Annotated in this window: 76 protein-coding genes, 1 tRNA gene and 6 rRNA genes (2 of these 83 only partly in view); 58 read left to right on the top strand and 25 right to left on the bottom strand. The window is 58.6% G+C overall.

What is annotated here, in order from left to right:
- Window positions 1–482 carry the start of an ROK family protein gene (locus tag BL8807_RS03710; RefSeq protein ID WP_072725323.1) on the bottom strand. Its footprint begins 727 nt before the window's first position, so 482 of the gene's 1,209 nt are visible here — the first part of the coding sequence; the start codon lies at window positions 480–482; its stop codon lies beyond the left edge, outside the window.
- A gap of 185 nt (window positions 483–667) precedes the next feature.
- On the opposite strand from BL8807_RS03710, the gene BL8807_RS03705 reads away from it, so the two are divergent.
- The 3 genes from BL8807_RS03705 to BL8807_RS03695 are packed head-to-tail and all read left to right on the top strand — an operon-like array spanning window position 668 to window position 3,783.
- Window positions 668–1,960 carry an ABC transporter substrate-binding protein gene (locus BL8807_RS03705; protein ID WP_072725321.1) on the top strand — a complete coding sequence of 431 codons (1,293 nt, stop codon included), beginning with the start codon at window positions 668–670 and terminating at the stop codon, window positions 1,958–1,960.
- 20 nt (window positions 1,961–1,980) lie between these two features.
- A complete protein-coding gene (locus BL8807_RS03700; protein WP_094725404.1) occupies window positions 1,981–2,889 on the top strand; it encodes a carbohydrate ABC transporter permease in 909 nt (302 codons plus the stop codon).
- Between the two features lie 18 nt (window positions 2,890–2,907).
- Window positions 2,908–3,783 (top strand): carbohydrate ABC transporter permease, encoded by an 876-nt coding sequence (locus BL8807_RS03695; protein ID WP_072725316.1) that lies wholly within the window; start codon window positions 2,908–2,910, stop codon window positions 3,781–3,783.
- 191 nt (window positions 3,784–3,974) lie between these two features.
- On the opposite strand, the gene BL8807_RS03690 is transcribed toward BL8807_RS03695, so the two are convergent.
- The 3 genes from BL8807_RS03690 to BL8807_RS03680 form a co-directional block, all read right to left on the bottom strand.
- Complete coding sequence (locus BL8807_RS03690; RefSeq protein WP_072725314.1) at window positions 3,975–5,072, bottom strand: glycoside hydrolase family 172 protein; 1,098 nt, start codon at window positions 5,070–5,072, stop codon at window positions 3,975–3,977.
- Window positions 5,073–5,133: 61 nt separating this feature from the next.
- Window positions 5,134–6,147 carry a LacI family DNA-binding transcriptional regulator gene (locus tag BL8807_RS03685; protein WP_072725348.1) on the bottom strand — a complete coding sequence of 338 codons (1,014 nt, stop codon included), beginning with the start codon at window positions 6,145–6,147 and terminating at the stop codon, window positions 5,134–5,136.
- A 135-nt stretch (window positions 6,148–6,282) separates the two neighbouring features.
- Complete coding sequence (locus BL8807_RS03680) at window positions 6,283–9,399, bottom strand: alpha-mannosidase (RefSeq protein WP_072725311.1); 3,117 nt, start codon at window positions 9,397–9,399, stop codon at window positions 6,283–6,285.
- A 286-nt stretch (window positions 9,400–9,685) separates the two neighbouring features.
- Here BL8807_RS03680 and BL8807_RS03675 point away from each other — a divergent pair, with 286 nt between their 5' ends.
- The 6 genes from BL8807_RS03675 to ilvA all read left to right on the top strand — a co-directional run bounded on the left by BL8807_RS03675 (window position 9,686) and on the right by ilvA (window position 18,334).
- Window positions 9,686–11,005 (top strand): ABC transporter substrate-binding protein, encoded by a 1,320-nt coding sequence (locus tag BL8807_RS03675; RefSeq protein WP_072725309.1) that lies wholly within the window; start codon window positions 9,686–9,688, stop codon window positions 11,003–11,005.
- 72 nt (window positions 11,006–11,077) lie between these two features.
- On the top strand, window positions 11,078–11,986 hold the full coding sequence (locus BL8807_RS03670; protein ID WP_072725307.1) for a carbohydrate ABC transporter permease: 909 nt from the start codon (window positions 11,078–11,080) through the stop codon (window positions 11,984–11,986).
- A 2-nt stretch (window positions 11,987–11,988) separates the two neighbouring features.
- Complete coding sequence (locus BL8807_RS03665) at window positions 11,989–12,813, top strand: carbohydrate ABC transporter permease (protein WP_072725305.1); 825 nt, start codon at window positions 11,989–11,991, stop codon at window positions 12,811–12,813.
- 82 nt (window positions 12,814–12,895) lie between these two features.
- Window positions 12,896–14,587 carry a glycoside hydrolase family 13 protein gene (locus BL8807_RS03660; RefSeq protein ID WP_072725303.1) on the top strand — a complete coding sequence of 564 codons (1,692 nt, stop codon included), beginning with the start codon at window positions 12,896–12,898 and terminating at the stop codon, window positions 14,585–14,587.
- 513 nt (window positions 14,588–15,100) lie between these two features.
- Entirely contained in the window at window positions 15,101–16,927 is a 1,827-nt protein-coding gene (locus BL8807_RS03655; protein ID WP_072725299.1) for an alpha-glucosidase, read from the top strand.
- Between the two features lie 141 nt (window positions 16,928–17,068).
- The gene (gene ilvA, locus BL8807_RS03650) at window positions 17,069–18,334 is read left to right on the top strand and encodes a threonine ammonia-lyase (RefSeq protein WP_072725297.1); all 1,266 of its coding nucleotides are present in this window, start codon (window positions 17,069–17,071) and stop codon (window positions 18,332–18,334) included.
- Window positions 18,335–18,511: 177 nt separating this feature from the next.
- Here ilvA and BL8807_RS03645 read toward each other — a convergent pair whose 3' ends face one another.
- Window positions 18,512–19,264 carry an SIR2 family NAD-dependent protein deacylase gene (locus tag BL8807_RS03645; protein ID WP_072725294.1) on the bottom strand — a complete coding sequence of 251 codons (753 nt, stop codon included), beginning with the start codon at window positions 19,262–19,264 and terminating at the stop codon, window positions 18,512–18,514.
- 114 nt (window positions 19,265–19,378) lie between these two features.
- Between BL8807_RS03645 and BL8807_RS03640 the strand changes: the two genes are divergently transcribed.
- The 8 genes from BL8807_RS03640 (at window position 19,379) to rrf (BL8807_RS03605) (ending at window position 32,529) form a co-directional block, all read left to right on the top strand.
- On the top strand, window positions 19,379–19,624 hold the full coding sequence (locus BL8807_RS03640) for a hypothetical protein (protein WP_143147977.1): 246 nt from the start codon (window positions 19,379–19,381) through the stop codon (window positions 19,622–19,624).
- Between the two features lie 364 nt (window positions 19,625–19,988).
- Window positions 19,989–21,515 (top strand): 16S ribosomal RNA (locus BL8807_RS03635).
- A gap of 464 nt (window positions 21,516–21,979) precedes the next feature.
- Window positions 21,980–25,042 (top strand): 23S ribosomal RNA (locus BL8807_RS03630).
- Between the two features lie 162 nt (window positions 25,043–25,204).
- Window positions 25,205–25,321, top strand: a 5S ribosomal RNA gene (gene rrf / locus BL8807_RS03625).
- A 234-nt stretch (window positions 25,322–25,555) separates the two neighbouring features.
- Window positions 25,556–26,635 carry a Fic family protein gene (locus BL8807_RS03620; protein WP_072727145.1) on the top strand — a complete coding sequence of 360 codons (1,080 nt, stop codon included), beginning with the start codon at window positions 25,556–25,558 and terminating at the stop codon, window positions 26,633–26,635.
- A 561-nt stretch (window positions 26,636–27,196) separates the two neighbouring features.
- Window positions 27,197–28,723 (top strand): 16S ribosomal RNA (locus BL8807_RS03615).
- A gap of 464 nt (window positions 28,724–29,187) precedes the next feature.
- Window positions 29,188–32,250: ribosomal RNA gene (locus BL8807_RS03610) — 23S ribosomal RNA — on the top strand.
- Window positions 32,251–32,412: 162 nt separating this feature from the next.
- Window positions 32,413–32,529, top strand: a 5S ribosomal RNA gene (rrf, locus tag BL8807_RS03605).
- The 16S, 23S and 5S rRNA genes sit together here, the layout of an rRNA operon.
- Window positions 32,530–32,923: 394 nt before the next feature.
- On the opposite strand, the gene BL8807_RS03600 is transcribed toward rrf (BL8807_RS03605), so the two are convergent.
- The gene (locus tag BL8807_RS03600; protein WP_072723698.1) at window positions 32,924–33,715 is read right to left on the bottom strand and encodes a nitroreductase family protein; all 792 of its coding nucleotides are present in this window, start codon (window positions 33,713–33,715) and stop codon (window positions 32,924–32,926) included.
- Between the two features lie 58 nt (window positions 33,716–33,773).
- On the bottom strand, window positions 33,774–34,151 hold the full coding sequence (locus tag BL8807_RS03595; RefSeq protein ID WP_072723699.1) for a DUF4235 domain-containing protein: 378 nt from the start codon (window positions 34,149–34,151) through the stop codon (window positions 33,774–33,776).
- A gap of 120 nt (window positions 34,152–34,271) precedes the next feature.
- Between BL8807_RS03595 and BL8807_RS03590 the strand changes: the two genes are divergently transcribed.
- A complete protein-coding gene (locus tag BL8807_RS03590) occupies window positions 34,272–34,970 on the top strand; it encodes a histidine phosphatase family protein (protein WP_072723701.1) in 699 nt (232 codons plus the stop codon).
- A 573-nt stretch (window positions 34,971–35,543) separates the two neighbouring features.
- Entirely contained in the window at window positions 35,544–36,887 is a 1,344-nt protein-coding gene (locus tag BL8807_RS03585) for an ABC transporter substrate-binding protein (RefSeq protein ID WP_072723785.1), read from the top strand.
- Window positions 36,888–37,029: 142 nt separating this feature from the next.
- On the opposite strand, the gene BL8807_RS03580 is transcribed toward BL8807_RS03585, so the two are convergent.
- Window positions 37,030–38,046: a LacI family DNA-binding transcriptional regulator gene (locus BL8807_RS03580; protein WP_072723703.1), complete on the bottom strand. Its 1,017-nt coding sequence runs from the start codon at window positions 38,044–38,046 to the stop codon at window positions 37,030–37,032.
- Between the two features lie 392 nt (window positions 38,047–38,438).
- Here BL8807_RS03580 and BL8807_RS03575 point away from each other — a divergent pair, with 392 nt between their 5' ends.
- Both BL8807_RS03575 and BL8807_RS03570 read left to right on the top strand, forming a co-directional pair.
- Window positions 38,439–39,293 carry a carbohydrate ABC transporter permease gene (locus BL8807_RS03575; protein WP_072723705.1) on the top strand — a complete coding sequence of 285 codons (855 nt, stop codon included), beginning with the start codon at window positions 38,439–38,441 and terminating at the stop codon, window positions 39,291–39,293.
- Window positions 39,293–40,135, top strand: a complete 843-nt coding sequence (locus BL8807_RS03570; RefSeq protein ID WP_072723707.1) for a carbohydrate ABC transporter permease — start codon at window positions 39,293–39,295, stop codon at window positions 40,133–40,135. The genes BL8807_RS03575 and BL8807_RS03570 overlap by 1 nt, the downstream gene beginning before the upstream one ends.
- A gap of 384 nt (window positions 40,136–40,519) precedes the next feature.
- Here BL8807_RS03570 and BL8807_RS03565 read toward each other — a convergent pair whose 3' ends face one another.
- Window positions 40,520–42,292, bottom strand: a complete 1,773-nt coding sequence (locus BL8807_RS03565; protein WP_072723709.1) for a glycoside hydrolase family 13 protein — start codon at window positions 42,290–42,292, stop codon at window positions 40,520–40,522.
- Window positions 42,293–42,474: 182 nt separating this feature from the next.
- Here BL8807_RS03565 and BL8807_RS03560 point away from each other — a divergent pair, with 182 nt between their 5' ends.
- Window positions 42,475–43,101: a DUF624 domain-containing protein gene (locus tag BL8807_RS03560; RefSeq protein WP_072723712.1), complete on the top strand. Its 627-nt coding sequence runs from the start codon at window positions 42,475–42,477 to the stop codon at window positions 43,099–43,101.
- Here the strand turns inward: BL8807_RS03560 and BL8807_RS03555 are convergent.
- From BL8807_RS03555 to BL8807_RS03525, 7 genes are all read right to left on the bottom strand, one after another.
- Window positions 43,087–44,133 (bottom strand): LacI family DNA-binding transcriptional regulator, encoded by a 1,047-nt coding sequence (locus tag BL8807_RS03555; RefSeq protein WP_072723714.1) that lies wholly within the window; start codon window positions 44,131–44,133, stop codon window positions 43,087–43,089. The two genes, BL8807_RS03560 and BL8807_RS03555, sit on opposite strands and share 15 nt — an antisense overlap.
- 119 nt (window positions 44,134–44,252) lie before the next feature.
- A complete protein-coding gene (gene malQ, locus BL8807_RS03550; RefSeq protein WP_072723716.1) occupies window positions 44,253–46,418 on the bottom strand; it encodes a 4-alpha-glucanotransferase in 2,166 nt (721 codons plus the stop codon).
- A 208-nt stretch (window positions 46,419–46,626) separates the two neighbouring features.
- Window positions 46,627–47,379, bottom strand: a complete 753-nt coding sequence (locus BL8807_RS03545; RefSeq protein WP_072723718.1) for a TraX family protein — start codon at window positions 47,377–47,379, stop codon at window positions 46,627–46,629.
- An 8-nt stretch (window positions 47,380–47,387) separates the two neighbouring features.
- Window positions 47,388–49,394, bottom strand: a complete 2,007-nt coding sequence (gene pulA / locus BL8807_RS03540; protein WP_072723720.1) for a type I pullulanase — start codon at window positions 49,392–49,394, stop codon at window positions 47,388–47,390.
- 34 nt (window positions 49,395–49,428) lie between these two features.
- Complete coding sequence (locus BL8807_RS03535; protein ID WP_072723722.1) at window positions 49,429–50,334, bottom strand: sugar ABC transporter permease; 906 nt, start codon at window positions 50,332–50,334, stop codon at window positions 49,429–49,431.
- Window positions 50,331–51,731, bottom strand: a complete 1,401-nt coding sequence (locus BL8807_RS03530; protein WP_083570096.1) for a carbohydrate ABC transporter permease — start codon at window positions 51,729–51,731, stop codon at window positions 50,331–50,333. The genes BL8807_RS03535 and BL8807_RS03530 overlap by 4 nt, the downstream gene beginning before the upstream one ends.
- A 25-nt stretch (window positions 51,732–51,756) precedes the next feature.
- Window positions 51,757–52,884 (bottom strand): extracellular solute-binding protein, encoded by a 1,128-nt coding sequence (locus BL8807_RS03525; protein ID WP_226847463.1) that lies wholly within the window; start codon window positions 52,882–52,884, stop codon window positions 51,757–51,759.
- Between the two features lie 404 nt (window positions 52,885–53,288).
- Here BL8807_RS03525 and BL8807_RS03520 point away from each other — a divergent pair, with 404 nt between their 5' ends.
- Window positions 53,289–54,974: an alpha-amylase family glycosyl hydrolase gene (locus BL8807_RS03520; protein ID WP_072723724.1), complete on the top strand. Its 1,686-nt coding sequence runs from the start codon at window positions 53,289–53,291 to the stop codon at window positions 54,972–54,974.
- A 45-nt stretch (window positions 54,975–55,019) separates the two neighbouring features.
- The gene (locus BL8807_RS03515) at window positions 55,020–55,820 is read left to right on the top strand and encodes an HAD family hydrolase (protein ID WP_158217122.1); all 801 of its coding nucleotides are present in this window, start codon (window positions 55,020–55,022) and stop codon (window positions 55,818–55,820) included.
- A 36-nt stretch (window positions 55,821–55,856) separates the two neighbouring features.
- Here the strand turns inward: BL8807_RS03515 and BL8807_RS03510 are convergent, their stop codons facing one another.
- Window positions 55,857–56,882 (bottom strand): LacI family DNA-binding transcriptional regulator, encoded by a 1,026-nt coding sequence (locus tag BL8807_RS03510; RefSeq protein ID WP_072723728.1) that lies wholly within the window; start codon window positions 56,880–56,882, stop codon window positions 55,857–55,859.
- Window positions 56,883–57,132: 250 nt separating this feature from the next.
- Here BL8807_RS03510 and BL8807_RS03505 point away from each other — a divergent pair, with 250 nt between their 5' ends.
- The 28 genes from BL8807_RS03505 (at window position 57,133) to BL8807_RS03370 (ending at window position 97,523) form a co-directional block, all read left to right on the top strand.
- Window positions 57,133–59,682: a glycoside hydrolase family 31 protein gene (locus BL8807_RS03505; protein ID WP_072723730.1), complete on the top strand. Its 2,550-nt coding sequence runs from the start codon at window positions 57,133–57,135 to the stop codon at window positions 59,680–59,682.
- Between the two features lie 207 nt (window positions 59,683–59,889).
- A complete protein-coding gene (gene phoA, locus BL8807_RS03500) occupies window positions 59,890–61,974 on the top strand; it encodes an alkaline phosphatase (RefSeq protein WP_072723732.1) in 2,085 nt (694 codons plus the stop codon).
- A 602-nt stretch (window positions 61,975–62,576) separates the two neighbouring features.
- Window positions 62,577–64,430 carry a molecular chaperone DnaK gene (gene dnaK / locus BL8807_RS03495; protein ID WP_072723736.1) on the top strand — a complete coding sequence of 618 codons (1,854 nt, stop codon included), beginning with the start codon at window positions 62,577–62,579 and terminating at the stop codon, window positions 64,428–64,430.
- Entirely contained in the window at window positions 64,430–65,083 is a 654-nt protein-coding gene (gene grpE, locus BL8807_RS03490) for a nucleotide exchange factor GrpE (RefSeq protein WP_072723738.1), read from the top strand. The genes dnaK and grpE overlap by 1 nt, the downstream gene beginning before the upstream one ends.
- Before the next feature lie 19 nt (window positions 65,084–65,102).
- Window positions 65,103–66,116, top strand: a complete 1,014-nt coding sequence (locus BL8807_RS03485) for a DnaJ C-terminal domain-containing protein (protein WP_072723740.1) — start codon at window positions 65,103–65,105, stop codon at window positions 66,114–66,116.
- Between the two features lie 75 nt (window positions 66,117–66,191).
- Window positions 66,192–66,755 (top strand): heat shock protein transcriptional repressor HspR, encoded by a 564-nt coding sequence (locus BL8807_RS03480; RefSeq protein WP_072723742.1) that lies wholly within the window; start codon window positions 66,192–66,194, stop codon window positions 66,753–66,755.
- A 383-nt stretch (window positions 66,756–67,138) separates the two neighbouring features.
- Window positions 67,139–67,381 carry an HTH domain-containing protein gene (locus BL8807_RS03475; RefSeq protein ID WP_072723744.1) on the top strand — a complete coding sequence of 81 codons (243 nt, stop codon included), beginning with the start codon at window positions 67,139–67,141 and terminating at the stop codon, window positions 67,379–67,381.
- Window positions 67,382–67,463: 82 nt separating this feature from the next.
- The gene (locus tag BL8807_RS03470; protein ID WP_072723746.1) at window positions 67,464–68,132 is read left to right on the top strand and encodes an HAD family hydrolase; all 669 of its coding nucleotides are present in this window, start codon (window positions 67,464–67,466) and stop codon (window positions 68,130–68,132) included.
- A gap of 204 nt (window positions 68,133–68,336) precedes the next feature.
- The gene (gene arfA, locus BL8807_RS03465; protein WP_072723747.1) at window positions 68,337–69,887 is read left to right on the top strand and encodes an arabinosylfuranosidase ArfA; all 1,551 of its coding nucleotides are present in this window, start codon (window positions 68,337–68,339) and stop codon (window positions 69,885–69,887) included.
- A gap of 22 nt (window positions 69,888–69,909) precedes the next feature.
- Entirely contained in the window at window positions 69,910–72,117 is a 2,208-nt protein-coding gene (locus BL8807_RS03460) for a beta-L-arabinopyranosidase (protein ID WP_193057495.1), read from the top strand.
- 86 nt (window positions 72,118–72,203) lie between these two features.
- The gene (locus tag BL8807_RS03455; RefSeq protein WP_072723751.1) at window positions 72,204–73,556 is read left to right on the top strand and encodes an ABC transporter substrate-binding protein; all 1,353 of its coding nucleotides are present in this window, start codon (window positions 72,204–72,206) and stop codon (window positions 73,554–73,556) included.
- A 169-nt stretch (window positions 73,557–73,725) separates the two neighbouring features.
- The gene (locus BL8807_RS03450) at window positions 73,726–74,703 is read left to right on the top strand and encodes a carbohydrate ABC transporter permease (protein ID WP_083570098.1); all 978 of its coding nucleotides are present in this window, start codon (window positions 73,726–73,728) and stop codon (window positions 74,701–74,703) included.
- Window positions 74,700–75,629 carry a carbohydrate ABC transporter permease gene (locus BL8807_RS03445; RefSeq protein WP_226847461.1) on the top strand — a complete coding sequence of 310 codons (930 nt, stop codon included), beginning with the start codon at window positions 74,700–74,702 and terminating at the stop codon, window positions 75,627–75,629. Before BL8807_RS03450 ends, BL8807_RS03445 begins: the two co-directional genes overlap by 4 nt.
- 25 nt (window positions 75,630–75,654) lie before the next feature.
- Window positions 75,655–77,988, top strand: a complete 2,334-nt coding sequence (yicI, locus tag BL8807_RS03440; protein ID WP_072723753.1) for an alpha-xylosidase — start codon at window positions 75,655–75,657, stop codon at window positions 77,986–77,988.
- Between the two features lie 238 nt (window positions 77,989–78,226).
- Window positions 78,227–79,261: a LacI family DNA-binding transcriptional regulator gene (locus BL8807_RS03435; protein WP_072723755.1), complete on the top strand. Its 1,035-nt coding sequence runs from the start codon at window positions 78,227–78,229 to the stop codon at window positions 79,259–79,261.
- A gap of 147 nt (window positions 79,262–79,408) precedes the next feature.
- Window positions 79,409–80,086: a DedA family protein gene (locus BL8807_RS03430; protein ID WP_072723757.1), complete on the top strand. Its 678-nt coding sequence runs from the start codon at window positions 79,409–79,411 to the stop codon at window positions 80,084–80,086.
- A gap of 384 nt (window positions 80,087–80,470) precedes the next feature.
- Window positions 80,471–81,397: a LysR family transcriptional regulator gene (locus BL8807_RS03425; protein WP_072723759.1), complete on the top strand. Its 927-nt coding sequence runs from the start codon at window positions 80,471–80,473 to the stop codon at window positions 81,395–81,397.
- Window positions 81,398–81,528: 131 nt separating this feature from the next.
- Entirely contained in the window at window positions 81,529–82,728 is a 1,200-nt protein-coding gene (locus BL8807_RS03420; protein ID WP_072723761.1) for a MalY/PatB family protein, read from the top strand.
- A 68-nt stretch (window positions 82,729–82,796) separates the two neighbouring features.
- The gene (locus BL8807_RS03415; protein WP_072723763.1) at window positions 82,797–83,834 is read left to right on the top strand and encodes a uroporphyrinogen decarboxylase family protein; all 1,038 of its coding nucleotides are present in this window, start codon (window positions 82,797–82,799) and stop codon (window positions 83,832–83,834) included.
- A gap of 63 nt (window positions 83,835–83,897) precedes the next feature.
- Window positions 83,898–85,055 (top strand): ABC transporter substrate-binding protein, encoded by a 1,158-nt coding sequence (locus BL8807_RS03410; RefSeq protein ID WP_072723765.1) that lies wholly within the window; start codon window positions 83,898–83,900, stop codon window positions 85,053–85,055.
- A gap of 100 nt (window positions 85,056–85,155) precedes the next feature.
- Window positions 85,156–86,967: an ABC transporter permease gene (locus BL8807_RS03405; protein ID WP_072723768.1), complete on the top strand. Its 1,812-nt coding sequence runs from the start codon at window positions 85,156–85,158 to the stop codon at window positions 86,965–86,967.
- A gap of 2 nt (window positions 86,968–86,969) precedes the next feature.
- A complete protein-coding gene (locus BL8807_RS03400) occupies window positions 86,970–88,661 on the top strand; it encodes an ATP-binding cassette domain-containing protein (protein WP_083570099.1) in 1,692 nt (563 codons plus the stop codon).
- A gap of 52 nt (window positions 88,662–88,713) precedes the next feature.
- Window positions 88,714–89,421 carry an SDR family oxidoreductase gene (locus tag BL8807_RS03395; RefSeq protein ID WP_072723770.1) on the top strand — a complete coding sequence of 236 codons (708 nt, stop codon included), beginning with the start codon at window positions 88,714–88,716 and terminating at the stop codon, window positions 89,419–89,421.
- Between the two features lie 1,321 nt (window positions 89,422–90,742).
- Window positions 90,743–90,815, top strand: a tRNA-Ala gene (locus tag BL8807_RS03390).
- 352 nt (window positions 90,816–91,167) lie between these two features.
- Window positions 91,168–92,217, top strand: a complete 1,050-nt coding sequence (locus BL8807_RS03385; RefSeq protein WP_072723772.1) for an ATP-binding protein — start codon at window positions 91,168–91,170, stop codon at window positions 92,215–92,217.
- 796 nt (window positions 92,218–93,013) lie between these two features.
- Window positions 93,014–93,505: a helix-turn-helix domain-containing protein gene (locus BL8807_RS03380; RefSeq protein ID WP_072723775.1), complete on the top strand. Its 492-nt coding sequence runs from the start codon at window positions 93,014–93,016 to the stop codon at window positions 93,503–93,505.
- A gap of 2 nt (window positions 93,506–93,507) precedes the next feature.
- The gene (locus BL8807_RS03375; protein WP_072723777.1) at window positions 93,508–94,071 is read left to right on the top strand and encodes a PIN domain-containing protein; all 564 of its coding nucleotides are present in this window, start codon (window positions 93,508–93,510) and stop codon (window positions 94,069–94,071) included.
- Window positions 94,072–94,313: 242 nt separating this feature from the next.
- Complete coding sequence (locus BL8807_RS03370) at window positions 94,314–97,523, top strand: RICIN domain-containing protein (RefSeq protein WP_072723779.1); 3,210 nt, start codon at window positions 94,314–94,316, stop codon at window positions 97,521–97,523.
- 62 nt (window positions 97,524–97,585) lie between these two features.
- Here BL8807_RS03370 and BL8807_RS03365 read toward each other — a convergent pair whose 3' ends face one another.
- The 3 genes from BL8807_RS03365 to glf form a co-directional block, all read right to left on the bottom strand.
- Window positions 97,586–98,539, bottom strand: a complete 954-nt coding sequence (locus BL8807_RS03365) for a glycosyltransferase family 2 protein (protein WP_072723781.1) — start codon at window positions 98,537–98,539, stop codon at window positions 97,586–97,588.
- Window positions 98,540–98,806: 267 nt separating this feature from the next.
- Window positions 98,807–100,684: a DUF6541 family protein gene (locus BL8807_RS03360; protein ID WP_226847457.1), complete on the bottom strand. Its 1,878-nt coding sequence runs from the start codon at window positions 100,682–100,684 to the stop codon at window positions 98,807–98,809.
- A 150-nt stretch (window positions 100,685–100,834) separates the two neighbouring features.
- Window positions 100,835–102,007 carry a UDP-galactopyranose mutase gene (gene glf, locus BL8807_RS03355; RefSeq protein WP_094725348.1) on the bottom strand — a complete coding sequence of 391 codons (1,173 nt, stop codon included), beginning with the start codon at window positions 102,005–102,007 and terminating at the stop codon, window positions 100,835–100,837.
- A gap of 219 nt (window positions 102,008–102,226) precedes the next feature.
- On the opposite strand from glf, the gene BL8807_RS03350 reads away from it, so the two are divergent.
- From BL8807_RS03350 to BL8807_RS03335, 4 genes are read left to right on the top strand one after another with little or no spacing between them, the layout of a single operon-like run.
- Entirely contained in the window at window positions 102,227–103,915 is a 1,689-nt protein-coding gene (locus tag BL8807_RS03350; RefSeq protein ID WP_072724585.1) for a glycosyltransferase, read from the top strand.
- Complete coding sequence (locus BL8807_RS03345; RefSeq protein WP_072724581.1) at window positions 103,915–104,853, top strand: glycosyltransferase family 2 protein; 939 nt, start codon at window positions 103,915–103,917, stop codon at window positions 104,851–104,853. The genes BL8807_RS03350 and BL8807_RS03345 overlap by 1 nt, the downstream gene beginning before the upstream one ends.
- A gap of 44 nt (window positions 104,854–104,897) precedes the next feature.
- Window positions 104,898–105,743 (top strand): ABC transporter permease, encoded by an 846-nt coding sequence (locus BL8807_RS03340; RefSeq protein WP_072724579.1) that lies wholly within the window; start codon window positions 104,898–104,900, stop codon window positions 105,741–105,743.
- The gene (locus BL8807_RS03335) at window positions 105,743–106,999 is read left to right on the top strand and encodes an ABC transporter ATP-binding protein (protein WP_072724577.1); all 1,257 of its coding nucleotides are present in this window, start codon (window positions 105,743–105,745) and stop codon (window positions 106,997–106,999) included. Before BL8807_RS03340 ends, BL8807_RS03335 begins: the two co-directional genes overlap by 1 nt.
- A gap of 66 nt (window positions 107,000–107,065) precedes the next feature.
- Here the strand turns inward: BL8807_RS03335 and BL8807_RS03330 are convergent, their stop codons facing one another.
- Genes BL8807_RS03330 through BL8807_RS03315 form a run of 4 tightly spaced genes read right to left on the bottom strand, consistent with a single transcriptional unit; the run spans window position 107,066 to window position 111,968 of the window.
- Complete coding sequence (locus BL8807_RS03330) at window positions 107,066–108,202, bottom strand: LicD family protein (RefSeq protein WP_158217121.1); 1,137 nt, start codon at window positions 108,200–108,202, stop codon at window positions 107,066–107,068.
- Window positions 108,203–108,230: 28 nt separating this feature from the next.
- Window positions 108,231–109,328 carry an NAD-dependent epimerase/dehydratase family protein gene (locus BL8807_RS03325; protein WP_072724572.1) on the bottom strand — a complete coding sequence of 366 codons (1,098 nt, stop codon included), beginning with the start codon at window positions 109,326–109,328 and terminating at the stop codon, window positions 108,231–108,233.
- Complete coding sequence (locus BL8807_RS03320) at window positions 109,325–110,041, bottom strand: IspD/TarI family cytidylyltransferase (RefSeq protein ID WP_072724570.1); 717 nt, start codon at window positions 110,039–110,041, stop codon at window positions 109,325–109,327. Before BL8807_RS03320 ends, BL8807_RS03325 begins: the two co-directional genes overlap by 4 nt.
- Window positions 110,042–110,072: 31 nt before the next feature.
- Window positions 110,073–111,968 carry a glycosyltransferase gene (locus BL8807_RS03315; RefSeq protein ID WP_226847455.1) on the bottom strand — a complete coding sequence of 632 codons (1,896 nt, stop codon included), beginning with the start codon at window positions 111,966–111,968 and terminating at the stop codon, window positions 110,073–110,075.
- 213 nt (window positions 111,969–112,181) lie between these two features.
- On the opposite strand from BL8807_RS03315, the gene BL8807_RS03310 reads away from it, so the two are divergent.
- Both BL8807_RS03310 and BL8807_RS03305 read left to right on the top strand, forming a co-directional pair.
- Window positions 112,182–113,261, top strand: a complete 1,080-nt coding sequence (locus tag BL8807_RS03310) for an acyltransferase (protein ID WP_072724566.1) — start codon at window positions 112,182–112,184, stop codon at window positions 113,259–113,261.
- A 21-nt stretch (window positions 113,262–113,282) separates the two neighbouring features.
- Window positions 113,283–114,941: a glycosyltransferase family protein gene (locus tag BL8807_RS03305; RefSeq protein WP_143147962.1), complete on the top strand. Its 1,659-nt coding sequence runs from the start codon at window positions 113,283–113,285 to the stop codon at window positions 114,939–114,941.
- Window positions 114,942–115,236: 295 nt separating this feature from the next.
- Here the strand turns inward: BL8807_RS03305 and BL8807_RS03300 are convergent, their stop codons facing one another.
- A protein-coding gene (locus tag BL8807_RS03300) for an LTA synthase family protein (protein ID WP_226847453.1) crosses the window boundary here: on the bottom strand, window positions 115,237–115,343 show its final stretch. The gene runs 2,182 nt beyond the window's last position; the window shows 107 of its 2,289 coding nt (coding positions 2,183–2,289); the start codon falls outside the window, past its right edge; the stop codon is at window positions 115,237–115,239.

Raw genomic sequence — 115,343 nt, 5'->3', positions numbered from 1 at the left:
GGGAGTCCGGCCGCGACGACATCGGCGGCGCATCCGGCGACCAGTTTGGCGATCGTCTCGGTCACACAGGCCGGCGACTGGTTCTCGAACGGTTCCTCATGGCGTCCCGACACCACCTCGCCATGCGCGTTGACCGCCGCGGCCACGGCGTAATGCCCGTGCACCTTCAACCCCACGAAGGTGCGGGCGTTCGCGCACAAAGCCAGCAAAGTCTGCGGGCGTCCGCGTCGGTCCGTGCTTTCCTTCGGCATGAATCCCTCCGGTAGCCGGCCTTTGGGGCCGCCGGCGGTGGCGGGCAGTTCCTCGATCACGCCGGCGTAGATGAGATCGCTGGTGATGCGAGACAGGGCGCCCTGCGACAATCCCAGCATCTGGGCGAGCGTCGTGCGGGCGATGGGGCCGTATTTCGCGATGGTGGCCGCCACCTTATGCGTATGTTCGGAACCGGAAAACCATTGCGGAATCGCGTTTTCGTCGGCCATGGCGCCCTTTCGATGACTTTTTGTTTCCTTCTGTATAAAAATACAGCGGTTTTAGTTGTCGGCGCAACGGGGCGCGCAAGCGCTGGGAATGAAAACCGCGAATCGTTATCGTGGAGTGAACTTCCTCCTGCGGCATTGAAGCCGCGGCGTTCGGAAGCGAAGGATAGGAACAAAGGAGTCAACGAATGAAAGACGATTCCCCCACTCGCAAGAGCCGCCGGCTGCATGCCGCGCTGCGCACCACCGCGGCCGTGGCCTGCACCGTCGCCGTGGGCGTCGGCCTGGCCGGGTGTGGTTCGAGCACCGCGGGCACGGTGACGCTGGATTTCTTCCAGTTCAAGTCCGAGGCCGCCGACCAGTTCAAAACGATGATCGAGGAGTTCGAGGCGGAAAACCCGACCATCAAAGTCACCATCAACAACTCCGCCAACGCGCAGACCGACCTGCGCACCCGCTTCGTCAAGAACCGCATCCCGGACGTGATCACCTTCAACGGCGACATCAGCTTCGGCTACTTCGCCGCCTCCGGCGTGTTCTATGACTTCACCGACGAGGAGATCGTCGACGACCTCAACCCCGGCATGGTCGAGATCGCCAAGAACCTCGTGCAGACCACCGACCAGTCCAAGAAGCGTCTGTACGGCCTGCCGTTCGCCGGCAACGCCTCCGGATACATCTACAACAAGGCGCTGTGGCGCGAGGTGGGGCTCGATCCCGAGAACCCGCCGACCACGTGGAGCGAGTTCACCGCCATGCTGGAGACCTTCCAGGAGGCCGGCATCAATCCGCTGCAGGGCACGGTCGCCGACGCGTGGACCACGCAGGCGCCGCTCGCCTCGCTGGCCGGCACGCTGGTTCCCGAAAGCGAGTACACGGGCCTGAAAACCGGAGAGACCACCTTCCAGGAGATTTGGACGGAGGCCGTGGAGAAGGAAGCCGAACTGTTCACCTACTCCACCGCGGACACGGGCGTCACCTACCAGCAGGGCACGCAGAACTTCGCCAACGGCGAGGCCGCGATCATCCCGCTCGGCACCTACGCCATCCCGCAGATCCTGCTCATCAACCCCGACATCGAACTGGGCTTCGCGCAGCTGCCCGCCACCGACGATCCGGACGAGCAGATCCTCACCGCGGGCGACGACGTGATGCTCACCATCGGCGCCGACACCAAGTATCCCGAGGAGGCGATGAAGCTCGTCGAATTCCTTATGCAGGAGGAGCAGCTCAACGCCTACGCCGACGCGCAATCCGCCATCACCCCGCTTAAAGAGACCTACTTCGGCAACGAGGCGCTGGAGACCGTGCGTTCCTTCTTCGAGGAGAACCGTCTGGCCGACTTCTGCGACCATTACATCCCCTCGTCCATCAACATCGGCGGCTACCTGCAGACGATGGTGACCAGCGGCGACACCGACCGCTTCCTGAACCAGATGCAGAGCGAATGGGACAAGGTCCAGGCCAGGACCTTCGAGTGAGCGACTAGATAAGAGGAGACATGATGAGCAACGCCAAATCCGCCAAGAAGAAGGTGTCCACCTTCTCCACCCGCAAGGTCGACCGCGCCTACTATTGGATGGCCGTGCCCGCGGCGATCATCTTCGCGATCTTCCTGTACGTGCCGTTCCTGCAGGGCGTGTTCTACTCGTTCACGAACTCCCAGGGCTACGGCGACTTCAAGTTCATCGGATTGAAGAACTACTTCGCCCTGTTCCAGGACAACCGTGTGGGTCACGCCTACCTGTTCACCTTCGCGATCGCCATCGTGATCACCATTCTGGTGAACGTCATCGCCATGTTCCTCGCGGTCGCGCTCAACGGCAAGATCGCGTTCAAGAACGGCTTCCGCGCGATCTTCTTCATCCCCTACACCCTGTCGGTGCTGGTGATCGGCTACGTGTTCAAATACATCTTCATGAACCCGCTGCCCGAACTCGGCAAGGCGCTCGGCATCGAGTGGCTGTCCAGCTCGCTGCTCACCAACGAGCAGCTCGCGTGGATTCCGATCGTGTTCCTCGCCGTGTGGCAGTCCGTCGCTTATTCGGTGCTGCTTTACCTCGCCGGTCTGCAGACCATCGACGAGGAGATCTACGAGGCCGCCGCGATCGACGGCGTGAACGCCTGGCAGAAGTTCTGGAAGATCACCTTCCCGCTGATCGGCCCCTTCTTCACCATCAATCTGGTGATCAGCCTCAAGAACGCGCTCAACACCTTCGACCAGGTCGTGGCGTTGACCGAAGGCGGTCCGAACTCCTCCACCGAAACGGTGACCTATCTCATTTGGAAGGGCGGCCTGACCGGCGGCGAGTACGCCTACCAGACCGCGAACGCCGTGCTGTTCTTCATCGTGCTGGCCGTGATCGCCATCGTCCAGCTGAAGATCTCCAGCAGCCAGGAAAAGATCTGAGAGTAGAGGGTAAGCATTATGACCAGCGCAACCAACACCTCCGTCGTCTCCGCCACGGAGCCGAAGAACCTCAAATTCCGCAAGGACCGCAACATCAACTGGTGGCTCACCGCCGTCGTCGCCGTCCTGTCCCTGACCATTCTGATCCCGCTGTACTTCACCATCGTCACGGCGCTGAAAACCCCGGCCGAGGCCGGCACCTTCGCCCTGCCGACCAGCTGGGAATGGCATAACTTCCTCGACGCCTCCGACAAGGTGAACTACCCCAAGGCGGCGCTCAACTCCGCGATCATCACGGTCGCCGCGGTGGTGCTCACCCTGATCACCAACACCTTCGTGGCCTACGCCGTGGCGCGCAACCAGGACAAGCGGTTCTTCCGCTTCCTGTACTACTTCTTCATCCTGGCCATGTTCGTGCCGTTCTCCGTGGTGATGCTGCCGATCGCCAAGCAGATGGGCACGCTGCATCTGGACAACCAGCTCGGCCTGATCGTGCTGTACACGATCCTCGGCCTCGGCACGAACCTGTTCATCGCCACCGGCTTCATCAAGTCGATCCCCGTCTCCCTGGAGGAGGCCGCCCGCATGGACGGCGCCAGCACCTGGCGCATCTTCTGGCAGATCATCTTCCCGCTGATGGGACCGATCAACGCCACCATCGCGATCACCACCTGCCTGTGGGCGTGGAACGACTTCCTGCTGCCGTTGATCGTGCTCACCGACCAGAGCAACCAGACGATCCCGCTGGCCCAGTACGTGTTCAGCTCGCAGTTCGCCACCAACTACCCGATGGCGTTCTCCAGCTACCTCATGGCCATGGCCCCCGTCCTAGTCGTCTACATCTTCGCCCAAAAGTGGGTCGTTGGTGGCGTGATGCGCGGTGCCGTGAAGTGAACAGTCCTGTGGACTGTTCATAGGCACCGCCTGAGCGAGGCGATAGCCGAGCGAAGGTAGCATTGAGCCCGCCAGAGGCGGTCCATAATTGCAGTCACCGTCAATGATTCGCTCTTCGCGGTAAGCTGCTCGCCTCACCTAGGGGAAGCTCGTTACATCGAGCTTCCCCTTTTGACAAGTGGTTCATGGAGTCAGCGCGGCCAGCGTTGCTCGGCGGCGTCAAGACTCGGGAAGGCCGAATGAGGCTCTTGCTGATACCAATATGCAACAGTCGCAACATCGTCGCTGCGCTCGAACGCACCACGGTATGCTGAGCCAATTTGTTGCAATGTTACTTTCAAATTGGTTCGGAAAACGATTGGATCGGGTATATGCCAGCGGTAGAGCCCTCTTTGTGGCGGTATGTCATCGTTGTGATAATTGTTGTGGATGAGCTCGTCATGGCGTGAATAGTAAGGGTACCCTAGGTAAGATGTGCTGAAAGTTTGTTCTTCGGTGTGCCCATCTTGTTGGCGGGCGAAACTCCAGGCTCCTCCGAAATAATCCTCGGTTCCGGTGCTGCAGATAGTGGGGTAATTCGTGTCTTCGTCGATGTAGAATTTGACTTCTCCCTCCCCCCACCAGTGGCGTTCCAGCGTGGTCAGGGCTAGGTATGTGCCCGCGTAATGTCCGCTGCCATGGACGCCGTCCAATATCACATAATCTTCTGCAGGCTGTGTTGGGTTCTGTCTCCGCCATTGCGCATGAAACATCGTCGTGTTCTCCGCTAGCGGCTCATCATATAGCCTGTAGTCAATTTGGTAGAACAGGTCGGGAATAGGGTTAGGATGCTGATTCTCCACTGTGATGCGTGCGTGCGAACGAAATGGCATCGGCCAGTAGCTGTTGAGACCGCGTGTGGGCAATGACACCACTGGGATTGAGGTTATGGTGGTGGCGCGTCCAAATCCACAGCAGAAGAAGTCTCCGATTGGACATTCGACGCTTGGTTCGGTTTCGTCATCCCAATACATTCGTAATACGAGATCTCGTAGAACGAAACAGTCGGCATCGGTGGTTCGCTCGTCCAGGGTGAACCATATATGGCTTATTTCTCCTGATCCTGAGATATCCGCAAGCGTCACTGTGGTTCCGGGGGCGATGTTACGCAAAGCGGGTGAGCCTTTACGACTTGGTCCTAGAATGCTGGGAGTCATCGCTGCCTGTCCCGGTTTACCATGGGGATTTTCTGCGTTGATGGCACGGGAGACAAAAGGCTGGGTTTTGGTGAGGTCAAGGATATTATGCATGGTTCTCCTCGTTGCTGATTGATGGTCCATATGAGAGCTCTCTGTCATATGATCAGTCTCTTCAGTTGGCGTCGCGTTGCGGGGCAGGACCGGTGGTGTCACCGGGTATGAGTTGAGTGGGAACGATGGTGTGGGGAGTCTCTAGCTGGCGTCCTTCGAGCAGATCCAGTATTTTCTGTGCGGCAATGCGTCCGATGTCGTGTGCCGGTTGCATTACTGATGTCAGCCCAGCGAGACGATAAGATGGGATCGCATCAAAGCCGATAACCGACATGTCATCCGGCACCCGGATGCCAACACGTCGGAGTTCATGAACGATGGCGAAGGCGCAGTCATCCGACCAGCCGCAGATGGCGGTTGGTCTTTGTGGCAGTGCGAGGATTTGCGCGGTTGCGTGTTTTGCGGGACGATCCGGGTCGCTCGTGAGTTCAAAGGTGCCGCAATCGGTAAGGCCGAGAGAGAAGACAGTGTTTCGATAGCCGTCGATACGGTTATCCTGGCCCCATGGATGTGAAGGCCTGTCCACAAAACAAAATTTGGCATGGCCAAGCGCGGAAAGATATCGAATCGCGTCTCCCTCGGCCTGCATATCGTCTATACGTACCGATCCGTGGCAGTAATCCTGGTTGAGCGCGTTAATAGTCACGATTGGCATGCCCATTGATGAGACGGCATGCTGCTCGTCATCGGTGAGTGAGAACGATACGATTAAAGCGTCCGCATTGCGGTCGGCCGGCAGATTGTCAAAGAAGTGCCGCCGTTCGGTTTCGTTGCTGGCTCGATAAATGAGAAGATCGTATTTGTTTTGGCTGAGCACATCGTAGATGCCCTCCTGAATCTCTCCATTGAACCAAGCCGCTATGGATTCGCATACTAGCAGCGCGATTCGCCGTGTGCATCCACTGGCAAGTGCGGTGGCGGACCGCGATATGGTGTAGTTGAGCGCTTTCGCGGCTTCGATGACACGCTGTTTCGTAGCCGGGGCGACATGCTCTTTATCGCGCAGCGCCCTTGAAACAGTGAACGTCGAAACGCCTGCCTTCAGCGCCACATCCTCTATCGTCGCTTTTTTCATCGTTCTTTCCCTTATGTCATCATCCGTCCGCATCGTTACGGCGGCTGGACACGTGTCTGTCTCCTTCCAATAGGTTAGCAAGTGTGCGCTCATCGGGGCGCGGCAACACCGCCGATGAGCGCTGGGGCTTGGTGACTATCTTGATGTCGGAGTGATGCGAAGCGTTGCCAGCTGGAACGGTCTCAGTGTGAGTGGTGCGCCATCCGCGTGGATGCCGTCCTCTTGCAAAGCTGTAGGTTCGTCTGTATATCGGATGCCCTCTTCCAGCTCATTGGTTTCCGATACGACCGCATCGGCGAGAGGCCCGTATGTTTGCAAGGTGGCGCGGACTGTTGCACCGACGGCTTCGTACAAGCGGACGATGAGGTCGCCAGATCCGTCATCGGCCAGTTTGATCCAGTCGATGATCGCAGTTCCTTCGGCGCATGAGATGCGTACAGGAGAGGACATCTCTGGAAGATTCTCGATGACGGGCGCATTTAACGTGTATGCGGATGCGATTGTTGCCTCCAAGCTATAAGACGGGACAACAGCCCAATCGAAATCATGCTCGCCTTGGTCCGCTTGCGGATCTGGCGCGCAGGACCCGCTGAGCAGAGAAAGCCGGACCATAGTGCCGGGTTGGGAGCCGTGAATGGGTGACACGTCTGATCCATAAGTGGACGCATTGACCACCCCAGTTGCATATTGATGGTCCGTGATGTGGATAAACCGATGACTGCAGCTTTCGAACATTGCTTCGTCGCGCACGGTGTTCTTTTGGATTGGTCGTTCGGTGAGACCGTATTGGCAGTCATAGATTGCTCGTGTGGTTTCAATGGCGATGGGAATGTCCACTTTGAGGAATTGCTCCTGTGTATGCCAGTCCACATGTGTATGAAAGTCCATCTGCCTCGATCCAGGACGTAATGTGATATCCGTGATGATGGTGGTTGCTTCCACGTGGATTTCAGATCGGACAGTGGCAGCGCCTGTTCCGTCGATCCTCGCCGATATCAGTCGGCCTCCGGATACGGGTTTGGCTGTGATAAACGCGTCGCGCTCGATATCCCAAGCGTCGAATACGCTGGGCTCGTCCTTCAGTAGTTCGTACTGTCCCATGCGTGTATCTTGCGGGATGATTTCGCGATCAGCTGCGATGTCATACAGGGAAGTGACCGCGCCATCGGAACTGATGATGGCGCGAAGCAATCCATTGTCGATTTCGTACCCCTCGTCATGAGGACGCATCGTGACTGGTGTGGTGGGAGTCGTGACGGTTGTGGGAACGGTTCGCCATGCAAGGTCATCTTCTTTCTGGGCTGAGAAGGGGGATATGCGTCCTCGCGTCAGGATCTTAGCCTGCGGCAAGGCCTTGCTTAGCGCTATGGCTGCGTCGGCACATAGTCGGTGCAACCTTCGCAGGTCGCGTGAGTATTCGTCCCGTGCCTGCCTGTACAGCCACGCAATGCCTGAGCCGGGAAGAATGTCATGGAACTGGTTGAGTAGCAGCTGCTTCCAAATCGATGTGAACTCATCTACGGGATAAGTATAATCATCCTGGTATAAAGCGGCCATGGCGCATAGATACTCCGCGGCGCGAAGCATGGACTCCGTAAGTCGGCAGCCGCGTTTCATCGCCTGCTGCGCGGTTAGCGTGGCGCGATGCAGTTCAAGGTACAGTTCGCCTTTCCATACGGGGAATTCGTCGCCTGCCTCATCGCGCATTTCTTGGTATGCGGTATCGAAGAAGGCTTTTGGGGACATATATTCAGTGCGCGGCAGACCTTCGAAATCGCGGTATCGACGCACCCTCCCGGCCATTTCGCGAGGCACTCCGCCGCCTCCGTCTCCATATCCGAAGAGCAAGGCTCCGCGCGAAGAAAGATCTTTGTCCTTGAAGTTTCGTTGGGCATAGTCCAGTTCTTGGGCGGTGACGAACGCCCCATAGGTGTCAGCCGGAGGAAAGTGCGTGAAGATACGCGATCCGTCGATTCCTTCCCACATAAAGGAGTGGTGGGGGAGTCGTGTGGTGTCGTTCCATGATATCTTCTGTGTCAGGAAATATCGATATCCTGCGCGACGGGCAATTTGAGGGAACGCGCCGGTATACCCGAAGCTGTCCGGCAGCCAGATGATGTCTGTGTCGCAGTTGAGTTTCTCTCGGTAGTACCGTTTCCCGAATGAGATTTGTCGAATCAGTGATTCCCCTGTGGGAATCATACCGTCGGACTCCACCCACATCGCGCCGACGGGCACGAAACGTCCTTCTTGAATGCGATGCTTCATGCGTTCGAACAAGTCGGGATGGGCTTCTTCAAGCCACTCGTATTGTTGTGCCGAACTCATCGCATGGATGTAGTCAGGGTCGTTGTCCATAAGAAGCAGCGCATTCGACACAGTACGGGCGACTTTGCGCTTGGTTTCTCGCACCGGCCACAACCAAGCGGAATCGATATGCGCGTGCCCGATGGCGGCCAGCTGAATGGACGAATGGTTGGCGGGAGCGCGGAGAACCTCTGTGAGAGCTTGCCGCGCGGGTCTGACCGTTGTGAGATCTCGCATGTCAAAAATGTTGAGTGAACGCTGCAGCGCTTTGGCGAGATGCCAATATCGGGCGCCCTCTTTGTCGAGTTGCTCCAAAGCCATGCTGATGGCGTCGAGGTCCATGTGGTATTCCGCCAGCTCATGTTCGTAGGCGCAGACGTCCACGCCGCGGAATTCATATCTGACATCAGCGCACTCTGTGGGACCATTCCCCCAATTCGTTTGCGGGAAAGCTGGAATCATGGGATTGTAGGCTCCCTCAATATAGAGGGTGAAGTTGCCGGAATCATCGACTATCGAATCGCGCCTTCCTTCGGCGTCGACAAGAGGGATTGTGAAATTGCGGGGGTGCAGTCCTTTAATCACCGTGCCGTCGGGGCGATATACCAGACCCTCCACTTGACCTCCGACAGGACCGTCGAGGTAGCCTAACCGCGCCACCAATTCGATGGCTCTGCCTTGCGCTTCGTCAAGATGCGCGTTCCCTGTGACTTTGAACCATGTGGTGCCCCATGATGTTCCCCAGGGCTCGTTTTGTGCGACGTCGATGAAGGGGATTGCGCCGTGCTGGGCACGAGCGAGTACATCGTCGGCGGGTTCCGGTTCTCCGGGATTGCGGAAGGCTTTCACGGAACAGCGCTCAAGCACTGGGTGGATGCGCGGTTCTATGCGTTCCTTCATGACGCGCTTGCAGCGTTCTACCTGCTGTTCGGGTTTGAGGATCATCTCAACTCCTTTGTTGTGGGACATTCCAATATGCTAAACGCTTTGGTATCGGGGTAATATCTAGCAGTATAGTAGGTGTGCCGATATCTTGAGTGCCGGTTTTGCGAGAATCCGGCATAATGCTGCAAAATAGCCGTTTTTTCTGCGTGTCGAACGGGTTTGACAAGTATCTGCTGGCGTGATATTCTCGGCTGCATAAACGCTTATGTAATGTGTCAATCCCGGCACTCATAGGTGTTTGTCAAAGAAGACATCGCACAGCAGTGCGGAAAGGAAAGAGGTTAACATGCGAAATCTCAACAGAATGGCTGCCGCCTTTGTCATCGTAGCCATGGCTTCTGGGCTTGCCGCTTGTGGCCCAGGTTCGTCAAATTCGAATGACGGCGCGCAGAATGAGGCTGTCAGCACCGATCTTGGCGATGAACAAATCGAGCTCAAACTTTGGGATGGCGCAGGCCTGAAGGCGAAGGACGATGCCTTAATTGAGGCGTTTGAAGCGAAATACCCCAATATCACCATCACGGCCACATATGATCCCGACAACGTGAGCGCGCAGAACGGGCCCCGTGTGATTTCCGCTTCTGAAACTCCTGACATCGCGCGTATCACCGATGTCGGCTCTGCCGCTCGTGGTGGCCATGTAATCAGTCTTGAGGAATACGCCGAAGCCTACGGGTGGGACATTCCGGAGAGCCAAACCAGTACCTACAGCATGAATGACGATCAGGAACTGGGGGAGGGCGACCGCTATGCCATCCCTGATGGATTCACGATGACCGGCATTTTCTGGAACAAGGAACTGGCGGGCGAGCTGGGTATCACCGAGGCTCCGAAGACCATCGAGGAGCTTGAAGAAGATATGGCGATTGCTAAAGAAGCCGGTGTTCTGCCGATGATGGCTGATGCCAAGGACGCGGGCGTCATCCATCTTCTTGACGGTCTGTTGATCAATGAGAACGGCGTCGACGCCATTCGCGCGTTCACTTTGCAGCGTGACGGTGCCACCATCGATACTGACGGCACAGCAACGGCCGCGCAATATATCGCCGATTGGGCGGCAGCTGGCTATTTCCCCGACGGTGTGAATGCCATCGATTCGTCCACCGCGCTGTCCAGGTTCACCAAAGGCGAGGGCCTGTTCTTCCCGGCAGGTAATTGGTATACCTCGTCCATCTCTGAAGCCATGGGCGATACCGCGGGCTTCATCGCTGTTCCTCCGCTCGAAGAGGGCGAGGGCTCAGGCGGTGCGCTCGATGGCGCGACTCCGTGGGGCATCCCAACCAACGCCGAACATAAGAACGCCGCTGCGGCATTCATCAATTTCCTGATGAGCGACGAGGCTCGCCAGATTATGATCGAGAATGGTTATGCTCCCGTGGGAGAAGGCGAAGCCACCAGTGATGATCCCGTGATGCAATCCGTGCTGGAGACTTATTCCGAGTTCATCGCAGGTGGCAATACCGCCACGCATATCTACAATTCGACCGCAGGCATTCAGGCGAATGCTCTTATTCCGGCCGTTCAGGAGCTGATTGATGGTTCGTTGCAGCCCTCCGATTTCGGCAGTACCATCCAAGCGAAGTATGAAGATGAGCTTGGAGAGTAACGGATGACGTCCAAGACATCAGTCGCGCCGTCCCTCGCCCACGATAATGAACGTGGGCAGGGGCGGCCCCCCATGCGTCAAGCAGCGGTTCCTGGACGTAAAGCCCAGACGGTCAAGCGGGCGATTCGCGGTTACGTGTTCATCTTGCCGGCATTGCTGTTTTATGGACTCTTTGAGTTGTGGCCAATCATTCAAACGGTGTGGTATTCCTTCTACAACTGGAATGGAATCGATGAAAGCACCTTCATCGGATTAGGTAATTACATTCGTGTGTTCACGGATTCCGAACTCCTCGGCAGCATTGGCCATGCGTTCTATCTCATTATCTTCTTCTCTGTGATACCGGTGTGTCTGGGCCTTATAGTCGCCGCGCTGATTAAGGATGTGCGTTCGCAAGTCGGCAAAGGCGTCGCCCAAGTATGTCTGTTCTTGCCTCGTATCATCCCCGGTGCCGCCGCTGGCGTGGCTTGGACTTGGATGCTTGCGGATACAGGAACGGTGAACCAGATTCTGCAAGGTCTGGGATTAGGGGGAATCACCCGCTCATGGCTGGGCGAACAGAGTACGGCATTGCCTGCGGTGGGCGTGATCGGATGCTGGCTTCAGTTGGGGTTCTGCATCGTGTTGCTGCTTTCGGGTATTGGAGCCATCGACCAGTCGTTGTACGAAGCCGCGTCGTTGGATGGTGCGGGATGGTGGCGGCAGTTGTTCTCCATTACCATTCCTGGACTACGCGGTCAGATCGGTGTGTGCTTCACGATGACTATCGTCGCGGCCCTTGCCAGCTTCGACGTCGTGTTTATGTCTACGCAAGGTGGCCCGGGCACGTCCACTATGGTGCCTGGCGTGATGGTGTATCGCCTGGCGTTCCAGCAAAACCGCGTCGGCTTGGCTTCTGCGCTCGCTGTGGTTTTGATGGCATTGGTGCTGCTGGTGGTAGGTCCGCTGCAACGACTCGTTGAGGGAAAGAAGGAGCGCTAACTATGAAAAAACCGCTCTCTGTTCGTGCCGCCGGTAATATCGTGTTGGTATTCATGGTTGCATTTTCGATATTACCGTTCTTCTCGATGCTGTCTGCGGCCCTGCAGCCGCAGGGGTCCATGCCGGAAGGCATCCAGTTCACCGCGACTCCGCACTGGGAGAACTTTATCGACGCGTGGAATATGGCGAATATTCTGCCGTTGCTTAAGTCAAGTTGCATCCTCGTATTGGCTGTGGTGCCGACCGTGGTGCTATGCTCCGCATTGGCGGGATATGCCATGGCACAGCTGCGCGTCCCTGGACGAGGCGTACTGTACGCAATCTTCATCATCGGTCTGACCATTCCTTTCGAGACATTGGTGACGCCGCTGTATTACGAGATTGACGGACTTGGGCTTCTCAATACCCGATGGGCGCTGATTCTGCCGCTTATCGGATTAAATCTGTCCTTTGGTGTCGTATGGATGCGCCAACATTTCGAGCAGATGCCGCGGGATCTTATGGAAGCAGCCAGTATTGACGGCGCCGGTGATTTTCAGACGTTCGTCCGTATTCAGTTGCCTTTGGCATTACCGGCGCTTTCATCACTGGCGATTCTGACCTTCCTGTCCACATGGAACCAGTTCCTGCTGGCAGTGGTGCTGATCAACGATCCACTGAAACGAACGATGGCTGGCGCTCTCCAGACGTTTGTTGGCACATATCAGACAGATGTGGTGTTGCTGAACGCGGGCGCGCTGTTGATTATGGCTCCTACTATGATTCTGTTCATCATATTGCAGCGTTACTTCATCCGCGCCATGCTGGCTGGTTCGGTTAAGGGCTGACCGTCCAATTTTATAATTCCATTTGATGGCCGCCGTAATCAGTTCGGCGGTCATCTTGTTGCACTGGGAGAATTTTGCGATCATGGTCGATAAACACCCCGACGATTGGTGGAAGGACGCCGTCGTCTACCAGATCTATCCACGTTCGTTCCGTGACAGTGATAGTAACGGCGAGGGCGACATCCAAGGCGTAGTCGACAAACTTGATTATCTCGCCCAACTCGGTGTCGATGCCGTCTGGCTTTCACCGTTCTATCCCTCGCCGCTGGCGGACGGTGGCTATGACGTGGCCGATTATTGTGCGGTGGATCCGCGCTTCGGCACCATGAGCCAATTCGACGAACTGGTCGCTGGCGCGCACCAGCGGGACATCAAAGTCATCATTGACATTGTGCCTAATCACACTTCCAACCAGCATCCGTGGTTCCGCGCCGCGCTTGCGGCCGGGCCTGAGTCGCTTGAGTCGGCTCGATACGTGTTCCGTCGTGGTCGTGGCAAACACGGCGAACTGCCTCCCACCAACTGGTTGAGCAATTTCGGTGGTTCTGCATGGGAACCCTGCGGCGACGGCTGGTACTATCTGCACTTGTTTGCCCGCGAGCAGCCCGACCTCAACTGGGACAACTTCGAGGTACGTGAGGAATTCCATCGCATCCTCGAATTTTGGTGTGATAAAGGAGTCGACGGATTCCGCGTCGATGTTTCGCATGGTTTGTCCAAAGATCTCGACGAGCCGCTGCGTGACCGCCCGGAACCCACCCTGATGGCGCCTCAGTCCGCTGACGGCTCCGATCCAATCTGGGACCGTGACGAGGTGCATGTCATCTACCGTGGCTGGCGTGAGATATTTGACCGGTATGCGCCGGCCAAATATGCGGTCGGAGAGTCCTGGACGCCTTTCACTCCGCGTATCTTCCAATATGCACGGCTCGATGAGCTCGGCGCGGTGTTCGATTTCTCTTTGCAGAAGGCTTCGTGGAACGCGGATGAGTATCGCACTGCCATCGAACGAACGCACCATTATGCGATTGAAGCCGGCACATCTCCCACTTGGGTGCTTGGCAACCACGATGTGCCACGCATCGCATCGCGTCTGGGACTGCCCGTTGGAGCGAACATTGAGTCATGGGTTACCTCGAACGGCACCAATCCTCCCATCGACCCCGCCAGCGCAGACCGCCGTGCCCGCGCCGCCGCTCTGGTGATGCTGGGGCTTCCTGGTACCGCGTTCATCTACCAAGGTGATGAGCTCGGACTGCCGGAGGATTTCGATTTGACGGAGGGCCAGGTGCAGGATCCGAATTGGGAGCGATCCGGACACCGTTTCAAAGGCCGCGACGGCTGCCGAATCCCCCTGCCGTGGACTGTCGATGGGCCGACATTCGGCTTCAGCGACACAGGCTCTAGCTGGCTGCCTCAGCCTGACTGGTTCGCTTCCTACGCGGTGGAACGTCAGTGCGGCACCGTCGGTTCTATGCTGGAGCTGTATCGTGCGGCTCTGGCTTTGCGTCGACGGTGGGTTGCTGCAGGCGTTGATCTTCGATTCGACTGGTGGTCGGTCGAGAGCGCGGTCGATGGAGCGAATCCGGCGGATGATGTGTTGAGCTGGTCTTTGCCCTCGGGCATGCATGTGCTGGTAAACTTCTCCACCGTGCGATGCCAGCCATTGCCGGATGGCATGGCGGTGCTGCTCTCGTCCGATCCGCAATGGTTGCCGGGTGAGTCCGTCGAATCCGTTCCTCCGCAGACCGCTGTCTGGCTGGTTGCCGAGTAGTTTGCTGGCGTCTGTATCCGTCCAAGAAGGAGCTCTTCTACGCCGCAGTTGTGCGGCCAGAAGGAGCAGGCGTTACTCGTGGGCGACACATGCTATCTGCTGATCCCATGCGCGGCGATACGTCGCAAAATGTTGCGAGCTAATATAGTGGCTGGCGTGTGGGTTGTCTGCGTGGGATCGAAAACCGACGCAGTTCGACAAGTCCAAGTGCGCGCCGCGATTTGTCCGCTGTTGATTATCGAAGCCGTTGCTTTCGATGACATGCGGATTGAGCCCGCCCAGCCGTTCGATATTGATGCTCGATGCGGCTAAACCAAGCTGTGCATATCCGTGAGATTGGAATCAGCAGGGAATTACTTTCCGGCACGCCAGCTGAACCGTCCAGATGGGAATAAAAACCTTTGTCTGACACCATGGGTCATGTAAACAAAAACGTCTGGCTCGATGGAGTGCCGCACGGCATCGTCGCTGAGAGCGGATGAGCAATGGAAAACGTAAGAAAGGAACTCGACGATGACTTCTTTGAACCGCCCCACTCTTCCCGACGCCGTGCGCACCAACGGCGCGACTCCGAATCCGTGGTGGTCGAACGCCGTGGTGTACCAGATCTATCCCCGATCCTTCCAGGACAGCAACGGCGACGGCTTCGGCGACCTGAAGGGCATCACCTCCCGTCTCGACTATCTGGCCGATCTGGGCGTGGACGTGCTGTGGCTCTCCCCGGTGTACAAGTCCCCGCAGGACGACAACGGCTACGACATCTCCGACTATCAGGACATCGACCCGCTGTTCGGCACGCTCGAGGACATGGACGAGCTGCTCGCCGAGGCGCATAAGCGGGGACTCAAGATCGTGATGGATCTGGTCGTGAACCACACCTCCGACGAGCACGCGTGGTTCGAGGCGTCCAAAGACAAGACCGACCCGCACGCCGACTGGTATTGGTGGCGTCCGGCCAAGCCCGGCCACGAGCCCGGCACCCCCGGCGCGGAACCGAACCAGTGGGGATCCTACTTCGGCGGTTCTGCGTGGGAATACTGCCCCGAGCGCGGCGAGTATTTCCTGCACCAGTATTCCAAGAAGCAGCCCGACCTCAATTGGGAGAACCCCGCGGTGCGTCGCGCTGTGTACGACATGATGAATTGGTGGATGGATCGCGGTATCGACGGCTTCCGCATGGACGTGATCACTCAGATCTCCAAGACCATCGACGCCAACGGCAAGCTGCCGGGCGAGGAAGGTTCTCTGATCGAGGATAATCCGGTGGGCGAGGAGGGATATTCCTCTCCGTTCCCCTTCTGCTCGGACGGACCCCGCGTCGACGAGTTCCTCGCCGAAATGCGTCGCGAGGTGTTCGAGAAGCGCGAGGGTTATATGAACGTGGGCGAAGCCCCCGGCGTCACCCCGTCCCGCAACGAGCACATCACCGATCCCGCGAACAAGGAGCTCGATATGCTCTTCCTGTTCGACCACGTCGGCGTGGACCAGAAGCCCGGCGGTTCCAAGTGGGATGTGGTGCCTTTCGAGGTGAAGAACCTTCGCGAACGTCTTGCGGACCAGCAGTCGGCGGTCAAGAAGGCCGGCTGGGCCAGCTTGTTCTTCTGCAACCATGATCAGCCGCGCGTGGTGTCCCGTTGGGGTGACGACTCCACCGAGGAGGCCCGCGTGCGTTCGGCCAAGGCGCTCGGCTTGCTGCTGCACATGCATCGCGGCACTCCGTACGTCTATCAGGGCGAGGAGCTGGGTATGACCAGCGCCCACTTCACCAGCCTCGACCAGTACCGCGACCTGGAATCCATCAACGGATTCCGCCAGCGGGTCGAGGAAGCCAAAGTGCAGGGCGCGGAATCGATGATGGCCTCCTTGGCCCTGATCAGCCGTGACAACGCCCGCACTCCGATGCAATGGGATGGGTCGAAGTACGCCGGCTTCACCGCGCCTGACGCGGCCACCGAGCCGTGGATCAGCGTGAACCCGAACCATGCCGCGATCAACGCGGCCGCCGAATTCGACGATCCGGATTCCGTGTACGGCTTCTACAAGCAGCTCATCGCCCTGCGCCACGACAATCCCGTCGTCTCCGCCGGCGATTGGAATCTGGTCGATGCGTCCGACGAGCATGTGTACGCCTTCGTGCGCGAGCTTGACGGCCGTCGTCTGCTGGTGATGGTGAATCTCTCCGGCCGTCCGGTCGACCTGCCCGCCGAATCCGCCGCCCTGCTGGCCTCCGGCATCGATGAATCCCAGGTCGTGATCGCCACGCGTGGCGCCTCCCACGCCGTCGTCTCCATCGCCAACAACGAGCTGGCCGGTTGGGAAGGCGTGGTCGTAGCCCTGTAAGCCACGCGGATTGCCTTTCTGACGGCAAGACCTCTCGCCCCGTACGCGCGTCGTGCGGGGCGTTTTCATATCGGACCGGCATCATCCCATCCGTTGGTCGTTCGTCCGGCGTTTGGCCGCCCGCCGCTTACAATGCACACTATGGAACAAAAGGACGTCCTCAAAGCATTGCAGCGTGACCATGCGGCCGAATTGAAGCTCGCCGCCGAGCGATTGAACGGCACGGCCCGTCGAACGGAACCGATTCCGTCGCCCGCCCTGTCCGAAATGACCGGCCACGAGATTATTTTGAAGCCGGAGAATCTGCAGGTCACCGGGTCGTTCAAAATCCGCGGCGCCTACAACAAAATCGCCTCCCTAAGCGAGGAGGAGCTGGCGCGCGGCATCGTCACCGCCTCCGCGGGCAACCATGCCCAGGGCGTCGCCTATGCGGCCCGCGAACGCGGCGCCAAGGCCACGATCTGCATGCCGACCATCACTCCGCCGCTGAAGGTCGACGCCACCAAAGCCTACGGCGCGGAAGTCGTGCTGCATGGCGATGTGTTCGATGAGTCCGCGGCCTATGCCGCCAAGCTTTCCGAAGAGCAGGGCATGGTCTACGTGCCGCCCTTCGACGACTATGAGGTGCTGTGCGGCCAGGGCACCATCGGCCTGGAGATTCTCGAGGACGTGCCGAACGTCACCGATGTGATCGTTCCGCTTGGCGGCGGCGGTCTTGGTGCCGGCGTCGCGCTCGCCATCAAAACCTTCAGGCCCGAAGTGCGTGTGATAGGCGCGATCCCCGAGGGCAGCCCCGCTTTCAAGAATTCCTTCGCGGCTGGACGTGTGGTCGAGGCCGACCAGGTGGTCACCTCCGCCGAGGGTGTCGCCGTCAAACATCCGGGCGACCTGACCTTCGCGCTGCTCAACGAGTTCCTCGACGACCTAGTCACCGTCACCGAGCGCGACATCAACGAGATGATCCTGCTCATGCTCGAAAAGCACAAGCTTGTGGTCGAGGCCGCCGGCGCGGTGTCGCTCGCCGCGTTGGAACATCTCAACCTGCGTTCGCGCAAGTTCGCCGCCGCGGGAGGAGATCATGTGGTGGTGCCGATCATGTCCGGCGGAAACATCGACACAGTGACCATGGGCGCGGTGATCCAGAAGGGCATGATCGCCCGCGGCCGCATCATGAACTTCGAGGTCGAACTGCCCGACACCCCGGGCCAGCTCGTCAAGGTGGCCACGCTGCTCGCGCGCGAACGCGCCAACGTCATCGCCCTGGACCACGACCAGTTCAAGGCGTCCGGCCATTACACGAACGCGGTGGCGCTCGGCGTCACGGTGGAGACCAACGGCCCCGACCATATCGACCGCATCCTCGCGGCGCTTAAGGAAGCCGGTTTCACCCCCAACCGCATCTACTGACCCGCCGACCCGAGTCGCGCCTGTGCGTCCCTCGTGCGTCCCGGGTTGCGTTCGAGCGTTCCTCGTACGTCCTGAGCCGTGCCCAAAGGGCGAGGCGCAAGGATCTCCATCGCAGCCACCCACGCCTCGCCTCCGTTCAGAACATTGAGCGGAGGCGAGTCCGTATTCAGGGGCGGATCAGTCGGAGGCGAGGGTCTCCTCAACCAGCTGCGGCAAGGCGACGGCGATATCCTCATGGATAAGCCGCGTGGCCAAGCGGTCGTACTGCGTGCGTCCCATATTCATGATGGTGATCGGCACTCCCGCCTCGGCTGCCACCGGCACAATGCTCGCCGCCGGATACACCTCCAGCGTGGAGCCGATCACCCACAGCTCATCCGCCCGTGCGGTCAGACGATACGATTTCTCCATCGCGCCTTCCGGAAGCATCTCTCCGAAATACACCACATCGGTTTTGAGCAGCCCGTTGCAGGGCATATCACCCGAGTAGGGGAGCCTGCGGTGGCAATGCGGATCCGGTTCCTCGTCCAGCCGGTCCATGATGTCGGCCGTGTCATATTTCTGATGGCATTTCATGCAGTGCGAGGTGCCGATGGTGCCGTGCAGGTTCACGATCACCTCGTCGCTATTGCCCGCCTTCTCGTGCAGTCCGTCGAAATTCTGCGTGGCGAGCAGGCTGAGCATGCCGGCCTGTTCGAGTTTCGCCAGCGCGGCGTGTGCGGCCCCCGGCTGGGCGTTCCATACCGGTGATTCCTTCTGCCAACGCCATGAGTAGGCCCGCGCCTGTGGGTCGTTTCGGAACAGGTCGATGTCGTAGACGCTGGTTTGCTCCGGATGCTTGGTCCATACGCCGTCCGGTCCGCGGAAGTCGGGTATGCCAGCGGAGGTGGAGATTCCTGCGCCGGTCAGCACTGCGATTGTTTTCGTCATGTCTATAGGTATACGCGCACGCCGTTTCCTGTACAACCGGATGGCGGATGTCGCCGAAGAATGGGATCGGACCGTCCCGTCCCGCACGCGTTGGCCCGATAGACTCCCAGATTCGTGCTGGTGATCGGCAAGGTCCTGTTCTCGCACATGTTGGTCCGTCCTGTCCCGCAGGAGTATCGCTGGACTACGGAATGCGTGATATCGCGGCTGATGTGGTTCGGCTTCATCATGAAAGATGCCGCCGAGTCCGTTCCGGTGGGACGACCGCTGCGACACGCCGTATCGAAATTGATTTCATTACTTTCGGAGCGCTTCATCAGCGATATTCTGGTTTCAAGCGGGCAAAAAGCCCTTTTATGACACGCCGAAAGAACCGTGTGTTTTCAACGGTTCTTCGCTTTTCTGCGCCCTGCGATTTGCGTAAAAGGGCAAGGGCGTGTAAGTTTATCTCTTGCTGCCGGTCAGCGAGGGGAAATCTCCAAGAGATTGCTTCGGACTGAGTGTGTGGTGGTGGTTTGAGAACTCAAGAGCGTGTTTGTACTACTTCTTTATAGTCAATGATTGCCAGTTCATTGCCCGCCTGGTTTTGCCGGGTCCGCGGGAGCGGTTAATGGGTGGTGAGGTTTTTGTGAGTGGCGTCCTTCCTTATAGGACGTGCTCGTCATTTTCTTTTGGAAAATAATTGTTTGAGAGTCATCTATTCGATGTCTTTCCACGAGGTTTTTTTGTGGAGGGTTCGATTCTGGCTCAGGATGAACGCTGGCGGCGTGCTTAACACATGCAAGTCGAACGGGATCCACCAAGCTTGCTTGGTGGTGAGAGTGGCGAACGGGTGAGTAATGCGTGACCGACCTGCCCCATGCACCGGAATAGCTCCTGGAAACGGGTGGTAATGCCGGATGTTCCACATGATCGCATGTGATTGTGGGAAAGCTTTCGCGGCATGGGATGGGGTCGCGTCCTATCAGCTTGATGGCGGGGTAACGGCCCACCATGGCTTCGACGGGTAGCCGGCCTGAGAGGGCGACCGGCCACATTGGGACTGAGATACGGCCCAGACTCCTACGGGAGGCAGCAGTGGGGAATATTGCACAATGGGCGCAAGCCTGATGCAGCGACGCCGCGTGCGGGATGGAGGCCTTCGGGTTGTAAACCGCTTTTGTTGGGGAGCAAGCGATAAGTGAGTGTACCTTTCGAATAAGCACCGGCTAACTACGTGCCAGCAGCCGCGGTAATACGTAGGGTGCAAGCGTTATCCGGAATTATTGGGCGTAAAGAGCTCGTAGGCGGTTTGTCGCGTCCGGTGTGAAAGTCCATCGCTTAACGGTGGATCTGCGCCGGGTACGGGCAGGCTGGAGTGCGGTAGGGGAGACTGGAATTCCCGGTGTAACGGTGGAATGTGTAGATATCGGGAAGAACACCAATGGCGAAGGCAGGTCTCTGGGCCGTTACTGACGCTGAGGAGCGAAAGCGTGGGGAGCGAACAGGATTAGATACCCTGGTAGTCCACGCCGTAAACGGTGGATGCTGGATGTGGGGCCCGTTCCACGGGTTCCGTGTCGGAGCTAACGCGTTAAGCATCCCGCCTGGGGAGTACGGCCGCAAGGCTAAAACTCAAAGAAATTGACGGGGGCCCGCACAAGCGGCGGAGCATGCGGATTAATTCGATGCAACGCGAAGAACCTTACCTGGGCTTGACATGTTCCCGACCGCCCCAGAGATGGGGCTTCCCTTCGGGGCGGGTTCACAGGTGGTGCATGGTCGTCGTCAGCTCGTGTCGTGAGATGTTGGGTTAAGTCCCGCAACGAGCGCAACCCTCGCCTGATGTTGCCAGCGGGTCGTGCCGGGAACTCATCAGGGACCGCCGGGGTTAACTCGGAGGAAGGTGGGGATGACGTCAGATCATCATGCCCCTTACGTCCAGGGCTTCACGCATGCTACAATGGCCGGCACAACGGGATGCGACATGGCGACATGGAGCGGATCCCTGAAAACCGGTCTCAGTTCGGATCGCAGTCTGCAACTCGACTGCGTGAAGGCGGAGTCGCTAGTAATCGCGAATCAGCAACGTCGCGGTGAATGCGTTCCCGGGCCTTGTACACACCGCCCGTCAAGTCATGAAAGTGGGTAGCACCCGAAGCCGGTGGCCCAACCCCTTTGTGGGAGGGAGCCGTCTAAGGTGAGACTCGTGATTGGGACTAAGTCGTAACAAGGTAGCCGTACCGGAAGGTGCGGCTGGATCACCTCCTTTCTACGGAGAATTCAGGACGACGTTGGTCGTCCGGTGCGAACGCCCCTTCTTCATGGGCCGCCCGTTCGGGTGGCCGGGAGGGGCTGCTGGTGTGGAAACGGTCGTTGGCTTCCGCGTCCTTCGGGGCGTGGGGGAGTGGTGCGGGCATGCTTTTGGGCTCCCGGACCGCCACCCGCGACGAAGGTCGTGGGCGTGGGTCCTCGCCCGTCGGGTCCGTCCCTTCCCCTGTCGGGGTGGTGGCGGCTTGGCGCGCGCGTGGGTGGTTTGAGAACTGGATAGTGGACGCGAGCGAGAACGGGAGGCCTTCGTTGGTCTCTTGTCTCGCTGTTGATTTCGATCGAACTCCTCACTTGTTGTGAGGGTGTTCGTTTGATCGTTTTGTTGATCGTTTAGTGTGATGATTTGTTGTCTAGGAGTTTGCTGGTGTTCTTGCGGCATGCTCAACGCTTCTTTGTTGGGTGTTGGGTGTTGCTTGCAAGGGCGTATGGTGGATGCCTTGGCAGACAGGACCGATGAAGGACGCGAGGGGCCGCGATAGGCCTCGGGGAGCCGCCGACTGGGCTTTGATCCGAGGATCTCCGAATGGGGGAACCCGCCAGCCGTCATGGGCTGGCACCGCCTTCGGGCGGGGGGTACGCAGGGAAGTGAAACATCTCAGTACCTGCAGGAAAGGATATTCCGTGAGTAGTGGCGAGCGAAAGCGGATCAGGCTAAACCGTCCGCGCGTGATACCCGTCGGGGGTTGCGCGGGCGGTGTCGCGGGAACGCGCCTCCGGGCTCCGACGGGCCCGGCGGGAGTGACAAAACCATGTGTCAGGGGAACCGGGTTGAATACCGGGCCGCAGAGGGTGATGGCCCCGTACCTGAACGCGCATGGTCTCCCGGCCGCGTCTCCCAAGTAGCACGGGCCTCGTGGAATCCCGTGTGAATCTGCCCGGACCGTCGGGTAAGCCTAAATATTCCTGTCTGACCGATAGCGAACGAGTACCGTGAGGGAAAGGTGAAAAGTACCCCGGGAGGGGAGTGAAACAGTCTCTGAAACCATGCGCCTACAATCCGTCGGAGCCTTTCGGGGTGACGGCGTGCCTATCGAAAAATGAGTCTGCGAGTCAGTGGTATGTGGCGAGGTTAACCCGTCGTGGGGGATCCGTAGCGAAAGCGAGTCTTAAAAGGCGTTTTAGTCGCGTGCCCTGGACCCGAAGCGGGATGATCTAGCCCTGAGCAGGTTGAGGCGCGGGTAAGACCGCGTGGAGGACCGAACCCACTTAGGTTGAAAACTGAGGGGATGACTTGGGGTTAGGGGTGAAAGGCCAATCAAATTCCGTGATAGCTGGTTCTCTCCGAAATGCATTTAGGTGCAGCGTCGGTTGATTACATCCGGGGGGTAGAGCTACTGGATGCTTGCGGGCCCATATCGGGTACCAATAGCAACCAAACTCCGAATACCCGTGATGCGTATTCCGGCAGTGAGTCGGCGGGGGATAAGCTCCGTCGTCGAAAGGGAAACAGCCCAGATCGTCGTCTAAGGTCCCCAAGCGTGTGCTAAGTGGGAAAGGATGTGGAGTCGCATAGACAGCCAGGAGGTTGGCTTAGAAGCAGCCATCCTTAAAAGAGTTCGTAACAGATCACTGGTCTAGTGGTTCCGCGCCGACAATGTAGCGGGGCTCAAGCACACCACCGAAGACGCGGCAGCAGCCTTTGGCTGCTGGGTAGGAGAGCGTTCCATGCGGGGCGAAGCGGCGGCGTAAGCCTGCCGTGGACCGCATGGAAGTGAGAATGCAGACATGAGTAGCGAAAGCGGGGTGAAGATCCCCGCCGCTGGATGACTAAGGGTTCCGGGGCCACGTTCATCGTCCCCGGGTTAGTCGGGTCCTAAGGCGAGGCCGACAGGCGTAGTCGAATGGACGAACGGGTCGATATTCCCGTACCGGCTTTCAGCCGCCAAAACCGAGGCTTGGAGTACTAACCTCCGGTCTTCGGCTTACTCCTCCTTCGGGAGGGGGATGCCGGATTCCGTTGGGACCGATCCTTGTAGTAGGTCAGCGCAGGAGTGACGCAGAGAGGTAGCCGGCCGCGGAGGTGGTTTTCCGTGGTCAAGCGTGCAGCCCGTCCCCCAGGCAAATCCGGGGGGCGTGAGGGCGAGGCGCGATGATGGGGCCCGTGATGGGCCGAATCCGGTGATCCTGGCTGCCGAGAAAAGCTTCGGCGTTAGGCTGTCGGCCGCCCGTACCCCAAACCGACACTGGTGGTCAGGTAGAGAATACCAAAGCGATCGAGCGAATCCTGGTCAAGGAACTCGGCAAATTGCTCCCGTGCCTTCGGTATAAGGGAGACCCCCTCGCGTGAACCGGCCTGCCCGGGGAGCGTTGGGGGGTGGCACAGACCAGGGGGTAGCGACTGTTTACCAAAAACACAGGTGCATGCGAAGACGTAAGTCGCTGTATATGCACTGACGCCTGCCCGGTGCCGGAAGGTTAAGAGGATCCGTCAGCTTTTTGCGAAGCGGTGAATTCAAGCCCCGGTAAACGGCGGTGGTAACTATAACCATCCTAAGGTAGCGAAATTCCTTGTCGGGTAAGTTCCGACCTGCACGAATGGCGTAACGACTTCCCCACTGTCTCGACCAGGAGCTCGGCGAAATTGCAGTACGAGTAAAGATGCTCGTTAAGCGCAGAAGGACGAAAAGACCCCGGGACCTTTACTATACCTTGGTATTGGCATTCGGTGCGGATTGTGTAGCATAGGCGGGAGGCTACGAGACCACGGCGCCAGCCGTGGTGGAGCCGTCGTTGAAATACCGCTCTGTTCGCATTGGATGTCTCACCTCGACCAGTCATCCTGGTCAGGGACAGTGCCTGGCGGGTAGTTTAACTGGGGCGGTTGCCTCCCAAAGAGTAACGGAGGCGCTCAAAGGTTCCCTCAGCCCGGTTGGCAATCGGGTGGCGAGTGTAAGTGCACAAGGGAGCTTGACTGCGAGACTGACGGGTCGAGCAGGGACGAAAGTCGGAACTAGTGATCCGGTGCCGGCGCACGGACGCGGCATCGCTCAACGGATAAAAGGTACCCCGGGGATAACAGGCTGATCATTCCCAAGAGTCCATATCGACGGGATGGTTTGGCACCTCGATGTCGGCTCGTCGCATCCTGGGGCTGGAGCAGGTCCCAAGGGTTCGGCTGTTCGCCGATTAAAGCGGCACGCGAGCTGGGTTCAGAACGTCGTGAGACAGTTTGGTCTCTATCCTCTGCGCTCGTTGGAATCTTGAGGAGGCCTGCCCATAGTACGAGAGGACCTGGGTGGACGAACCTCTGGTATGCCGGTTGTCGCGCCAGCGGCACGGCCGGTTGGCTACGTTCGGAAGGGATAACCGCTGAAAGCATCTAAGCGGGAAGCCTGCTCCAAGATTAGGATTCCATGGGACCCTCGAGTCCCTGTAGCCCCCATGCAGAACACGTGGTCGATAGGCCGGATGTGGAAGCCCCGCGAGGGGTGGAGCTGACCGGTACTAACGGGCGAAAGGCAACATCCCATCCCTCCCTTCCGGGAGGGGCCGCAAGCATCACCCGGCAAGCCACCGGACGACAAGGAGCACGACTCCGGTCCGCACTGCGATCAAACACGAAACCACGCGTCCGCTAGCCGGTTCCCAACCCACCGACACACCCCCACCGCGGGGCATAACAGAAAGATTTGCGGCGGCCATGGCCTGGGTGAGACGCCCGGTCCCATTCCGAACCCGGAAGCTAAGGCCCAGCACGGCGATGGTACTGCACCCGACAGGGTGTGGGAGAGTAGCACGCCGCCGCACCACACGAACAGGACGGCCCCGGTCGAGCCACACGGCTCCCGGGGCCGTCCCCATACCCACACACACGACAAACCGCCAACACGACAAACCCGACCACCACATGGTGCTCGGGTTTTTTCGTATTTGGAGCTGACATAATAAGCGTTATCGGCGATTTTGCCTCATTCTCCTCTTTTCTGCATCAAGTCTAACAAAATGATGCAGAAAGAGAGGAGAATGAGGTAGAACTGAGATATGCATGACTTCGATTACCTCACGCTGCCCGCAGCGCTTACCGATCCCGGCATCACCAAGCTGCTGCTCGAAATTCGCGAGCATAAGGGGCGGCAGAATCTATGGCTGACCGCACGGCCGGATGTGCTGGAATCGTTGATCCATGTCGCTCAGATCGAAAGCACCGGCTCGTCCAACCGTATCGAAGGCATCGTCACCACCGAACGCCGCCTGGCGGATCTCATGGTGCGCAGCATAGAACCGCGAGGTCGCGCCGAAGAGGAAATCGCGGGGTATCGAGATGTGCTCGCGCTGATTCACGAACAGCATGACTATATCGCCATTAGCCCCAATGTGATTCTGCAGCTTCATCGGGATCTGATGCGCCACACCTCGCTGTCGTATGGCGGGCGTTGGAAGGATGGCGACAATGAAATCGTCGGGCTTGATGACCAAGGCAACCGCATGGTGCGTTTCCGACCTGTTCCTGCGGTCGCCACTCCCACGGCCATGGAACGGCTATGCTCGACCTTCCGTGATGCGCTGGAGGCGGACCGCTATGATCCGCTGCTGCTGGTCATTCGTTTCGTTTTCGACTTTCTGTGCATCCATCCGTTCAATGACGGCAATGGACGTATGAGTCGGCTGCTGACCGTGCTGCTGATGGAGCAATCGGGATATCTGGTCGGTCGCTATATCAGTGTGGAACGGCTAATCGAAGACAACAAAAGCCTGTATTACGACGCTCTCGCCGCAAGTTCGGCCGGATGGGATGAAAACCTCAATGACGAGGCACCATTCGTGCGGTTCATGCTGGGCGTGGTGCTTGCCGCATATCGCGACCTGGCGCAACGAGTCGAGACGGTGGCGGGCGGCGGGCGGAAAACCAAAGCCCAACGGGTCGAAGACGTGTTTGAACGGCGTCCTGGCAAAATCACCAAGGCGATGATTCACCGCGAATGTCCCGATATCAGTCTGACGACCATAGAACGTGCCTTGAAGCAATTGGTCGATGAAGGCCGTATCGTCAAAGTCGGCGGCGGCCGTGGCACCGGCTATGTGCTTGCCTCGCCAGGTGATCGCACTCGGAGGCCCCGATGACCAGAGCGAAGATCTCGGACGAGACTGAGAACGCCGCGCATCCAGACGGAACATCATGCGAAGATCAGACGATGCGCGGCATGGGCGTGTCGTCGCTTTTGTGGTGATTGTGTGTGGACGAATAAGCGTTACTGCGTCGTTTTCTGGAGACAAAGTATTTCCGCGGGGATTTTTGTTCACTGAAACGCGTTTTCGACACGCCGATGAAAGGCAGTGTTTGCAACGATTCGGCAATGTCTTGCCGATGTGGATTTGCGTTTTGGTTCGGGTGTGTGTAAGTTATTCATCTTGCTGCCGGTCAGCGAGGGGAAATCTCCAAGAGATTGCTTCGGACTGAGTGTGTGGTGGTGGTTTGAGAACTCAAGAGCGTGTTTGTACTACTTCTTTATAGTCAATGATTGCCAGTTCATTGCCCGCCTGGTTTTGCCGGGTCCGCGGGAGCGGTTAATGGGTGGTGAGGTTTTTGTGAGTGGCGTCCTTCCTTATAGGACGTGCTCGTCATTTTCTTTTGGAAAATAATTGTTTGAGAGTCATCTATTCGATGTCTTTCCACGAGGTTTTTTTGTGGAGGGTTCGATTCTGGCTCAGGATGAACGCTGGCGGCGTGCTTAACACATGCAAGTCGAACGGGATCCACCAAGCTTGCTTGGTGGTGAGAGTGGCGAACGGGTGAGTAATGCGTGACCGACCTGCCCCATGCACCGGAATAGCTCCTGGAAACGGGTGGTAATGCCGGATGTTCCACATGATCGCATGTGATTGTGGGAAAGCTTTCGCGGCATGGGATGGGGTCGCGTCCTATCAGCTTGATGGCGGGGTAACGGCCCACCATGGCTTCGACGGGTAGCCGGCCTGAGAGGGCGACCGGCCACATTGGGACTGAGATACGGCCCAGACTCCTACGGGAGGCAGCAGTGGGGAATATTGCACAATGGGCGCAAGCCTGATGCAGCGACGCCGCGTGCGGGATGGAGGCCTTCGGGTTGTAAACCGCTTTTGTTGGGGAGCAAGCGATAAGTGAGTGTACCTTTCGAATAAGCACCGGCTAACTACGTGCCAGCAGCCGCGGTAATACGTAGGGTGCAAGCGTTATCCGGAATTATTGGGCGTAAAGAGCTCGTAGGCGGTTTGTCGCGTCCGGTGTGAAAGTCCATCGCTTAACGGTGGATCTGCGCCGGGTACGGGCAGGCTGGAGTGCGGTAGGGGAGACTGGAATTCCCGGTGTAACGGTGGAATGTGTAGATATCGGGAAGAACACCAATGGCGAAGGCAGGTCTCTGGGCCGTTACTGACGCTGAGGAGCGAAAGCGTGGGGAGCGAACAGGATTAGATACCCTGGTAGTCCACGCCGTAAACGGTGGATGCTGGATGTGGGGCCCGTTCCACGGGTTCCGTGTCGGAGCTAACGCGTTAAGCATCCCGCCTGGGGAGTACGGCCGCAAGGCTAAAACTCAAAGAAATTGACGGGGGCCCGCACAAGCGGCGGAGCATGCGGATTAATTCGATGCAACGCGAAGAACCTTACCTGGGCTTGACATGTTCCCGACCGCCCCAGAGATGGGGCTTCCCTTCGGGGCGGGTTCACAGGTGGTGCATGGTCGTCGTCAGCTCGTGTCGTGAGATGTTGGGTTAAGTCCCGCAACGAGCGCAACCCTCGCCTGATGTTGCCAGCGGGTCGTGCCGGGAACTCATCAGGGACCGCCGGGGTTAACTCGGAGGAAGGTGGGGATGACGTCAGATCATCATGCCCCTTACGTCCAGGGCTTCACGCATGCTACAATGGCCGGCACAACGGGATGCGACATGGCGACATGGAGCGGATCCCTGAAAACCGGTCTCAGTTCGGATCGCAGTCTGCAACTCGACTGCGTGAAGGCGGAGTCGCTAGTAATCGCGAATCAGCAACGTCGCGGTGAATGCGTTCCCGGGCCTTGTACACACCGCCCGTCAAGTCATGAAAGTGGGTAGCACCCGAAGCCGGTGGCCCAACCCCTTTGTGGGAGGGAGCCGTCTAAGGTGAGACTCGTGATTGGGACTAAGTCGTAACAAGGTAGCCGTACCGGAAGGTGCGGCTGGATCACCTCCTTTCTACGGAGAATTCAGGACGACGTTGGTCGTCCGGTGCGAACGCCCCTTCTTCATGGGCCGCCCGTTCGGGTGGCCGGGAGGGGCTGCTGGTGTGGAAACGGTCGTTGGCTTCCGCGTCCTTCGGGGCGTGGGGGAGTGGTGCGGGCATGCTTTTGGGCTCCCGGACCGCCACCCGCGACGAAGGTCGTGGGCGTGGGTCCTCGCCCGTCGGGTCCGTCCCTTCCCCTGTCGGGGTGGTGGCGGCTTGGCGCGCGCGTGGGTGGTTTGAGAACTGGATAGTGGACGCGAGCGAGAACGGGAGGCCTTCGTTGGTCTCTTGTCTCGCTGTTGATTTCGATCGAACTCCTCACTTGTTGTGAGGGTGTTCGTTTGATCGTTTTGTTGATCGTTTAGTGTGATGATTTGTTGTCTAGGAGTTTGCTGGTGTTCTTGCGGCATGCTCAACGCTTCTTTGTTGGGTGTTGGGTGTTGCTTGCAAGGGCGTATGGTGGATGCCTTGGCAGACAGGACCGATGAAGGACGCGAGGGGCCGCGATAGGCCTCGGGGAGCCGCCGACTGGGCTTTGATCCGAGGATCTCCGAATGGGGGAACCCGCCAGCCGTCATGGGCTGGCACCGCCTTCGGGCGGGGGGTACGCAGGGAAGTGAAACATCTCAGTACCTGCAGGAAAGGATATTCCGTGAGTAGTGGCGAGCGAAAGCGGATCAGGCTAAACCGTCCGCGCGTGATACCCGTCGGGGGTTGCGCGGGCGGTGTCGCGGGAACGCGCCTCCGGGCTCCGACGGGCCCGGCGGGAGTGACAAAACCATGTGTCAGGGGAACCGGGTTGAATACCGGGCCGCAGAGGGTGATGGCCCCGTACCTGAACGCGCATGGTCTCCCGGCCGCGTCTCCCAAGTAGCACGGGCCTCGTGGAATCCCGTGTGAATCTGCCCGGACCGTCGGGTAAGCCTAAATATTCCTGTCTGACCGATAGCGAACGAGTACCGTGAGGGAAAGGTGAAAAGTACCCCGGGAGGGGAGTGAAACAGTCTCTGAAACCATGCGCCTACAATCCGTCGGAGCCTTTCGGGGTGACGGCGTGCCTATCGAAAAATGAGTCTGCGAGTCAGTGGTATGTGGCGAGGTTAACCCGTCGTGGGGGATCCGTAGCGAAAGCGAGTCTTAAAAGGCGTTTTAGTCGCGTGCCCTGGACCCGAAGCGGGATGATCTAGCCCTGAGCAGGTTGAGGCGCGGGTAAGACCGCGTGGAGGACCGAACCCACTTAGGTTGAAAACTGAGGGGATGACTTGGGGTTAGGGGTGAAAGGCCAATCAAATTCCGTGATAGCTGGTTCTCTCCGAAATGCATTTAGGTGCAGCGTCGGTTGATTACATCCGGGGGGTAGAGCTACTGGATGCTTGCGGGCCCATATCGGGTACCAATAGCAACCAAACTCCGAATACCCGTGATGCGTATTCCGGCAGTGAGTCGGCGGGGGATAAGCTCCGTCGTCGAAAGGGAAACAGCCCAGATCGTCGTCTAAGGTCCCCAAGCGTGTGCTAAGTGGGAAAGGATGTGGAGTCGCATAGACAGCCAGGAGGTTGGCTTAGAAGCAGCCATCCTTAAAAGAGTTCGTAACAGATCACTGGTCTAGTGGTTCCGCGCCGACAATGTAGCGGGGCTCAAGCACACCACCGAAGACGCGGCAGCAGCCTTTGGCTGCTGGGTAGGAGAGCGTTCCATGCGGGGCGAAGCGGCGGCGTAAGCCTGCCGTGGACCGCATGGAAGTGAGAATGCAGACATGAGTAGCGAAAGCGGGGTGAAGATCCCCGCCGCTGGATGACTAAGGGTTCCGGGGCCACGTTCATCGTCCCCGGGTTAGTCGGGTCCTAAGGCGAGGCCGACAGGCGTAGTCGAATGGACGAACGGGTCGATATTCCCGTACCGGCTTTCAGCCGCCAAAACCGAGGCTTGGAGTACTAACCTCCGGTCTTCGGCTTACTCCTCCTTCGGGAGGGGGATGCCGGATTCCGTTGGGACCGATCCTTGTAGTAGGTCAGCGCAGGAGTGACGCAGAGAGGTAGCCGGCCGCGGAGGTGGTTTTCCGTGGTCAAGCGTGCAGCCCGTCCCCCAGGCAAATCCGGGGGGCGTGAGGGCGAGGCGCGATGATGGGGCCCGTGATGGGCCGAATCCGGTGATCCTGGCTGCCGAGAAAAGCTTCGGCGTTAGGCTGTCGGCCGCCCGTACCCCAAACCGACACTGGTGGTCAGGTAGAGAATACCAAAGCGATCGAGCGAATCCTGGTCAAGGAACTCGGCAAATTGCTCCCGTGCCTTCGGTATAAGGGAGACCCCCTCGCGTGAACCGGCCTGCCCGGGGAGCGTTGGGGGGTGGCACAGACCAGGGGGTAGCGACTGTTTACCAAAAACACAGGTGCATGCGAAGACGTAAGTCGCTGTATATGCACTGACGCCTGCCCGGTGCCGGAAGGTTAAGAGGATCCGTCAGCTTTTTGCGAAGCGGTGAATTCAAGCCCCGGTAAACGGCGGTGGTAACTATAACCATCCTAAGGTAGCGAAATTCCTTGTCGGGTAAGTTCCGACCTGCACGAATGGCGTAACGACTTCCCCACTGTCTCGACCAGGAGCTCGGCGAAATTGCAGTACGAGTAAAGATGCTCGTTAAGCGCAGAAGGACGAAAAGACCCCGGGACCTTTACTATACCTTGGTATTGGCATTCGGTGCGGATTGTGTAGCATAGGCGGGAGGCTACGAGACCACGGCGCCAGCCGTGGTGGAGCCGTCGTTGAAATACCGCTCTGTTCGCATTGGATGTCTCACCTCGACCAGTCATCCTGGTCAGGGACAGTGCCTGGCGGGTAGTTTAACTGGGGCGGTTGCCTCCCAAAGAGTAACGGAGGCGCTCAAAGGTTCCCTCAGCCCGGTTGGCAATCGGGTGGCGAGTGTAAGTGCACAAGGGAGCTTGACTGCGAGACTGACGGGTCGAGCAGGGACGAAAGTCGGAACTAGTGATCCGGTGCCGGCGCACGGACGCGGCATCGCTCAACGGATAAAAGGTACCCCGGGGATAACAGGCTGATCATTCCCAAGAGTCCATATCGACGGGATGGTTTGGCACCTCGATGTCGGCTCGTCGCATCCTGGGGCTGGAGCAGGTCCCAAGGGTTCGGCTGTTCGCCGATTAAAGCGGCACGCGAGCTGGGTTCAGAACGTCGTGAGACAGTTTGGTCTCTATCCTCTGCGCTCGTTGGAATCTTGAGGAGGCCTGCCCATAGTACGAGAGGACCTGGGTGGACGAACCTCTGGTATGCCGGTTGTCGCGCCAGCGGCACGGCCGGTTGGCTACGTTCGGAAGGGATAACCGCTGAAAGCATCTAAGCGGGAAGCCTGCTCCAAGATTAGGATTCCATGGGACCCTCGAGTCCCTGTAGCCCCCATGCAGAACACGTGGTCGATAGGCCGGATGTGGAAGCCCCGCGAGGGGTGGAGCTGACCGGTACTAACGGGCGAAAGGCAACATCCCATCCCTCCCTTCCGGGAGGGGCCGCAAGCATCACCCGGCAAGCCACCGGACGACAAGGAGCACGACTCCGGTCCGCACTGCGATCAAACACGAAACCACGCGTCCGCTAGCCGGTTCCCAACCCACCGACACACCCCCACCGCGGGGCATAACAGAAAGATTTGCGGCGGCCATGGCCTGGGTGAGACGCCCGGTCCCATTCCGAACCCGGAAGCTAAGGCCCAGCACGGCGATGGTACTGCACCCGACAGGGTGTGGGAGAGTAGCACGCCGCCGCACCACACGAACAGGACGGCCCCGGTCGAGCCACACGGCTCCCGGGGTCTTCCCATATCCGGACCCACACCGGAACCCCCGACCCCGCCCGGGACGACGGGAAGGGACAGCCGCCATCCCGAGCGCAGTCGGATCACACCGGCACGCGAAATCGAAACCAGCGCGACGATGCCGGAACCCGAACCGGACGACCCACCGTCCGAACACGGGCAGGAACCCCATCCAACACCGGACCACGCGGGATGCAACGACCACCCCGTCATCCCGAGCGCAGTCGAGGGATCCCCATCGCCAAACGTCAAAACCCTCCGACGGATGGGCGCTCTCAGAAGAGACCTCCATCCGCCGGAGGGTTTGTTATATGCGCTGAAAGCCGGCGGAACCTAACCGACGAACCTTATCGATCCAAACGGAAGCCTTGAGCCTCGGAAGGAGACAGGACGGGCTTGTTCAGCACGCCTTGGTCGACGCCGACGGCGGCGATCTGGTCGCTGAACGCATCGACCGGACGGTCCGCTTCGCGTAGATCGTAGTACCGGTGCAGAGTCTCATCGAAAGCGGCGAGGTCGGCGCGGAAGGCGTCCTCATTCTCATCGTCAGCGGGGTAAGCGTTCTCGAAGAACTGCATCGAGCGCGGCATGCGCGGCTTGACCTCGGGATCCTGGTCGGGCTTGCCGATGGCCAGTCCCAGCACCGGATAGGTGCGCTCAGGCAGTTCGAGCAATTCGATAAGGGCCGGCACATCATTCAGCAGAGAGCCGAGGATCACGCACCCCAGGCCGAGGCCATAGGCGGCGGTCTCCATCGCGTGCAGGGCCAGCACGGCGTCGTTTTGGGCCTGCGAGTAGCGGTAGCTGGAAGTCAACGTGTACTCGTCCGCGGTGACGTCCACGCCTTTGCCGGCTGCGATGCGCGAGTTGCGATGCTCGTCGAGCACGAATACGTACAGCAGCGGCGCGGTGGCGATGTAATCCTGATGTCCGATTTCGGCGAGTTTCGCCTTGACCTCGGGATCGGTGACGCGGATGGCCGACCAGTCGTTGAGGAACTGGCTTGACGCGGCATGCTGCGCGACGGTTTCCAATGTGGCGACGGTGTCGGCGTCGACGGCCTCGTTCTTGAATTTGCGGATGGAACGACGGTTCAGCAGAGTGCTGACAACCGGATTATCGATGATATGCTCACTCATTCGCCCATTGTCGCAGGAGCGAAGGGGAAAACCAAACGGATATCGCTATAAGGGAAAGTCAGCGGCGGGCTTTGCGGTGACGGCGGTCGACCAGTGCCTGGGATCCGCGGTCGGAAAGCTGCGAGACGATGGCTCCGAACGCGGCGGAGGCGGCGGCGAACGCCAGACTCATCACCAGTCCCTGTTGGGCCGCGTCACCGGCGGTTTTGCGCCCCGGACCGCGATCCCACAGCAGCTGGAAGGCTTTGCCGGCGGCCAGACCGGCGAGTGTGGGCAGTGTGAATTTGATGAGCTTGTCTCCCAAGGAGTCGGGATCGTTGAGTCGCTGGTCTCGCATGGCGTTCACCTTGTCGTCGATGGCGTGGAACTGGGCGACGATGCGGTCCGCTGAAGAACCCTCGTAGCCGTCTTGGTAATCCGCGTATACGTCAGTCATGGATTCCCAGTGTAGTTCGTGGCACGTAAATCGTCATGGGGACGTCCGGTTCCGTCGAAGTGCGCGACACCATGCCGTTCCTCATAATCCGACGCGCGCGAGTGGACTAGAGTGGAGCGTATGACAACACAGAGCGTTGGTGGCAAAGCAGCTACGAAATCCGGCCGTCTGGTGCTGTTGCGCCATGGACAGACCGTATGGAGTGAATCCGGACAGCATACCGGTCGCACGAATATTCCGTTGACCGCCGAAGGTGAGCGGCAGGCCGTGGCGGCCGGCGAACGTCTGCGGGAGGCGTTTTCCGACGGGTTCGCGCAGGGATGCGTATTCGCCAGTCCCCTGCGCCGTGCCCAGCAGACCGCCGATCTGGCGGGTTTCACGGAACGCGCCACATTGGACGGCATCGCCGAATGGGATTACGGCCGGGCCGAGGGGCGTACTCGTCGGCAGGTGAGCGAGGCCGCCGGTTTTGCATGGGATGTGTGGCGTGACGGCTCGCTTGCGTTGCCCGAGTCGCTTGAGGGCGATTGGGTGGAGACTCTGCCCGGCGGAGAGCGGATCGCCGTGCACAACGGTCGGGGTGAGACGTTGGACGAGGCCGCGGCGCGCGCCCGTGGCGCGATCGCCGAAGTGCTGCCTCTGATCGAATCCGGACGGGACGTGCTGCTGGTGGCGCATGCGCATATCCTGCGCATCCTCACCTCGCAGTGGCTGGGAGTGGAACCTGGGTTCGCGCGCCTGCTGCGCCTGGACACGGCGCATTATTCGGTGCTTGGGCAGTACAAGGGCGACAACGTCATCGAGCGTTGGAATAGTTGATTTGAGATCGCGAAACGGGTTTGGTGTGTCGGATTCGCTGAACAAGGCCGATTCTCCACACCAAACTTGAGAATCAACCGTTTTACATGAGCGAGGCTCGATGGCCCGACACACCAAACTCTTACTCCCGGTTCGGACGGGGCATTTTGGCCTATAGGCTTGGATCGGCCCGCGGTTGCGGGACTTTCCGTGATGTTCGTGGCCCTATGATGTTCGTGACTCTGCGGCGCAGGCGTGGTCGCCGGTCGCCGGATCGGAACCGGCGGCGGTTGGCTCCGCCCCGTAGCGAGAACGGTTGGTCCGCTTCTTGTGGTTCACAGACGCATGTCCGCTGTGAGCCATAGACATTCAGGAGAGAAGCGTCGAAATTTTTGCCAACGTTTGTACTTAATTCTGTTCTGAAGAATGTTGAAAAATCAAGGAAAATAAGATGTGAGAGGTGCTGTGTGCCATAAATGGGCAGAGGAAAAAATGCTATCGTTTGCAAAATTGGCGATTCTGGTGCACAATAGATGCTGTCGAGGGTTGTGATGGTGCCACCCAGGCATCATGTTCCGGCGTGAGTCGGGCAACTTGATAGAGAAAGGTTCGACGATGAATCGTACAGTCAAAGCGGCGGTCAGCATGATCGCGATCACGGCCATGTCCATCGGCGCGCTTGCGGCATGCGGAAGCAGCTCCGCCGGCGACTCCGAAGGCAAGGTCTACTTTTTGAACTTCAAGCCGGAGGCCGCCGATCAGTGGACCGCGTTGGCCGAAGCGTACACCGAGGAGACCGGCGTCACCGTCGAAGTGCAGACCGCCGCCTCCGGAACCTACGAGCAGACGCTGAAGTCGGAGATCGCGAAAACGGACGCCCCCACCCTCTTCCAGGTGAACGGCCCGGTCGGCTACCAGAATTGGAAGGGCTACACCGCCGACATGAGCGACACCGAGGTGTACAAGCAGCTGCAGAACCAGGATGTGGCGCTCACCGACGGCGACAAGGTCGTCGGCATCCCGTACGTGATGGAGACCTACGGTCTGATCTACAACAAGGACATCCTGAACAAGTACTTCGCGCTGGACGGCGCCAAGGCCACCTCCATTGAGGACATCGACTCCTTCGACGCGCTCAAGGCCGTGGCCGACGACATGCAGTCGCGTAAGGACGAGCTTGGCATCCAGGGCGCGTTCACCTCGGCCGGCTTCGACTCGTCGTCCGACTGGCGTTTCAAGACCCATCTGGCCAATCTGCCGCTCTACTACGAGTTCCAGGAGGACGACGTCACCGAGCAGCCGAGCGAGATCAAGGGCACCTATCTCGAGAACTATAAGGACATCTTCGACCTGTACATCACCGACTCCACCACCGAGCCCACCCAGCTGAGCTCCAAAACCGGCGACGACGCGAACTCCGAATTCGCGCTCGGCGAGGCGGCCTTCTACCAGAACGGCACCTGGGCCTGGACCGACCTCGAGAAGGCCGGCATGACCGCCGACCAGGTGGGCATGATGCCGATCTACTTCGGCGTGGACGACGCGAACGAGGGTCTTGCGACCGGTTCCGAGAACTATTGGTGCATCAACGAGAAGGCTTCCGAGGCCGACCAGCAGGCCACCGCCGACTTCCTCGCCTGGGTGATCACCTCCGACACCGGCAAGAAGGCGCTGAGCGAGGATATGGGCTTCACCACCCCGTTCAAGACCTTCGACGATGTTGAGACCGACAACCCGCTGACCGCGGCCGCCGTGGAGGATCAGTCGTCCGGCAAGACCCAGGTGAGCTGGAACTTCACGATGATGCCGTCCGAGGAGTGGAAGAACCAGCTTGGTTCCGCGCTGCTCGAATACGCGCAGGGCACCGGCGACTGGAGCACCGTGGAATCCGCTTTCGTGGACAACTGGGCCACCGAGTACGCCAACGCCAACAGCTGATCGGGCGAGTCCGCTGATTCGCTGAATCCCGTCAAAGGGGAGGCGGTTCGACCTGAACCGCCTCCCCTTCTCGTTGTCTTGGGCGATGGCCTTCCCGTCTCGCCGTCCCGGGCGGAGAACGTTCGTTCGGGACGGCGTCGGGCTATGCGTCCGCGCGGACCCGGCTGGTGCTCGCGCGCACCACCAGCTGCGCGGGGAACACCAGGAACGGGGTGTCGGGAGTGCCGCCATCGATCAGCTCAAGCGTGGTGCGCGCCGCCTCCTGGGCCATCTGAACCGGATCCTGCCGGATGGTGGTCAGGCCGATGTCGTCGGTGTAGAAGCTGTCGTCATAGCCGATGATCGACACGTCGCCGGGCACGGAGAATCCGTTGCGTTCCAGCTGGAACATCAGCGGCAAGGCGATGCCGTCCTCCTGACAGGCGATGGCGGTGGGCATGGATTCCATGCTCATCAGCTGCGTGACGGCGCTGGCGATGCGGTGCTCGCCCTCATGCACGTCGATGACGCGCGGCGTGATGCCCTCTTTGGCGCAAACCTCCATAAAGGAGTCGAAGCGTTGCTGCACGCTGAAATGCAGTGAGACGTCGCGGTTGGTGCGCACGTAGGCGATGTTGCGGTGGCCGAGCGCGATGAGGTGCCGGGCGGCCAGCGTGGATCCCTGAACGTCGTCGATGTTCACCGCGGCGGTGAACCCGCGTTCCTGGGGCAGCACCGAATTGATGCCCACGATCGGCACTCCCACGGACGAAAGCTGGGTGATCTCGTTGTTGTCGATGTCGAACGAAGCGACGATCACCGCGTCGGCGTTGCGGCGCACGGGAAGCATCTCGAAGAACTCCTTGCGTTCCTCGATGCTGGAGATCTGGAATATGGAGATATCGTAGCTGTTCGCGTGCAGCACCTGATTCAGGCCTTCGATCACCGAAGCGCTGAACCACAGGCGGATATGGTCGCTCATCAGCAGCGCGACGCGCAGGGAACGGCCGGATTTGAGCGCGGCGGCGGATCGGGACAGGGAGAAATGCAGCTCGTCGGCGATGCTCAGCACGCGCTCGCGCGTGCGGGCCGATACCAGATCTGGTCTGGTGAAGGAGCGGGAGACGGTGGAGATGGAAACACCGGCGGCCTGCGCCACATCCTGAATGCTTGAGCTCATCGGTTCCTCTTGTGTTCTGTGCGGACGGCTGGCCCGTTCGCGGCACCGAGACGCAGCGCAGCGAGCGGATTGCTCCAGCATACATGGCGATATGGGAGAAACTCAATATGAAAACGATTGGTATACAAACGTTTGCAATACATAAGAAATCAGTGAAAAGTGCATAATTTGCGGTATTTTGAAGTATTGCAATACGAGCAAACAAGCCAGTCTGTGCGTTTCTGCAAGCGATAAAATGACAACGTTTGACAGACGTGCCGCAACAAGCTAGCATGAGCATAAGCCGGTTGTTCCCGGCCGCCAATTACCGGCGGGTCGCGGAACGAACCGTACGGACGCCAACTTCGCACGATGCCGTGCGCGGCAAGGCTCAACGAAGAGGAAGGCACGCAATGATCAGCATGGCCGGTAAAGCGGTGCGACGGTGGTGGGCGCTTTTCGCGCTTCCCACATTCGCGGCGTTCATCATCGGGTTCGTCGTTCCATTCATTATGGGCGTATACCTGAGTTTCTGCGATTTCACCACAGTGACCGACGCCGAATTCGTCGGTGTGAAAAACTATGCCAAAGCCCTGCAGGACAGTGAGTTCGTGCATGCGCTCGGCTTCTCGACCGCCCTGACCGTGGTCACCACCATCGTGATCAACGTGGCCGCGTTCGCCGTGGCCTACATGCTCACGAAGAAAATCAAAGGGTCGAACATCTTCCGTTCGGTGTTCTTCATGCCGAACCTCATCGGCGGCATCATCCTGGGCTATATCTGGATGCTGCTGCTCAACGGCGTGCTCGCCCACTGGGCCAAGTCGCTGACCTACTCCGCCACCTATGGTTTCTGGGGACTGGTCATCCTGGTCTGCTGGCAGCAGATCGGCTACATGATGATCATCTACATCGCCGGACTGCAGGCCCTGCCCACCGACGTGCTCGAGGCGGCCGCCGTGGATGGCGCTTCCGGCACCCAGACCATGTTCCGCATCATCATTCCGCTGATGATGCCGAGCATCACCGTGTGCTCCTTCCTGTGCGTGACCAACGGCTTCAAGCTGTACGACCAGAACCTCGCGTTGACCAACGGCGCGCCGAGCAATATGTCGGAAGGCCTGGCCATGAACATCACCCGCACCTTCTACGGCCGCGTGGGCTGGGAGGGCGTGGGCCAGGCCAAGGCCGTGCTGTTCTTCGTGCTGGTGGCCGTGGTCGCGCTGATCCAGAACAAGCTCACGACAAGCAAGGAGGTGACCGCGTGATGAACGAGGGAAGGAAGCTCAAGCACGGCGGATTATGGACCCTGCTGTTCACGGTGATCTCACTGGCGTGGGTGTTCCCCATCGTGCTGGTGGTGATCAACTCCTTCAAACAGAAGGCCTATATCTCCAAGAACGCGTTCTCGATCCCCACGGGCAAGGCCTTCGTCGGCTTCGAGAACTACGTGCGCGGCATCGAGGTCACGGATTTCTTCGCCAGCTTCGGTTGGACCGCGCTGATCACCGTCGGTTCGGTGCTGCTGATCCTCGTGTGCACCTCGATGTGCGCGTGGTGGATCGTGCGCGTGAACAATTGGGCCGCCAAGCTGCTCTATGTGCTGTTCCTGTTCAATATGATCGTGCCATTCCAGATGGTCATGTTCACCCTGTCCAAAATCGCCGACATGCTGGGACTCAACACCCCGTGGGGATTGTGCTTCGTGTATCTCGGCTTCGGCGCGGGACTCGCGGTGTTCATCTTCACCGGCGTGGTCAAGGGCATTCCGGTCGAGTTGGAGGAGGCCGCGATGATCGACGGCGCCTCCGTGCCGCGCATCTTCTTCCAAGTGGTGGTGCCGATCATGCGGCCCTCCATCGTGTCGGTGGCGATTCTCGAAGCCATGTGGATCTGGAACGACTACCTGCTGCCCTACCTCACGCTGGACCTGCGCCACTACAAGACCATTTCGGTGGCCATCCAATACCTGAAGGGCGGCTACGGCTCGGTCGACATGGGCGCCATGATGGCCTGCCTGGTCCTGGCGATCATCCCCATCATCATCTTCTACCTCATCTGCCAAAAGCACATCGTCAGCGGGGTGATGGCGGGAGCGGTGAAGGGCTGACGACTGGCGTCGCCAACCCTTGGTGGGCGCCCCGGTGGGGCGCCCACAGGCTTCCGCCTGAGCCGGCCCGGCAGGGTCGGCGAAGGTGATGTTGAGTCCGCCGGAGGCGGTTCATAATCGCAGGGCCGGAGGCGGCGCGGTGAAGGGCGTCCACCTAATACGCCATTTTCTGCGTCATCCCGAGCGGAGCCCGCAGGGCGGAGTCGAAGGATCTCATGACGGATGGAGATCCCTCGACTGCGCTCGGGATGACGAGGAAGCCGCTCCGTCCAGGACGACGGTGAAGCCGCGTTTCGTTTGGGATGAAGGCCTCCTGCCAGGCTATGAAAAGGACGTCCTCCGCTTGGGTGCGGAGGACGTCCTTTTGGATGGGCGTAGGGCCGTTTACTTCAGAATCCAGGCTGCCGCGTCGGTGGGGAGCTTGCCGTCTTCGGCCAGAGCGACGGAGGCCAGCACGACCTCGCCTTGCGGCAGGGCGATCGGCTCCTTGCCGAAGTTGGTCACGCAGACCAGCTTGCGGCCGTCCGGGTCTGCGCTCGCGCGTTCGTACGCCACCACGTCGTCTCCCATATCGAGCACCTCGGCCGTGGTGTCTCCGGTGGCGGTGAGCAGTCGGGCACGCAACTCCATCACACGACGGTAGAGGTTGAGCATGGAATCCGGGTCGGCGGCTTCGATGTCGGCCGCGTACTGCCGGTACCACATCGGCTGCGGCAGATGCGGGTCGGCGGACGGCGTGCCGTCGGCGCGCGTGGCGGGGGAGAAGCCGAAAGACGCGCCGGTGCCGAACCGATGTTCGTCGGAAGGACTCCATGCGGCCGTCTCGGGCATGTCCTCGGCGTTCCACGGCATCGGCACGCGGCAGCCGTCGCGGCCCTTATCGGTGTAGTTGCGGTGCGTGTTGAACGCGGTCGGGTCCTCCAAACGGTCCCACGGGATGTCCGCGACCTCGAACAGACCGAGCTCCTCGCCTTGATAGACGTACACCGAACCGGGCAATCCCATCTCCATCACCACGGCGGCTCGGGCGCGGCGCGTGCCGAGTTCGCGGTCCTCCGTGTAGCTTTCGCCGTTGCGCATCAGCCAATCGTGCGCCAGCTGATGATGCGCGGCGGACTTCACCTGCGGCAGGCCGTAACGTGAGGGGCTGCGCGGCACGTCATGGTTGTTCATCACCCATGTGGTGGTGGAATCGCCGGTCTGGGCGGCGGATTCCAAGCCCTCCGCGATGGCGGCGCGCATTTCGGCCGCGGACCAGTTGGCTTTGGCGAACTCGAAGTTGAACACCTGCCCCAGCTCGTCGGTGGAGGCGTACAGATGCTGGTGTTCGGGCACCACCCACGCCTCGCCCACAGCGAAGCGCGGCGGATCGTACTCATTGAACACCTCGCGCCATTCGCGGTAGATGTCATGCACTTCGCGCCGATCCCACAGCGGGTCGGAGAAATCGTGGCACAGCGGCTGCTGCACGGAGTACTTGCGGCCAAGCTCCTCCAACGGCGCCGAATCGAGATCCTTGGCCAGTCCGTGCGCCACATCGATGCGGAAACCGTCGGTGCCGTGGTCGGACCAGAAGCGCAGCGTGGTTTTGAACTCCTCGTGGATGTCCGGATTGTTCCAGTTGACGTCCGGCTGCTCTTTGGTGAAGAGGTGCAGATACCATTGGCCGTCCTCGACGCGCTCCCACGCCGGGCCTCCGAACATCGCCTGCCAGTCGTTGGGCGGCAGCTCGCCGTGCTCGCCGCGACCCTCGCGGAAGATGTAGCGGTCGCGGGCCGCGGAGCCGCGTCCGGCGGCCAGCGCCTCCTGGAAGAACACGTGCTTGTCGGCGGTGTGGTTCGGCACGATGTCGACGATCACCTTCAGGCCGGCCTCGTGCGCGGCTTCGGCCATGCGGTCGAAATCGTCCATGGTGCCCAGCCTCGGGTCCACGTCGCGGTAGTCGATCACGTCGTAGCCGCCGTCCGCCAGGTCGGAGGGGTAGAAGGGGCTCAGCCAGATCGCGTCGACGCCGAGGTCTTTCAGATATCCGATTTTCTCGGTGACGCCGGCGATGTCGCCGAGGCCGTCGCCGTTGACGTCTTTGAAACTGCGCGGGTAGATCTGATAGACCACCGCCTGCTTCCACCAGTCGTCGTTGAGATTGTTGGCGGTCATCGCGCTTCCTTTCTTGTGCTCGGGTATTGCGGTTATGATGACAACGATACCATGCAGAAATGTATTAGAATTAAAAACACGCATAATACTTGGTGGTAACGTGGTCATGTCGTTGTCATTCTTGGTCAAATCTGGTCATGGGTAGAATGGAACGCGGAACGCTGGGCGACGCGAGGAGGACCATGGGCTGGCTATCACCGGATTCGGGACTGATGCGGGGACTCAGCGACGCCGCCGACGCCGTATGGATCAACATCCTGATGCTGGTCACCTCGATCCCCATCGTCACCATCGGCGCGGCGCTCGCCGCCGGACATGACGCGGCGAGGCGCTCCCTCGACGGCGAGGGACATGTGACCTCCAACTACTTCAAGGCGTTCAAAGAGAACCTGCCCAAGGCCACGCTGCTCTGGCTGCCGTATCTCATCGTCGGCCTCGGACTGGCGTACTCATGGGTGGTGCTGCAGATCACGCCGCTGCTGGTGCCCAAATTCGCGTTCACCATCCTGTGGGTGGTCGGATTCGAATGGACCTTCGCCCTGCAGGCGCGTTTCGAGAACGGCGTCGGCGCGACGCTGCGCAACGCCTTCGTCTTCGGCATATCGAAAATCGGCTATACGCTGGCGCTCGCCGCCATCGACGCCGTGTTCGTCGGGCTTCTGGTCGCCTCATGGTTCATGATGCCGCAGGGGCTGTTCCTGCTGCTGGTGTTCGGCTACGGCACCATCATCATGCTGCATGTGCCGATTCTGGAATACGCCCTGCGCCGCTACACCGCCGGCGAGGGAGAGGTGTCACACGGCCTGTGAGGCCACGGGCTTGAGATCCTTCGACTGCGGCGGGGCGGTGGTTTCGCGAAGGATGAGCGGGGCGTCGGGTGTTTCGAACGGCGTTTCGATCGGCTCGTCGGCGATGGCGGCCAAGGTCTTCTCCGCGGCCAGCGAGCCCATGGCGAAAGGATCCTGGTGGATGGTGGTCAATCCCATCTGTGCGGCCAAATCGATGTCGTCGAATCCGATGATGGACAGATCCCGCGGGACCTGCCTGCCGTAGCCGCGCAGCCGGTAGAGCACGGGCAGCGCTAGCTCGTCGTCCTGAAAGCAGACCGCGGTCAGGTCGGGGGAGGCGGTAAGCACGGCGTTCAGCGAGGAGTTGACGTCCAGTCCGCTGCGGTTGATCATCAAGGGGACGGCCTCGACTCCGGCATGCCGCGCGCACGCGTCGATGATGCCCTGCAGTCGGGCCTCGGCGCTGAACCGCATCCCCGAGCGCGTCGCGGTGCCTCCGACGAAGGCGATGCGCCGATGCCCCAATGCGATGAGATGCTCCGCGGCCCGGCGTGAGGCGGCGTGGTCGTCGATGCTGACGCCCGCGTCGAAACCCTCGGTGGCGGGGATGTTTACGCCGATCACCGGCACATGCATGTTCTTGAGCCGTTCGACCTCGTCCGGCTCGATGTTGAACGAGCTGACGATCACCGCATCCGCGTTGCGGCGCACGGGCAGGTCCGCGAAGAACCGCTGACGATCCTCCGCGCTGCTCATGGGAAACGGCGCGATGTCGTACCCCGCCGGACGCAGCACCGCGTCGAGGCCGGCGAACACGTTCGCGTTGAACCACGTGCTGATGCGCTCGCTGGCCAGCAGCGCCACGCGCAGGGTCTGGCCCGACTTAAGCGCCGCGGCCGAACGCGAGACGCGGTATTCGAGCCGTTCGGCCGCGGCCAGCACCTTATCGCGGGTGTCGGGCAGCACAAGATCCGGCTTGGCGAAGGTGCGCGACACCGTGGAGACGGATACGCCGGCGGCGCGCGCCACCGCCTGAATGCTTGCTTTCGCCATCATCCCTCCTCTCGGCGCCGATGCTGTGCGCGAGAAGGAACGGCGACAGGGCCGTTCCATGCTGTGACAACGATAGCATCAGCGAGGGCGTCGTGAAAACCCGCGCATCCGCAGCCGGATCAGCGCCCGCCGCGCATCACCGCGCACAGGGACCGCATGCGCGGCAGCGAAAACACCTCGTCCGTGCGCACCACCCGGCCATGCTCGTCGGTAAGCGGAATCCGCCAGTTCGGATACTGATACGACGTGCCCGGCTGGTTCTGCGAGCGGTGCTCGCCCACGCCGTCCACCAGCGCCGCCTGCAACAGCAGCGAAGGCGTGGACGTGAGCATCGCATGCATGGCTTCGACGATCTCCTGCTCGTGCGCGCTCACATCGGACGCGACCTCGGGGGAGATCAGTCCCTCCTCCACCAGCCGCGTCATCATCGCGTCGCGTTCCGCCATGGCCGAACGCTGGAACACCTCCACCGGCTCGGTGAGCAGCTGCAGCCGCTCGCGCAGGCGCACATGTTCGAAATCCAGATAGCCCGCGGTGGGCGGCAGGTCATGCGTGGTCACCGACGCCAACGCCTGCCGGCGATAGTCGCTGGGCGGCAGATACGGGTCTCCCGCGGTTCCGGAATTGCCCACACGGGCGAACCACTCGACCTCGGTGCCCAGCACGCCGCGCTCGGCGAGAACCTGCCGCACGTAGTCCGGCACGGTTCCCAGATTCTCGCCGATGACCATGCCGCCCACGCGCGTGGCCTCGATGGCCAGCACCGAGAGCATCGCGTCATGGTCGTACATCACATAGGCGCCGTCCTTGGCCGTGTGTCCGGCGGGGATCCACCACAGGCGGAACAATCCCAGCACATGGTCGATGCGCACGGCGCCGGCATGGGCGAAGATCGAGCGCACCATCTCACGGTAGGTCAGGTATCCGGTCTCCTCCAGATAATTCGGATTGAACGGCGGCTGGCCCCAATCCTGGCCCTGCTGGTTGTAGAAATCAGGCGGGCACCCCACGGTCACGCCGGTGACGAAACGTTCGGGATTGGCCCACACGTCCGCGCCGAGATCGTGCACGCCAACGGCCATGTCATGCATCAGTCCCAGCGCCATGCCCGCGTCCTTCGCGGCGCTCTGCGCGTCGTCCACCTGTTCGCAGGCGATCCACTGCAGCCAGCGGTTGAACTCCAGCAGATCGGTGTGCTCGCGGGCGAGACGGGCGGTTTCGGGGGAGCGGAGCGAAAGCGTGGAGAACCAGGGATCGTCGCCCCAAGGCGCGCCCCAGACCTCGAAGGCCACGCACCATGTCGCGAAGGAGTCCAGATCGGGCCCGGACTGGCGTTTGAATTGATCGAACGCCGCTTGGCGCGCGGAGGAACGGGGGTGCTCGAAGATCACACGCAGCGCCTGACGCTTGGCGTCCCATGCGGCGTTGATGTCCATCGGGGCGGGATCGTCGTTGCCGGCGGCGACTTCGGCGTGCAGTTCGTCCACCCGCGCGCGCTCCGTCTCGTCGAGATCGGCATATTCGGGAATGTCCTGCGGGCGGATGTACGTGGCGTTGAGGAAGCGTCGCGACTCGGGCAGGTACGGCGAAGGCTCCAACGGCGTGATGGGGGCGCAGGCGTGGATCGGGTTGATGAGCATGAAGTCCGCGCCGTTCTTCGCGGCGTCGACGGCCAGACGGCGCAGGTCGCCGTAGTCGCCCACGCCCCATGATTCGTGGGAGCGGACGGAATACAGCTGCGTCATCCAGCCCCAGCGCCGGTGTTCGGCCACGGCGGAGGGGAGCGGGATGCGCGCGGGGGCGCAGATCACCGTCGCGGCGGCGCGGTCTCCGTCCATGTCGACGGCAAGCGTGTGGTAGCCTGCCGGCAGATCGTCGGGCAGGGTGATTTTGGTTTCGCCGGTATGGGGATCGACCGTCGCCTTCAACTCGCGTACGGCATCGTCGCCGTGCGGGGACTCCAACGTGAGGGTGATGGTGGCGGCCTCGGCGGCGCGGTTCACCGTGACGGATCGTGGCTCTCCGACGTGGGCCACGATGGTCGGTGGGAGCGGTCGTTCGCTCGCGGCCTGTTCGACGTGGTCCAGGGAGTTGAGGATGCTTTCGGGCGAGGACGCGTCGATGCCCAGCGCTTTGAGCACGCCGATCAGCGCCTCGTCGGTGTTTTCGACATAGTCGCCCACCTGGTCGATGTACGAGGTGGCGACGCCGCAGGCTTTGGCCAAGCGGATAAGCGGGCGCGCGAGGCGTTCGGGGCTTTCGGACGGGGGAATGGAATCGACCATGTGTGGGCTCCTATGCTGGCTGATGTCGTTTCATGTGTTGCAAACGTCCGTCAATTTTCTTCGACGCTGACATTGTTGGATGTTTGCGAATACTTTGATATATAAAAGATACATTGTTTTGACAACGATTGCAAACAATGCGGGCGAGTGTGCGCTCCGCGCGCGGCTACCGGCGGCGCGGAGCGCGTTGTCGATGGCGGGAGAGCGGTCAGAGCACGGAGAAGACAAGCAGCGTGGCGGGGTACAGCGCGTAGAACAGCCATTGCACCCAGGGCCTGTTCGCGCGGTCGTATCCGAGCCTGCCGTTGCGGTAGTGCAGGATGGCCACGCCGAAGGCCGGCAGAATGCAGCATAGGGCGCTGCAGGCGGCGGCGAGCATCATCATCGTGTTCTCCCGCGCTGGCAGATATCGGAAGATCAACGCCAGCACCAGAATCAACGCTCCCTCGCTCATGATCTGCTGGCGCAGCCCGATATGACCCAGCAGCATCCACGCCAGCGCGGCCACCGCGACGATGACGCAGATGGCCCGGCGCGCGACGGTCGGGCGGTCGCGGAACGCGTCGATCAACGCCAAGGCGATCACGACGATGGCCAGCGCGAACACCGGATTCTGCGAACCCCAATCCACCGCCTTGCCGGTGGCGGCCAGGTCGTACGGCACCTCCGAGATGACGGCCAGCGCGAGCAGCCGCACGACATACCTCCGCACGTCGCGCGTATGCCGGTAGCCCTCGACGGTCAGCCACGCGTACACCGGCACGGCCACCCATGAGACCACCTCGCACAGCACGGCGACGGTGAGGCTCGTCATATCCACGTCGGCCGCGTCCAGTCCGGACAGTCCGGAGGGGAATACGACTCCGCTCACGCAGGACAGCGCCACGAGGACGATGCCGATGGTCTTGAGCCGGAGATTGGACAGTCCCCGCGCGGGACGGGCGGCTTGCTGCTGGTTCATGATTCCTCCTAGGCGCGGCGCCAGATGGCGAAGGTGTGCGGCGGCAGGACGATCCGACGGTCGGTGGAGGCGGCGGGCTTATCCGCGCCGGCGCAGTAGGCGCAGATCCAGCCGTTGGGCGCTATCTGCGCGACCTCATCATACGGGCCGGCGATCTCCAGCGGCTCCGTGGGCTGCGTGAGCGTGTCGTCGGTGGGATTGATGGCGACGCAGTCGTTGCCGACGCGGAACACCACCGCCGCGTCCTCGCGGGGCACCACCATGCGGGCCCCGCCGAAATACGCGGGGTTCTCGCGTCGGGTGCGGATGAGCTCGCGGTAATGATCCACCAGATCGGCCATTCGCTCGGCGCGCCGCCAATCGAGCTGGTTGAGCTGGGCCGGGCTGGAGAACGAGTCGGAGACGCCGTGCTTGGTGCGGGCGAACTCCTCGCCGGAGAGCAGGAACGGCACTCCGGCCGAGGAGAACACGATGCCGGCGGCCAGCAGGTTCGCCGCCTTGAGATCGGCGCGGTCCTCGCCCTCGGCGTCGTAGTCGGCCGCGGTGGGCATGCGGCGGGTCGCGGCGCACATCTTGTCCCACAGGGTCAGATCGTCGTGCGCGGAGACGTATTGGATCACCTGGCCCACGCTTGCCTGCTCGCGCGGGGTCCCCCGCCAGGCGTCCACGGCGGCGCGGATGTCGTCGGCGTAATCGTCGGCCGCGCCGGTCAGATAACCCGGCACCCACTGGTAGAACACGTGCCCGCGCACCGCGTCCCGCGTCGAATCGCAGAACGCGCCGATGCGGGGGCTCAAACGGGCCAGCGCGCGCTTGTCGGCCAGAATCGTGTTCGAGGACGGGTCGAGCGCGGTCTCGCGCGCCGCCCACGGCTCGCCGTGCATCAGAATCGTCGCGCCTCCGGGCAGGGCGTCGAGCGCGGTGCGGATCGCGTTCATCGTGTCCACGTCGAGCAGGCCCATCAGATCGAAGCGGAATCCGTCGATATGGTATTCGCGCGCCCAGTAGGTCACCGAATCGACGATGTACTTGCGCATCATCGGATGCTCGCTGGCCACGTCGTTCGTGCAGGCGGATCCGTCGGCGAACGATCCGTCGGCACGGCGGCGCAGCGCATAGCCGGGAATCATGCGCTCGAACCAATTGTCGGTGGAGAACATGTGGTTGTAGACCACGTCCATGATGACCTTGATGCCGGCGGCGTGCAGCGACTGGATCATGCGTTTGCATTCCCCGATGCGCGTCGCGCCGTCGAACGGGTCCGTGGAGTACGAGCCTTCGGGCACGTTGTAGTTGAGCGGGTCGTAGCCCCAATTGAAGCCGCGGTCGGCGGATCCGAGGGGGACGGACTCGTCCACCGAGCCATAGTCGTAGAAGGGCAGCAGCTGCACCGCGGTGACGCCCAGATGCTTGAGATAGGCCACGCAGGTGGGGAACCGGCCTTCGCCGTCCACGCTGGTGTCGTCGTGCGTGAACGCGAGGTAGGTGCCGCGGTGCTCGGCGGGCACGCCGGAATGCTCGTCATGGCTGAAGTCGTTGATATGGGTCTCCCAGATCACCAGCTCATGGGAGGGCACGCATGGACGGCGGTCGCGCGACCATCCTTGCGGGTCGGTCAGCGCGAGATCCACCACCATGGACCGCCGGCCGTTGACGCCGGCGGCACGGGCCCATGGATCCGCGGTGCGGTGGGTGGAGCCGTCGGCGAAACGGACGAGATAGTCGTAGTAGACGCCGTGCCCGACGCCGTCGCAGCGCACCAGCCAGGTGCCCTGCGCCCCCGGGGTCAACTCGTGGCATTCCTGCGGGTCGACGCATTCCTCCGGGCTTCCGGCCGCGAACAGGCGAAGCGTGACGCCGGTGGCGGTAGGGGCCCACACTCGGAAGGTGGCCCCTTTGCCGTCGGGGGTCGCGCCAAGGTCGTCGTCGGCGTACACCGGGTAGTCGGGGCAGGGGAGGGCTGGGTCGGCGGGGGTCCACTCGGCCAGCGCCAGCGCGCGGATTGGTTCGGACACGGCGTTGTTCCTTTCGGTTTCGGGCGGTCGGGGCTCAGCCCTTGACCGCGCCGGACATCGATTCCTGGTAGTACTTCTGCATCACGATGAAGAGGATCGCGATGGGGATGGAGATGACCACGGCCGCGGCGGCGAAACGGGCGAACCAGTCGTTGAGGTATTCGCGCGTGAGCATCTGGTACAGGCCCAGCGCCACCGTGTAGTTGTCCTGCGTGCGGCAGATCGCCTTGGCCATCACGAAGTCGAGCCACGGGCCGAGGAACGCGGTGAGCGCCTGGTAGACGAGCATCGGCTTGCAGACCGGAATCGTGATTTTGGTGAACACCTGCCAGCGGGTGCAGCCGTCGAGGTACGCGGCCTCATCCAGGGACATCGGAATGGTGTCCATGTATCCCTTCATCACATAGAAGCCCGCGCCCGCGCCGGCCGAATAGACCAGGATCAGCGCGATGGTGACGCCGATGCCCTGCGTCAGCCCCATGGCCTTGAGGATGAAGTAGATCGCGACGACCGACATGATGCCGGGGAACATGCCCATGACGAGCACCACGTTCATGAAGGTCTTGCGGAAGCGGAAGCGCAGACGGCTCATGCAGAACGCCACGCACAGCACGAAGAACACGTTGATCACGCACACGACGACGGCGATGAGCAGCGTGCGCATGAACATCGCGGGGAAGTCGAGCACATGCTTGTCGGTGAACAGCTGCACGTAGTTGTCGAGCGTGTATTCCGTGGGGAAGAACGTCTCGTTGTACGGGCCGGTGTTCTTGTTGAAGCTTTCCAGCACCACCCATACGATCGGGATCACCCAGACCACGGCGAGCGCCGCCAGCAGCAGGTGGGACAGGATGTCGCCGACGATGCGGCGTTTGCGCTGGTCGCGCAGGAACGAGATCTTGCCGGAGTCCTGGGACGCGGCTTGCATTGCGTGGCTCATCGGAAGCCTCCTTCATCCTTGTAGGACGCGCTGGAACGGTAGGTGATCAGCGAGACGATCGCCAGGGTGATGAACGTGAAGATGCCGATGACGGCGCCGAGGTTGTAGTCGCCCTTGTCGACCGTGAGCTTGTACAACCAGGTGATCAGCAGGTCCGTCTTGCCGGCGGTGGCGCCCACCGGCGTCGGATTGCCGTTGGACAGCAGGTAGATCACGTTGAAGTTGTTCACGTTGCCCGTGAACGTGGTGATGAGGTACGGGGTGAGCACGAACACCAGATACGGCATCGTGATCCTGGTGAAGGTCTGCCACCAGTTCGCGCCGTCGATGCGCGCGGCCTCGTACTGTTCGGCGGGGATGTTCTGCAGGATGCCGGTGATCTGCATGATCGTGAACGGGATGCCGATCCACAGGTTCACGACGATGACGGTCACGCGCGCCCAGGTCGCGTCGGTGAAGAACGGCAGCGCCTCGTCGATCCAGCCCCAGCTCATCAGCAGCCGGTTGATCGCGCCCTCCGGCTGGAGCATCTGGTTGATGACCAGCAGGGAGACGAACTGCGGCACCGCGATCGACAGCGAGAACACCGCGCGCCAGAAGCCCTTGAGGCGGGTGGTGGGGCGGTTGATGACCATCGCCAGGAACAATCCCAGGAAGAAGTTGAGGAAGGTGGCGAAGAACGCCCACACCAGCGTCCAGGCGAGCACCTCGCCGAACAGGCTGGCGTTGACGGCGCCGTCGGCGCTGAACAGCTGGCCGAAGTTCTCCAGTCCCACCCAGTCGAACAGCAGCACATGGTCGGAGTCGTAGTTGGTGAACGCCATGCACATCATGAACAGCGTCGGCAGGATCGAGAAGATGAGGATGCCGAGCACCGGCAGCGCCATCAGCGAGACCTGCGCCTCGCGGTCGGTGATGTTCCTCCAGTCCTGGATGAAGTCCGGGGCGCTTCCGGTTTCGGCGGCGAGCAGCTGAGCCTTGTAGGCGGAGCGCACCGCGTATGCCCAGAACACCACGAACAGCAGGGTGATGAATATCGTGGCCACGCCGTAGAGCAGCACGATCACCGAATTGTCGCCGGGCGTGTAGTGCCAGTAGCCGTCGATTTTCTCGGCGGTCTGCTCGCGCCAGCCCAGCGAGGGGATCATCGCGAGGTTTTCGGCGCCGGAGGTGGCCATGAACGCGATGTAGGCGATTTCCACGGCGAGGAACAGCAGGCCTTTGAGGATCTGCTTGCGGGCGATGTTGCCCGCGCCCAGAATGAGGAACGACAGGCGGGTGAAGGCGTCGCCGTCGGTGAGGGCCGCGCGCAGGGTGTATCGCGACGGCGGGATGTAGTCCGCCTTGCGGCGGAGCAGGCCGCGCCGAACGGGGCGCGCGCCGGTTGTTGCTTCCATGTTGGGAACCTTTCTTCTTGGCGGCCTACATCAGGCTGGCGTAGGACGCCATCCACTTGTCGGTCAGTTCGCGCGCGTTGTCGTAGGTGACCTCGTTGCCGAGGATGGACTTGCCGAAGTTCTCGCACGGACCCCAGAAATTCGCCATTTCGGGAATGGACGGCTGCACCACGGAGGTGCGGGCGATGGTCTCCAGCTGGGCCTTGGCCACGAGGTTCTCGGCGATCTCGGGTTCGGAGGCGAGCGTCATGTCGGAGGGGATGGTGCCGCGCATCTCATAGTGGGCCCTCTGCGCCTCGGTGCTGGCGAGGAAGGCGGCGAACTGGTCCGCCGCCTTCGGATGCTTGGTGTACGGGTTCCATGCGACCACGGTGGATCCGGCGAAGGACTTCATCTGGACGGCCGTGCCGTTGAGGTTGAAGGTCGGCAGCGCGGCCACGCCGTAGTCGTCGCCGAGATTCTCCTTGACCGTCGGCTCGTCCCAGGAGCCGGAGAACACCACGTCCACCGCGCCCGACTTGAGACCGGCCAGGCCGGAGCCGTTGGAATCGTTGACGAAGTTCGGGTTGTTGCGCAGGTCGATCAGATATTTGGTCACGGCCTCGCCGATATCGCCGCCGAACTGCACGCCGGCCTCGCCGTCGGTGCCGTCCTCGCCGAACAGCGTGCCGCCCGCGCCCATGTAGAAGGCCGGCAGATACCACGAGTTCGTCAACGGGAAGGAGACCTTGCCCTTGGCGAGCATCGCGTCGAGCGAGGTGATGTCCTCTTCGGTGAACTTGCTCTTGCGGTAGTACATGAACCAGGTGTTGCCGCCGAACGGCGCGCCGTACAGGTATCCGTCATCGCCTGTGACCGACTGGATCATCGATTCGCTGCCCTCGTACTGCGTTTCGATCTGTTCGACCGCGTCGTCGCTCATGCGGGCGATGGCGTTCGCCTCTTTGAGGGTGCCCAGCTGGTCGCTCGCGTACATGAACACGTCCGCGGCCACGGTCGGATCCTGCTTGGCGATGGTGGCGGCATCGGCGGACGAGACGACCTGGTTGTTCCAGGTGATGTCGTATTCGGGGTGGAGCTCCTCGAACTCCTTCTCCATCGTCTGCAGCCATGAGTCCTCGTTGAGCTGGTCCTCCTGCGAGGCCCAGCTCAACGAGCGTCATGCTGCCTTCGTCTCCGGCCGTCACGTCGCCGCCGGAGCCGCAGGCGGTCAGTCCGCCGGTGAGCAAAGCGCATGTGGCGAGTGCGGCGACGGCTGATCTCCATCGTGCAATCATCGTTGATTTCCTTTCTTCCACGCCGGCGTGACGTCGGCGTCCAATACGGCCCGCCCGCGCGTCCATGCGCGTCCGAGTCGGATTGCTGTTCATAATGTAGCGCATTTCTGCGAACGTATGCAAATCGGTGTGATAGGTGTGTTGCGGCTTGAAAGCACTGATATTTGGCTTGTCTGAGAAAAAACTGTATGCAGAAGAATTGACAGCGTTCGCAGAAAAACTTTTTTGCAGGTATACTGCAAAACATCTCGCGCTGTCCGTCAAAGAATCGAGGAAGAACATGACCAACGCGACCGAATCGATCGAACCGGCCGAACTCCCCGCACGCCCGCGGTGGCTCGCCGACGCCCGGTTCTATGAGATCTACCCGCAAAGCTTCGCCGACTCCGACGGCGACGGCATCGGCGACATCCCCGGCATCATCGCCCGGCTCGACTATGTGCGGGACCTCGGCTGCAACGCCCTTTGGCTCAACCCCTGCTACGATTCGCCGTTCAAAGACGCCGGCTACGACGTGCGCGACTACAAGAAGGTCGCATCCCGCTACGGCACCAACGACGACCTCGTCGCCTTGTTCGACGCGGCCCACCGGCGCGGCATGCATGTGCTGCTCGATCTCGTGCCCGGGCACACCAGCGAGGAGCACGAGTGGTTCCTCGCCAGCGCGAGGCCGGAGCCGAACTCGCGCACGGTCGTCGATGGCGGGACGGGGCGCGTCGAAAACGTCTCCGAACGATACCTCTGGACCGATTCGTGGATCTCCGGCGCTGACGGACTGCCCTTCATCGGCGGGGAAAGCGAGCGCGACGGCACCTATGTGCTCAACTTCTTCAAATGCCAGCCCGCGCTCAACTACGGATTCGCGCACCCGAAGCACGGTTGGCAGAAGCCCGCGCTCGGCCCCGACGCGCTCGCCACCTGCGAGGCGCTGCTCGATGTGATGCGTTTCTGGCTGGGCCGCGGGGCGGACGGGTTCCGCGTGGATATGGCCGACAGCCTCGTCAAACACGACGAGGAGGGCAAGCCGTTCACCATCCGCACCTGGCGATGGATGCTCTCGCGCATCCGCTCCGAATTCCCCCAGGCCGCGTTCGTCTCCGAATGGGGCAGGCCGCGTGAATCGATGGCCGCGGGATTCGACATGGACTTCTACCTCGACTGGCGTTGGGACGGCAATCCCAACGGGTACAACCTGCTGCTGCGCAATACGGACACCCCGCTGCGCCGCGAAGGGGACTCCAGCTATTTCAACGCCGACTCCGGCGCGTCCATCAAGCCGTTCCTCGACGAATACCTGCCGCAACTGGCCGAAGCCGAACGGGCCGGGGGCTGCTTCGACCTCATCACCTGCAACCACGACACCCTGCGCACCGCCCAACGCCTGACCGAGCGCGAACTCAAGCTCGCCTACGCGACCATGTTCACGATGCCGGGCGCGCCGTTCCTCTACTACGGCGACGAAATCGGCATGCGATACCGTCCCATCCCCTCCAAGGAGGGCGGCTATGTGCGCACCGGCTCACGCACGCCGATGCAGTGGGACGCGACCGCCAACCTCGGCTTTTCGAGCGCGCCCGCGGAGAATCTGTATCTGCCGGTCGATCCGTCCGCGGACGCGCCGACCGTCGCCGCGCAGGACGCCGACCCCGACTCGCTGCTGTGCTGGGTGCGCGCGATGCTCCGCACGCGCGGCATGGTTTCCGCGTTGCGCGCCGACGCCGGCCTGCGCGTGATCGCAGCCCCCGAACATGGGCGGCTGTTCGCCTTCGAACGGTTCGATGGCGCCTCGCCATCGGAGGGTCGCGTGCTCGTCGCGGTCAATCCGGGGCGTGGCGAGGAGAGCTTCGAATTGCCGGACGGGCGTGGAGCCGCCGGCGATGTGCTAGCATCACTTGGCGAACACCGTATGGAGCGCGGCTCGGCGACGATGGGGCCGCAAAGCTTCGCGATGTGGCGGCTGCAATGACGCGGTCGTGACGCAACATCCACCAGGCAGGCAAAGGCGATGACGATGGACAGACGATACGATGTGGCGTGCTTCGATCTCTACGGCACGCTGGTCGACATACGCACCGACGAATACGACAAGAGGGCGTGGGAGAAGTTCCGCGGCTTCCTCAACGATTCGGGCATGGGCGTGCACTACGACGACCAATGGTTCCTGCGCGACCTGCTCGACCAGGCGCTGATCCTCGAACAGCGCCGCGCCGCCGAACGCGTGCGCGAGGACGGCGTCGAGGATTGCCCGGACGAGTGCGTCGAGCCGAACCGCGGCGAGGGCTACCGCTCGCTGTTTGCCGTGGCGGCGCCGCAGGGGCGCATCCCCGCCGTCTGGCAGGCCCAGGCCGACGAGATGGCCCTGCGCGCCGCATGGGTGTTCCGCAAGGCCAGCACCCGGCATATCGGGCTGTATCCGGGGGCGTTGGAGATGCTGAGGGGCCTGCGCGGGGCCGGCATGCGCACGGTGCTCGTCACCAACGCGCAATCCTGCTATACCGTGCCGGAATTGGAGATGCTTGGGTTGGACGTGCTGTTCGACGCCATCGTGATCTCCAGCGAGGAAGGCATCAAAAAACCTCATCCCGAGATCTTCCGCCGAGCGCTGGAGCGTGTGGGCGCGACCCCCGACCGCGCGGTGATGGTCGGCAACGACGAGCGGTGCGACATCGTCGGCGCGAAGAACGCCGGCATCGACGGTGTGTACATCAATTCGGGCATCTCGCCCGAACATGATCCGCAGCGTTCCGAGGAGGCCGTGCTGTCGCTCGATCATCCCGACTACGACGCCCTGCTCGCTTTCCTCCTCGGCTAGGCTTCGGCCGGCGCGGCCGCCCGGCGGGTCCGCCGGTCAGCGCGGGAACGGGGCGTCGGTGCCGCGCAGCACCAGACGCGGCCTGATGATCTCATGCGGTTGGTCGAGCGTCTCGCCGCGCATAAGAGCCAGCGCCTTGTGCGCGGCGTCGCGGCCCATATCCTGCGGATTCTGTCTCATGGTGGTGAGGTTCACCCAATCCGCGTTCTGCATGTCGTCGAAGCCGATGATCGAATAGTCCTGCGGCACGCGGTGCCCGTAGCGGGCCAGTCTGGTGACCAGAGGGATGGCCAGCATGTCCATCTGACAGCAGATCGCGTCGGGAAAGCGGTCGAGCGCCAGCAGTTCGGCCAACGCGGAGTCGATGAACTCCGGGCCACGCGGCACGGTGATCGTCTGCCAGTCCAAGTCGCGGCCCGCCGCCACCGCCGACTCGCAGGCGCGGATGAACCCGCGGCCGCGGGCGTCGACGCTGGCGTCCAACGAGACGGAGGCCGCGGAGCACACGTAGACGATGCGGCGGTGCCCCAAGCCGATGAGATGCTGCGTGGCCGTGAACATGCCCTCCTCGTCGTCGATGCGGATCGAGGCATCGAGACTGTCGGAGGCCGAGGTGTTGATGCCGATCAGCGGCACATGCATGCTTTTGAGCTGCCCGACCTCGTTCGGGTCGATGGCGATCGAGGCCACGAACACCGCGTCCACGTTATGACGCACGGGCATGGTGTCGAAGAACTCGCGACGGGTCTCGGCCGTGTCGATATGGTCGTACACGGCGATGTCGTAGCCTTCGTCGCGCAGCGTCGCGTTGAGCCCCGCGAACACCTGCACGTTGAACCAGCTGGTGATCGTGTCGTTCATCAGCAGGGCCACGCGGTTCGCCTGGCCGGTCTTCAGCGAGCCGGCCGAGCGGGAGATCGTGAACTCCAGCCGGTTCGCGGCTTCGAGCACCTTGCGCCGGGTTTTCTCGGAGACCATGTCCGGCCGTGTGAAGGCGCGGGAGACCGTCGATATGGATACGCCGGCCGCTTTGGCCACCTCGTGGATGTCAGCTCGTGCCATATCGCCTCCCGAACGCCGTCGTCTATGCTGCGCTCATTCTACTGCATTCCGCTGCATACGTTCGCAAGGGCGTGCGGGCGTTCGGCTCGCGGGCGTCGCGCCGGTATCGCCACCGGATCCGGCAAATAATAATCTAGATAAGTGGATGCCGTTACGATGGTGTTCCTGGCGGCATCCACTGTTCACGTTGAGAATCGGTCATGCGCCGAGACGTTCGCTCATGGCCGGTTCCTGGTTAGAAGGGCATACTATGACTTCGTCCGTATCCGCAGCCACGTTCACTCCCGCCATGCGCCCGAAGATGGACGAGGCGGCCACGCTGAAAGGCGAACATTGGCGCGTCGGCGTGCTGTCCGACTCGCTGCTGCGTCTCGAATGGTCCGACAGCGGCGAGTTCGAGGACAACGCCACCCAGATGGCGTTCAATCGTGATTTCGGAGGAGAGGCGCCCCGGTTCACGGTCGACGAGCGCGACGGACTGCTTATCGTCGAAACCGAAGCCCTGCGGCTGACCTACGATCGCAGGCCTTTCAGCAAGGAGGGCCTGAGCGTCGTGGTCAAAGGCGTGCCGCGCTCGCAGCGCAACACCTGGCATTACGGCGATGAACCTCACGGCAATCTGGGCGGCACCGCCCGTACCTTGGACGAGGTCGACGGCCGCACGGACATGGGGCTCGGCGTATGCTCGGTCGACGGCTGGGCCGTGATCGACGACTCCGCCTCGAACGTGGTCGTGGCCGCAGAACAGGTGAACGGCGAACCCAATCCGTTCGGGATGTGGGTCGCGCCGCGCGGACATGAGGAGACCGATCTCTACTTCTTCGGCCATGGTCTGCGGTTCAAGGATGCCGTGCGCGATCTCTATCGTCTGACCGGACCGACGCCGTTGCTGCCGCGCTTCGCGTTGGGCAACTGGTGGAGCCGCTACCACCGCTACACCGAGACGGAATACCTCGACCTGATGGACCGTTTCGAAGCTGAGAAACTGCCGTTCACCACCGCCGTCATCGATATGGACTGGCATCTGGTCGATGCCGTCGATCCCAAGTACGGCTCCGGCTGGACCGGATACACGTGGAATCCCGAATTCTTCCCCGATCCGGAGCGGTTCCTGAGCGAGCTGCGCCGTCGCGGTATGAAAACCACGCTCAACGTGCATCCGCGCGACGGCGTGCGCGCCTTCGAAAAGCCATACGCCGGCATGGCCGCCGCCATGGGCGTGAATGCCGAAGCTGGCGAGCCTGTGGAATTCGATCTGACCAGCCCGAAATTCATGGAAGCCTACTTCGCCATGCACCATGAGCTGGAAGGCGAAGGCGTCGACTTCTGGTGGCTGGACTGGCAGCAGGGCGGCGTGACCCGCATGCCCGGTCTCGACCCGCTGTGGATGCTCAACCACCTGCATTATTTGGACTCCGGCCGTGACGGGCGTTGGCCGCTCACCTTCTCCCGCTACGCCGGCCCCGGCTCGCACCGCTATCCGGTCGGATTCTCGGGGGACACCGTGGTGACTTGGGAATCGTTGAAATTCCAGCCCGAATTCACCGCCACCGCCTCGAATATCGGCTACGGCTGGTGGAGCCACGACATCGGCGGCCATATGTTCGGCTACCGTGACGACGAGCTCGAGGCGCGCTGGTATCAGCTGGGCGTGTTCAGTCCCATCAACCGCCTGCACTCCACCGACTCCCCATTCAACGGCAAGGAGCCGTGGAACTTCGACGGCAACACGCGTGAGGCGATGAACAAGGCCCTGCGCCTGCGCCACGAGCTGCTCCCGTACCTGTACACGATGAACTGGCGCGCCGCATTCGACGATGAGCCGATCGTGCAGCCGATGTATTGGAGCGAGCCCAACAATGACAGCGCCTACGACTATCGCAATGAGTTCCGGTTCGGCAGCGAATTGATCGTCGCGCCAATCGTCGATCCGGTCGATGGAGAAGTCCGCCGAGCCAAAGCTGACGTATGGCTGCCCCAAGGGGAATGGTTCGATTTCTTCGACGGCCGCCGATACGTCTCCGCCGATGAGAACGGTCGCCGACTTGCGGTCTGGCGTGCGCTCGACCGCATCCCTGTGTTCGCGAAGGCGGGGGCGATCGTGCCGATGCAGCCGTTGGGCGATGCCGCCGAGACCGACGCGCGGTGCAACGATGTCGCCAACCCGCGTGCTATGCGTGTGGTGGTGTTCCCCGGCTCGGATGGCGCGTTTACGTTGTGCGAGGATGCCGGACGCTTCACGAAAGCCGAGGACTTCGAATCCGCCGCACGCGAGGCGGGACTGGTCCAGACCGATATGCGCCTGACTTGGAACGCGGACGGTTCCGGCTGCGCATTCGCCATCGACCCTGTGCGCGGAGACGCGCAGAATGTGCCGGATGAACGAGAATGGACCATTGCGCTGCGTGGTGTTGCCCCTGTGACTTGCGTGGCAACAGTGGACGGTGCTGCGATCCATGCGGAGATCGCTTACGACCAGACGACATTGACCGCCAGCGTGACGTTGCCTGAGGTCCCCGTCACCGCGCGCGTCATCGTCGCGTTCGCCCCCGCCGATGGCGGAGAGGCGATGTTGGCCGGCAATCCGGTGCATGGCGACGCCTTCGCGGTGCTCAATGGCGCTCAGATGCTGTTCCTCACCAAAGGCAAGGCCATGGATATGGTCGATCGTCTCGGCGCGGGCGCGCTCGCGGGCCTGCGAGCCTTGGAGCGCGGCAAGCGCGCCGATGGCGACTTCTGGCAGTCGCATATGCCAGAGGGCGTGATCTCCGCCCTCGAGGAGATTCTGTTGCGGTCATAGTCGCGTCGGGGTTGGGATTCGATGGCGCATCGGTTGTTCACGTCCGGTTCACCGGGCGTCATCGAAGATTCCTCCATATGACGTGTTGGCGTAGTCTCGCGTATGCCTTGCGCTCCTAACGTATGCGGGTGGGGCGGGCCGGCCGAAAGACCGGTCTTCGTAACGGCCCCACAGGTATTGAGGAAGAGGCATATTGTGAAACATAACATGGTCAAGGGTGCGGTCGCGGCGTTCGCGGCCATCGCCACCATGGGCGCGATGGCCGCCCCGGCGCTCGCCGCCGACGGCAAGCAGGTCGATCAGTTGAAGGTGCACGGCGGCGCGCAACGCATCGCCGCCATCGGTTCGGCCAGCGCGAAGAACGTGATCCTGTTCATCGGCGACGGCATGGGCGATTCCGAAATCACCGTGGCCCGCGACTATCTGCACGGCGCGAACGGCAGCTTCGACGGACTGGACAAAATCGGCCAACCGGGCGTTCTGGGAGACGCCGAGGCCGGCACGGGCCAGTACACCACCTTCTCGCTGGGATCCAGTTCCGACGACAGCCTGATGGCCAAAGACAAGTCCGGCAATCTCGCCGGCGGCACCACGGCCGGCGTGGTCACGCCGGTCACCGACTCGTCCGCCTCCGGTTCCAGCTGGGCCACCGGCACCAAAACCTACAACAACGCCGTCGATGTGGACGTCGAAGGCAATCCGCAGCTGAATCTCATCGAACTCGCCAAAGCCAAAGGACTGGCCACCGGCAACGTGACCACCTCCGAAATCCAGGACGCCACCCCGGCCGTCCAGGAATCGCACTCCACCGAACGTTCCTGCTACGGTCCGCAGGGCAAGTGGGACGGCAAAACCGACACCAACGGCGACGGCAAGATCGACCCGGCGACGGACGGCAACCAGACCAAGAACTGCCTTGCCAGCCAGCTCAAGGAGAACGGCGGCATCGGATCCATCTCCGAACAGCTGCTCGACACCCGCGCCGATGTGACTATCGGCGGCGGCTCCGCCTACTTCAATCAAATCGACACCACCTACGGCGACGGCACCAAGACGCTGTGGGAACAGGCGCGCGACCGCGGCTTCCAAACCGTGGAGAACGACGTGGACGCGTTCGCCGCGCTGGAATATCAGGAGGACCAGCCCGTGCTGGCGCTGCTGTCCAACGGCAACATGCCCACCCAGTTCGCCGAGACTCCGGCCCTGACGCAGGAAGCCACCGAACAGCGTGGAGCGGTGCAGTGCGAGACGAACGCCGACTGGCTCGGCAACGATACCGCCGCGGGCAACTCCGCGTCATTGGCCGATATGACGACCAAGGCGCTCGACCTGCTGCAGGCCAATCCGAAGAGCGAACAGGGATTCTTCCTGCAGGTCGAGGGCGCGTCCATCGACAAGCAGGACCACGCCGCCAACGCCTGCGGGCAGATCGGCGAAACCGACGATCTCGACAAAGCCATCTCCGCCGCGCTTGAGAAAGTCGACCTGTCGGAAACTTTGATCATCGTGACCGCAGACCACGCGCACACCTCGCAGATCGTGAGCGAGCCGCCGGCGTACGCGCTGAGCACGATCCTCGAATCCCCGGTCGACAGCTCCCAGATCGTCGTCTCCTATGGCACCGCCACGGCGGAGGATCCCGACGCCGCGGATATCAACGCCGGCTACAACGACGGCGGCATGGAACACACCGGAACCCAACTGCGCATCGCCGCCTCCGGCCCCGGAGCGCAACGTGTGGTCGGCCTGAGCGATCAGACCGACAACTTCTACACCATCGGCAAGGCGCTTGGTCTGGCCACGGAAACCGCCGACCAGAACGCGCTATCCAACGACGCCACCGTGGCGGTGACCCGGAACGAAGACGGCGGCTACACGGCCGACGCTTCCGGATTCGACGGCGACGCGGTGCTCTCCTATGAACTCAAGGATGACGCCGGCAGCACGATCGCCCAGTCCGATGGCAGCACTCCGGTTTCCGGCGTGCGCGTCGCCACCGCTCAGACCACCAGCATCGCGCTGGATGGCGTTACGGAAGGCGCCGGCTACACACTGAGTGTGACCGGCCGCCAGTCAGGCAAGACGGTGGAGCTCGAGTTCCAGGCGCAGGCCAACCAGTCCTCGCAGAACACGCCTGGTTCGTCCGATGTGGTGGCCCAAGGCGGCGTGAAGAACGACTCCGCTAATCCGCTGGGCTTGACCGGCAGCGCGGTGCTCGGCGTCGCCCTGATCGTCGCGGCGCTGGTCTCGGCCGCGCTGATGATCAAGTACGCCAAGGCGTCCCGTCGCTAGTCGGCTGATTCGCCTGCCGGATATTGAGTCCTGCCGTGCGCCGAAAGGTTCGTACGGCAGGACTTTCCTTATTTGATGGCGAAGGCGGCGTAAAGGGGCAGACTGTGGAGCGGCGCATCCGTTCCGGAAACGACGTCGACGCCGAAGTCCCGCTCGGAAAGGCGGTACGCCACAGGGGAGCGGCCTTCGCGGACGAACCTGGCCAAGCTTTTCGCCGTGACGTTCCGTGCGGATTTCACCTCGTGCGCATGTACCGTGTACACGAATTTATGTGATTTCGTGTACACGATGTACACGAAATTAGGTGAAATCGTGTACACGGTGTACACGGATTCGTGTGATTTCGTGTACGTGAGAGGGTGTCGGACTGTTGTTGAGTCATGGTGGCGCGAACTTGCGTTGCCGTGGCTCAACTTTTTTGTGTGGATGTGGGAATAAAAGTTGACGAGGTAAAGTTGAGTGGTGTAGGCTCAAGTTTTGGAAAGGGTTGGATGGCTGATCGCAAGAGAGGCCGGAGGCCCGAAGAGAAACGTGAGCGGGAAACCGTGAAACAACAACGCGTCGCGGGCGAACCGGGCGCACAACATAAGGAGCACATAGTTATGGCACGTGCAGTTGGCATCGATCTGGGTACCACCAATTCCTGCATCGCAACGCTGGAAGGTGGCGAGCCCACCGTTATCGTCAACGCCGAAGGCATGCGCACCACCCCGTCCGTGGTGGCGTTCAGCAAGTCCGGCGAAATCCTCGTCGGCGAGGTGGCCAAGCGTCAGGCCGTCACCAACGTCGACCGCACCATCTCCTCCGTCAAGCGCCACATGGGCACCGACTGGACCGTCGACATCGACGGCAAGAAGTGGACCCCGCAGGAGATCTCCGCGCAGGTGCTGATGAAGCTCAAGCGCGACGCCGAAGCCTACCTGGGCGAGCCCGTCACCGACGCGGTCATCACCTGCCCGGCGTACTTCAACGACGCCCAGCGCCAGGCCACCAAGGACGCCGGCACCATCGCCGGCCTCAACGTGCTGCGCATCATCAACGAGCCCACCGCCGCGGCCCTCGCGTACGGTCTGGAGAAGGGCAAGGAGGACGAGCGCATCCTGGTCTTCGATCTCGGCGGCGGCACCTTCGACGTCTCCCTGCTGGAGATCGGCAAGGACGACGACGGCTTCTCCACCATCCAGGTGCAGGCCACCAACGGCGACAACCACCTAGGCGGCGACGATTGGGACCAGAAGATCATCGACTGGCTCGTCAGCGAAGTCAAGAACAAGTACGGCGTCGACCTGGCCAAGGACAAGATCGCCCTGCAGCGTCTGAAGGAAGCCGCAGAGCAGGCCAAGAAGGAGCTCTCCTCCTCGACCTCGACCTCCATCTCCATGCAGTATCTGGCCATGACCCCCGACGGCACTCCGGTGCACCTCGACGAGCAGCTCTCCCGCGCACGCTTCGAGGAGATGACCTCCGACCTGCTGGGCCGCTGCCGCACGCCGTTCAACAACGTGCTGCGCGACGCCGGCATCTCCGTGGGCGACATCGACCACGTGGTGCTGGTCGGCGGCTCCACCCGTATGCCCGCCGTCAAGGAGCTCGTCAAGGAGCTCACCGGCGGCAAAGAGCCGAACCAGTCCGTGAACCCGGATGAGGTCGTGGCCGTGGGCGCCGCCGTGCAGTCCGGCGTCATCAAGGGCGACCGCAAGGATGTGCTGCTGATCGACGTGACCCCGCTCTCGCTGGGCATCGAGACCAAGGGCGGCATCATGACCAAGCTCATCGACCGCAACACCGCCATCCCGACCAAGCGCAGCGAGGTGTTCTCCACCGCCGAGGACAACCAGCCCTCCGTGCTCATCCAGGTCTACCAGGGCGAGCGCGAGTTCGCTCGCGACAACAAGCCGCTGGGAACCTTCGAGCTGACCGGCATCGCTCCGGCTCCGCGCGGCGTGCCGCAGATCGAGGTCACCTTCGACATCGACGCCAACGGCATCGTGCACGTCTCCGCCAAGGACAAGGGCACCGGCAAGGAGCAGTCCATGACCATCACCGGCGGTTCCGGCCTGCCGAAGGACGAGATCGACCGCATGGTCAAGGAGGCCGAGGCGCACGAGGCCGAGGACAAGAAGCGTAAGGAAGAGGCCGAAACCCGCAACCAGGCCGAGGCGTTCGCCTACTCCACCGAAAAGCTCGTCAACGACAACAAGGACAAGCTTTCCGATGACGTGGTCAAGGAGGTGACCGAGAAGGTCGAAGCTCTGAAGGAATCCCTGAAGGGCGAGGACATCGAGGCCGTCAAGACCGCCCAGACCGCTCTGATGGAATCCGCCCAGAAGATCGGCCAGGCCCTCTACGCCCAGCAGGGCGCCGAAGGCGCGACCGGCGCCGCGGGTGCCGGCTCCGACGACGACACCGTCGAGGCCGAGGTCGTGGACGACGAGGACGACAAGGACAACAAGTGATGTCCGAGTTCAACAAGGACGACTATCTGAACGATCTGCCGGACGCCGATCAGGCCGCCGACCAGCCCGCCGCGGACGCGGGCCAGGCGGCCGGATCGGCCCCGGTGGACGCCGGCGCGGCCGAGTCCGCCGAGTCGGCCGAGTCTTCCGCGGACGGCGAGCAAGCCGAAACGGAAGGCACGGACGCCGGTGACGGCGAATCCACCGACGATACTCTGACCCCGTTGGGCAAGGCCAAGCAGGAGGCGGCGGAATACCTCGAGGCGTTGCAGCGCGAACGCGCGGAGTTCATCAACTTCCGCAACCGCGCGCAGAAAGAGCAGGAGCGTTTCCGCCAGCACGGCATCATCGACGTGCTCACCGCCCTGCTGCCCGCCCTCGACGACATCGACCGCATCCGCGAGCATGGCGAGATGGACGACTCCTTCAAAGCCGTCGCCGCCAAGCTCGACAAAGCCTTCGAGAAGTTCGGCGTGGAGAAGTTCGGCGAGAAGGGCGAAGACTTCGACCCGACCAAGCATGACGCGATTCTGCACAAGCCGGACGCGCAGGCCGAGAAGGAAACCGTCGACACCGTGGTGGAGGCCGGTTATCGCATCGGCGACCGTGTGATCCGCGCCGCCCGCGTCGTCGTCGCATCCCCGCAGAACTGATTGACGAAAGGAGGCAGTGATGGCTGAGAATGAATGGTTGACCAAGGATTTCTACAAGGTCCTCGGTGTCTCCAAGGACGCCTCGGAATCCGACATCACCAAGGCCTACCGCAAACTGGCCCGCCAATACCATCCCGACCTCAACAAAACCAAGGAGGCCGAGGAGAAGTTCAAGGACATCTCCGAAGCCTACGACGTGCTGAGCGACAAGGACCAGCGCCAGAAGTACGACGCCATACGCCAGTTCGGCATGGGCGGCGCGCGCTTCGCGGGCGGCGGTGCGGGCGGCTTCGACGGCGCGGGCTTCTCCGATATCTTCGGCTCGATGTTCGGCGGTGGCGCCGGCGGCAACGGTTCGCGCATCCGCTTCCAGACGCAGGGCGGCGGACAGCCGAACCTCAACGACATCTTCTCGATGTTCGGCGGCGCGGCCGGCGCCGGCCAAGGCGGCTCCCCGTACGGCGCGGGTTCGCAGTACGGCTACGAGCAGCCGCCCCGGCCCGAGGATGGCGAGGACCGTAATTCGAAGATCAACCTGACCTTCCGCCAGGCGGTGAAGGGCGCGACCGTCAGCCTGTCCGTCGACGGCAAGAAGTTCAAGGCCCACGTGCCCGCGGGCGTCAAGGACGGCCAGAAGATCAAACTCGCCGGCAAGGGCAAGCCCGGCCGCAACGGCGGCAAAACCGGCGATTTGTATCTGAACGTGTCCGTCGCGCACGATCCCCGGTTCTCGATGCGCGGCAACGACATCGTCATGACCCTGCCCGTCACCGTGGGCGAGGCCGTGGGCGGAGCGAAAATCGAGGTTCTGGACATCGATGGCAACCCCGTCACCTTCAAAGTGCCCGCCGGTTCGTCCAGCGGCAGCGAAGTGACGATTCCCGGCAAAGGCGTGCAGACGGGCAACCGATCCGGCGATCTGATCGGCCGCGTCGAGATCCATGTGCCCGCCAAGCCGGGCCTGGGACTCAAACGCATGGCCAAGGAATTCGACAAGGAGTCCGGCGATTTCGTCGGCACTCTGAATCGATAGCGATATCACGCTATGCGGGCGGTTCCCTGCGCGAAGGGACCGCCCGCACGGCACACCGGCAAAGGAGGGGGCATTATGGCGCGACCGATACAACAGATGCGTCAGCTGTACGCGATGTGCGCGACGGCCCTTGTGATGGGCCGTGCCGATCTGGACGGTGCCGACGAAGTCGGCTTCGACGTCTCCCTGCCCATCTTCTCCGTCGGTCAGGCCGCCGAACTGGCCGGCGTGCATCCCCAGACCCTGCGGCAATACGACCGCGTGGGTCTGGTGGTGCCGCAACGCACCGAAGGCGGCGCGCGGCGCTACTGCCTGCGCGACATCGACCGTCTGGCGCAGGCCCAGCGTCTCAGCCAGGACGAAGGCATCAACGTGGCCGGCATCACACGCATTCTGGAACTTCAGGAGGAGAACCGCCAGTTGCGCCGGCAGAACCGCAGGCTGCAGGCCGAGGGCGAGGACAGCGTGTTCGCCGCGGGCCGCGATGGCGACATCGTCGAAGTGCAGCGGTCCAACAGCGCGCGCATGTGGCGTCGGGCGTTGCGGCAGGACGCGCGCGCATTGCCGTCCCGCCACGAGCCATATGATGAAAGCGACGCGGACGGATCCAAATCCGTGGTCGTCTGGGGATGGCGGTGATATCTGGGCCGCGTCCTCTTTTGCGCCCGATGCTGGGAGAAGATTCCCCGAAAACGGTATCCCGCGTGTTGTAGGGAAGGAAGCAGTCCCCCAAATCAGCTCCGGGAAGGCTCGCAAGCCCCCTCCGCAGGCGTTGCGTCGCCCGCTGGAATCCTCCTCGCTACAGGGCGGGCGTCACTGTGATCGTCAGAGCTCAGGTATTCGGACCGTCGAACGTCCAACGACGCCCGTCGTCATAATGGTCCTCGCCCACCCGATCCGCCTTGAGAGCAGGTCAGATGTTGCAACGATCACTAGAACTCAAGGAGACTGTTCTCGTCCTGGGGGGGGGGTACTCTTCTTTTGGTTTGTGCGAAAGTTCATCTGAGTGGTAAGGGGCGGTGATGGCGCGACAGTCGTTCTCCTCGCGCACGCGAAAGGCTTTGCAGTCGCTGGATGCCGTCGCGTCCGTCAGTGAGACCCGCATCACGTATTCGGAGGATTTCCGCGACGAATGCATGCGGCGCTACGCCCAAGGGGAGTCTCCCACGGCCATTTTCCGCGAGGCGGGGCTGGATCCCAAGGTCATCGGATACAAGCGCATCGAACGCTGCATCTCCCGTTGGCGCGATAAGACGGCGCAGTAGGCGGCGGTCCGCCCGACCTGTCTTGCGTGTTTGGTGAGATGGAGCGGTACGTCTCGTCATAAGCGTCGCGCGGAGGAAAACCATGCTGCTGAAAGCCGTGTTCTGGGATCTGGATGGCACCCTTATCAATTCCGAACCCTACTGGCATCAGGGCGAGATCGCGATCGCCCACGCCAACGGCGGCGAATGGGATGAGAATGATGGCTGGGAGGGGTCGGGCACGCCTGTGCCGGATGTGGCCCGCCGTATGATCGCCAAAGGTTGCGCGCTCACCGTCGAACAGATCGACAGGCAGCTCAAGGACTATGTGTATCGCGCGGAGGTCGAGCGGCTGCCGTGGATCGACGGCGTGCAGGAGGTGCTGCGCTCGCTGAAGGACGCCGGCGTTCCCTCGATGCTGGTCACCACCTCTCCCCGCCGCATGGCCGAGAACATCATGGCGCAGACCGACGGACTGTTCGAGGGGTATGTGTGCGGAGACGATCCCGTGGCGCACAAGCCCGATCCCGCGCCGTATCTGACGGCGGCCGCACGCTTGGGCATCGAGCCGGAGGATATGCCGTACTGCGTGGTGGTGGAGGATTCCATGACCGGCATCAGGGCGGGCGCGGCCTCCGGCGCGACCACGATCGCCCAGACCGGGTGGATTCGCAACGACACCTCGATGGGGCCGCAGTTCGCCTCGATCGCCTCGTATGAGGGAATCGACGCGGCCGCGCTGGACGCGTTCGTGCGTCAGCGTGTCGCCTGAAACCCCAACGAAAATCCAACGTTGTACTAACTGCGCTTGCGCGCGTTCCGCAAGAGGTGTATTCTCTGATTATCACCAGAAGTACAAGGTTGTACTAACAACTGAGAACCTACGGACCGGCGGGTTGATTCCCGGCGGGCGGTGCGGTCTTCTGTTGAGAGACAACGTTGTACTTATATATGAGCTACCGCTGAAAGGGCAGAGATGGCACAGCAGAACGAGACGACCCAGGCTCGCCTGGTCGTGGATGACGAATTTGAAGTGGCCCAGGTCAACGACCGACTGTTCGGCTCCTTCGTGGAGCATCTGGGCCGCTGCGTGTACGGCGGCATCTACGAGCCGGGCCATCCGACCGCGGACGAGGACGGATTCCGTCAGGACGTGATCGATTTGGTCAAGGAGCTGGGCGCTACCGCCATCCGCTACCCCGGCGGCAACTTCGTCTCCGGCTATCGCTGGGAAGACGGCGTCGGCCCCAAGGAGAGCCGTCCCCGCCGCCTCGATCTGGCCTGGCATTCCACCGAAACCAACGAATTCGGCCTGCACGAGATGGCCAAGTGGCTGAACAAGGCCGGAGGCAACGAGCTGATGGAAGCCGTGAACCTCGGCACCCGCGGACTCGAGGAAGCCCTCGACCTGCTGGAATACGCCAACATCCCCTCCGGCACCAAGCTTTCCGACGAACGCCGCGCGAACGGCGCCGAAAAACCGTTCGGCATCACAATGTGGTGCCTGGGCAACGAGATGGACGGAAATTGGCAGACCGGCCACAAAACCGCCGAGGAATACGGCATGCTGGCCGCCTCAGTCGCGCGCGGCATGCGCTCCCTCGACCCGGATGTGGAACTGGTGGTGTGCGGATCGTCATCCCATGCGATGGACACCTTCGGCACATGGGAGGAGACCGTGCTGCAGAAGACCTACGAGCTGGTCGACTACATCTCCTGCCACGCCTACTACCATCCCGAACTGCAGGAGGACGGCTCGCGCGACATGGTGAGCTTCATGGCCTCGGGCGAGGACATGGACGGCTTCATCAAAGACGTCGCCGCCGCGATCGACGCCACCAAGGCGCGTCTGAAGAGCAAGCACGAGGTGTTCATCTCCTTCGACGAATGGAACGTGTGGTATCTCAACGAGGAGCCGAGCAAGAACCCCGAAGGCATCGGCAACTGGCCGGTGGCCCCGCGTCTGCTGGAGGACGTGTACACGACGGCCGACGCGGTGGTGTTCGGCGACCTGCTGATCACGCTGCTCAAGAACGCCGACCGCGTGCATGCGGCGAGCCTCGCCCAGCTGGTCAACGTGATCGCGCCGATCATGACCGAACCGGGCGGACCGGCCTGGCGTCAGACCACGTTCTACCCGTTCTCCCTGACCGCGCGGCTCGCCAAGGGCGGCACCGTGCTCGAGCCCAAGCTCGCCTCCGGCACATTCGACACCCCGCGCTATGGCGAAGTGCCGGCCGTCAACTCGGTGGCCGTGCGCGGCGCCGACGGTTCGGTGAACGTGTTCGTGGTGAACCGTTCGCTGGACGCGCCGGCCGAATTCGAGGTCAAACTTCCCGCCGGACTCGAAACCGCCGGCATCGAGGCCCAAACCCTGCACGAGGACGACATCCTGGCCTGCAACACGTTGGACGACCAGAACCGCGTGACCCTGCACGACAACGACACCGTCGCGTTCGACGCCGCCTCCGGCACCGTGCGCATGACCCTGCCCCCGGTCTCCTGGACCGCTGTGCGCGTGAAGTGAGAACGCGGAAGAGGTGAATGACATGCCGCACACAACCGACCGCGAATGGACCCGCGTCACACCCAACAGCCAGCACACGCTGACTTGGGGCAATGACGTGCTCGAGCTGGGATTCTCCGTCCGGCCCGACGCGCCGGTGACGTTGGCCGCGCTCGCCGGCCGCGGCATGGTGCCCCCCCCCCTATGCGCTGAGCAAATAACGGAAACCGCCGCGGTTCCGATCGTCGAAGTGCTGACCTCGACGAACGGCCGTCGCATGAACCACCAACGTCTGACGGATACGCGGGACGGCTGGAATCTCCGGTTCCGCCAAGCGGAACAACGTCACACCGGCAACCGCGGCGAACTGCGCATCACCCAGCACGACGAATCCACCGGGCTGACGGTCGAAAGCCTGTTCGCGGCCTATGACGGCATCAGCGTCGTCACATGGAGCGCGACGATCCGCTCCGATCGCAGACTTCCCGTCGAATCGATGAGCTCACTGAACGTCGCCGTGCCGCTGTCCGCTGCCGGCGCCTCCGTGGACGATGCGGAGGTGTTCTGGGCCGACAGCACGTGGGCCGCGGAGAACAACTGGCATCGCGCGCCACTGCGGGCGATGGGCGTGGTCGACATCAACACCGTCGTCAATCCCCGCGTGCCGGGAGCGAGGTTCGCGTTGCGTTCGCGCTCCGCATGGTCCACCGGCGAACATCTGCCCGACGGCATCCTTCAGCTCAACGGCGAACATCCCACCGCGCTGATGTGGCAGATCGAACACAACGGCGCATGGAGCTGGGAGATCGGCGAAGGCGTCACCGGCCTGCAGGTGATGGCCGGCGGTCCCAACTGCGACGACCATCAATGGTCGATCGTGCTGGAGCCCGGTGTCGACTTCACCACCGTGCCCGCCTCTGTGGCGGTTTGCTCCGGCGATTGGCGCGGCGCCGTCGCCGAGATGACCCTGCACCGCCGCGCCCTACGCGACGAACGGTTGGGCCATAACGGTCAGGACCGTTCATCCAACACGCTGGTCATCTACAACGACTACATGAACACCTTGTTCGGCGACCCCACGGCCGAGAAGGAGATTCCTCTGATCGACGCGGTCGGCACGCTTGGCGTGGATGTGTTCTGCATCGACGCCGGCTGGTACGACAGCACCGACGGCGACTGGTGGACATCGGTCGGCGAGTGGGAGCCTTCGACCAACCGGTTCGGCGACGAAGGGCTTGCGGCGCTCGCCGAGCGCATACGGGCCAACGGCATGGAGCTGGGATTATGGCTGGAGCCGGAAGTGGTGGGCATCCACTCCCCGGTGGCCGCCGCGCTGCCTGAAGCGGCGTTCTTCCGTCGTCACGGCGAACGCGTCGCCGACGACGGACGCTACCATTTGGATTTCCGTTGCCCCGAAGTGCGGGAGCATCTCGACTCCACAGTCGATCGCCTGATGCGTGACCTGCGTCCCACCTTCTTCAAATTCGACTACAACACCGTGCCCGGCGTCGGCACCGAGCAGGATGCCGCGACCCTGGGCGAGGGATTGCTCGGACACTGCCGCGCCTATGTGGATTGGCTGGATTCGCTGAAGCGCCGCTACCCCAAGCTGGTCATCGAAAACTGCGGGTCGGGGGCCATGCGCGCCGACTACGCGATGCTGCAGCGTCTCGACCTGCAATCCACCTCCGATCAGTGCGACCCGCTGATCTACGCGGCCATCGCCGCCGGCGCGCCTATGGGCATCCTGCCGGAACAGCAGGGCAATTGGGGATACGCCCAGCAGCATATGGGCGACGAGGAGGCGGTGCTCACTTTGGCGGCCGGCGTGACCGGGCGTCTGTATCTTTCGGGTTTCGTCGATCGTATGGACGACCGGCGTCTGGCTCTGGTGCGTTCCGCCATCGCCCTGCATCGCGAGGTGCTGGAGACGCAGGACTCATCGGTGCCGTTCTGGCCCCTGGGGCTGCCCGATTTCACCGGCGAATGGCTGGCGACCGGGCTGCTGCCCGCTCCCGGAAGCGAAGGGCGCACAGGCTATATGACCGTGTGGCGTCGCGCCGGCGAACAAACCGTCACGGTGGAAGTGCCTGCCGGAGCCGAAATCATCCAGGTGTTCCCGAATCCAAAAGATCCATGCGCCTCGGATGCCAAGCCCTGGCGGGTGCAACGCGTCGATGAGAGCCATGCGTCGTTGACGACGACGTCGGATTCCCCCTCGGCGCGTGTGTTCGCCCTGCGGCTTCCATAACAGGAAGGGCGGGTCCATTCGGACCGGCCGCAACAAATGTTTCGTTTTCGAAGCGGAAAACGAACAAACAACAAAGGAGAACAACAATGAAGAAAACGCTCAGGACGGCCATCGCCGCGGTCAGCGCGACCGCGTTGCTTGCCTCGCTGGCCGCGTGCGGCGGAGAAACCGCCCAGTCAGACGAGAAGGAACTCACCGTTTCGTGGTACTACTCCTCCGACGGTGGCGACACCATCGAGCGTGCCATCGCGCTATACAAGGAGCAGAATCCCGACGTCACCATCAATGAGGTCCATACCTCGTTCGAGCAGATGAACAAGAACGCCGCGCTGACGCTTCAGGCCGACGACGCTCCGGACGTCGCCCTGTACAACCAGGGCACCAGCTCGGTGGGCAATCTCGCCTCGCAGGGCGTGATCTCCGATCTGAGCGAATACGCCGAGGAGTACGGCTGGGATGAGATCCTTCCCGAATCCATCCAGACCATCGCCAAGTACAAGGCCGACGATGGCGGCATCATGTCCGCCGACGGCGACTGGTACGGCGTGCCGATTAACGGCGAGTTCACGCTGGCCTACTACAACGCGGATATGTTCGAGGAGAACGGCATCGCCATCCCGACCACCTTCGAGGAGCTGGAATCCGCGATGCAGCAGTTCGTGGACAAGGGCATCACCCCGGTCGCGTTCGAAGGCAACGAAACCGCTTCCCAGCACCTGTGGTACCAGCTCGCGCTGTCGAAGGCCGACCGCCAGTGGGTCGAGGACTACCAGTCCTACGAGCATGACGTCGACTTCACCGGAGAACCGTTCACCTACGCCGCGAACAAGTTCGCCGAATGGGTGGAGAAGGGCTATCTGCCCAACAACTCCGGCGGCCTGGTCGCCGAGGATATGATCACGCAGTTCTGCGCCGGCGAGTATCCGATCATGTTCTCCGGCTCGTGGTGGTTCGGCCGTGTGAACCAGGACGGCGATTTCAAGGCCGCCTACTCGGTGTTCCCCGGCAACGAGAACCTCAACACCGGCGGCACCGGCAAGCTGTGGGTGGTGCCCGAAACCTCGCAGCATAAGGATCTGGCCGCCGACTTCCTGAACTTCCTGCTCTCCGAGGACGTGCAGAATATGCTCGCCACCGAGGCCGGTCTGCCGTTCAACTCGTCCGACGACTACTCGCTTGAGTCGCTGCCCGACGCGCTCAAGAACCCGAACGGCACTTTCGACGACATGCAGGAGGAGACCAAGGAGTTCAACAACGTCTTCAAGACGCTGTTGGAGAACGACGCCATCTCCCTGTATCCGGATTGGCCGAGCGCCGGTATGTACAACTCCCTCAACTCCGCATTGCAGGGTCTGATCAACGGCAACTCCACTCCGGAGGAGGCGACCGCCGAGATCCAGGCCGCGTATGAGGAAGGCAAGGCCGACCTGGGACTGTAGTCCCGGCCTTACCTGCCGCCATCGTGGGGAGCCGGAGTCCGTTCCCACTTCGGCTCCCCACCTCTTACCGGGGCAGCCCCGATTCATCGTTCCCACGCATCATTCCAATATCTCGGGTCATCGCGGACCCATTTCACACCCACCGCAGCATCGCTGCAAGGAGGAGCCAATGTCACGGAAAAAAGGCTCGTCCCACGGAAAGCGGACTCTTTCCGAGAACGAGAAGATATACGAAAAGCGCATCCGAAGTGGTTACGGACGCTACATCATCCCCGGTGCCATCGGCACCATCGTCATCCTGCTGATTCCATTCGTCGCCAACCTTTGGATATCCCTGCACAGTTGGAGGGGCGGTCGCAGCACGATGAAATTCGTCGGCTTCGACAATTATCTGAAGCTGCTGCAGGATGAGAAATTCTGGACCTCGTTCGGCAATTCGCTGTACATGATCGTGGCGATGGCGGTGATTCCTCTGATCATCGGCCTGATTCTCGCCGCGGTGCTGTTCGACTACATCGGACGCGAATTCGGCGGCAAAACCTCCAGCTTCCTGCGCGCCTGCTACTATCTGCCGCAGATTCTGCCCGTCGGCGTCGCCGGCATCCTGTGGAACTGGATCTTGAACTCCCAGACCGGCGCCATCAACCGAATCCTGTCCGGCGTGTTCGGCATGGAGGAGACTCCGGACTGGCTGGGTGATCCCGATCTGGCCATCTACGCGGTGATGCTGATGCTTATCTGGGGGCAGATCGGCTACCCGGTGGTGATCTTCATGTCGGCTTTGGGCCGAGTCGATCCGGAGCTCTACGAGGCCGCATCGTTGGACGGCGCCGGCTGGTGGCGTCGATTCACCGCCATCACCCTGCCTCAGATCAAACCCGAGACCTTCGTGGTCGTGCTCACCTGCACGGTCGCCGCGTTGAAGGTGTTCGGCCCCGTCTACATCCTCACCAAGGGCGGACCGCAAAGCTCCACCCTCGTGCCTTCGTACTATTCCTATCTGAGTTTCTTCGGTAAATCACAAATCGGTTATGGCGCGGCCATCGCGAGCGTGCTGGCGATTCTCATCGCCATCGTGGCCATGGTCATTATGTTCTTCCAGAACCGAAGCGCCGCGCGTGAGCGCGAAGGAGCACTGGTCTCATGAGCATGTCATCTTCCGTCAAAACCACCATCCAAGGCCGTATGACGCGCATAGAGCGCAAGGATGAGGCCAAACGCAATGCTCCCGCGTCCCAGAAACGCCGCAAGCCGTTGAACCCGACGCGTTGGGTGATTCTGTTGCTTTGCCTGCTGCTGGCGCTGATCATCCTCTCTCCGCTGTTCCTTATGGTGCTCAACGCGTTCAAGACCTCGCAGGACTATACGCAGAACGGCCCGCTGGCGTTGCCGCAGGAACTGTATTTCGGCGGTCTCATCAACTTCTGGAACGCCACGGATTTCCCGATCAAATTCTGGAACTCGCTGTGGATCTCCGTGGTTTCGGCCCTGATCTCCGTGGGATTGTCCCTGTTCAACTCGTACGCGTTGGGCATCGGTCGAGTGCGTGGCAGCTCGCTGATCGTGGCGCTGTTCATGATCCTCACCATGCTGCCCGGCGAAGGCTTCATCTACCCGCTGTTCTACATGTTCAACGCGGTGGGCATGGGCAACTCGCAGTGGACCATCGTGATCATCTGCGGCATCATCAATATGGCGTTCGGCACATACCTGTTGAGCTCCGTGATGTCCACCTTCCCGAAGGAGTTGTTGGAGGCCGCGCAGATCGATGGCGCCGGCCGCTGGCGCACCCTGTGGAATGTCGTGTTCCCCATCATGAAATCCAACTGCGCGGTGCTGTTCATCTTCTTCTTCATCTGGACGTGGAACGAGTTCTACTTCTCGCTCATCTTCCTCACCTCCGGCGACACGCAGACGATTCCGCTGGCCATCGCCTCGCTGCAGGGCGACCGCATCATGGATGTGCCCACCATCAACGCGGGCAGCTTGATCTCCCTGATCCCGGCCTTCGTCTTCTTCCTCCTCTTCCAGCGGACCCTGACCAAGGGCATCACCGCCGGCGCGGTGAAGTAAGCGCCGACATCTGAAAGGAACCCCTATGAAATTCTCCGATGGGTACTGGCGGGTCCGAGAGGGCTTCACCGCCGCCTGGGCGAGGCAGACGTACAGTGTGCGGCGCGTCGACGACGGTCTGCGCGTGCTCGCCTCCGCCGGACTGGTGCACGGCGATCGCGGCGCGACGCTCGGCGGACCGGTATTCACCGTTTCGCTGTCCACTCCGGCCGAAGGCGTCATTCGCGTGGTCGAAGAACATTACCGCGGCCGAGTGGACAACGGCCCCCACTTCCGCCTCAACGTCGACGAGAACGCTCCGTTCGAGATCTTCGAGGAGGACGGCGCCACCGGTCTGCGATCCGGCGATCTCGAGGCGGTCGTCTCCGCTCCGGGTGAGATCTTCTCCCTGGATTTCCGGTCGGGCGGAAAAACGCTCACCGGCACCTCGTACAAGGGCCTCGGAGTCTACGGCGAACGGTTGCGCGACTTCGACCGCAACCGCACGCATCTCGACCCCGAAGAAGTCTCCGGTTCGAGCCGCAACTATATGCGCGAGCAACTGCGTCTCGGCCTTGATGAAAAGGTGTATGGCTTCGGCGAACGCTTCGGTCATTTCGTCAAAAACGGCCAAACCGTGGAGATGTGGAATTCCGATGCGGGCACCTCGTCCGACGCGGTCTACAAGGAGATCCCGTTCTACTGGACGAACAAAGGCTACGGCGTATTCGTGAACCATCCCGAGGACGTGTCGTTCGAGGTGGGGTCCGAAACCGTGGGCAAGGTGCAGTTCTCCACCAGAGGGGAGCGACTCGAATACTACGTCATCGCGGGCCCCGAACCCAAGGACGTGCTGCGCCGCTACACCGCGTTGACCGGTCGCGCGCCCTACCTGCCGTCATGGTCGTACGGATTGTGGCTCACCACCTCGTTCCTCACCGACTATGACGACGACACCGTCGCCGGTTTCGTCGACGGCATGCGCGACCGCGATATCCCCCTGTCGGTGTTCCACTACGACTGCTACTGGCTGCGTCCGTACCATTGGTGCGATTTCGAATGGGACGGCGACATGTTCCACGATCCGCGGGGCACCATCGCCGAACACCACCGCAAAGGACTCAAGGTGTGCGTGTGGATCAATCCATACCTCAGCTCGGTGTCTCCGCTCTACGACGAAGCCGTGGACGGCGGCTATCTGATCAGACTCGCCGACGGCAGTCCCTACGCCACCGACTTCTGGCAGCCGGGCATGGGATTGGTGGACTTCACCAATCCCGAAGCGCGGGAATGGTACTGCTCCAAACTCGGCAAACTGCTCGACATGGGTGTGGACTGCTTCAAAACCGACTTCGGCGAATCCGCCCCCACCGACGTGGTCTACCACGACGGGTCCGATCCCATCGCCATGCACAACTACTACACCTATCTGTACAACCAGACCGTATACCGTTATCTGGAGCAGAGGCAAGGCAAGGGCGAAGCGGTTCTTTTCGCGCGTTCCGCCACGGTCGGAGGCCAGCAGTTCCCCGTGCATTGGGGCGGCGACTGCGAATCCAGCTATGCCGCGATGGCCGAATCGCTGCGCGGCGGCCTGTCTCTGATGAGCTCCGGCTTCGGCTTCTGGGCCCATGACATCGGCGGCTTCGAAGGTGACCCGGGCCCCGACCTGTACAAGCGGTGGGTGCAGTTCGGCCTGCTCTCCACCCACTCACGTCTGCACGGCTCCAAAACCGTGCGCGTGCCGTGGGCCTTCGACGAGGAATCCTGCGACGTGCTGCGCCGCTTCACCAAACTCAAGCTGTCGCTGCTGCCTTATCTGGCCCGCGGTTCGCAGCAGGTGAGCGAGGAAGGCGTTCCTCTGATGCGTCCGATGGCGTTGGAATTCCCGCACGACCCGGCGGCGCAATACCTCGACCGCCAGTACATGCTCGGTGACGACCTGCTGGTCGCGCCCGTGTTCTCGCCGGACGGCACGGTGGAATACTATGTGCCGGAAGGCGAGTGGACCAACTATCTGACCGGTGAGACGGTGGTCGGCCCCAAGTGGGTCACAGGCGAGTTCGATTACATGTCGCTGCCGCTGATGGTTCGCCCCGGCGCCGTGATCGCCGTGCAGGAGAATCGCAACGACACCGAAGGCGACCTGCTGGACGATGCGACGCTGAAGGTGTTCTCGCCGGAGGCGCTTGCCGACGAAGGCAAAACCGTCGTGCTGCGCCGTGGATTCGAAGAGGACGCTCCGTGCGTGGAATTCCATGTGCGCCGCGTCGGATCGACCGTGGAGGCGACCTGCTCCGACCCGACTCTGACGTGGACGCTGGCCTGCGGCGAGGCGCGGGGCGTGGTCGAATCAGGTAAGGCAAGCGTCATGATCTGAGTCATGGTCGGTTGGGTGGTGCCGTGGAACTGGTCGCCGCCCAACCGTTGTCTCCTTACGGACTTGCGGGCCGACCTTGCCGTGACGGGGTCGGCCCGCTTGTTTATTTTTCGCCGATTATGGAAGCATTCCGCACGATGACGTGCAAGAATGGAGAACAGTCATGGACACTGTCGCAGTGTTGCCTGCTCCTGTGATGACGACATCCGTAGGCGTGGGATTAGGAGGGAGGAACCGTATGGGCGGTCGTGTGACGATCAAAGACGTGGCCCGTGAGGCCGGGGTCTCCATCAAAACGGTGTCCAACGTGCTCAACAACACCGGCAGTATGCGCCCGGAAACGCGTCAACGCGTGGAGGAGACCATGCGCAGGCTCGGATATACGGTCAACATCTCCGCGCGGGCGATGCGCGGCGGTGGGACGCGTCTGATCGGATTGGGCATCTTCGACTTCTCCCAGCCGTTCGCCCCCTATCTTGCGGACATCGCGATCGACTATGCCCGCGAACTCCAATACGGTGTGATCATCAACACCTACGGCCAGGGAGGCGAGGGGATACCCACCATCATCGAGGACACCTATCGACTTGGCGCGGACGGATGGCTGTTCTTCGCCGAGCGGCCGCTGCTGGACGAAGGTGCGGTGCTGGAACAGCCGTATCCGGTGGTGGTGATGGGCGACTATCTGACCTATGGCAAAGCGGATCTCGTCACCATGCCCAATGCCGAAGCCTTGGCGCACACCACCGAACTATTGGTGCGCGGCGGATGCCGCAGCATCTCCCTGCTCGGCGTGCCCGAGGGATTGACCGGCGCCGAGATCATGGCCGCGGCGGAGGGCACGCGCACGTTGCGCACCCAAGGATATATGAACGGTCTGGCCGCATGCGGTCTTGACGTGGACTGGCGGCTGACTGTGCCGGTTCCCGAATGGAACCAAGCGGGCGGCGTGCATGCCGCGGCGGAGCTGCTCGACTCAGGTGCGACTCCTGACGCGATCATCTGCCTGAACGACGCCATGGCGTTGGGTGCGATGCATGAGCTTCAGCGGCGCGGCATCCGTGTGCCCGACGATATGCAGGTCATCGGTTTCGACAACGTGCCTGAGGCACGATACGCCGTTCCCGCGTTGACCAGTATCGATCCGCATCTGGAGGATTATGTGAAGAAGGCGGTCGATATGCTGATCGAGCGGATCGAGGGGTATCGGGGGCCCGCACGTACCTTCGTCACGGATTTCAGTGTCGAGGAGCGCGCCTCCACCCGACTGTGATTTGGTGACGGCGCTTACTTGGCCATGTCGATGCGGTTTGACGCTGTAATTGTGCAGGTTTATATAGGTTTGTCGGCTTAGCGTAGGCTGCTGGTAGGGTGGGGGAGGTTTGGAAATACGACCTGTACCTTAGAGGATTAGAAACTCATGGGATTTGTGAATTTTATCGTTGAACTGCTCAAGGATCCGCGCGCCGCCATCGCCGGCTGGATCGCCATGGGCGTGGCCCCCACGCTTGGCTTCATTTTCCTGATTATCTTCATCGAAACGGGTGTGGTGTTCTTCCCGTTCCTGCCCGGTGACTCCCTGCTGTTCGCGGCCGGCGTGTTCGCCGCTCCGGACGAGACGGGCAAGGCCGCGCTGCCGCTGATGGCGCTGCTGCCGGTGGTGTGGCTCGCGCCGATCATCGGCGACCAGTGCAACTACTTCATCGGCCACTTCTTCGGGCGCCGCATCATCCAGTCCGGCAAGGTTAAGGCCATGACCCCCGAGCGCATCGCCAAAACCGAAGGCATGATCGAGAAGTGGGGTCCGCTCGCGGTGTTCCTGGGCCGCTTCTTCCCGTTCATCCGTACGTTCATGCCGTTTATCTCCGGCATTTCAGGCATGCGATGGAGCCGTTTCACGCCGTTCTCCGTGCTGGGTGGCATCGTGTGGTCCACGCTGTTCACACTGCTTGGATACTTCTTCGGCGGCATTCCCGCCGTGCAGGATCATTTCGAATTGGTGATTATCCTGATTCTGGCGGTTTCGCTGCTGCCCACGATCATCGGCCTGCTGAAGGCCAAGTTCGGCAAGAAGAAGCCTGCCGCCAACGAGGAGTGATCTCCTCGTTGGTGCTGCGTTGACGGCAATTACGGTCAGTGGAGTCTGACTGGTGATACCGCCAATCAGGCCATATGATAATCCCCCGTCGTTCGCGTTCCAGTCATATATCGGATTGAAGCGTGAACGGCGGGGGATTCCCTCATTTGAAGTTGTACCGTGCTGGTCGTGGTGATCGTGTCCGGCGGAGTCTGCTGCCTGTCCCCAAATAATCGGCGATGTCTTGACTGTATCGGTTTGTGCTGTCCCATGTGTTGGTTGATGTCGGTTGTGTTTCATGATGATGACGACTGAAGGGAATAGCAGAGGGTCAACGCAATATACCTGTGTCAGACTCGGTTCCGATGAAAATGCAGCATTCTGCGTGAACAGGAGGTGCCATACATGGAACGTTTGAACCCTCAGGTTATGGTGACGCTTTGGAACATTGAACGTTTGGGCTCGTTCTCCGCCGTGGCACGTGAAACCGGGTGGTCGCAGCCCGCCATCAGTCAGCAAATCAAAAAATGTGAGGATGAGCTGAAAATCCCGTTGGTAAGACGTACCTCGCATGGTGTGGAGTTGACTCCTGTGGGCTTGATTCTGTCCAAGCACGGACAACTGATCGACAATCGTCTTACTCAGGCTCAGCGGGATATCGATGCGTATGGTCGGCATCATTCGGCGCATATCCGTTTGATTGCGCCGCCTTCCATCTGCTCGTCATTCGCTGCCAGGGCTTTGGTGCATATGAGCTGGTCATCGGAGGTTCGTGTGGGCCTGATGCAGATGGAGCCGCCTGAGGCGGTGGACGCGTTGTCCCAAGGATTGGCGGACTGCGCGGTGACATTTCAGTACCATAGCATTCCGGAATTCGTCAAAATGAATGAGGATCTTGAAACGGAGTATTTTGGCTCCGATCCGCTGCTGCTGTTGGTCAATCAGAACAGCGTCATTGCGAAGCGGTATGCGGCGGTGCATGAGCCGATCAGTCTTTCGGTCGCAAAAGACGAGCATTGGATTGCGGGTTGTGAAACGTGTCAGGCGAATCTTATTTCTTTGGCACGGGTCGCGGGATTTTCCCCGGACATCACCCATTCCACTGACGACTATTGGGCTACGCAGAACTTGGTGGAGATGGGCATGGGTGTTTCCATTGTGCCGAGGATATCCGTAAGAGCGCATTTAGAGAACGATTTGATGGCGTGCCCGATCAAGGATGAGAATGCCTGCCGCGAGGTGCTGTTTGTGACTCGCAAAGGGGATCATCGTCCTGCTTTGCTCAAAGTGAAGGATGAAATCAAACGGGCTGCGCAAAAGTACTTGGAATAGAAAACATCGTATTTCGGAATCGTTTCCATGTTTCCCCCACGTAACCGGATATAACTATCTTCCGGTTGGGTCAAAGAAATGAGGCGAGGAAAACGCCTATCTGATGTGTCTTTTTCCTTCATCATGAAGGCATGGAAACACAAACTCTCACGGCTACTGGTTTCAGCGCCGACGTTATTGATCATGAAACCGCCGCAGATCTTGCGCAGATCGGCAGCGATAAGTGGACCCGCTACCCTGGTTGTATCGGGGCTTTCATCGCGGAGATGGACTACGGTTTGGCTCCCGTAATTCAGGAAGCCATCGAAGAGGCTGCGGATGACTGCAAGCTTGGCTACATTCCCGACCCATGGAAGCATCGCGTGGCTGAAGCGTGTGCTGCATGGCAGAAGAACCATTACGGATGGGATGTGGATCCCGCATATATCCGCCCAGTGCCCGATGTGCTTGAGGCTTATGAAATCTTTCTACGCGAATTCGTTGGTGCCGGCAATTCCGTGATTGTGCCAACTCCGGCCTATATGCCTTTCCTAAGTGTGCCGCGACTGTACAACGTGGATCTAATCGAAATTCCGATGATTGAGCATTCCGACGGCTGGTTGTTTGACTTTGATGCCATTGAGGAGGCATTCCGGAACGGATGCCATGCTTTCGTGCTATGCAACCCCCATAACCCAATCGGGAAAGTGCTCACCTTGGAGGAGGAACTCAAGATTTCCGAGCTTGCTGCGAAATACGGTGTGCGAGTCTTTTCCGATGAGATCCATGCGCCATTCGTGTTCGATGGCTATCGGCATGTGCCATTCGCTTCGATCAATGAAACGACTGTCATGCAGGCCATTACCTCCACCTCGGCATCGAAATCATTCAATATCCCCGGTACCAAATGTGCTCAGGTGATCCTCACTAATCCGGATGATCTGAAGTTATGGATGGATCGCGCTGAATGGAGCGAACACCAGACTGCCACCATCGGCGCCATCGCCACTACCGCGGCCTATACCAAGGGCGAGCCCTGGTTCCAGGAAGCGCTCAAATACGTCAAACACAATTTTGACCTGCTTGATTCCGAAATGCATGGGCGATTCAGCAAAGTTGGTTATGTGCGTCCTCAGGGCACCTACATCGCCTGGCTGGATTTCAAACCGCTTGGCATCAATGATCCTTCCCAATATTTTCTGGAGAAAGCAAAAGTGGCCCTTACAGACGGTAAGGAATGCGGCAAAGTCGGTGCAGGCTGCGTGCGCATGAACTTCGCCATGCCATATCCGCTGCTTCAGGAATGCTTTGATCGCATGTACCGAGCATTGCATGATGACGGGCTTCTGTAGACCGCTGTCATGATCTTTATCTTTTCACTCCATCTTTTCAACAATCCAAACCCATTAAGGAGCATATAATGACTAATCGCAAATCCGAATTTATGGACCTCGTCGCAGGCAAAACCACTGTGCCGTTCCTTACTGCCGCATGGCAGCATTTCAATGGTCATGAAAACGATCCGGAGGATTTTGCCCAGCGCACCATCGATTTTGTTGAAAAGTGGGATTGGGATTGGGTCAAGATCAATCCTCGTGCCACCTATCACTCCGAGATTTGGGGATCTACATACGATCCCGATGAGTATGGTCCGCATGATCCAATCCAGAAACAGCTTTCCGCCATCATCGAGAAGCCAACCGATGTGAGAAAGATTGGCAGAATCGCAATCGAAGATTCTCCCGTACTGCAAGAGCATCTCAAAGGCGCGACGATTATTGGCGAGCATTTTCAGGATCGCATTGTTGTGATGACGCTGTTCTCACCGTTATCCGTGCTGATGCAATGCGCTGGCATGTCCCTATACAAGGGCGATCCCATTTATGGGTCGACCACTGATTTCGGCATCAAGGAGTTGATCCTCGATCAGCCTGAGGCCGCCAAGCAAGCGTTGCAGAACATCACCGACACGTATGTGGATTATGTCAAGGCATTGGTTACGCCGCGTGAACAGGGTGGTGCCGGACTGGATGGTATTTTTTTCGCAGTGACCGGAACGGCCAGCAATAACTATTTCACCAAAGCCGAATTCGACGAGTTCTCTCGTCCCTTTGACATGCAGGTGCTGGCTGCGGCGGAGGACAAAGTGAAGGTATTCCATACTTGCCGTATGGATTCTCATCCGGAGTGGTTTTCCGATTATCCGATCAGTGCCATTCACTGGGACCAGTTCATGCGTGATAACCCTGCTATTACCGAGGATTTGGGCGTCACCCCCATTGGCGGTGTGAATTTCACCCTATTCGCATCCGATGGCGACGTTTCGCTGGTCAAGAAGCAATTGAACGAAACGTTGAAGGAATGCGACGGTAAGCCGTTCTTTCTGGCTCCGAGCTGCACCATCCCCACCCCGGCTTCCGATGAATCGCTTGCATTGTTGCGCTCGGCGAGGAAGTGAATTCGTTTGGTATGACGACAAGCGCGCTTCCCTAGGCGGATGCGCAATAGAGAGGAAAAGGTCATGAGAATCTATAAGAAAGCGGTTACTGCGTTTATCACTGCATCGATGGCGGCCTCATTGGCTGGCTGTGCCCAGAATTCCACTTTTGGCGGAGGAACCGCTTCCGGATCTTCCGATACGGTTGCCATTGCCGTGCTGTATCCGGAAACCGGACAATACGCCGAATATGGCAAAATGTTCAAGCAAGGGCTTGACCTTGGCGCCGAACAGGTCAATTCGGATGGCGGCGTGCAGGGCAAGAAGATTGAGCTTAAATATTACGACACCCAGTCCGATCCGAAACAGTCTGCTTCAGTGGCTCCCAAGATAGCCTCTGACTCATCGGTGGTGGCGGTTGTGGGTGATTATTCGTCCGGTGCTTCCATGGCCGCGTCGCCGACGTTCCAGCAAGCCGGTTTGGTACATTATGGGTTTAATAATTCCGCTGCCGACTTCACCTCCACCGGCGATCATGTGTGGACTCCGCAATACAGCCAAGACGATTTCCAGTCGCAGGTCGCCGATATGGTCGCCGAGCACGCCAAGAAAATTTCCGTCGTTTATATTGAGAACGATTGGGGCAAGGCGGCATATGCGGCATTCAAAAAAGAGGCGCTCGCCGAGGGGCTCGATATCGTTTATGAATCATCGTTCCTGGCTGACTCCACGGATCTCTCTCCGATTCTGATTCCTGCGCGCGATGCTGATCCGGATGCCATTGTGCATGTGGGATACGGTCCTGATGGCGCATTGGTCATCAATACGCTTCGTGACAAGTTGGGCTATACGGGACCGTTCTATGGTGGCCAGATCACCAATGAGTTCATCTCCACCGCGGGTGAGAACGGCGAAGGCACTATGCTGATGGCACCTTTCACCGCTGATTCCACCAATCCCAATGCTCAACAGTTCGTTAAGGATTTCCGTGCTAAGTACAATTCGGAACCGGGCGAATTCAATGAGACCGCCTATGCTGCGGTCATCGACCTCGCCTATGGCATGAACAAGACGAGTGCCACCAGGGAAGGCGTACAGGAAGCGCTGGAAACGGTTGAGGATTTTCCCTGTTATGTGGGCACGAACACCACATTCTCCTTCAATCAGGAAACCCGTCGTATGAAGAACACCAATTTCCTCAAGCTCAAGCTCGAGAACGGGAAGTTCCAAATCATGAAGTAATTCATGCAATCTGCTTGGCGGAGCCGGGAATCCGTCTTCGTCAGGCGGTTGCAGCAAGCGGTTCGTACTGGTCGGCAAGCCGACAAGGAGGGAAGCAGCAGTGATAGATACTTTGATTACCGGATTCATGCATGGCAACGCATATGCCATCGTTGCCTTGGGCATGTCACTTATTTTCGGCGTGAGTAATGTTGCCAATTTTGCTCATGCATCAATTTTCGGCATCGGCATGATGAGCGGCTGGTGGCTGGGATCGGTACTCGGACTGCCGATTGTTCCTACGCTCATCTTGGTTATGGCCATCACCGGTTTGCTGGGGCTGTTGCTTAACGTGCTGGTGGTTTCCCCGTTGACGGGAAGGCCTACTGTGGCCGCTTTGCTGGCGACCATCGGCGTGGGCATGATTCTCGACAATGTTTCACAGATGATTTTCGATACCCCGACTCGAACATTTCCCGAGCTGCTGCCTTCGCATAACATCGAGCTGCTTGGTGTGCGGTTCGGCACATCGGACATCGTTATGCTCATCCTGACCGTCATCATCATGGTGGGCATGTGGTTCTTTCTCAAGCACGGCAAGATGGGACAGGCGATCCGCGCCACTTCGCAGGACACGGAAGCGGCTCGGCAGATGGGCATTCCGGTTAAACGAATTCAGAACATGTCGTTTGTGATTGCTTCGTCCCTTGCCGGTGTGGCAGGCGTGTTCGTGGGCATGTTCAATTCGAATGTCAGCCCGAACACCGGTTCCTCGGTCGGTATGACGGCGTTTATTGCGGCTACCATTGGCGGGCTTGGCTCGATGCCGGGCGCTGTGGTCGGCGGATTCGCACTTGGTATCGTCGAGTCGGTCGGCGTGTTCATCTTTGGTGATGGCGCTCATGATTTGATTACCTACGGCGCGTTGCTGATCATCCTGATTATTTGCCCGAACGGTTTGTTCGGCGGCAAGCAGGTGCTGCATGAACCGATGGCGGGTTCATTCTCCGGCGGTGCGCGACCGTACCGTGTTCCCAAGTGGCTTGCGCCGATACTGATCGTTGCGGCGGTAGCGGCGTCGTTTCTTTCCTCGGATTATTTCTCTTCGGTTGGCATCCAGATCATGATCTATGCCATGGCTGCCATGGGACTGACCTTGGTTTCGGGCTCCGCAGGCCAGGTTGCCTTGGGACAGGCCGGTCCTATCGCCTTGGGCGCATACACTTCGGCGATTCTGGTGGGGCAGTTCCATGTGCCGTTTTTACTTGGTGTCGTGTGCGGCGGTCTGGTTGCTGCGATTATATCGGGAATCATCACCTTCCCGATATGGAAGCTTTCCGGCCATTACATCGCAATCGGCACCATCGGCGTGGGCGCGGTCACCGTTGCCCTCATCCGTATCGCTGAGCCGATCACCAAGGGTTCGCTGGGCATCACGGGCATTCCTTTCCCGAAGATCTTCGGTTTCACGCTGTTCACCCCGCAGTTCCAATACGTGATGGTATTGGCGTTCCTGCTGATCGAACTGATGATCATTACGCGTATTCGAAACTCTCATTTGGGTAAGACCATCGAATCCATTGGCAACGATCCTGTGGCTGCGGAGTCCATTGGCGTTCGCGCCTCCGCCTATAAGGCCTTGGCCTATGCCATCGCGGCATTCTTCGCAGGCATCGCAGGCGCGTTGATGGCTCACCAGTACACCTATATCGATCCGTCAATGTTCCCCTTCTCGATGTCATCGTTGGTGCTCACTATTGCGGTACTTGGTGGACTGAGCTCTCCAATGGGTGCCATCATCGGATCGATTGTGCTTGTAGGAGCCCCGGAACTGCTGCGTTTCATGTCATCCGGCCGAATCATCGTTTACGGCTTACTGTTGATCCTCATCATCATTTTCCGCCCGCAGGGCCTGTTTGCTAAGAAGGAGTAGTCATGACCATCGAGACAACAACATCCATGGAACAGTCTTTGGCACACGGCGACGATCGTCCGGTGGTTCTGGAAGTCAAGAACCTCGACAAGTCCTTTTCTGGCGTACACGCGGTGAGCAACACCTCGTTCACCATCCACAAAGGAGAGGTCGTGGCCATCATCGGTCCCAATGGTTCGGGAAAATCCACTACCATCAACATGATTTCTGGACTGTTCAATCCGGATTCGGGACAGATCGTTTTCGAGGGCAAGCATCTGGAACATATGAAACAGCGGGAGATTTCCGATGCGGGCATTGCCAGAACATTTCAGAATGGTCGTGTATTCGGTTCCATGACGGTGGACGACAATTTGGAAATGGGACTGCATAAGACAATGGCGGCCGGTCGCCCGCTGAGAGGGTTGCAGGACTATCCGCTGGTCAAATGGGCCAATTTGATTGGCGAATTGGGATTGAACCTTGTGCCTGGGCCCAAGACCCGTGCCGAAATGCAATCCGTCAAGGAACAAGTGGATGCCCAGGCGAAGTCATTCGGCGATCATCTGGCTGATGTGCGTGGACGCATGACGTATTCGCTGTCGTATGCGAACAAACGTCGAACGGAAATCGGTCGCGCGATGATCTCCGAACCGCATCTGCTGTGTCTTGACGAACCCACTGCTGGCATGAATCAAACGGAGACCGCTGAGGTCATGGAGCTGTTGCTGAAGCTGAAGGCTGAGGGCAACACCATGCTGTTGGTGGAGCACAAGATGGATTTTGTAATGACGCTTTCCGACTGGATCATTGTGATGGACAACGGGCGCATCATTTCCGAGGGCATCCCATCCGTGGTGCGTAATGATCCCAGAGTCATCAACGCTTATTTAGGCGGTGACAAGAGCGACCAAACGCTTGAAGGAGGGGAAGTCGCTCGCGTTGAAGAACCCGAGGATTCATCGGCTCACAAAATGCCGATCTCCGCGGATGCTCCGTATATTCTGGATATACAGCATGCCGATGTGTTTTATGGTTCTGTGCAGGCGTTGCGTGACGTGTCTCTGAATGTGCGTGAGGGGCAGATTGTCTCACTGCTTGGCGGTAATGCCGTGGGCAAATCCACCACCATGCGTACCATCATGGGTCTGTTGAATCCCAAGGATGGCAAAATCATTTATCAGGGAAAGGACCTTCAGGGAGTCAGCACTGAGAACCGCGTGCGAAGGGGGATTGCTTCCGTGCCGGAGGCCCGACGCATCTTTCCGGAAATGACGGTTACGGAGAACCTGCTATCCGGCGCATATATCCGCAAGCGTGGCAAGGCGGTCGATGAGGACATGGTTGATATCTTCGACCGTTTTCCGCGTTTGAAGGAGCGGCGCAACCAGATGGCCGGCACTCTGTCTGGCGGCGAACAGCAAATGCTGGCATTCGGCCGTGCCCTGATGAGTAAGCCCAAGTTGATTTGTATGGATGAGCCAACTATGGGATTGTCTCCCAAATTGGTGGATGAGGTGCTTGGCGCGATTTCATCGTTGCGCGATGAGTTGCGAATTTCCGTATTGCTGATTGAGCAACAGGCTGATCTTGCGTTGACCATTGCGGATTACGGGTTTGTGCTGCTGAATGGTGAAATCGTGCTTGAGGGCTCCGCGAAAAAGCTATCGTCCGATTCCGGAGTTCAGGAGGCTTATTTAGGCAAAGCTCGATGAGATTCGCCCAAGACAAGCGAGATATGAAAGCGACACGAATGAGGAGGATGGTATGGAAGGCAGACTTGCAGTTGTTACGGGTGCCGGTGGCGGAGTGGGACGTGCCACGGCACGATTGCTTAAGAATGATTGGGAGGTCATTGCCACAGCGCGAAATCACCAGGATTTGCAGGCATTGGAAGATCTTGGAGTGACTGCCGTCAACTGCGATGTGCGGAACCGGTCTTCGATCAAGGAGCTGGCGGATATCGTAGCCGGACGTCCTGTGGATGCGTTGATTCACGCTGCGGCGGTATCGCACACGGCTCCGGCTGTCGACTCTGATGAAACAATGTGGGAGGTGATGCTGTCCACCAATGTTATCGGTCCAGCCATGCTCACATCGGCTTTGATTGACAACCTACGTAAGGCGAAGGGCACGGTAGTGTTCATTAACTCCGGCGCGGGGGAACGGGGCGTGCCCTTGCATGCGGTGTATGCCGCATCCAAGCATGCGCTTCGCGGCTATGCGAACACGCTTCGCATGGAAGAGTCGCCGAACGGTATCCGCGTGAGCGCCATCTATCCAGGGCAGATCAATACAGGCATGCTGCGCACTATCAATTCCGAGATGGGCCTGGCGTTCGAACCGGAACATTACATCGATCCGGTTACTGTGGCCAGAGCTATCCAATTTGTGGTCGAGGCCACGGATGATGTGCATATCAGCAATATGGATCTTCGACCCAGGGTGGAAGTCTCTCCAAAATTCAATGTGTGATGCTATTGGGGATGCCGTATATGTTCCCTCCCACTGCTTATTGGCCAATGTTAGGCAACAAGCAGTGGGATGGGCATTGTTTTCGCATGATGCCGGTACCTCGCTACCAATGCGCTTGGCGGTTACGCCCAGCGGGCAGTAGCGTGTCAGTGGTAAAGCGACTGCCAAGAGGGCTGTTCTGACCGCTGGGCGCGTGAAGGGGCCCGACTCGTCATGCTGCGTCACATTCCGGATTGAGTCATGTGCATCATAGCCTGCATAGCCGGGCTGATTCTGACGGTGACGCTCGCGGCGTGCACACCTATTGGTGAAGACCGGGCGTGTGCCGTTCGATTGCGAATCGGATGATGTGTGTGAAGAACGGACCGAGGTCGCCGCCGAGACGGCTGCGGTGCTGTCGGAGTAAAGCAGCACGCATGCAAAGTTGAAAGAGCGGCGCAGCGAAGCGGGCGGTGTGGTGAACAGCGCGGTGGTCAATTCGTCGGCGATGGCGGCGGGAATGATTCTTCGAGGGCGGAAGATACATCGGGATCCGGGATACCTCATCGGCGGAGGCGATGCAGGCCCATGTTGCGGCGATTTCGTCGACTGATTGGCCGTCAAGCGTGTTGATGGGATGATGCGTCTGCTGTCCGTTCGCCGCGGTCCACTGGCGTCGGCTCGGAGCGCTGGCGCAGAATGCGCCGTGTGATATGCGGGCCGTGCAGTCATGCGGTGTTGTCGTCGTGTTTGGTGGAATATGTGGGAGACTCGCAGGAGATGGTGTCCGCCGAAGGACTGTCGCGATTGCTCCGGGAATTGTCTCGATGTTCGAATGGGGGACATCGTGGCCCAAACTGACCAGTGCAGCGCCGGCACAGGGGTCGACCGCGCCGGATGTGACCTCGAACAGACAATCGGTCATATCGAGAAAAGCCCGGTGAGCTAATCCGGAAGTGGAACAAGCCGTCATGTGCGGTATGCCGCATATGTCCGATCATCGAATCTCTGCGGAAGCAGGAGAGGATTACCTCATACGATTCGATGAATCGCCGCAGCTCCTGTTGGGCGGTATCGTCAACAGACTGGCTGGTCGTCACGATGATGCCCGTGTCCAACGCATACGGAAATGGTGCCACATAGAGCATACGCGCTGGTAAAGCGGGGCATTGATTCTATAGTGGTTGACGCGTGGGGGGGGGGGGTCTGATGGCTGTTATGAGAGGCGCGGGAGATGGCGGGCCGAGGAGCGAGACACGATTGCGCGACATGCGAATTGCGTTTGGGCAGAGGTCGTATTAAAGTAACGTGAGTTGCCTTGCGGTGCAAAGCAACAACCCAAGGGGCTGTAGCTCAGTTGGTAGAGCGCTTCGTTCGCATCGAAGAGGTCGTGGTTTCGATTACCATCAGCTCCACGAAGGACCCTCCGGAATTCCACCTCCGGAGGGTTTTTCTTTTTCTCCGACCATCCCCGCCGCGCCTTTGCAGTCCGCTGCCGTGCCGGTTATGGTCCCAATGCGTGTCTGATAACGCCTGATTTCACACCGATGGTGAGTTTGGTGTGTCGGATTCGTTCGAAGGGACTATTTCCCCACACCAAACTCGCGGATCAAAGGTTTTAGCAAAGCCTGTCTCGGCACCCCGACACACCAAACTCGCCACAGGCGAACGGCAACGTCCATAACACATGGGTGAGTGCATCAACAATGATGGTCGTGTATCGGACGCGAATCGGACGTATGCGACCGATAAGAGGAAGTTCGCGCGATGCTGCGTGATCAAGACAGTGAGCCGATTGACGCGACTGTGGTTGAGGAATTGGGATTGTCAGCTATAGACGTGCCGACATTGAACGCTTATCGAACGATGCTGAGAGCCCGACGGCCTGACCATCCTTGGTTGGATTTGCTCGATGATGAATTCCTATGGCGGCTCGGTGCGGCTGATCGGTTGCGTGGGAGCCGTGAATCGCATCCGACTCGGGCCGGCTTGCTCATGTTTGGCGATGAGAGGTACATATCTCGCGAGTTCGCTGCTTATGCACTTGACTTTCGTTTGATTAACGATCCACAAGAACGGCGGTGGGATGACCGTCTTATGTCATCGGACGGGACATGGCCGGGCAATGTGTTTGGCTTCTGGGCCCGTGTGATCGCCAAACTCGTCGACAGTTTGCCGACAGCCTTCGCCATGCCAGACGGCATCACCCGTCTTGACGATACCCCTCTTCGTAAGGCTGTACGCGAGGCGTTGGCCAATACGTTGTGTCATGCCGACTATCTCGGACGTATCGGCGTCACTGTCGTTCGTCATGGCAATGCCAGCATAGAGTTCCGTAATCCAGGAGGCCTTCGACTCGATTTGGATTTGGTGGAACGCGGCGGTCTGTCTGATGTGCGGAATCCCTCCATTATGAAAATGTTCAATCTACTTGGCATTGGTGAGAAAGCAGGAAGCGGTTTCGATACCATGTGTCAGGGTGTTCGTTCCGTGGGCCTTCCTGATCCGAAACTTATTGAGGAGTTCGATCCGGATCGAACTACGTTGATACTACCTATCACCAGCATTGCTGATGCTCCAGTGTCTGGAGAAAAATCCGGGGAAGCATCTGCCTCTGTGAATGTTCTAACGCCGACAGAACGTATCGCGGCCCTCCTTTCGTCTGGAGATAGTTACAAGACTTCGCAAATCGCCAAAACCATTGGACTCTCGGAGCAAAGAACGCGTGTATTGCTCAGACAAGTGTTGGACTCGGGGATGATTCGTAAGCAGGGGAGCGGCCGAGGTGCCACATATGTTCAGGCATTATCTGACTGAACATGAGTAACGCTTTGTGTTCTTCCGCTTGTTTTCCGCTTGTGCTTGTGTTTTCCGTTTGCGCAAGCGGATTCCAAGGCAGTCACGTGGCGCTCTTACGGGAACATATCGGAGCGCGCGGCACTTGTGCGATCAGGATGATGAATGATGGCGCAACATTGATCGGATCGCGTAAGGGTTCGCGTAGCGTCTCTGTTTCATGCCTAATTTCACGACCGTCAAATAACCGTCAAATAACCGTCAAATAACCGTCAAATAAATTTTCGTTGGAATTCCGCGGTTTTGAAGCAACTGGGCATTGTTCGTCGGTTTACTCGTCAAATAAACCGTCAAGAGATTGGGGCAACTTTCCGATGGGGCGTCGATTGCTATCGAGTTGCCGGTTTCTCGTAATTGTCAATGATTGGCAAGAATCTTCGTCTGGGCCGGTATTGTGTGGCGCTGTGTTTGTTCAGGATGTATTTGATCGCGGCTATCTACATTACGGGTGGTGGATTCTGGGTATTGCGGAGGTCGATCTGCGTTATAGGTAGTGTCTGTATGCGCGTATGCTGGGTATGTTTGGTCGAATTTCAAGGCTTACATGCGGGCGTGGGATTGAACGGCGCTACTCGTAACGCAGATCGATATCCGTGGGCGGGCAAATCCACTCCCTTAACGTAGATGATTCCAATGATTCCCGGGCGTGCGAGAGGCAGTCGTGAATATTGTTTCGAATATTTCGAATAATAGCGTGCGTGGGTTATTATTGGATATAGGGACAGTGCAGCGATTAAGATGAGGCATGGAGGCAAAGATGTCTGGGCGAGTGTTATCCGGTAATTCGGCAACATACTATCCGCAAGCTGACAGCAAGCGTCAGGTTCTTGATATCAAAGAAACGTTGGATAAATTCGAGGAGATGGTTCAACGGGAAGACTTCCCTATCGCCACTCTGAAGATTGAAGGGGAGGACGCTAGGCCTCTCACGAAGGAGTTGGCGCAGGCGCTGTTGCAGGTCGCGAATGCGTTGACCCAGGGGAAGGCTGTGTTTGTCGCTCCCTGCGATATGATGCTCACTACGCAGGACGCGGCGGATATGCTGGGCATGAGTCGTCCTACCTTTGTGAAGTTACTTGAGTCGGGGGAAATCCCCTTTACCAAAGTTGGTAGGCATCGCAGGGTCCGTCTCGATGATTTGCAGACATATGACAATCAGCGTCATGCGTCCTTCATGCAGAGCATGGCAGAGCTGAACCGTGACACCGACCCTAGCCTTACTGCGCACAATCCTCTTATTAAGGGGTAGACATGTTCCCGGTCTTTTTCGATACATGCGCTCTATACGGCGAGGTGACTTGCGATATGATCCTCAGCCTGGCAGAAGCCAAACTGTTCAAACCCTACTGGTCAGTTGGAGTGCAAGAGGAGTTGCAGCGTGTGCTATCTCCCGTCATAGGGCAAGAGAAAATTCAGTATCGTTTGTCGATGATGAACCGGGCCTTTCCGGATGCGTTAATTGAGGATTATGCGGATTTGACACCAAAGATGTTATGTGATGAGGGAGATCGTCATGTACTCGCTGCGGCGGTTCGTTCCCCGGCTAATACTTTGGTGACTTTTAATCTGAAAGATTTTCCGAAGGAATCACGTATCCCTTATGGTATTGAAGTCGTGCATCCGGACGATTTTCTGCTTGATGTGCTGGATATTCGTCCGGGGTTCGTGGCTAATGTGATTTATCAGATGATGCAGATGTATCGCCGGTGTCCACAAACGCCAGAGGAATTGTGCGGGTTCCTGCATGGTTCGCTTCCGCATTTTTCGGAGACGCTGCTCCCATTGCTCGAAGCGATAGATGAGAGTCGAATTTAGCGGGGCGCAACAAGAGTCTCGCCTCCATTCTTGCCTGTCAGATAATGACGGTCTGTGCAGGCTGCCCTAGCTGAGACTGGTCTGAGTTGATTGCAGCTGTCGAATCGTAGTATGCGAGGCTTTCGCAATTGTTAATGATTGGCAAGGTTTTGGAAGCGTGGCGACGGTGAGGAAAGACGCGTGAGTTAGGTTTGATGGTGGAGATTCGCCGGGATGGGCGATGCCATGTGAGGAGAACGGTTATGACTGCACATACTTGGAAACGCGTTGCCACGATGACTGTCGCCGGTGCGCTGGTGGCGTCGTTGAGCGCGATTCCTGCGTACGCTCTCACGGACGTTGGGTTGGATGATTCGGCATCGTCGCAATCCGCTTCACAGGTGCAGGCCATCGGCGACCAGCAATTGAGCGACGAGGACAGCATTCCGGACAATCCCACGCAGGAATTGCCTTCCACGGTAAGCGATGACATTCCGGCTGATGCCACGGTCGTCTCGCCTGAACTGGCGGTGAGCGCGGACGGCGAAGTTCAGAATATCGAAACCGGCGAGACGGTGACCGACCCCGAACTGGTCGGCACGCAGTCGCAACAGCCCGATCCGCTCGCCAAAACCGATGGTGAGTCTTTCATCCCCGTGCAGGTGGAGGAAGTACGTCAGAAAGTCGGCGAGACAGATTCCGACGTGGACACTGCGGGTGAGGCGGGGGATTCGGCGGATGACTCCGCCACGTCCGGGAGCCCGGATGAGAGTGCAGGATCGTCTCAGCCGCAACAATCCGAGGAAGATTCCGATTCCGTCCAAGACAATGCGGATGAGTCAACAGACGCTGCGGTGACCCCTTCCGCCCTCTCCACGGAGGGTATGGTTCGTCTCGCCTCGCTTGGGGGCAACGAGTACGGCGCCTACTGGGGCACCTATAACAGCACTCCCGCGTTCTTCGAGGGGAGCGGTACGCTGTTCGTGCAGCAGGCCAAGGGCGTGGTTGACGTTTCCGAATGGCAAGGCACCATCGACTGGCAGGCCGCCAAAAACGCCGGCGTGGAGGGTGCGATCATCCGCATCAGCTACGGTGCCGGCAACGGCCTCGACAAGCAGGCGAAACGCAATATCAGCGAATGCAAACGTCTGGGGATCCCCTTCGGCATCTACACGTACTCGTACGCTTACGATAACGCGCTCGCCGCCGACGAGGGCGACGACATCGTCAGCCTGCTCAAGCAGGTGGGGGTTTCTCCGAGCGATCTGAGCTACCCGGTGTATTACGACCTGGAGGAATGGACTTGGACCGGGCACACGCCGCCCACCAATCCCAGCGTCTACGACGGCATTGTCAGCACATGGTATTCCAAACTGCAGGCCGCCGGATACAAGAATCTGGGCGTGTATTCGTACACGAGCTATTTGAAGAGCGCGCTGAACTCCAGCAGCATCCACTCCAAAACCACGTGGGTGGCCAGCTACGGTTCGCGCACCAACTTCGACTACCCCACCAACAGCCGCGGCTGGCAGTACACCTCCGGCGGCACCGTGGCTGGCATCAGCGGCCGTGTGGATCTGAACGCGTTCGGAAACAAGACGTACCAAGCGGAATATGACGTTCGTAACCTGTCTACGATTTCCATTCCGGACGGCACGTATTACATCAATTCGGTGCTGAAGGATTCTTCCAGTGTGGAGATCGCCGGAGGCGGCGCTGCCAATGGGGTGAAAACGCAACTGTACCAGTACAATCACACCAAAGCGCAGCAGTTCCGGTTCACCAAACAGTCGGATGGTAGCTATGTGATTCAGAACGTGAACTCGGGCAAGGTGTTGGATGTATCCAATGGTTCCGCCGGGAATGGCGCGGTCGTGCAACAGTACGATGCGAACGGCACCACAGCTCAGCGGTGGTTTATCCGTGATTCCGGAGCGGGTTATTATGTGCAGTCCGCTCTGGGCAATTGGGTTTTGGACATCAGCGGTGCTGCTACGACCAATGGCACGGCGGTCGCGTTGTATGCGCCGAACAATTCGCAAGCGCAGAAGTTCGTGATGGCATCGACCGATGCGTCGGTGCCGACAGGCAAGAAAGTGCGTGTCACTTCGATGGCCAAGTCGAATATGGTGATGGACATTTCGGGTGGTTCGGTTGCGAACGGTGCGAAAGTGCAGTTATACGCGTGGAACGAAACCGATGCGCAACGTTACACATTCACCGAGGTGGGTAACAACGTCTATCGAATCGTGAATGTGAAATCAGGAAAGGTACTTGATGCCGCAAGCGGTGCGACCGGTAATGGCACGGCCGTGCAGCAGTATGAGTCGAACGGAACCACCGCGCAGCACTGGCATCTTATGAAGGTCGGCAGCGGGTATGCGTTCTTGAACAGCAAGTCGGGCAAGGCGATAGACATTCCCTCGGGCAATGCCTCGTCTGGCGCGAAACTTCAGCTATACACCAGCAATATGACGAAGGCCCAGCTGTGGACGGTTTCCGAAGTGACCACAATGCGGGAGCGGTTGGATTCCCTGGCGGCCTCGCACAAATCCGATTTGCCTGATGGCACGTATGCGATTGCGTCGATGCTGAAAACATCCACTCGTGTTGAGGTGGCTGGCGCATCCACCGCCAATGGCGGCAATGTGCAACTGTATGCGGGCAACGGAACCGATGCCCAAGTGTGGAAAGTGACGCATGATGCTAAGGGGTATGTGACGTTCACCAATGCAGTGTCCGGCAAGGTGATGGACATCTATAATGCCGGGACGTCATCGGGCACGAATGTGCATCAGTATGCATCGAATGGCAGTTGGGCGCAGAAATGGATTGTTGTGAAAAACAGTAATGGTTCATACACGATACGCGCGGCTACCTCTGAGAGTCAGGTGTTGGATGTCTCTGCAGGTTCTACGGCAAACGGTGCCAATATCCAGATTTATGCGGATAACGGTTCAAATGCTCAACGGTGGAAAATCACTACTACGAAGACAGTTCGTGAACGGCTGAATAGTATGGCGCAATCGCATAAAAATGATTTGCCGGACGGCATCTATGAATTCTCATCAAGCGTGGGGAAAACCATGCGCCTTGATGTTAGTGGAGGCAGTAAAAACAATGGCGGCAATGTACAGATTTACGCAGCTAATGGTACCAGTGCTCAACGGTGGAGGATTTCGCACGATGCCCAAGGATATGTGACTTTAGCGAGTGTGAACTCCGGGAAAGTCTTGGACGTTGAGAACGGAACTTCATCGTCGGGAACGAATGTGCAGCAATATGCAGCAAACGGCACGTGGGCACAAAAGTGGATTGCTGTTAAAGGTGCGACAGGGGATTACGTTTTTTACTCGGCCTTGGCGGAGAATATGGTGCTGGATGTCTCTGGCGGATATGCAAGGAACGGCACCAATGTGCAGCTGTATGTCAGCAATGGCACGGCGGCCCAACGCTGGTCCCTAAAGAAGTGATTGGCCTCAACTTGTTTGAGGCAGAGGGGCTTCATCATAATGATGAAGCCCCTCTTATTGATTTACTTGGCGTTGGTTTCACGAACGATGTAAGGAGGGCGTTCTTTGGTTTCCAGATAAGTTTTCGCCAGATACTGGCCCAGAATACCTATGCAGAGAAGTTGGAGGCCTCCAATAAACAGAACGATGCATATCATCGATGGCCATCCTGCTACAGGATCGCCAAAGGCAAGGGTCCTGATGATGATGAGCAGGATGAACAACACCGACAGCAGCATAAACAACAGGCCTGCAATCGAAGCGATGACTAGAGGAGTGGTGGAAAACGCCACGATTCCGTCGAGAGCATAGACGAAAAGTTTGAGAAAACTCCACTTTGTCTGTCCTGCGGCTCTGTCCACGTTCTCATAGGAAATCCATTTCGTCTTGAAACCGACCCAGCCAAAAATGCCTTTAGAAAAGCGGTTGTACTCCTTCATTGAAAGAATCGCGTCGACCATAGGCCTTTTCATGAGACGAAAGTCGCGTGCTCCATCGACGATGTCGGCGTTGGACATTTTGTTGATGATTTTATAGAACTGTTTAGCGAAGAAAGAGCGAATTGGTGGTTCACCTTTGCGGTCCTGCCTGCGAGTAGCCACGTTGTCGATATCTTCGGACTGGAGCATGTTGAACATCTCAGGAAGAAGACTTGGCGGATCTTGCATGTCAGCGTCCAGTGTGGCCACGTAATCGCCGGAAGCGTATTCCAGACCGGCATAAAGAGCGGCTTCTTTCCCGAAATTTCGTGAGAAAGATATATATTTGAGTGAATAAGGCGTTTCTGTACGTCGGGCTGCGGACCGCATGAGCTCCAGAGTTTTATCCGATGAACCATCGTCTATGAGTATTAATTCGCACGATAAATCTGGATGTTGGCTGATTAGCTCTGTTGTGATTTCATCGAATGACTGCAGGAATAGAGGCAGGCTTTCTTCTTCGTTATAGCAGGGAACTACTGCTGATAGTAGTGTCATGTCTTACCTGTCTTTCGTTTCACGGCTGGATTCTCCTGCTCTTTACTGTAGTAAATCGGTCAGATGAATGAATTGACAACGACGCCTATATGAGGGGGTATTGTGCTGAGGTGGATGAGTCTGCTGCAACGTAGAGATAGTCGGAAGCTTGCAGCATAAGGACAGCATCTCCAAGAAACATCCACGGTCTAAAACTCTCTTTATGGAATTATATTCGTTAAACCTGAGACGAACGTCCTCTGCTGTTGTTCGTCTTCTCTGTGAACTCTAATCCCCACAATTGAACTGGTAGAGCGCCCAGTCTTCCGTGTCGCTTCCGAGGGATGAATAGTCTTCGACTTCGATTAGCGAACCGTCACGCACGTACTGGCTGATAAGAGTTTGATTATGGAACGGGTCGTACTGGTCGCGATAAGTGAAGTCCAGCAGACTGGGAGCCTGTTCTCCCATGGAGAGGAAATACTCCGGTCCGGCACTAACGGAACACACTGTCGTCAATAGAGCATTCGAGTCCCCTGAGCTGAAAGCGGTTTGCACGTCGCGGAACACGGCGCCGTCCCCTTCGACTTTCGGATTGACCACCGGATAGAGCATGTCCACGTCGAATAGGGTTTGTGCGTACATCGACCCGTTCATGGGGTCCGAGATGACCGTTGCGTCGTCCTCGACAGTTCGCGACACATCTTCGAGCACCTGATATTTCGTCTCGCTCAGCTGAGCATCGGCAGGACCACCCTCGACCACGGTGGTTGATTCCGCGGCTTGCGCGACGTTGGCTCGCACCGTGTTGTTCACTTGCAACACCGTCACCAAGGAGGTCAACACCACTAGGACAATCGCCGAATTCAACGGCTGCTTCAGTTTTCGCCATTGAACGTTTGGCATCACAACCGCCGCAAAGATAATCAATGGGATCACACCGAGTGGAATCATGGTAAGCGGGCGCGGCTCGGATCGATACCACACTGCGGTCACGATGTTCGGAAACCAACCGGTCAAGGAGGTGGAACATACGTAAATCAGTCCGATGAGCAGGAAGTCCGCAGTAATGGACATTGCATCCCGTCGCAGCAGCGATGCTTTTGTCGGCTTCACGACAGCTGCCATATCGCCGCCATATCGCAAACCGCCAAAGAGGCGCGGCTTCACCATCGCACCGACTGCGACGGCACAGGAGATCAACACGATAACAGCGAGCAACACACCTTGCGGTCCTGCGATATTCTCGGTGAGGAACACGGCGATTGCCTCAGGCACCGTACGGTTCGGCTCATAGGTATGGAACCATGAACTCGGATCGAAGTAGCGGGATGACGAGAAATGCGTGACCATATATAAAAAGAACGCAACGCCTCCAGCCACAACCGCCACCGACAAACCGGCGATGAGTTTCCATGACACCCGCGTCAGCACGAATGGCGCTATAAGCAGCAGCCAAGTGAACGCTATGCGCGGATGGGCAAACACGCACAAGCCTCCGGTCACCGCAGTGAAAATCAGCCACCGGACGATACCGGTTCGGGCCATGATGGCATCCAGTAATCTCAATGTTGCATACAGCCACAATGGCAGCAACGATGTCGCCAAACCGTATGCGAGCAAAGGACCCGTCGACAACATCTGGAAGGGATGGCATGCCGACGAAACGGACAACACCGGGACCAGCGCCAGCATCGCGCCGGAAAACACCGGCCCACAGCCGGCACGGCGAAGCCAATAGCCGGCGAACACCTGCATGCCGACCGGCCAGACGATGGCCGAGCCGAACAGCCAGACCACGTTCACCGCGGCATAGATGTTCAGTTCCGCGCCGAACAGTCCGAACAGCTTGATCAGTCCCGCCGCCATCAGATGGAACATCGGCGGATAGTAGGAGTCATTGGGATTGAGATGCGTGGCCGCACCGATTCCCTCATCAAGCAGTCTCTGGACGAAATAGTAATGCGCCGGCGCATCGACCTCCTGCAACGGCAGATTCCACATCGACCAGCTGCGTGGGAACCATAGCAGCACGATGGCAAAGGCGATCGCTGCTCCCAGCAAGGCACCGGCCGGTTTCGACCACTGGATACCAATCCGCGCGCATGTGCGAGCGTCGCTTGTCCTTCGCGGATTAGTCACCACGTCTACCGCACTGTTCGTCATACGATTGCCACCCTGTTCCTTCATATGAATCGAGGGGCACACTCAGGGAACGGCAAGCCCGAGTGAGCCCCTCAACGCCTCATCCGGCGCTTATTCTAACAGTTTCGTCCTCTCATCGGCTGATGCCGGCAAAGACATCGAACGCTTCCGCTACTTGGTGAGCATGGGTGCGATTTTCTTTTCGTACGCGTCGAGCGCGGTGGCGATGACCTGGTGCATGTCGTAGTACTTGTACGTGCCGAGCCGGCCGCCGAACACCGTGAGCGGCTCCCTGGCCGCGAGCTCCTCGTATTTCGCGTACAGGGCCTTGTCCGCGTCCGTGTTCACCGGATAGTACGGCTCGTCGCCCCGCTCGGCGAACCGGCTGTACTCCTCCCACACCACCGTCCTGTCCGGGTTCTGGCGCTCGCGGCGCTCGGGATTGAAGTTCTTGAACTCGATCGCACGCGTGTACGGCACGTCCGCGTCCGAGAAGTTCATCACCGGACAGCCGAAATGGTCGCCCTCGTCGTAGCGCACCTCCCTGAAGTCCACCGTCCGCCACTTCAGGTCGCCCAGCGCGTAGTCGAAGTAGCGGTCCACCGGGCCCGTGTACACCACCGGCACGCCCGCCGCCCCGAGCGCCGCCCTGTTGTACGGCTGCGAGGCGTCGAAGAAATCCACCCCCAGGCTCACGTGGATCCGCTCGTCCGCGACCATGCGCTCCATCCACGCCGTGTACCCGTCGACGGGCAGGCCCTCCCACGTGTCCTGGAAATACCGGTTGTCGTAGTTGAACCGCACCGGCAGGCGGTTGATGATCGACGCCGGCAGCTCGGCCGGGTCCGTCTGCCACTGCTTGGCCGTGTACTCCTTGATGAACGCCTCGTACAGGGGACGGCCGATCAGGGAAATTCCCTTGTCGTTGAGGTTCTTCGGGTCCTGGCCCGCCAGCTCGCCCGCCTGCTCCGCGATCAGGGCCCTGGCCTCGGCCGGCGTCATGTGCGCGCGGAAGAACTGGTTGATCGTGCCCAGGTTCGTCGGCAAAGGATACACCTCGCCGTCGTGCGTGGCCCACACGCGGTGCACGTAGTCCGTGAACCCGGTGAACCTGTTCACGTACTCCCACACGCGCGGGCTCGACGTGTGGAACAGATGCGCCCCGTACTTGTGGATCTCCGCGCCCGTCTCCTCGTCCACATACGAGTACGCGTTGCCCCCGATATGGTCACGCACGTCGATCACCTCGACGCGCGCCCCGGCCAGCTCCGCCGCCTGCTGCGCCACCGTCAGACCGAACAAGCCAGCACCGACAACAACCAAATCCGGATAATCCACAGCCATGGAACGCAACCTTTCATCACCGATGTTCGTTTCGCTCCTCATAGTACCCGTAGAAAAACACCCGAAGAAATACGAAATCACACGCTTACCCGCATCAAGCCCGTGTTCTTCCTGTCACTATCAGGCAAAGCACGGTCCGATGACAGTGAGTCATCTAGATCACACGATCTAGCCGTGGTTGCACACTCCTTGCACATACCTGTTACTACTATGTATCACATGCACAATTTCTTCCGCCTTGACGAAGAGGGCAACCAGCAGATTGAGCAGCTGAGTGAACGAATGCAGCGTCTTGTCCTCGGCGCTGTAAATTACAATGCGCTGATTCAACCAGGACGCACGTTAACTTACAAGATCTACATGGGAGAAAAGTGGCAATACCCACGCCTGACCGACACCTCCACGTTGAATGGTGTGCTGACGGAGCAAGCGGGACTGAATCCGATCGCTGTATTCCATGCAACTTCTACAGTCGAGCCCCAATCGCGTTTCTCCCCGCATTATTTCGCAGGCAATGAGCAGCTAATAGATCGTAACATCCGATTTATCCTGCTTACTCCGGACGAGGCAACCGACGATGATGTCGAGCAGAATTATCCGATTGGAAAAGCCACGAAATTATATAGAGAAGTGGAATCGACAGCTCCCGCGTTCTTTGATGCATTACGTGAAGCCAAGAGAATTCGACGTGAGCAAATCAGTAGGACTGCAATCAAGCCATTTTCCCCTAATACCACGGGAAAAATAAACGGCCGCTCACATACGCATCATCCATGGGTTGAAATTGCCCCGGGCAAGGCGGACCTCAATGCTCCCAGAGCTGTTATCATCGCCATGCACTGGCTGCAGTCCGGCGGCGCGGAGCGTTGGGCTCTTGAAACGATTTCACTCGTTAAAGAAGCTGGATTCATCCCAATTGTCATCACCGATTCCGACGGACACCAGCCGTGGATTACACGTAGCGAGCTCAAAGGCACCGTGTTGTTGCCTCTTACTATGCCGTTACAGGAACGCGTTGGCGATGCCCCTCTGCTGCGAGCGCTATTTGAACAGTTCAACATCGCGGGCATCCTCATCCACCATTGTCAGTGGATGTATGACAATGCTTGGTGGGTGAAGAAGTTCTTCCCGCAAACACATATCGTGGATTCTCTACACATTGTGGAGTACATCTTCCATGGCGGGTACCCCAGTGAATCTGTGGCGCGCGATGAATGGATTGACCTCCATCACGTGATCTCTCCGCAACTCGAACATTGGCTGAAAGATATTCACCACATCGATCCTCATAAGGTGATAGATGCTCCGCTCGTCGGTTTGACTGCCGATAGCGCCGGACTCACTTTCAAGACACGGGACACTTCACAGCCATTAGTTGTATCTTTTGTAGGCCGCAATGTACGTCAAAAACGTCCTGAAACGTTTATTCTGGCGGCCCGCGCTATTAACAAAGCGTTCCCCGGCAAAGTCAAGTTCATCATGCATGGCAATGGCGATATGGACGCCTTTGTCGACCGTCTTATCGAACGCTATCAGCTGGAAGATGTAATCGAACGCCGTTCTATGAGCATACCGGTCGGTACTACTTATGCGGAAACAGACGTATTACTGGTGTCTTCGATGAATGAGGGCATCACGCTCACCACCATTGAGGCACTGTCTGCTGGCATCCCCGTTGTTTCAGCGAACATCGGATCCCAAGACACACTTATTCCACCACAGGGCTTGTGTCGTCGTCTTTCCGCTTCCTTTGTCAAGGATGCCAAATCTATACTGGGACATATTCTTGAGCACGAAGAGAACAGAGAAAAGCTCTGGAGGTCGGAAGCCAAACGCCTACAAGAGTTCTCCGAACTGGAGTCCGCAAACGACTATTTCCGAAACATGTTGACTGAGTGGAGTCGCTAATGCAGAACGCAAGTAAAGTCGCAGCAGTGGTGGTGACATACAATCGCCTAGAAAAACTGAAGAAGGTTCTCGCCTCGCTGGAGGCCCAAACTCGACTGCCAGAGCAACTGGTCATTGTGAACAATGCAGCGACTGACGGAACTGATATCTTTCTGAACGAATACGCGTCTACATTCAAATATGCCGACTCAATACAACTTGATATTGTGACGCTCGAAACGAATGAGGGCGGAGCGGGAGGGTTCTCTGCCGGCATGCGTCGTGCCTATGAGCTGGGATGTGATTTCGCTTGGATCTTCGACGATGACGGTTATCCTGAACCCGATGCCCTTGACAAATTGGTCGACGGTTATGATGCCGCAGTCGCCGAACTGGGGCCGGACGTGCCTTTTGCCTGTTCCATGGTCAAGTTCATCGATGGCACTATTTCCGAAATGAACAATCCCATTCCCACATGGGATTGGGGACGTCTCAAGGCCAAAGGTCTTGATATTGTTCTGGTAAATCGGTGTTCCTTTGTCTCGGTGTTAATCCCCCGATGGGTCATGGAAGCCTTTGGATTGCCGTACAAGGAGTATTTCATTTGGTTCGATGATGCGGAATACACGTTGCGTATCACCAAGACCTGTCCCGGCGTGCAAGTGCTCGATAGTGTCGTGCTCCATGATATGGGCGTGAACAAGGGCGTGAACTTCGGCATGATAGACGAGAAGAACGTGTGGAAGTTCCTCTATGGTGCGCGCAATGAGGCTTCCTATCATCTGCACCATGAAGGGCTCTATCAGTATCTACGCTTCTGCGCCATGGTGCGTAATACTATGCGCCGCGGCGGCGTTGATCGCAAGCTGCAGAAACAGGTCTACGGCAAGCTGCTGGAAGCGCGGACTTTCAATCCTAAGATTGACTATCCGCAGACCCCGGCCGTTGCTTCCATTTAACAAACAATACAGCATCGTTGATTTATCGTTAGGATTATTGTTTCATGTCGAAATTCATGAAAACAGTGGAGAATCGCTACCACTATTCTTTGGTGGTGCTCAGGGAATTGGTACGTACCGATTTCAAATTGCGTTATCAAGGTTCTTTCTTGGGTATTGCTTGGTCGGTGCTCAAGCCTCTGATGCTGTTCTGCGTCATGTATGTGGTGTTTGCGAAGTTCCTTCGCATGTCAGACGGAACGCCGACTTACCCTGTTGTGTTGCTGCTCGGCATCAGCACATGGCAGTTTGTCGAAGAGGCGACTTCCGTAGGCTTACGTTCAGTGGTGGATCGAGGTGATTTGCTGCGCAAGATTCACTTCCCCAACTATATTGTCGTGGTCTCTTCCACCATCGGCGCGCTTATTAGTTATGCCATCAATCTCGTCGTCGTTTTAGTGTTCGCTTTGTTCAGCCATGTGCAATTCACTTGGCGTGTGCTACTGCTGCCACTAAACTTTATCGAGTTGTATATTCTGTCTCTTGGCATAGCGTTGTTGCTGAGTTCCATGTACGTATATTTCCGTGACATCGCTCATTTGTGGGATGTCCTCAAACAAGTGCTGTTCTATGCTATGCCAGTGATTTATCCGCTGGGTATGGTGATGGACAATCAATCGTTGCAGCCGTTCGGCAAACTCATCGCGCAGATGCAGCTGCTCAATCCCATCGCGCAAACCGTGCAGGATATCCGTCATAATCTCATCGCCCCCGAAACACAGCCAACTATTTGGACGATCAGTGGGCATGTGTGGATGGGATTGATTCCCGTTGCCCTGTCCGTCTTCATCTTCTGGCTTGGCATCTATGTGTTCCGTAAGAATAATCGCAAGTTTGCAGAGGTCATGTAATGAACGAGTCCGGAAACGATACTGCAATCTCCCAGACCGACGCTTCTGTGGTCTTGTCGGTCAATCATGTGGGCAAGTACTTCAAACTGCCTACTGAACAGGCCACCGGTTTAAAACAACTGGTCATCAACTGGGCCAAAGGCATCAAAGGTTACAAGGAACAGCATGTGCTTCGTGATATCAACTTTGAAGTGCATCAAGGAGACTTCTTCGGCATTGTAGGGCGAAACGGCTCCGGTAAATCCACATTGCTGAAGTTAATTTCCGGCATCTATGTTCCGGATTCCGGATCCATTCAAGTGAACGGTAAACTGGTGCCGTTCATCGAACTTGGTGTTGGTTTCAACCCTGAGCTTACCGGACGTGAGAACGTATACCTTAATGGCGCGCTTCTTGGCTTTACCCGTGAAGAAATCGATGCCATGTACGATGACATCGTGGAGTTCGCCGAACTTGAAGAGTTCATGGATCAGAAACTCAAGAACTACTCTTCCGGCATGCAGGTACGTCTGGCGTTCTCCGTCGCCATTCAAGCCAAAGGTGACATTCTTGTGCTCGATGAGGTTCTGGCCGTCGGAGATGAAGCATTCCAGCGCAAGTGCGACAACTTCTTCGCCAAGATTAAGAAGGATTCCTCCAAAACAGTCATTCTCGTCACCCATGATATGGGTGCCGTTAAAAAGTACTGCAATAAAGCCGTGCTGATTAAGGAAGGCGAAGTCCTAATCAACGGCAATAAGGATGATGTCGCTAATCGTTACACACTCGAGAACATGCGGGCGGATAAACGAGATACTGACAACGACAAAGCAGATGAGTATCCTACAGGGCTTAATGCGAGAGTTCCGCTGTTGCGTGTGAATCCGCTTGGCCCTCAAATTCTTGACTGTGACGGAGTGTTCCAGTTCGAAGTCGAATATCAATATGAAGAGTCAAACCCATATTATCTAGCCATTGCCATGCATGATATTAAGCGCGGTGGCGTTACTTACGATACTGGTTCGAATACTATTCAGCTCAATAGGCACGGACATTGCAAAGTTCGATTTGAAGTTCCGTTGCAGTTATTCAATAATGGCGAATTCAAGCTGGTCGTGTCCTTGCGTACTCAGAATCCTGACAATCCGAAAATCACCGATATGGTCGCATTCACTAATGATGACAACTGTTGCATTTTCGCAGTGCGTGATGACCGCAACCGTGAATATGCGTTGCTTAACGACCGAGCTTTGCACATCACCATGCTCGACGAGTAAATACATCCTTATGAACTAAGCAAAGAGGTGTGTGGAAGATCTTCGATCTTCCACACACCTCTTTGCTTAGTTTAGATACTCATCTGGATGTTCGACGGACCTCCGAATCGCATTCATAACTGTTTCTGATTTGAACAACTCTTTTGGCACATGGTCGAAATGGGAGACGATATCGTTAGGCAAATCGAAGATATTGCCGTAGTCCCTATTCAACACCATCATCAAATCGCGTGGCGTAGCGATTTCAAATCCTTCAAAATATGCACGACCCGTAGGAAGTACGCGCTCAATTGGATAGATACGTTCGATATCATCCAATGTACAGTCATCGTAAGCGAACATCACGCCTTGAGCACGATTCTTATCACAAATAATATTTTCCCGTAAAGCTTCAACTCGATACGTTTCAAATACCGATTCGATGTTCGCAGCACGTACATCGTCTGGATAAATATATCCGCAGGTATGCCATTCTTTATAGCATGGAAGCTTCTTCAGCGAATCAATCATTCGTGTTCTTAGCTCAGATCGACGCTGGTATAACTCTTGCGATGAGCCCGGCGTGTAGTCATAAATAAACAAATCCAAAAATGCGGGATTATTGGGGTCGTTGTACATAAAACGTACTTGTCGGCAGAACGCATAAGCGTCGTATACCATCTTGACATGGTACCGGCGAGTATACTCGGGATTATCGGCTATAGTCCGCTGCAATACACCGATATCTTCTCTCACCATTCCCATATCGGTATCATCATCCCACGGTATGAAACCATTGTGTCGAACAGCGCCCAGCAACGTGCCAAAATCAGCCCAGTATTGAATATTGTTGGATGCGCATAAATCAGCAAACTCTTTCATTAACTGAGCGCAACCTTGCTGCAATAGTCTGAGTTGCCCCTGTGCTTTGGGGATATTCAGAAAGAATCTTTTCCGCATGTCCTCATCGCTCTCGCCATTTTTTCTTGCGTTTGACCAAGAAAAAACTTGCATTTGAGCATCATGTGTATGCAACGCACTTTGCATCCGATTCATATTGGCATGCAAAGATTTGCCTAGAGATTGCATATCTTGTTTCAACTCAGCTAATTCTGTCCGCAAAGCAGCATTGTCGGCTGACAAGGCATCGACTTTATCATGTAACTCATGTACTGCTCTTTTGGAAGATGGAAGCTGTCCCTTAAGCGTAAATAGTAAACTCATACATCTCCAAACACTAGTTTCCATGATTCTAGCAACTATGACAGCTGCTTAATATATCAAGCGTGTGCTTCACGCCCGTTTGTATGTCATATTGTGCACGCCAGCCTAATGCTTGCAGCCGGCCACTATCCAACAATGCGGTCGTGGCTGTACTGAACCCAGCTTGTTCAATCGCATCAGGAATATCAAAGGTGACGCGGACATCACTGTATGACGCAATAAGCTGCGCCAAGTCTCTCAGATAAATGTCTGATCTGCAATCCGCAACATTATAGGCTAGACCATTTTTCCCTTGAAGGAGCACTGTCAGCAACGCAGTAACGGCATCTGAAGCGTAAATATAGGAATAATGCTGGTCTCCCTTACTTTTCAGAACTATATCTTCCCCGCGCAATCCGTTGTGTATAAACTGAGACGAAGCCTTGGAATCGGTCGGCAACATCGTTGGGCCATAGCAACGTGCCAGTCGAGGAATGACCACTTCAAGATTGTGTTGCCGTATATACGCCTGGCAAAGTGCCTCGCCGCAGCGTTTACTTTCCGGATATCCGGCACGCAGCGTATTAGAGTCGATATATCCGCAATAGTCCTCAGCGAAATATGTGGTATCGCCTCGATTCTCTCCATAAATCTCACACGAAGATGCGAATAATGCACGGCGAGATTTGCAGCTAACGGCATAGTCCAACATATTTTGTGTCCCATTAATGTTGGCAGTAATGGTGCCAATCGGATCAGTGGCATATGCTCTTGGATGTGTATTGCTCGCAAGATGAATTACATAGTCCGCCAATGGAATCTCATCGTCGCACAATGGAACTACGATATCGTGCTTTGCGAATCTAAACCATGGGGACCACCAGTAGTGCGCAAAACGTTTTCTCGCTTTTGTCTCATTACGGCCGATTGCCACTACCGTGCATTGCAATTCGTCATTCACGTTATGATGCATTAGCACGTCGATGAGATGGCTTCCGATCAATCCCGTGGAGCCTGTGACAAGCACTGTAGCATCATGCAATTTTTCCCACGGCAAATCACATTGAGATGCCTGAGCGACATCCGCCTGATAGAGAGGATGATCTTCAACGTCAATTGCGCTCCCTGATGGCGCTTGCCTGGTCATTTTAGCCAGTTGTCCTTTTCTAACTTGAGGTATGCTTTGAACATTTCAAGATCGTCTTTATTAGTCAACTTGATATTGCGGTCCGAGCCGGCAGCAAAGTACAAACGTTCACCGAGATCAGCCATCATGGTATTGGTATACGATGATGGTCCAATGCCAACTCCCCGGCTGAACGCCTCATGATACGCCCAATCTAATTTGCCAAAACGATAGGCTTGCGGCGTTGAAACACGACGTAGCGTATCACGCGGAATATATTGAACCGTCGAAATATCATCATCCATGATGAAAATCTGTTCGTTATACGGCAACGATGTGACGGCATTACCATATTGTTCGCATGTTGCGATTACATCCGATAGTATGGCCTCGTCCACTAATGGTCGGATTCCATCATGAATAACGATGATGTCGTCCGGCTCGCATTGCCCCTCAAGATTTACTACGCCATTACGAATAGATTCTTGACCGCTCTGACCTCCGGAAACCACCCATTTCAGTTTGGTAATATCGAACTGCTTTGCGTACGCCCAAAGCATGTCATGCCAGCCGTCCAAGCACACCACTTCGATATCATCGATTTTGGGATGTCTCTGGAAGCTCTCCAGAGTGTAGATAATCACTGGCTTGTCATATACATTAATAAATTGCTTGGGGATGTCCTGCCCCATTCGGTGGCCAGAACCTCCAGCAATAATGATCGCAGTGTTCAATGGCGTTTCCTTCCCCGCAAATTCAATTTGACTATTGCGCTTCTCTGAAGATTTTCTCCCAGACTTTCATGGCCGACACTGGTGTATCAGTATATTGTCGTGAGAGTTTGCCCCACAGACCGTATATGCGGAAGGCCAGACGCTGACAATCCCACAGACCTTTGCGGTACAACTTGCTGTCTCTACGTAGCCAAGTCACGCCGTTGCCATCGGACGTGGTGACTGCGGCGGAACGGATGCCTGTGAAGTTCTGCCACATTGCGTCTTGTGCCGCCATAGCATACTGGGGCCTTGCGTCTTTCTCACCGTTCTCATGCGAGAGCACTGCTTTAAGGACAACCTTGGCTCCCTCTTTCATACTTGCCTGTGCAAGAGAGAATTTGGTCTGTCCGACGAAATAATGCTCTGCAGCAGGCAGCATGTCTGGATCTGCAATCACCGTGCTGTCATCGAACCCGTTTCGCGCCTGTCTGACGACTGCAAGTTGATTCGGCATGATGGATATCAGATGATCAGAGCCTTTTAGTACATCCTCCAATGCCATATGATGCAGTTTCATGCCTGAATAGAGTAACTTCACCCCAAGGTGTGCATCCTCGTACATCATGCGGAAGAGGAACTTTTTACTTGGCTTACGGAAATGCAGCAGGGCGCAAATCCAACGGTTCCGCTGCGCAAAATACTCTTCCCATGTGCGGGAGATGTCTTTGTCATGCCACCCTTGGTGCCACACCGCCACTCCGGGCAAACATACCGTGGGAATTCCATGCTCTTTTGCTCGAAGGCCATAGTCTACATCGTCATACTTGATGAAGAACGGCATCGACAATCCGATTTCTTTGATGACTTTCGTCGGAATCAGGCATAGCCACCATCCGTTGAACTCAGGGTTGACCAAGCGATGAAGCTCCGGAGATTGCCATAAAGGATGAGCCGCAAAATCATGATTGTATACAGTTCCAACAGCAGCTGCAGGCATAACCGTGCTCGGGTCGAATCTCTCACCACGTGAATACAGCACTGTTCGGTTATCCAGATGTAGCATGCCTCCGCCGACAATAAGCGGTTTCTTGGCATAATCAGCGAATTGTACGGCGCGAAGAATGGCCTCAGGCTCTGAAATAGCGTCATCATCAAGCAAGAGGGCATATTCGCTAGTCCCGGCTTTAACCGTCTCGCACATACCGCGGGAGAATCCACCAGAACCGCCTAGATTCTTTTGCTGTATATAGGTAAGCTGCCTCCCCAACTGCTTCTGTAAAACAGGGAACCCATCTTGTTCTCGGACAAGGTCGGTTCCTTGGTCTACGCAGTAAACCGTATCCAAACGCTCCCGTAACGATGATTCATCTGCGATTGTCCGCAACTGACGCAAACAGTATGAAGCACGGTTAAACGTAGTAATTGCTATTGAGAGCTTCGATCGTTCCGGTGCCGTTCGATGCCTAGACTCCACCTGCCATTCACCATTGAACAAGGTAAGAGGACAATCTCCTGCCTGAGCTTCAATCCAGAGAAAGCCTCCATCCAGCATGCCCTCAATGGAGATATCTGCAACGTAGGTCGCCGAATCGGCCGGAGAGTCAACTTTCAATATCGCTACTGGTGAAGCCAAGCCACGTGCCGTGGATCTGAATACTCTGATGCTGCCAATACCTTGTGTCTCCACGGCAAAACGAACACTGCGAACATTCGTCCATCGGCGCCAATATCCTGCTGGAAACGCATTGAAGAACGTGCTGCAAGTGATATGAGCGCCAGCGCCAAGCGTCAATCGAGAGCGGGAGACAATCGATGTTCTCCGTTCCAAGCCGTCGTCGAGCGACTCTCCACTTTTCGTCGAAATATACAGCGGAAGAACAAGGTCTTTATCCTCAATCGGGAACACTAGACGATTAATGGTTTCCCATCCCTGCTGTTGCGTCAATAACTCCTGCTGCATTCTTATTAGTATATTCATTCAGGCGGGATCATGGAACGCGGGATTTCGCCCCTTGTTCTTAGAGACGCTTGTCCTAGCAGGTAACCTTATCACCAGCCTCGACTACGATAAAGAGTCATTGAATAAACTACCCGTATCCGTGAGAGATTAGCGTATGCCGCTCCTCTGGTATCTCGGACAGAAGAAGGATCGATCATAATGCCAGCCGCGCCTAAACAACGAGAACACTCGCTGGATGTGATTCGCGCAATTGCCATTATTGCCGTCATATGCGAACATACTTCGTCAGCACTGCTTACTGGCAAAGCGCAACTATTGGTCAACACTCTAGGCACCCTAGGCGTACCGCTGTTTGTTATGCTCACCGGGTACCTCATGCTTGATAGGAGTTATGATTCTCGGTATCTTCAGCGATTTCTCAAGCACAATCTCTTGCCGCTCGTCATAACGTTAGAAATCTGGAATATCACGTGGTTCGGACTCAGTCAAGTGATAGGAGACTCTCCCATCTCCTTTGATCAGGTTCTCAAAGTTGCTCTGTTTATGGGACCCACTAATAATGGCATGTGGTTTCTTCCAATGATTATCGGAGTTTATCTGGGATTACCAATTGTTTCCCATACGATCCAATGGCTGGGTATGCATCATGCGCGAACATACTCATTAACGTTGTTGGGATGTGCTGCATTCTTCGGCACCATCGTCCCCACTCTATCCGAATTATTTAGCTTCATCATGCCCCAGCACATTATCTCCAGTCAGTTGAATATGAATATCTTCGGAGCAGATGTTTGGGGGAACTCTGTCTGGATACTGTTTTTACTTGCTGGTTACGCAGTAAAAAAAGGTATATTCAGCAAAGTGAATACTTGGGCAGCGACAGCCGTCGCAATAGTTTCTGCTGTATTCCTTGTGTTATTCCACCATTTTGCTCTGGCAAGCGGACTTGCTTGGGACCCTTATTATGCCAATTTGTTCCTAGTAATCACTGCAATATCATCCTTTGTTGTCGGTCAACGCATATTCACCTTGCGTTTTGCTCACGCTCGCTTCCTTGTAACCGTTACAACTTTCATCTCTACGTATTCCTTTTCCGTGTACATGCTCCATTTCTGGATACTCACTGTATGCGTAGCGTGTTTGCAGTCGTTCAACATGTCAACAGGGTTTATCTCGTTCGCAATAATTGTTTGTATTTGCTTGGTAGGCTCATTGGCGGTTGCGCGAATTCTGGCCTATCTTCGACCGCTGCAACGATGGATGCTGCTTATTAAATAAGGAATGAACGGATTACTTATCATGACAAGATATCAGACTAATCAAGAACGTTCTCATATGGCGCAGCCGATGAGTCGACGAATCATTTCGTCTTTAGAAATCATTGTCTATGTACTCCTCGCAACAGTAACTTTGTGGTGGCTTTACTGTGCTGTGGTGTTCCCCTCCACCAACAACAATCTCACACTGCCAGTCTTTGCAATAATTCTAGCGATTATTGTCGTGGTTTTCTCCTCTTCTGTGCGATACTTTGTGCGACGCTTGTTACGTTTTCTCCGGCATCATAAGTGGGTTGTTTTCTCCTTGATGGTGGCATGGCAGTTATTGACCTGGGCTTCCTTCGGTAGTGTCACGATGGGCGCTGATCAAGAATCCATCCGTCAAACAGCATCTAATCCTCACGTATTCTCTGATTATTTATCTCGATGTCCGAATAATGTTCTAATCACCTATATTTACTGGGTTGTCATGCAGATTATCCCCTCTACATGGCCCAGTAATTCTCCCACTTTAATAATGCAATTACTTAGTATTGCTTGCGTTGACATCAGTATTGCATTAATGCCACGTATTTTGAAACGCATCTCGAATAGAGTTGCGGATATAGCTTTTCTACTGTTTATCGGCACTTTCGGACTTACCGGGCACATCATTATAGTCTATACCGATTTACTTACGCTTCCTTTGACGATGGGGGCAATATATTGTGCCATCGTTGTGCTATTTCCGCGAGACGCCGAAGATAACGTATACCAAAACTGGCGTTGTTGGCAGTTCTATGCTTTATTCATCAGCTTCGGTTTGCTGACATATCTGGGTTACCAGATGAAACCTTCTAGTATTATTGTCACTATAGCTTTTGTTCTCGTCTGGTGCGTTATCTGTTGGGGGAAAGCTCTACTGACAAAAGCTCTTCCCGCGGTATTAGCACTTGCCTTAGGAATGGCATGTGCGGCCTCGATTTTTGGGCTAGCCATCAACCAGCAGATGCAGCTCAACTATGATCCTTCCCAATCCTATCCGATGTCGCATTTTATGGCTATGGGAATGCGCGATCGAGGTGGCTTCAGCCTTGAAGACCGTGTGAATACATCCAAGCTGGCCAGCAAAGATGAGAAGAACGCGTATAGCATACAGCTTATTAAACAGCGTTTGTCTGATTATGGTGTAATCGGCTATGCGCAGTTCGTTCTACAAAAGGCGCGCAACACGCTAGAAGACGGAACATTTTCCTTCGGGCACTGGGATGCTCTATATATATATGATGAACAAGCGGATCAGGGATTTCTGTCTGACTTCCAAAAAACACGTCTCGCTCGTTTTATACGCAGTTTGTATGATACGGAGCGAGTCAGATACGGTATAATTAGTACAATTCAGCAGCTCTCATACATATTAATGATTATGGGCATCTTGTTCTTGTCTTTGTCGATGGGGCTGCAACGAATTCAGGATCATCGTTCTTCGACTTTGTTCCTTGCAAAGCACAAAGAGAATGTCATGTGGTGGTTAAGTATTGCAATTATTGGATCATTGGCTTTCTTGATGCTTTTCGAATCGGGACGATCAAAGTATATTATCCAATTTATGCCTACCTACATCTGTCTCTCCTCTTTGGGATGGAGCGCACTGATTACGAAATACATTAAAAAAGATTTCAGTCAGTGCCTATCTTCTTGATAGTAGGATGCGACGTTATCTGGGTGGTGGAATTGTATTTCACCATGACCATGGCCACGGGATAATGTCCGGTTTCCTGCGCACTTTGGTTTTGTCTTCTTTGTGAGGTGCCAAGGTGGACGTACTCGTGTTCTGTGTGTGATTCCTTGGTTGAGGTCTAGGCCCTTGCCAATCGCGGTTTCTGTGTTCAGCGGCTGAATCTACCTTGGCGCGGGCCATGTCTTCTTCTGGAAGCTAAAATTAGAAAGTGCGCAGGAATCTGGACATTGCCCGCGGAACCTATCACCAGTGATAGTTATGATGCAGGCACTGTGGTGAAGTTGGTCTCTGCGAGATAATTTCTTCCAACGGTCATGTCGTATTGCACTAATCGATAGTCCTCGAGTAGACGCTGTGCGTTCT

This window comes from Bifidobacterium lemurum, from assembly GCF_014898175.1.
Taxonomy (GTDB): Bacteria; Actinomycetota; Actinomycetes; order Actinomycetales; family Bifidobacteriaceae; genus Bifidobacterium; species Bifidobacterium lemurum.
Note: the sequence above shows the minus strand (reverse complement) of the source record. Positions and strands in the feature narration are given on the sequence as shown.

Coding starts and splice junctions, on each gene's coding strand:
- BL8807_RS03705 (WP_072725321.1), top strand. CDS start 668: ATGAAAGACGATTCCCCCACTCGCAAGAGCCGCCGGCTGCATGCCGCG.
- BL8807_RS03700 (WP_094725404.1), top strand. CDS start 1,981: ATGATGAGCAACGCCAAATCCGCCAAGAAGAAGGTGTCCACCTTCTCC.
- BL8807_RS03695 (WP_072725316.1), top strand. CDS start 2,908: ATGACCAGCGCAACCAACACCTCCGTCGTCTCCGCCACGGAGCCGAAG.
- BL8807_RS03690 (WP_072725314.1), bottom strand. CDS start 5,072: ATGCATAATATCCTTGACCTCACCAAAACCCAGCCTTTTGTCTCCCGT.
- BL8807_RS03685 (WP_072725348.1), bottom strand. CDS start 6,147: ATGAAAAAAGCGACGATAGAGGATGTGGCGCTGAAGGCAGGCGTTTCG.
- BL8807_RS03680 (WP_072725311.1), bottom strand. CDS start 9,399: ATGATCCTCAAACCCGAACAGCAGGTAGAACGCTGCAAGCGCGTCATG.
- BL8807_RS03675 (WP_072725309.1), top strand. CDS start 9,686: ATGCGAAATCTCAACAGAATGGCTGCCGCCTTTGTCATCGTAGCCATG.
- BL8807_RS03670 (WP_072725307.1), top strand. CDS start 11,078: ATGCGTCAAGCAGCGGTTCCTGGACGTAAAGCCCAGACGGTCAAGCGG.
- BL8807_RS03665 (WP_072725305.1), top strand. CDS start 11,989: ATGAAAAAACCGCTCTCTGTTCGTGCCGCCGGTAATATCGTGTTGGTA.
- BL8807_RS03660 (WP_072725303.1), top strand. CDS start 12,896: ATGGTCGATAAACACCCCGACGATTGGTGGAAGGACGCCGTCGTCTAC.
- BL8807_RS03655 (WP_072725299.1), top strand. CDS start 15,101: ATGACTTCTTTGAACCGCCCCACTCTTCCCGACGCCGTGCGCACCAAC.
- ilvA (WP_072725297.1), top strand. CDS start 17,069: ATGGAACAAAAGGACGTCCTCAAAGCATTGCAGCGTGACCATGCGGCC.
- BL8807_RS03645 (WP_072725294.1), bottom strand. CDS start 19,264: ATGACGAAAACAATCGCAGTGCTGACCGGCGCAGGAATCTCCACCTCC.
- BL8807_RS03620 (WP_072727145.1), top strand. CDS start 25,556: ATGCATGACTTCGATTACCTCACGCTGCCCGCAGCGCTTACCGATCCC.
- BL8807_RS03600 (WP_072723698.1), bottom strand. CDS start 33,715: ATGAGTGAGCATATCATCGATAATCCGGTTGTCAGCACTCTGCTGAAC.
- BL8807_RS03595 (WP_072723699.1), bottom strand. CDS start 34,151: ATGACTGACGTATACGCGGATTACCAAGACGGCTACGAGGGTTCTTCA.
- BL8807_RS03590 (WP_072723701.1), top strand. CDS start 34,272: ATGACAACACAGAGCGTTGGTGGCAAAGCAGCTACGAAATCCGGCCGT.
- BL8807_RS03580 (WP_072723703.1), bottom strand. CDS start 38,046: ATGAGCTCAAGCATTCAGGATGTGGCGCAGGCCGCCGGTGTTTCCATC.
- BL8807_RS03575 (WP_072723705.1), top strand. CDS start 38,439: ATGATCAGCATGGCCGGTAAAGCGGTGCGACGGTGGTGGGCGCTTTTC.
- BL8807_RS03570 (WP_072723707.1), top strand. CDS start 39,293: ATGAACGAGGGAAGGAAGCTCAAGCACGGCGGATTATGGACCCTGCTG.
- BL8807_RS03565 (WP_072723709.1), bottom strand. CDS start 42,292: ATGACCGCCAACAATCTCAACGACGACTGGTGGAAGCAGGCGGTGGTC.
- BL8807_RS03560 (WP_072723712.1), top strand. CDS start 42,475: ATGGGCTGGCTATCACCGGATTCGGGACTGATGCGGGGACTCAGCGAC.
- BL8807_RS03555 (WP_072723714.1), bottom strand. CDS start 44,133: ATGGCGAAAGCAAGCATTCAGGCGGTGGCGCGCGCCGCCGGCGTATCC.
- malQ (WP_072723716.1), bottom strand. CDS start 46,418: ATGGTCGATTCCATTCCCCCGTCCGAAAGCCCCGAACGCCTCGCGCGC.
- BL8807_RS03545 (WP_072723718.1), bottom strand. CDS start 47,379: ATGAACCAGCAGCAAGCCGCCCGTCCCGCGCGGGGACTGTCCAATCTC.
- BL8807_RS03535 (WP_072723722.1), bottom strand. CDS start 50,334: ATGAGCCACGCAATGCAAGCCGCGTCCCAGGACTCCGGCAAGATCTCG.
- BL8807_RS03530 (WP_083570096.1), bottom strand. CDS start 51,731: ATGGAAGCAACAACCGGCGCGCGCCCCGTTCGGCGCGGCCTGCTCCGC.
- BL8807_RS03520 (WP_072723724.1), top strand. CDS start 53,289: ATGACCAACGCGACCGAATCGATCGAACCGGCCGAACTCCCCGCACGC.
- BL8807_RS03515 (WP_158217122.1), top strand. CDS start 55,020: ATGGACAGACGATACGATGTGGCGTGCTTCGATCTCTACGGCACGCTG.
- BL8807_RS03510 (WP_072723728.1), bottom strand. CDS start 56,882: ATGGCACGAGCTGACATCCACGAGGTGGCCAAAGCGGCCGGCGTATCC.
- BL8807_RS03505 (WP_072723730.1), top strand. CDS start 57,133: ATGACTTCGTCCGTATCCGCAGCCACGTTCACTCCCGCCATGCGCCCG.
- phoA (WP_072723732.1), top strand. CDS start 59,890: ATGGTCAAGGGTGCGGTCGCGGCGTTCGCGGCCATCGCCACCATGGGC.
- dnaK (WP_072723736.1), top strand. CDS start 62,577: ATGGCACGTGCAGTTGGCATCGATCTGGGTACCACCAATTCCTGCATC.
- grpE (WP_072723738.1), top strand. CDS start 64,430: ATGTCCGAGTTCAACAAGGACGACTATCTGAACGATCTGCCGGACGCC.
- BL8807_RS03485 (WP_072723740.1), top strand. CDS start 65,103: ATGGCTGAGAATGAATGGTTGACCAAGGATTTCTACAAGGTCCTCGGT.
- BL8807_RS03480 (WP_072723742.1), top strand. CDS start 66,192: ATGGCGCGACCGATACAACAGATGCGTCAGCTGTACGCGATGTGCGCG.
- BL8807_RS03475 (WP_072723744.1), top strand. CDS start 67,139: ATGGCGCGACAGTCGTTCTCCTCGCGCACGCGAAAGGCTTTGCAGTCG.
- BL8807_RS03470 (WP_072723746.1), top strand. CDS start 67,464: ATGCTGCTGAAAGCCGTGTTCTGGGATCTGGATGGCACCCTTATCAAT.
- arfA (WP_072723747.1), top strand. CDS start 68,337: ATGGCACAGCAGAACGAGACGACCCAGGCTCGCCTGGTCGTGGATGAC.
- BL8807_RS03460 (WP_193057495.1), top strand. CDS start 69,910: ATGCCGCACACAACCGACCGCGAATGGACCCGCGTCACACCCAACAGC.
- BL8807_RS03455 (WP_072723751.1), top strand. CDS start 72,204: ATGAAGAAAACGCTCAGGACGGCCATCGCCGCGGTCAGCGCGACCGCG.
- BL8807_RS03450 (WP_083570098.1), top strand. CDS start 73,726: ATGTCACGGAAAAAAGGCTCGTCCCACGGAAAGCGGACTCTTTCCGAG.
- BL8807_RS03445 (WP_226847461.1), top strand. CDS start 74,700: ATGAGCATGTCATCTTCCGTCAAAACCACCATCCAAGGCCGTATGACG.
- yicI (WP_072723753.1), top strand. CDS start 75,655: ATGAAATTCTCCGATGGGTACTGGCGGGTCCGAGAGGGCTTCACCGCC.
- BL8807_RS03435 (WP_072723755.1), top strand. CDS start 78,227: ATGGGCGGTCGTGTGACGATCAAAGACGTGGCCCGTGAGGCCGGGGTC.
- BL8807_RS03430 (WP_072723757.1), top strand. CDS start 79,409: ATGGGATTTGTGAATTTTATCGTTGAACTGCTCAAGGATCCGCGCGCC.
- BL8807_RS03425 (WP_072723759.1), top strand. CDS start 80,471: ATGGAACGTTTGAACCCTCAGGTTATGGTGACGCTTTGGAACATTGAA.
- BL8807_RS03420 (WP_072723761.1), top strand. CDS start 81,529: ATGGAAACACAAACTCTCACGGCTACTGGTTTCAGCGCCGACGTTATT.
- BL8807_RS03415 (WP_072723763.1), top strand. CDS start 82,797: ATGACTAATCGCAAATCCGAATTTATGGACCTCGTCGCAGGCAAAACC.
- BL8807_RS03410 (WP_072723765.1), top strand. CDS start 83,898: ATGAGAATCTATAAGAAAGCGGTTACTGCGTTTATCACTGCATCGATG.
- BL8807_RS03400 (WP_083570099.1), top strand. CDS start 86,970: ATGACCATCGAGACAACAACATCCATGGAACAGTCTTTGGCACACGGC.
- BL8807_RS03395 (WP_072723770.1), top strand. CDS start 88,714: ATGGAAGGCAGACTTGCAGTTGTTACGGGTGCCGGTGGCGGAGTGGGA.
- BL8807_RS03385 (WP_072723772.1), top strand. CDS start 91,168: ATGCTGCGTGATCAAGACAGTGAGCCGATTGACGCGACTGTGGTTGAG.
- BL8807_RS03380 (WP_072723775.1), top strand. CDS start 93,014: ATGTCTGGGCGAGTGTTATCCGGTAATTCGGCAACATACTATCCGCAA.
- BL8807_RS03375 (WP_072723777.1), top strand. CDS start 93,508: ATGTTCCCGGTCTTTTTCGATACATGCGCTCTATACGGCGAGGTGACT.
- BL8807_RS03370 (WP_072723779.1), top strand. CDS start 94,314: ATGACTGCACATACTTGGAAACGCGTTGCCACGATGACTGTCGCCGGT.
- BL8807_RS03365 (WP_072723781.1), bottom strand. CDS start 98,539: ATGACACTACTATCAGCAGTAGTTCCCTGCTATAACGAAGAAGAAAGC.
- BL8807_RS03360 (WP_226847457.1), bottom strand. CDS start 100,684: ATGACGAACAGTGCGGTAGACGTGGTGACTAATCCGCGAAGGACAAGC.
- glf (WP_094725348.1), bottom strand. CDS start 102,007: ATGGCTGTGGATTATCCGGATTTGGTTGTTGTCGGTGCTGGCTTGTTC.
- BL8807_RS03350 (WP_072724585.1), top strand. CDS start 102,227: ATGCACAATTTCTTCCGCCTTGACGAAGAGGGCAACCAGCAGATTGAG.
- BL8807_RS03345 (WP_072724581.1), top strand. CDS start 103,915: ATGCAGAACGCAAGTAAAGTCGCAGCAGTGGTGGTGACATACAATCGC.
- BL8807_RS03340 (WP_072724579.1), top strand. CDS start 104,898: ATGTCGAAATTCATGAAAACAGTGGAGAATCGCTACCACTATTCTTTG.
- BL8807_RS03335 (WP_072724577.1), top strand. CDS start 105,743: ATGAACGAGTCCGGAAACGATACTGCAATCTCCCAGACCGACGCTTCT.
- BL8807_RS03330 (WP_158217121.1), bottom strand. CDS start 108,202: ATGAGTTTACTATTTACGCTTAAGGGACAGCTTCCATCTTCCAAAAGA.
- BL8807_RS03325 (WP_072724572.1), bottom strand. CDS start 109,328: ATGACCAGGCAAGCGCCATCAGGGAGCGCAATTGACGTTGAAGATCAT.
- BL8807_RS03310 (WP_072724566.1), top strand. CDS start 112,182: ATGCCAGCCGCGCCTAAACAACGAGAACACTCGCTGGATGTGATTCGC.
- BL8807_RS03305 (WP_143147962.1), top strand. CDS start 113,283: ATGACAAGATATCAGACTAATCAAGAACGTTCTCATATGGCGCAGCCG.